The following is a 114,457-nucleotide window of genomic DNA, read 5'->3' on the forward strand; positions in this document are numbered from 1 at the left end:
GCGCGGCACTACGGATTTCTCCGCTGGCCAGACGCGCGGCGCTATTGCCCAACGGATCCTCGGCATTCAGGTCAGCGCCCTTGGCCTTCAGTGCATCGAGCAGTTCCAGACGTTTGAACAACCCGGCGTACATCGCCGCCGTCTGCCCGGCGCCATTGCGCTGATCGGGGCTGCAATCGGTGGCCATCAGGCGCCGGGCGATCTGTGCTTCACCTTTGAAAATCGCCCCCATCAGCGCGGTGTTGCCGCGTTTATCCTGGGCACAGGCATCGGCGCCGGCAGCAAGCAAGCGTTCCACGGCCGGAGCCTGACCGTGATAGGCGGCCAGAATCAGCGCGGTATAGCCCTTGCTGTCGCGGGTGTCGAGGGAATAACCGGACTCGATGAACGTATCGAGCATCGGCACATCACCGCGCCGGGCCGCGTCGAAATAATAGTCGCGCAGTTGAGTCTTGATCGCCTCGGGACTTTGTTCGACCGGTGCCGCCCACGCCGCGAACGACAGGCAACCAGCCAACACTAAAAGACAGATTCGCATCAGCAGTCTCCTTGAGCGTACACGGTGCCTGACTCAGGCCCCGTGTACGCTACGTCGGTATCAGTCGACCAGTTTGGCCGCCAGCGCCTTGACCCGGCTCAGGTCGCCTTTGGCTACTTCCGTGACGCCGGTGCCGTATTCCGGATCGGCCTTATATAGGAAGGACAGGATGATGTGCTTGCTCACATCATCGGTGCTGGCCAGCGAGCCACCGAAGCTGTCGATCAGGTCCCGGCGCTCTTTCTTGCTGAACGAGCGATACAGATCGCCGGCCTGCTTGAAGTTCTGCTCACGCTGGATTTTCGCCTGCTGGGTGCTGCCCGACAGCGCCGACTGGCTGTAACGCGCACCTGGTGTCTCGTCACGGGGTTGCAGGCGGCTCGGCTGATAGTTCACGCCGCTGTTGCTGGCGCCGAAGTTCATCGCGCCATCCTGATTGCCATTGTTCACGGCAACTTTCGATGCATTGATTGGCAATTGCAGGGCATTGGCACCCAAACGATACATTTGCGTATCGGCATAGGAGAACACTCGACCTTGCAACAAACGGTCTTCGGAAGGCTCGATACCCGGAACAATATTCGCTGGCGCCATGGCCACTTGTTCGGTTTCCTGGAAGACATTCGCCGGGTTACGGTTCAACACCATTTGTCCAACTTTTCGCTCAGGAATACCTGGCCATATCTTGGTGGCGTCTAATGGATCAAAATCAAATTTGGACAAATCTTGTGGTTTCAGCACTTGAATGTACAAGTCCCATTTCGGGAAATTACCTTTATTAATGTTACTCACCAGATCATTGGTCATGTGACTGTAGTCTTGACCCTGAACTTTCGTGACTTGCTTTGGCGTGAGGTTGTTAATTCCCTGCAAGCTTTTCCAGTGAAACTTGACGTAGTGAACTTCGCCCTTGGCATTGATCAACTTGTAAGCATGTACGCCATTGCCATCCATCTCTCGATAACTGGCGGGAGTTCCCGAGTTCGAATACAACTCCGTCAGCGTACGGGTAGCCTCCGGTACATGGGAGAAGAAGTCGAATCGACGCGAGTCGTCATCGAGGTTGGTCCGGGGATCCGGTTTGAACGCATGCACCATATCGGGAAACTTGATCGCATCGCGGATGAAAAAGGTCGGGAAGTTGTTGCCCACCAGGTCCCAATTGCCATCGGCCGTGTAGAACTTGGTGGCGAATCCTCTTGGATCACGCAGGGTTTCCGGCGAGTGATTACCGTGCACCACAGCAGAGAAGCGCACGAAAACCGGTGTGCTTTGGCCGTTGGCAAAGACCTTGGCCTTACTCAGGTCGCTGAGATCGTTGGTCGCCGTGAAGGTGCCATGGGCGCCGGTACCGCGGGCGTGAACGACACGCTCGGGAATGCGCTCGCGATCGAAGCGCTGCAGTTTCTGAATCAGTTGCACGTCCTGCAGCAGCACCGGGCCGTTGGCCCCGGCGGTCTGCGAGTTCTGATTGTCGCCGACCGCCGCACCGTTATCGCGAGTCAGCGGAGCGGCATTTACGGAGAAGGTCAACAGGCTGGCGGTGAGTACACCGAGGGTGCGTCGACGGGGAAAAGCCCCCAGTCCAAGTGCGGAGTTCATATCAGGATCCTCTGGTTATTTTGTGGCGCATCCAGATGCGCCAACCCAAGGCTAGAGGCCTGTGGCGTCGAACATAAATAGAAAGAACGTAACGCCATGATTGAGAAAATTAGCTTCCTGATCAGCGAGTTACGAGATATTTCGCGCGCGATTGATGGCACTTTGCAAACTAATCGTCGATTGATGTGTCGATAAAAACGGGCATTGTAAGAAGGTGTTTCGCGCAGGACGCGTTTTGCTGATTTACACTGCGTACACCAAACTCATCTGTAACAAGGAAATAACTATGGGCGTGCTAAGTGAGTTCAAGGCCTTCGCGGTCAAAGGCAATGTGGTCGACATGGCCGTCGGTATCATCATCGGTGCGGCCTTCGGCAAGATTGTTTCGTCGTTTGTGGGAGACGTGATCATGCCGCCAATCGGCCTGTTGATCGGTGGGGTGGACTTCAGTGATTTAGCCATCACGCTCAAGGCCGCCGATGGCGCTGCGCCTGCGGTGGTCATGGCCTACGGCAAGTTTCTGCAGACCATTCTGGACTTCGTGATCGTCGCTTTCGCGATCTTCATGGGCGTCAAAGCCATCAACCGCCTCAAACGCGAAGAAGCCGTGGCCCCTACCCTGCCACCCGTGCCGACCAAGGAAGAAGAGTTGCTGGGCGAGATCCGCGACTTGCTCAAGGCCCAGAACAACCGGCCCTGAACCTTGCACGATAGAACCAACGGCGCCTTCAAGGCGCCGTTTGTTTACCAGTAGTTTTCCACCGCCACCTGACCGGGCCGGCGGGTCAGGCTGAGACTCATGTGGCGTTTTTTCAGCAACGCGCGCGTGTCATCGATCATTTGCGGATTGCCGCACAGCATGACACGCGAGTGCTCCGCCGACAGTTCCACGCCCGCTGTGCGCTCCAGCTCACCATTTTCGATCAATGTGGTGATGCGCCCGTGCAGCGCATCTGGATGTGTTTCACGTGTCACCGTCGCGATGAACTGCAGTTTGTGCGCATGTTCGCTGAGGTATTCACGCTGCGTGAGCCCGGCAATCAGATCCTGATAGGCCAGCTCCCGCGCTTCGCGCACGCTGTACACCAGAATGATGCGCTCGAATTTTTCCCAGACTTCGAAGTCCTGCAAGATCGACAGGAATGGCGCCACACCCGTGCCCGTGGACAACAGCCAGAGATCACGTCCGCCGACGAAGCGATCAAGGGTCAGATACCCGAATGCCTGGCGCTCCACCAGCAAAGTGTCGCCAACCTGTAACCGGCTCAGCTCACTGGTGAACTCACCGCCCGGCACCACGATGGAAAAGAACTCGAGAAACTCGTCAAATGGCGACGACACCATCGAATAAGCGCGCCACACGGTGCTGCCATCGGCCTTGGTCACCCCGAGCCGGGCGAACTGCCCGGCGCGGAAACGAAACCCCGCGTCACGGGTGGTGCGCAAGGTAAACAGGCTCGGCGTCAAGGTTTGCACATCGAGCAAGGTCTGAGGGGTATATTTCTCGGCACTGGCAGTCATGGGGCACTCCATTGATCGGTGACTGCCAGTGTCGCGCAAATCGAGCCTGCGAAACACCGACGACTGATAATGGTATTCAACAGGCACCCGACACTGTCAAAACCTGACTGTCGGAAAAGTCAGAATTAGAACAACAACTTTATATGAAGGGCAAAATGTAAAGTTTCTGAGCGCCAAGAACTCTTTATGAATAGATCATCAATATTCAATACCGAAATAATTTAAAGCCAGACTTAGGAAACGTCCTACACTTCGTTGCGTGCCGGATCCTTTGGATCCATTCCGCGCCCCCCGCAACTGCAATGGAGTGTTCAGAAATGGAAACATGGAAGGAATCACAATTGAAACAACTGACGTTTGCCAAGGGAGTAGATGCTGCTTATCCGATTCTGCTGCGATTCGCCGAAAATCTCGGATTTAACTTTTGTGCAATTTCGGTTGTTTCACTCCATCGGGACCTGCCTCTTAACACCTTGCAAATCAATAACTACCCTAAAGAATGGAACTCACAATATGAAGAAAACCATTACAATAAAATTGATCCGCTGATAGCACACTGCAATCACTCGATGACGCCGATTGTCTGGTGCGAATCGGTATTTTCCGAGACTCCGCCAATATGGCAAGGGTTAAAGCACTTTGGACTGCAACATGGCTGGTCGCAGTCGTTCCATCACGAGCCGAGTGGTCTGTGCAGCATTATCAGCCTGGCGCGAGAACACTGCACGATCAGTCCCCTGGAACTGTATGAGCACTTTGGCTACATGTTCTACGCCGCCAGTCACTTGAGTGAAATGTTTGCCCGCACACTGCCGCCTCTCGCTCTCAAGCCCCGACAACCGCGCTTGTCGCCACGAGAACTTGAGGTTCTGCAATTGTCTGCTGGCGGCAAAACGGCCTATGAAATCTCGAAGATCCTCAGCCTGAGCGAGCGCACCGTGAATTACCACGTGCAGAACGTCATCGAGAAGCTCAACGTCTGCAACAAGATTTCCGCTGTCATAGCAGCCGCCAGAGCCGGCATCATCTAATCGAACAGACTGCCTCCTTTGCAAAACATGTGGGTAATGACAAAGAAAAAACGTACCATTTGTGGCCCTCCTGAGTGATGACGCGGACATTCTGCGTTGCATTACACTCAGTCGGTTCCGCCGCACACTGTCAGGGCTGCGGAACACCCGTTGATAACCCTGAGTCCCCGCCCGATGCCTTTGCTTGAAACACCCTTCGCCCAACTCGACCTGATCCGCCAGCCCGAACAGCAGAACGAACCGCTGCAAGCCTTCGATGCGGCCGACGAATACCTGCTCAATCATCTGGCGGCACAGCAACCGGCGGCCGACACGCGGGTATTGGTGCTCAACGACAGCTTCGGTGCGCTGGCAGCCAGCCTGCTGGGCAAGGTAAAGATCAGCAGCAGCGGCGACTCGTTTCTGGGTTTTCAGGGTCTGGAAAAAAACCTGCTGCGCAATGGCCAGGCCTTCGATGCCATTTGCGGGATTCCCGCCAGCGAGCCATTGGTCGGACCGTTCGACCGGGTGCTGATCCGCGTACCAAAAACCCTCGCGCTACTGGAAGAACAACTGATCCGCTTGCAAGGGCAGCTCGCGCCCGGTGCCGAAGTGATCGCAGCGGCCATGGTCAAACACCTGCCACGCGCCGCCGGTGATCTGCTTGAACGCTACATCGGTCCGGTACAAGCCTCGCTGGCGGTGAAAAAGGCACGGCTGTTGATCGCCACGCCAGAAGCAAAGGCCCCGGCTGTGTCGCCCTACCCTTCGCGTTATCGCCTCGACGAGCCGTCGATCGAATTGCTCAACCATGCCAACGTGTTCTGCCGCGAAGGCCTGGACATCGGCACCCGAGCCTTCCTTCCGCACCTGCCGAAAAACCTTGGCAGTGCGAGAGTCGCCGATCTGGGCTGTGGCAATGGCGTGCTGGCCATCGCGAGTGCCCTGCACAATCCCGATGCGCATTACACACTGGTCGACGAATCGTTCATGGCCGTGCAATCAGCTGCCGAGAACTGGCACGCAGCACTGGGCAATCGCGAGGTGATCGTGCGGGCCGGCGACGGTCTGGCCGGACAGGAACCACAATCGCTGGACGTGGTGCTGTGCAATCCGCCGTTCCATCAGCAGCAGGTGGTTGGCGACTTCCTGGCCTGGCGCATGTTCCAGCAGGCGCGCGAAGCATTGGTGGTGGGTGGCGCGCTGTACATCGTCGGCAACCGCCATCTGGGTTATCACAGCAAACTGGCGCGGCTGTTCCGCGGCGTCGAGCAAGTGGCCGCCACGCCGAAGTTCGTCATTCTCAAAGCCCGCAAATAACCTTCAGGCAAAAAAAAACCCTCCGCGAGGAGGGTTGCAAAGCCGTACCCGAAGGCGCCGGGACGGGGATGATTCAGTGCGTGGTCAGGCCTGCCGCATTCATGAACATGCGCATCAGGCTGGCGGCGATAAACAGCACGCCGACGCTACCGACCCAGATCAGTGCCAACCAGCCGAGCCGCTGCCACAGCGGTTTTTTTTCGGCTTCTTCAATGTCATGCAGGGAATGTTTTCCAGTCATTTTCATCAAACCTCTTCAAGATTGATGGCGCCATCGCCGACGCCATCGCGAGCAGGCTCGCTCCCACAGGGTTTTGCTTAGTGATAACCGTCTTCATGGGTAACCTTGCCGCGGAACACGTAGTAGCTCCAGAAGGTGTAACCCAGGATGAACGGGATGATGAACAGTGTGCCCACCAGCATGAAGCCCTGACTTTGCGGCGGTGCGGCGGCGTCCCAGATCGAGATCGACGGCGGCACGATATTCGGCCACAGGCTGATGCCCAGACCGCTGTAACCCAGGAAGATCAGCACCAGGGTCAGCAGGAACGGCATGTAGTTGGCATTGCGCGCCACGGCGCGGATCAGGCCGTACATCGTCACCAGCACCAGGATCGGCACCGGCATGAACCAGAACAGGTTCGGCATGCTGAACCAGCGTGAAGCAATTTCCGGGTGCGCCAGTGGCGTCCACAGGCTGACGATACCGATCACTGCCAGCAGCACGAACGCCAGTGGCCGCGCCAGATTGTGCATCTGCTCTTGCAGCTTGCCTTCGGTCTTCATGATCAACCAGGTGCAGCCAAGCAAGGCGTACGCCACCACCAGTGCGGCGCCGCAGAACAGCGTAAACGGCGTCAGCCAGTCGAGTGATCCGCCGGCAAACTGCCGATTGACCACCGGCAAGCCGTCGATAAATGCCCCCAGCGCCACGCCCTGGAAGAATGTCGCCGCCACCGAGCCACCGATAAACGCTTTGTCCCACAAATGACGTTTGTCGTCTTTGGCTTTGAAGCGAAACTCGAAGGCCACACCGCGGAAGATCAAGCCGATCAGCATGAAGATCAACGGCAGGTACAGCGCCGACAACACCACCGAATAGGCCAACGGGAATGCGCCGAACAACGCCGCACCGCCCAGTACCAGCCAGGTTTCATTGCCGTCCCAGACCGGCGCGACGGTGTTCATCATTACGTCACGGTCGACTTTGCCGGGGATAAACGGGAAGAGAATCCCGATGCCCAGGTCGAAGCCGTCCATGACCACATACATCATGATGCCGAAGATGATGATCACGGCCCAGATCAGCGGAAGATCAATACCCATGAGTCAAATCTCCTTGGTCAGGCGAACGTCGTCGTCACCGTGGTCGGCATCCGCCGAATCGTCGGCAGCGGACAACGGACGAGCTGGTGTGCGTTTTTTGCCTGGACCACCCTCCGGCGTTTCTGCGCCTTCGCTGATCTTCGGCCCTTTACGGACCAGGCGCATCATGTAGCCGAGACCTGCACCAAACAGCGCGAAATACACCACCACAAACATGATCAGGGTGATGCTCATCTGCACGAAGCTATGGTTGGAAGAGGCATCCGCCGTGCGCATCAGTCCATAAACCACCCACGGCTGACGGCCGATTTCGGTGGTAAACCAACCGGCCAGAATCGCGATCAGACCGGACGGCCCCATCCACAACGCCAGATAGAGGAACGGCCGCGAGGTGTAGAGCGTGTCGCGCTTACGCAGCCACAGACTCCAAAGACCGGTGAAGATCATCAGGAAACCGAGGCCGACCATGACCCGGAACGACCAGAACACGATGGTCGAATTCGGCCGGTCTTGCGGTGGAAACTCCTTGAGCGCCGGCACCTGTTTGTCCAGCGAGTGCGTGAGGATCAGGCTGCCGAGATAGGGGATCTCCACGGCGAACTTGGTTTTCTCTTCTTTCATGTCCGGCCAGCCGAACAGGATCAGCGGCGTCGCTTCGTCACCGTGGTTTTCCCAGTGACCTTCGATCGCAGCGATTTTTGCCGGTTGGTGCTTGAGTGTATTCAAACCATGGAAGTCGCCGATGACGGCCTGGATCGGCGCAACGATCAGCGCCATCCACATCGCCATCGACAGCATGGTGCGGATCGCCGGATTGTCCTTGCCGCGCAGCAAGTGCCAGGCTGCCGAGGAGCCGACGAAGAATGCCGTGGCGACGAACGCCGCCGTCGCCATGTGCATCAGCCGATACGGGAACGATGGGTTGAAGATGATCGCCAGCCAGTCGGTAGGAATCACCTGACCGTTGACGATCTCGAAGCCCTGCGGGGTCTGCATCCAGCTGTTGGAGGCGAGAATCCAGAAGGTCGAAATCAGCGTGCCGATTGCCACCATAACGGTGGAAAAGAAGTGCAGCCCGCGCCCGACCTTGTTCCAGCCGAACAACATCACCCCAAGAAAACCGGCTTCCAGGAAGAATGCCGTGAGCACTTCATAGGTCAGCAACGGACCGGTGACGGCGCCGGCGAAGTCCGAGAAACGGCTCCAGTTGGTGCCGAACTGGTAGGCCATGACCAGCCCCGAGACCACGCCCATGCCGAAGTTGACGGCGAAGATCTTCGACCAGAAATGGTAGAGGTCACGGTAGGTGTCGTTGCGGGTTTTCAGCCACAGGCCTTCGAGTACCGCGAGGTAACTCGCCAGGCCAATGGTGATGGCCGGGAACAGGATGTGGAACGAGATGGTGAACGCGAACTGAATTCGGGCGAGATCTAGTGCCTCTAAACCGAACATATGGCTTCCTCTGTCAGGTAATACCGGCTGCGGACCCGGAGGCCTGCACCCACTGCCCCCACGGATATGGAGTGCGGCGAATTCTGATTCGTTCTTTTTAAACAACCATCGCAACGCAGGGAGTCTGGCCAACTGGCCACCGGATCAATTCCGTATGAGGTCTTGATCTGGATCAAGCAACGTTGAAAGAGTAGTCCCATTTTTGCCGATGAACTGCGTGGTCGTTTGCCGCGTGACAAGTTGCCTCATCGGCGTGGCAATGCTCTGCAACAAATCCCCGGTGTGTCGTAAGCGAGAGAAACAGTACAGATTCGAGGACGACACAACTTCCCGAACAGCTGAATCAATCTGCACCGCAAAAAATTCGATGTCCTCCTAACTAAATTTTTTGTCATAGCAACTTCCTGTTACAGACTGGTGATAACCTCGGCATTCCCCTCGAGCCAGACCTGCCTTCAGATGCCCAGCCAAGAGCCCCTGCTGTTACGTCATCACCGCCCGTTTCTCGCTTTCTGGTTCGCGCGGATCTTTACCGCCAGCGGTTTCCAGATGCTCACCGTGGCGATTGGCTGGAACCTCTACCAATTGACCGGCAACGTCCTCGATCTGGGACTGGTCGGACTGGTCGAATTCGCTCCGCGCGTGCTGTTCATGCTGCACACCGGGCATGTCGCCGACCGCTATGACCGACGCAAAGTGGCGGCGATCTGTCAGTCGCTACAGGCATTGATCGCCTTGGCACTGGCCATTGGTAGCGCCACCGATCACGTGACCCGCGAGATGATCTTCATTCTCGCCTTCCTGCTCGGCGCGGCGCGCTCGTTCGAGATGCCGACCACGCAGGCACTGCTGCCGAGCATCGTGCCCAGCGCGCTGTTCCCCCGCGCGGTGGCAGCGGCGCAATCGGCGCAACAGTCGGCGACCATCGTCGCCCCGGCGCTGGGCGGTTTGCTCTACGCGTTCGGCAGTGTCTGGGTCTATGGCCCGACCGTGCTGCTCTACGTTATTGCCTGCTCCTTGATGCTCAACCTGCCTGCGCGGCAAACGCCGTTGAACAAAGGCAAAGCCACGCTGGACTCGTTATTGGCCGGGATTCGCTTCATTCGCAGTCGCCCGGACATTCTCGGGGCGATTTCGCTGGATCTGTTTGCGGTACTGCTCGGCGGGGCCACGGCGCTGCTGCCGGTATTCGCCAAGGACATCCTGCTGACCGGACCGTGGGGCCTCGGGTTGCTGCGTTCGGCACCGGCAGTCGGCGCACTGGGGATGTCGCTGTTTCTCGCGCGGTTTGCCGTGGAGCGCAATGTTGGCCGGGTGATGTTCACCGCAGTGGGCATTTTTGGCGTCGCGACCATCGCTTTCGGCCTGTCGACCTCGTTCTGGTTCTCGCTGGCAGTGCTGGTGGTACTTGGCGCGGCGGACATGATCAGCATGGTCATCCGTGCGTCCTTCGTACAACTGGAAACCCCGGACGAAATGCGCGGCCGGGTCAGCGCGGTGAACGGCCTGTTCATCGGCGCCTCGAACCAGTTGGGCGAATTCGAATCCGGTGTCACCGCCCATTGGTTCGGTACTGTGCCAGCGGTGGTGATGGGCGGGATCGGCACGCTGGTGGTGACGGGGACATGGATCAAGTTGTTTCCGACGCTGGCTAACCGGGACCGGATGCATATCCCGGTGGAAGAGGTGAAGGTCTGACAATCTCCAAAGCACAAGACAACTGAAAATGTGCGGTACATAGTTACCGCACTGAGTGTAATGTATCGCCTTACACTCGAGCCCATGATCAAATCCTTTCAGCACAAAGGCCTTCGCGGCTTCTATGAAACAGGTTCGACTCGCGGGATTCGTGCCGACCACGCAAAACGGCTGTCGCGCATGCTGCAGTTCATGGATCGCTCTACGATTCCCGCAGACTTGGATCTTCCGGGCTGGCGCCTGCATCCATTGAAAGGTGAGCTGACGGAGTACTGGTCGCTGAGCGTTTCAGGCAACTGGCGAGTGATCTTTCGTTTTGTCGGTTCGGACATCGAATTGGTCGATTATCTGGACTACCACTGACAGGAGGCAGGCTCATGCCCATGCACAACCCGCCACACCCCGGTGAAACACTGCTGATGGATGTCTTGCCCGAGCTTGGCATCAGCGTGACCGAATTGGCCCGACACTTGGGCTTCGCACGCCCGCATCTTTCACGTGTATTACACGGACATGCGCCAATCAGCCCGGATCTGGCTGTACGTCTTGAGCGTGCTGGCATTGGCAAGGCGCGCGTGTGGCTAGGCGTACAAACCGACTATGATCTGTGGCAAGCGGAGCATCGGGAGCAACCGGTTATCGAACTGATCGCTGTCCACGCCTGACACCTCCAGCCACTACAACTCCCCCGCCACTTTCGCCCGCAAGGCCTTGCCGCCGAGTTGCTCGACCAGCGTCAAGGCAAACTCCAGCGCAGCGCTGGAACCTTGCGCGGTGACGCAATTGCCGTCGACCACCACCGGTTGATCAACAAACGTACAGCCCGAGAGTTGATGGCTGGCGCCGGGCAGGCAGGTCATGCGCCGCTGGCGCAGCACGCCGAAGGTTTGCAGGGCGATGGCCGGGGCTTCGGCGATGGCGGCGAACAGGCGTCCGGCGCTGGCCTGATCCTTGACCAGTTGTTGCAGCGGCTGATGCGCCGCCAAGTGTTGTGCACCGACGGCACCGCCGGGCAGGACGATAAGATCGAAGGTTTGCGCCAACACATCGACCAGCATGCCGTCGGCGGTCAGGCGCGTGCCACGCGCGCAAGTCAGCATGCGTCGTCCTTCAATACTGGCGGCGACCACTTCGATGCCGGCGCGGCGCAGCACGTCGATCAGGGTCACGCTTTGCAGATCATCGATGCCCTCGGCGAGGGTAATCAGGGCTCTAAAGGTCATGGGCGCTATCCGCTGGGTGATACTTCAAGCGTAGTCAGCTTCACCCGGATCGCGCTGCAACAGCCGTTACTTGATGTAAAGCTGGGTCGACATCGTGTTGCGTGGCGCGTTGATCGAGGTGTTGCTGAAAGTGAAGGTGCCTTCCTGCTTGCCTGCCAGATCGAAGGTATATAGAGAACCAACGGTTTTATTACCGGGGGTGCATTCGGTCAGGTTGCCGTTATCAAAGGCACACACCGGGGCACGTGTACCGTTCACTTCAAAACCGTCCAGTGCGACCTGAGGCTGGCTCTTGCCATAGCCGACTTCGAGCACGTAAACCTTGATATTCGGTCCGCTGTGATTGCACTGGGTTTGCGTCTGCCCATCGCCGATGTCTTCAAGACCGCAGGCAGGCGATTGCACCTTGATCACTTTCACTTGCGTCAACGGCGGAGCCGATGCTGCCCAGGCCGTCGACATCCCGGCCGTCAGCGTTGCGATTAACCCGAAAACGTTCATCCAGCGCTTGCTCATGCGTTCCCCACCCCGAAAAAATCAGCGCGCAGTATGGCGCAGTTGGCTTCAAGGCAAAACTTCGCCGACGATCGACACCAACAACCGCCATATTCCTCACGCTGCTGGTATGATGCGCGGCTTTTTCCGGCCCACCACAATTTTTCAGGCGCTAGCGACGGTCTGTGCTTTGCTGTTGAGGTCGATACATTCACGGCGCCACGCGCGCCACGGGGAGCAGACATGCTGGAAAGGCTGTTTCAACTCAAGGCACACAACACCAACGTGCGCACCGAGATTCTGGCGGGCATCACGACTTTCTTGGCCATGGCCTACATTCTGTTCGTCAACCCGAGCATTCTCGGTGAAACCGGCATGGACAAAGGTGCGGTGTTTGTCGCCACCTGCCTGGCCGCCGCCATCGGTTCGACGATCATGGGCCTCATCGCCAACTACCCGATTGCCCTCGCTCCGGGCATGGGTCTGAACGCCTTCTTCACATACACCGTGGTCCTGCACATGGGCCACACGTGGCAAGTGGCGCTGGGTGCCGTATTCATCTCGGCCGTGTGCTTCTTCCTGTTGTCGATCTTCCGTATCCGTGAATGGATCATCAACAGCATTCCGCTGCCGCTGCGCTCGGCGATTGCCGCCGGTATCGGCCTGTTCCTGGCGCTGATCGCCCTGCACAACGCTGGCATCGTGGTGAGCAACCCGGCGACCATGGTCGGCCTCGGCGACCTGAAAGCTCCGGCACCGATCCTCGCCACCCTCGGTTTCGCCCTGATCGTCGCCCTCGAAGCGCTAAAAGTGCGCGGCGCCGTGCTGATCGGCATTCTGGCGGTGACCATCATCTCTATCGCCATGGGCTTCACCCCGTTCGGCGGCGTGACCTCGATGCCACCTTCGCTGGCCCCGACCTTCATGCAACTGGACATCAAAGGCGCGCTGGACATCGGTCTGGTCAGCGTGATCTTCGCCTTCCTGTTCGTCGACCTGTTCGACAACTCCGGCACCCTGATCGGCGTCGCCAAGCGCGCCGGCCTGATGGGCAAGGACGGCCACATGCCGAAAATGGGTCGCGCACTGATCGCCGACAGCACCGCGGCCATGGCCGGTTCGTTGCTGGGTACGTCGACCACCACCAGCTACATCGAATCCGCTGCCGGCGTCAGTGCTGGCGGCCGTACTGGCCTGACGGCCATCGTCGTGGCAATTCTGTTCCTGCTGGCGCTTTTTTTCTCGCCACTGGCGGCCAGCGTTCCGGCGTTCGCCACTGCACCGGCGCTGCTGTTCGTCGCCGTGCTGATGACTTCGGGTCTGGCGGAAATAGACTGGGAAGACATCACCGTTGCCGCGCCGGTTGTCGTGACCGCGCTGGCCATGCCATTCACTTACTCGATTGCCAACGGCATCGCGTTCGGTTTCATTTCCTGGACCGTGATCAAGCTGCTGTCGGGCCGCGCCCGTGAGCTGAACCCGGCGTTGGTGATTCTGTCGATTCTGTTCGTGATCAAGTTGGGTTGGTTCAACGCATGACATTTGATTCCCAGGCTTACGCCGAGCAACTTGCAGCCAAGGTCACGCGCTTGCGTGATCTGCTGGCGCCGTTCGATGCCCCCGAGCCGACCGTGTTCGACTCGCCGCTGCAGAACTTCCGTCTGCGCGCCGAATTCCGCCTGTGGCGCGAGGGCGGTGATCGGCATTACGCGATGTTCGCTCAAGACGACAAACGCACGCCGATCCTCATTGAAGAGTTCCCGATCGCCAGCCTGCGCATCAATCAGTTGATGCCGCAGTTGAAAGCGGCGTGGCAGGCCAGTTCGGCGCTGAGCCACAAGCTGTTTCAGGTCGAGTTCCTGACCACCCTCGCCGGCGATGCGATGATCACCCTGTGCTACCACCGTCCGCTGGACGAACACTGGCATGCAGCGGCGACGAAACTGGCGGCGGATCTAGGCGTCAGCATCATCGGTCGCTCGAAGGGCAAACGCGAAGTGCTTGGCCTCGATTACGTGGTCGAGAAACTCGAAGTCGGCGGTCGCACCTTCAGCTATCGCCAACCGGAAGGCGCATTCACCCAGCCTAACGGCACGGTGAACCAGAAGATGCTGAACTGGGCATACGAAGCACTCGGCGATCGTACTGACGACTTGCTGGAGCTTTACTGCGGCAACGGCAACTTCACCCTGCCACTCGCCACTCGCGTGCGCAAAGTGCTGGCCACCGAAATCAGCAAGACATCGGTCAACGCTGCATTGAGCAACCTCAGCGAAAACGCTGTGGATAACGTCACGCTAGTGCGTTTGTCCGCCGAAGAACTGACCGAAGCGCTCAACGAAGTGCGCCCGTTCCGTCGCCTGCAAGGCATCGACCTGAAGAGCTACGAGTTCGGCAGCGTCTTCGTCGACCCGCCGCGCGCCGGCATGGATCCGGACACCTGCGAGCTGACCCGGCGTTTCGACAACATCCTGTACATCTCCTGCAACCCGGAAACCCTGGCCGCCAACATCGCCCAGTTGCACGACACGCACCGTATTACCCAATGCGCGTTGTTTGACCAGTTCCCGTGGACGCATCACATGGAATCGGGTGTGTTGCTGACCCGGCGTTGATGGCGGGATAGCTGTTACGAGGAAGCCGTCGTGATTGACGGCTTTTTTGTGGGTGATGATTTTTGTTTGTGCGATCACCGAACATAAAAAGCCACGTCCATTTTTGTTCAATTGACCATGGTAACCATCTAGTACATTTTATCTCCACAGGCTGAAACCCTCGGCCAAAGCCAAAAACAATAAGTGGAGTTACCCCTCATGCCCCCTATCGTTCTGGTGCTCAACGGCCCGAACCTGAACCTGCTCGGCACCCGCGAGCCGGCGACTTACGGCCACGAAACCCTGGCGGATATCTCGGCGTTGTGCGGTCGCGCTGCTGAAGAATTCGGCCTGGCTGTGGAGTTTCGCCAGACCAATCACGAAGGCGAACTGCTCGACTGGATTCACGCTGCCCGCGGCCGTTGCGCCGGGATCGTGATCAATCCGGCTGCGTGGACGCACACCTCCGTAGCGATTCGCGATGCGCTGGTGGCCAGTGAATTACCAGTGATTGAAGTGCACCTGTCCAACGTCCACGCCCGTGAGCCGTTTCGCCATCACTCGTTTGTCTCGGCGATTGCCACGGCGGTGATGTGTGGTTTTGGCAGTCATGGCTATCGCCTGGCGCTGGAACATTTCAGCCAGCGGTTGAAGGGGTAACGCGCATGTCTCGCTCTAACGTAATACTCGCCGGGCTGATCGGCGCCGGCATTCAGGCCTCTCGCACGCCAGCGCTGCATGAGCACGAAGGTGATGCCCAAGGCCTGCGCTACCTCTATCGATTGATCGATCTCGACCAGTTGAAAATGGACAGCACCGCCTTGCCCGACCTGCTGCTGGCGGCCGAGCGGATGAACTACACCGGACTGAACATCACTTTCCCGTGCAAGCAGGCGATCATCCCGCTGCTCGATGACCTGTCGCCGGAAGCCAAAGGCATCGGCGCGGTGAACACGGTGGTGCTGAAGGACGGCAAGCGTGTTGGCCATAACACTGACTGTCTCGGTTTCGCTGAGGGTTTTCGCCGCGGTCTGAAGGACGCTGCCCGTGAACGTGTGGTCCAGATGGGCGCCGGTGGCGCAGGTGCGGCAGTGGCCCACGCGCTATTGAGCGAAGGCGTACAGCAACTGAGCATTTTTGATGTCGACAGTGAGCGCGCCGAGAGTCTGGCGAACAATCTCAACCAGCACTTCGGCTTTGGCCGGGCGGTGGCCGGGCGGGATTTGCCGAGTACGCTGAATCAGGCCGACGGTCTGGTCAACACCACGCCGATGGGTATGGCCAAACTGCCGGGCATGCCGGTGCCGGTCGAGCTGCTGCGCAAGGAATTGTGGGTGGCGGAGATTGTGTACTTCCCGCTGGAAACCGAACTGCTGCGCAATGCCCGCGCGCTGGGTTGCCGGACGCTGGATGGCGGCAACATGGCGGTGTTTCAGGCGGTGAAGGCGTTTGAATTGTTCAGCGGCGTGGTGCCGGATGCGCAGCGGATGCTCGCGCATTTTCAAAGCATGAATGGCTGAACTCTTTCCCCCTGTGGGAGCGAGCCTGCTCGCGAAGGCGTCCTGCCAGCCAACACATGAGTGGCCTGACACACCGCTTTCGCGAGCAGGCTCGCTCCTACAAGGGGATATGCGTCAGTCCTGCAGGTAGCGCAACACCGACTCGCAAATCATCTCGCGATGACGCTGTTTGATGCTCTCATCCGGCAGATCGATCTGGAAAATCTCGCCAAACGTGTGCCGGTTCGATACGCGATAGAAGCAGAACGAACTGATCAGCAGATGCACATCCAGCGCATCCAGCCCGGCACGGAAAACGCCCTCTTCAGCACCCCGACGCAGAATCTCACCGAGCGAATCGAGGATGGTGTTGTTCATCGCCTTGATCGCATCGGAACGCTTCACGTATTCGGCGTTGTGGATGTTTTCGATGCTGACGATGCGCACGAAGTCGACGTTGCGGTCGTGGTGATCGAAGGTGAACTCGACCAATCGCCGGATCGCCTCAACCGGCGCCAGCTCGGCCAGGTGCAGACGATTTTCGGTATTGCGGATATCGCCGTAAAGCTTCTCCAGCACCTCGACGTACAACTGCTCCTTACTGCCGAAGTAGTAATAGATCATGCGTTTGGAGGTGTGGATGCGCTCGGCGATCGCGTCGACGCGGGCACCGGACAAGCCTTGCTGGACGAACTCGACGATCGCCTCCTGCAGGATGTTCTCGCGGGTCTTTTCCGGGTTGTTCTTGCGACTCTTGCGCGGCTCTACAGCGGACACTTCAGGAGCTGCGGAAAGTTCTGTATTCATCGTCATTGCGGGCTCACGGCCATCACTGCACAGGCGGCGATTATGGGCCGCGCAGCACAGTGAAGGAAGCCGCGGGACCTGTGTTTAATCCCGCGGTTACGAATTTCCTACAACTTCGCCTGGCGCACCGCGCCACTGCGTGATTTGGCCATCGCCGCCAGACGCACCGCGACGTTCGCCGCGCCATACCCGGCATAGCCGTTCTTGCGCTGGATGATCTCGAAGAAGAAGCGCCCTTCAAACGGTTCGGTGTAGACGTGGAACAACTCACCGCCCTGCGCGTCACGGTCGTACAGAACGTTGTAATACGCCAGTTCACTGAGAAACTCGTCGTCAAAATCGAAGCGCGCAGCGAGGTCGTCGTAATAGTTGAGCGGGATATCCAGCAATGGCACGCCGGCTTCTTTGGCGCGACTGACTTCGGCGAAGATGTCATCACAATCGAAGGCGATGTGATGCACACCCGAGCCGCGATAACTCGACAGCGCGTGGGAGATCGCAGTGTTGCGGTTCTCTGAAATGTTCAACGGCAAACGAATCGAACTGTCGCGACTGCGCAATGCTCGACTTTTCACCAGACCGTACGGGTCGGGCAACACCACTTCATCGTCCGCTTCGAAATCCAGCAGGCTCTTATAGAACAGCACCCAACTGTCGAGACTGTCGGCGGGCAGCGCCATGGCCATGTGGTCGATACGCCTGAGACCGCCACGGGCCGGTGCGTCCGCTAGCAGATTGAAATCAGTGCCGTAGACATCGGCCTGTTCATCGACCAGATAAATCAGGCTGCCGTCCGGTGCGCGCACCGCCGCCAGTTCCAATTCGTTGGGGCCGACCAGTCCGCGATAGGGCTGACCTTTATAAGCGACCGCACGGGCCAGCGCACTGGCGCTGTTCTTGACCCGCACGGCGGTGGCACACAGCGACGGGCCGTGAGCCTCGAAAAAGCTGTGAGCAAACGAATACGGTTCGGAGTTGAGGATCAGGTTGATATCGCCCTGACGCAGCAGACTCACACTCTTGGAGCGATGCTGCCCGGCCTTGACGAAGCCGAGACGTTCCAGCCAGTTCGACAGCTTGGCGCCGAGGCTTTCATCGACGGCAAACTCCAGAAACTCGATGCCGTTGTACTCGCTGGCCTTCGGTGTTTCGAAGAGGATTTCGCGATTGGCCACCGGTGTCGCGTCTTGTTCCAGGCGCTGGCGAGTCTTCTCCTCCAGATACAGCAGCGAACGCAAACCATCGGCGGCATTAGCCCGTGGTGGCGCGGCGCGGAAGCCGTCGTTGAAGATCTCCAGCGACAGTGGCCCGGTGTAACCACTCTGGATGATCGGCGCAAGGAAGCCCGGCAGATCGAATTCGCCCTGTCCCGGGAAGCAACGGAAATGCCGGCTCCACTCCAGCACGTCCATCTGCAGGATCGGCGCGTCAGCCATTTGCACGAAGAAGATCTTGTCGCCGGGAATATCGGCGATGGCGCGGGGATCGCCCTTCAACGACAGCGTATGAAAGCTGTCGAGCAACACGCCGAGGCTCGGATGATCGGCTTGACGCACGATGTCCCAGACCTGTTGATAAGTATTCACGTGACGGCCCCACGCCAGCGCCTCGTAACCAATGCGCAAGCCGCGTGCGCCGGCGTGTTCAGCCAGCAGGCGCAGATCATCGACTAGAATTTGTTGGTCGCCGACGCTGTCGGCCGAAGCATTGCTGCAGACCAGCACCAGGTCGGTGCCCAGTTCCTGCATCAGGTCGAACTTGCGTTCGGCGCGCTCAAGATTGCGCGCCAAGCGATCGCGGCGGCAGCCTTCGAAATCGCGGAACGGCTGAAACAGAGTGATGGCGATGCCGAGGTCGGCGCACATCTGTTTAATTTCCCGCGGGCTGCCGTCGTAGTACAGGAGGTCGTTTTCGAAAATCTCCACCCCGTCAAACCCGGCGGCGGCGATGGCTTCGAGTTTTTCCGGCAGGGTGCCGCTCAAGGAAACGGTGGCAATGGAACGCTGCATGCTTCAACTCCCGGACTTCGCCGCTTTTGGCTGGGATGGTTTTTGTAGTGAAGGAAATTATTGGCTGCATCGAACGTGGCAGCAATTTAAAGTGTACTACCCGGTTAGTTTTGCGTGCGATTATCGAACACAATGGCGGTTTGGCGAATTGACGATTTTTCGTCCACTGCCCAACATCGACTGCACATTGAGTCCGGATCTGAACCATCGGTCGCAGCGTGCAAAGTAAAAAGCACACCAAATAACAAATCCAAAAACGGGTGGAACACATGATTCCTTCACAGACTTCCCGCATGGCCCCGGCCATGAGCACTGCCACGGGTGGCATCGGCGACAAGATCCGCGGCGCCATGGCCGTCGGCAAGACCCGTTGGGGCATGCTGGCGCTGGTGTTTTTCGCCACAACCCTGAACTACATCGACCGCGCCGCCCTCGGCGTCATGCAGCCAATCCTCGCCAAGGAAATGAGCTGGACGGCGATGGATTACGCCAACATCAACTTCTGGTTTCAGGTCGGCTACGCGATCGGTTTCGTCCTGCAAGGACGGTTGATCGACCGGGTCGGCGTCAAACGCGTGTTCTTCTGCGCCGTGCTGCTGTGGAGCCTGGCCACCGGTGCCCACGGCCTGGCGACTTCGGCCGTTGGTTTCATGGTCTGCCGGTTCATCCTCGGTCTGACTGAGGCGGCGAACTACCCGGCCTGCGTGAAAACCACGCGCCTGTGGTTCCCGGCCGGTGAACGTGCGGTTGCCACCGGCATCTTCAACGCCGGCACCAACGTCGGTGCGATGTTCACGCCGATGCTGCTGCCACTGATCCTGCACGTGTGGGGCTGGCAAGCGGCGTTCCTGTGCATGTCGGCACTGGGCGGCATCTGGTTGCTGTTCTGGGGTTTGAAGTACTTCAACCCGGAAGATCACCCGAGCGTTAAACAGTCCGAACTGGACTACATCCAGAAAGAAGTGGAACCGGAACAGGCCCGCGTGCCGTTCTCGAAAATCCTCCGTATGCGCGGCACCTGGGCCTTCGCCCTCGCCTACTCGCTGACTGCACCGGTGTTCTGGTTCTACCTGTACTGGCTGCCGCCGTTTCTGAATCAGCAATACAACCTGGGCATCAACGTCACCCAGATGGGTATTCCGCTGATCATCATTTACGTCACGGCTGACTTCGGTAGCGTCGGCGGCGGCATCTTGTCTTCGTTCCTGATCGGTCGCGGCATGAACTCGATCAAGGCGCGGCTGCTGTCGATGTTCCTGTTTGCCTGCTGCATCATCGGCGTGGTCATGGCCGCTGGCTCTGCCAATCTGTGGGTGGCGGTGGCTGCGATTTCTCTGGCGATCGGCGCGCATCAGGCCTGGACCGCGAACATCTGGAGTCTGGTGATGGACTACACGCCCAAGCATATGATGAGCACTGTGTTCGGTTTCGGCGGCATGTGCGCAGCGATCGGCGGGATGTTCATGACCCAGATCGTCGGCCATATCCTCACCGTGACCAACAACAACTACACCGTGTTGTTCACCCTGATTCCGGCGATGTATTTCCTTGCGCTGACGTGGATGTACTTCATGGCACCGCGCAAGATTCCGACCATCACCGAGTAACCTGGCCACTTGATTGGCCCCTTGTGGGAGCGAGCTTGCTCGCGAATGCGGACTGACAGTCGAAACAAATGTGACTGACACACCGCTTTCGCGAGCAAGCTCGCTCCCACAGTTTCTTGTGTTGTCAGCTCAACGGCGGCTCTGCTGCCACGCTGCCGCCAGTCCGCTGCAACAGATCACCGCAATGCCGATCACCGTCAGCAGACTCGGCGTGTGATTGAACAGCAACCAACCCAACAACCCGGCAAACACGATCTGGCAATAACCGAACGGCGCCAGCAGCGCCGGGGCGGCATGGCGGAATGCCTGCGTCAGAAACAGATGTGCGGTCATCCCGCAACTGCCCAGCGCCAGCATCAGCCCGGCATGGGTCAAGGTTGGCACCTGCCAGAAGAACGGCACCAGCGCACTCATCACCAGCGTGTTGCACAGCCCGGCAAAAAAGTTGCTGGTAGTCGGACTGTCGACTTGCGCAAGCTTGCGGGTCAGCAGTTGATAGAAGCAGAAAAACAGCGCCGAACAGAATGGCAGTAACACTGCCGGTGTGAATAACTCACCGCCGGGATGGACGATGATCAGCACGCCGATGAAGCCGCAGATCACCGCAATCCATTGGCCACGGGTCACTCGCTCCTTGAGCAGCGGCACTGATAATGCGGTCACCAGCACTGGCGCAAGAAAGTTGACCGCCGTGGCTTCTGCCAGCGGGATGTAAAGCAGCGCCGTGGTGAAAAACAGGCTCGTACCGAGCAGGCAAAGTGCTCGGGTCAACTGCCATAAAGGCTTCTTCGTGCGCAGGACGCGCAACCCGGATTGCGGCAGAAAAATCCCCGCCATCAGCAGTGTGTGCACCAGATAACGCGCCCAGACCACCATCACGATCGGATAGAAGCCGGACAGGTATTTCGACAGCGCGTCGTGGCTGGAGAACAGGAAGGTTGCCACGACAATCAGCAAGATCCCCTTGAAGGGTTGGTTGACACCGGAGAGCGGGGTGCTGACGGTCATTGGATTTCCTTGTGTTGCCATAAAAAATCAAAAGCGTCGCGGGCAGTCTCGCCTCCCCCTGCGGGAGTGGGCTGGCCCGCGATAGGTGCGCAGCACCGCTTAAAGCCGCGCCAACAACGCTCGAGTTTTATCAATCGCCATCTGCGCCCGCTGCAATCCGCTCACGCCTTGCTCCAGCAATTTCACCGTGGGAATTTCCAGACTCAGTGGAATATTAGTCGGCAGCGCTTTCAACAACCCGAGCAGATCGCAATCACCCTCGCCGGGAAACCGCCGCTCGTTGCGCGCCTGACGCAAGATCTCGGCCATGTCTGACGGTCTCGGCCCCGCCACATCACATAATTGTGCATAGCGCAGGCGCGACACCGGCACTTCAGCCAGATACTCCAGGCGTGACGCCGAACGATCAAAGTGAAAGGCATCGATCAGCACCGCAGCGTTTTCCCGATCAGCGTTCTCGACAATTCGCAGCGCTTGTTCGAGGTTGCGCGCATCGGTCCAGGGCATGAACTCCAGATGCGGGTGCAACCCGTAAGGCTTGGCCAGATCGCAAAGCGCCGAAAAGTTATCGGTCAGCCGCTGCTCGTCAGGATCGTTACCGGCGACGAGTAATTCCGTAGCGCCAAATTCCGCTCCCACTGTCAGAAGTTTCTCGAAATCGGCGACGATGGTTTGTGGCTTCAGACGCAGGATTTCCACGTCGAGCACACGGATGCCGGTATCGCGTAACCGCGCCAACGTCTGACGGCGCAAATCACCATCGGCCACCAACGGGAAGTGATACTCCTCAGGTGTCGCTGGTTCCAGACGCAAGCCGACATGGCTGTAACCGGCGCGCGCGGCTACTTCGACCATGTGCGGCGGCGACAACTCCAGCACGGTCAGGCTGGCCAGGGAAAGGGTTCTTTCGCTCACGTTCAAGCCTCGATCAATGCAGGGGCGCAGGCATGGCCGGTGACGGCGGCCTCACGAATGGCTTCAATCAGCGCAAGAGTGCGGGCGGCATCGGCAGCACTCACCAGAGGCTCGACTTCACGCCGCGCCACACGTACGAAATGCTGTAACTGCAAGCGTAAAGCGTCGTCACCGCTGTAGGACTCTTCGATCATCAACAAGGGTTCATGCCAACCAGCGTCGACCTGATCAGCGGCATAGTGCCAACGCTTGAGCTGCGGAATGCTCAAGGCGCCCGCAGTCCCGGCCAGCAGATAGCACGGCTGATCGGCCTGACGCGGATACACCGGGTTTTCGCCGGAATCCAGCTCCCAACTCCACGGCGCAGCCACTGCGTCGGACCCGCTCAGGGTTCCCAAGGTGCCACCTTCGAATTGCAGCAACACCGCCGCGCTGTCTTCATTGGCAAAACCGCGCACGGTGTTGTCGGTGATTGCTTGCACCGAGCGCACCTCACCGCACAGATGGCGTAGCAGATCGAGGTCGTGAATCAGATTGGTCAGCAACATCCCGGCGCCCGGTTCGCGGCGCCATGGGATCTCGAAATAACTGTCCGGCTTGCGCAACTGGAACAGTGCGGTCACCGTGGTCAGCCGCCCGAGCGCCCCGCTCTGCACCAACGCATGAGCGCGAACGATCAGCGGATTGTGACGCCGATGATGGCCGACCAGCACCGGCACCCCGCTGCTTTCGACTGCAGCGACCAGCGCACGCACTTCATCCAGATGCACGCCGACCGGTTTCTCCAACAACACCGGCACACCCGCCGCCAGACAATCGAGCGCTGTGCTGACGTGTTGATTATTCGGATTGGCGACGATGACCGCGTCTGGCCGGATGAGCTCAAGCATCTGACGATGATCGGCGAAATACCTGACGCCCCATTCAGCCGCAAGCGCTGCGGCATGCGGCCCGGGATCAGCCAGCGCGCACAGCGTCGCTTCGTTGAGGGTTTGCAGATGCCGATAATGTTGCTGGCCCATGTTGCCGGCGCCGATCAGGGCGATTCGAAGGGGCGAATTCAAGGTGGGGTCCTCTTGTGATTGTTCTCGGAATAACACTCCGCAAACAATTTAGAACCGAGTTCCAGAATCAAAAACCCATCCTTCCCAAAACCGTGCGAACACCGCACAACTTTCCTGAGCAACCCAAAATCAAATGTGGGAGCGAGCCTGCTCGCGAATGCGCTACGTAATGAAATAAAAAATGACTGACACACCGCTTTCGCGAGCAGGCTCGCTCCCTCAGTGGGCCTATGTGAACTCGAGTCAGATAAACAGTTCGGAGGCCAGGCTTGCTGCTGATAACTCTTCGGTGAATGTCAGCAACAGCGGCGCCAGTTCATGCAACCGCGCCCCTGGCATCCGCGCACTCGGCCCGGCAATGCTGAGCACGCCAATCACCCGCCCATCTGTAGGATGTCTCACCACCGCAGCAATCGCCGACGTTCCCACCGCCGAACTCTCCTCGACACAGGCATAGCCCTGTTCCCGCGCCAGACGCAGTCGCTCGAGCAATTCGATATTCGAGCGCGGCGCATTCGGCCCCACACCCACCGGCACCTCCGCCGCCTGGCGCTCGACCATCGACAGCGCTTCGGCATCGCTCATGCACGCCAGCCACGCATGGCCGGACGCGGTGTAGAACAGCGGCGCATCGCGGCCCATGTCCGGGTCATAACGCAGACCGGTGCGCGCGCCTTGTGCCTTGGCGATCCAGGTCTGGCGCTCACCGTCGGTCACCCCGAGACGCACCAGTTCGCCGGTTTCCTGTGCCAGTCGATCGAGTACCGGCTGGACGATATCGGCACCGCTGCTCGACAAATACTGAAAGCCCATCGCGACGAGTTTGGTCGACAGGTGATAACGCAAGGTTTCCGCGTTCTGGCGCACATAGCCCAGGCGAATCAGCTCGGCGAGCAAGCGGTGCGTCGCGCTTTTCGGAATATCCAGTTGCTCGGCCAGGGTCTGCATCGGCAGCCCGCGCGGATCACTGGTAAGGCTTTCCAGCACACTGAAAACCCGTTCGATTTGACTGCCGGCCATGGGGACATCCAAAGGAAATTTTGCCGATTCTAGAAGACATCAGCGGCAAAGCGAAATCTGGAACCGGTTGTTCGATAACCGCCCGTTATGTTGAATCAAGGCTTGTCGAGCTACGCCAGCACTGGTTATTTTCTGGAATCAAATTCCAAAAAAATTCATCGCTGGAGCGCTGTTTGATGTCTGCCGAACTCCCTGATATCGACTGCGACGTATTGGTCGTCGGCTCCGGTGCCGCCGGTTTGTCGGCCGCCGTGACTGCCGCGTGGCATGGTTTGAAAGTCATCGTTGTCGAGAAAGATCCAGTGTTCGGTGGCGCCACCGCATGGTCCGGTGGTTGGGCTTGGGTGCCGTGCAATCCTCTGGCCCGTCGGGCCGGCATCGTCGAAGACATCGAACAACCGCGCACCTATTTGCGCCATGAACTGGGCGAGCACTTCAACCCGGCGATGATCGACGCCTTCCTTGAAGCGGGGCCGCGCATGGTCGCGTTTTTCGAGCAGCACACCGCGCTGCAATTTGCCGACGGCAACGCCATTGCCGACATTCATGGCGACACACCGGGGGCCGGCACCGGGGGCCGCTCGGTTATCGCGGCACCGTACGATGGACGCAAGGTCGGACGTTTGCTCAAGCGCCTTCGTACCACCATGCGCGAAACGTCCTTCATGGGCATGCCGATCATGGCCGGGGCGGATCTGTCGGCGTTCCTCAATCTGACGCGGTCGCTGAAAGCGGCATGGCATGTGACCTGGCGCTTTACTCGGCATCTGCTTGATCTCGCCGTGCGTGGCCGGGCGATGCAACTGGTCAACGGCGTGGCGCTGGTGGCACGGCTGGCGAAGTCCGCCGAAGACCTTGGCGTTCTGCTCTGGGAATCGGCGCCTGTGACGGAACTGCTGCGTGACGGTTCACGCGTTTCGGGCGCCGTGATCAACACTCACAAAGGCCCGGTCCGCCTTCATGCGCGCAAAGCCGTGGTACTCGCCGCGGGTGGTTTCGCCAATGACATCGAGCGACGCAAAACCTTGTTCCCGCGTACGCCCACCGGTCACGAGCATTGGGCGCTGCCGCCGCTGGCCGTCAATGGCGATGGCTTGCGCCTGGGCGAAAGCGTCGGTGCACGGGTCAATACCGATGTGGCTTCGCCCGTGGCGTGGGCGCCGGTGTCGCAAGTGCAACATTCCGACGGCAGCACCGGCCACTTCCCACACATCATTGAGCGCGGCAAACCCGGGATCATCGGGGTTCTGCGCAACGGCCAACGTTTTGTCAACGAAGCCAACGGTTATTACGACTACGTCAGCGCCATGGTCGCTGCTGCGCCGGAAGGTGAAGAAGTCGCCTCCTGGCTGATCTGCACGCGCGCCTTTCAACGGCGTTATGGACTGGGCATATCGCGGCCATTTCCGCTGCCAGTGTCAGAATTTATCCGCAGCGGTTATCTGAAAACCGGTAACACCGTTGAGGAATTGGCCCTCGCCTGCGGCATCGACCCGAGCGGCTTGCGCCAGACTGTGGATAACTACAACCGCCATGCCCGTCACGGCGAAGACCCGTTATTCGGTCGCGGCGCAACACCCTACAACCGCAAACAGGGTGATCCGGCGAACCTTCCCAACCCCTGCGTTGCCCCAATAGACACCGGTCCGTTCTATGCCGTGAAAGTCCAGCAGGGCTGCTTCGGCACCTTCGCCGGCCTCAAGGTCACCCCCCACGCGCAAGTGCTGGACGCCCACGAACTGCCCATCCCCGGCCTTTACGCAGCGGGAGGCGACATGGCCAGCATCATGGGCGGCCACTACCCGGCGGGCGGTATCAACATCGGCCCCGCGCTGACTTTCGGTTACATCGCCGCCCGGCACATTGCCGGCAGGACTGCTTTCGAACAGGAGATCGACCATGCAGCACATCGTTAATACCCAAGGTTTGAACATGCCGAAACTCGGCCTCGGCACCTGGCCGATGCTGGGCGACGAATGCACCCGCGCCGTGGAGCAAGCACTGGAACTGGGTTATCGACACATCGACACGGCAGCGGCCTACAACAACGAGGACGCCGTCGGACACGCTCTGGCGAATACACCGACACCGCGCGAGCAGATTCACGTCACCACCAAGGTCTGGTGGGATCAGCTGCAACCCGACGCGATGCGCCACTCCATGGACCGCAGCCTCACAGCCTTGCGCAGTGACTATGTCGACCTGTTCATGATTCATTGGCCGACCACCGACCGGGATTTGCCAAGCACCCTCGCCACGTTGGCCTCCTTCAAGGAGCAAGGCCTGGCGCGCAACATCGGCGTGGCGAATTTTCCTCTGCCGTTGCTGCGTAAAGTCGTCGAGGAATACGGCATCGCTCTGTCAGCGATTCAGGTCGAGTACCACGTCCTCCTCGGCCAAAACGCCCTGCTCGACTACGCCCGCCACCACGACATGGCACTGACGGCCTACACCCCGCTGGCGCGCAACAAGGTCTCGGACATCCCGCAGATCCAACAGATCGCGCAAAAGCACGGTGTGCTGCCAACCCAGGTCGCATTGAAATGGTTGCTCGATCAACCCAACGTCGCAGCCATTCCCAAGGCCAGCAGCCGGGCCAATCAACGGGCCAATCTCGAATCGCTGCAGGTTGAACTCGACGATGAAGACCGCGCACTGATCGCCGCACTGCCGAAAAATCAGCGCCAGGTCAGCCCGGATTTCGCACCGCAGTGGGATGCCTTTGATCGCTAATCAACCACCGGCTCAAAGAAACCCGCCACGGGATTGAATTCGCGGGACTTCCAATCGTCAATAACAGGCCCGACCTCGTCAGCACGAGGCCGGGCCTGTTTGCGTGTGGTCAATAGACGGACGACCGGACTGGCGCCACACTCACACAACAGCAACACTCATCACCACCCGATACAAACAGAGGATTCCCACATGCTATGGAAAAAAGGCCGACGCAGTGACAACGTCGTCGATGCCCGTGGTGATGATGCCGGCGGTGGCGGCATGCGCTTCGGCGGCGGTAAAGGCCTAAGCCTTGGGGCAATTCTGCTGATCGTCGGTATCGGCTGGATCACCGGGCAGGATCCGCTGCAGATCCTCGGTCAGCTCGCCGGGCAATCCACACAACAATCGGCGCCGACCTCGCAAACCCGTCAGGCCCCGCCGGCCAACGATGAACAGGCCGAATTCGTCCGCTCGATCCTCGGCGATACCGAAGACACCTGGGGCGCGATTTTCCAGCAGGCTGGCCGCCAATATAAAGATCCGACCCTGGTGTTGTTCAGCAATCGGGTCAATTCCGCCTGCGGTCTGGCGACCTCGGCCACCGGCCCGTTTTACTGCCCGGCGGATCAGAAGGTCTACCTGGACATGGCGTTCTTTCAGGAAATGTCGCAACGCTTCAAAGCGGCCGGCGACTTCGCTCAGGCCTACGTGATCGCGCACGAAGTCGGACACCATGTGCAGACGCTACTCGGCGTCTCGGCAAAAATTCAGACAGCTCGCCAGCAAGGTCGACAAATGGAAGGCGACGGCGGCTTGCTGGTGCGTCAGGAATTGCAGGCCGACTGCCTCGCCGGCGTCTGGGCCTACAGCGCACAGAAGCGCTTGAACTGGCTGGAACCGGGCGACATCGAAGAAGCCTTGAACGCAGCCAACGCCATCGGTGATGATCGCCTGCAACAACAGGGTCAGGGCCGTGTGGTCCCGGACTCGTTTACCCACGGTACGTCGGCGCAAAGGGTGCGCTGGTTCAAAACCGGATTCGCACAGGGCCAGGTCGGCCAGTGCGACACCTTCGCGGCGAAAAACCTGTAAATGCATAAATGGCTTTTGGCGTTACTGATTGTTGGCAGCACCGCGCAAGCGGCCGGTGTCGATGCAATCAGCCCCGGTCGTTTGCAACTCAAGGCCGGGGAAATGGCGGTGGGCATTGGTCCTGCGCCGGAGAAGATCGAGCGCGTGCTGATCGTCATTCATGGCCGTTTGCGCAACTCGGAAACCTATCGCAAAAGCGCCGAGAGCGCCGCCGAACTGGCAGGACAAAGCGCTCACACGCTGGTGATTGCGCCGCAGTTCCTCAATGAAAGCGATGTGGCCTTATATTCGCTGCCGCCGACACTGCTGCGCTGGCAAGGCAACGAATGGATGGGCGGCGGCTTATCCACCGGGCCGAATCCGTTGAGTTCCTATGCCGCGCTTGATGAGATCGTTGGACGGATCAGCGACCGCAAACAGTTTCCGGACGTGAAGCAGATCGTGATCTTCGGCCACTCCGGCGGCGGCCAAGTGGTGCAGCGCTATGCCCTGCTCGCCAAGGATCAGCCTGCGCTGAAAGCCAACGGCATCCGTTTGCGTTATGTGGTGGCGAATCCGTCGTCGTATGCCTATTTCAATGAACAACGGCCGGTGGCCTTCGATCACGCCAAGTGCGCGGGCTTCAATCGCTGGAAGTACGGTCTGTCAGACATGCCGGTCTATGCCGGTGGGCAAACGCCATTGCAGCTTGAGAGCAGTTACATCAAACGCGAGGTGATTTATCTGCTTGGGCAGCAGGACGTCGATCCCAAGCATCCTGCGTTGGACAAGCGCTGTGAAGCCGAGGCGCAAGGCGCGTATCGCCTGGAGCGTGGGAAGTTGTACTTCGGCTATTTGCTGCGCCGGCATCCGGAGGGCGTAAATCAGCGGCTGGTGGAAGTGCCGGGGGTCGGGCATAACGGCGATGGGATGTTGACCTCGCCGGAGGGGCAGAAGGCGTTGTTCGAGTAATAAGCTCTCTGGTGGACCTTATGCCCTCTTCGCGAGCAAGCTCGCTCCCACAGGCGAATGTGTTCCAAATGTGGGAGCGAGCTTGCTCGCGAAGAGGCCAGCTCAGGCACCGGAGATTTCAGGTCAGAAGCATCCGCCGCAACTCGACACAATCCTTCGCATGCCAATCGGTCAGCTCCGGCCATGGGTTATCCGGCAAATTCACCAACACCGTCTGCGCCCCCGCCGCTCGCCCGCAATCCAGATCAAAGCGGTAATCACCGACCATCACCATCTCGCTCGCCGGCACTTCCCAGGCCTCAGCCAGTTTCAGCAAACCACCCGGATGCGGTTTCGGCGGTGCTTCATCTCGGCCCAACACATCGTCCACCGCAAAGCAGTCGGCCAGGCCAATCGCTTGCAGCGTCACATGCGCCAATTCCCGTGCATTGCGGGTGAGGATGCCGAGGCGATAGCCGCGCGCATGCAGATCGCGCACCAGTTCCACCGCCCCGGTGGCCGGGGTCGAACCCAGCGCCAGATCGCGCTCATGCTCAAGCAACCAGGCATGTTTCGCTGCGGCTTCATCTGCGGGTAACGCCGCGAGATGGGTCAGAATGTCGTCCTCCGGGGGAATCGCCAGCGCCACGCGAATCGCCGCAAAGTCATGCACAGCGACGGTCAGCGTACCGTCCATGTCGAACACCCAGTGCTTCACCTCTTTCAGGCTCATGCCCAATCCTTGCGATGACGGATCAAGCCTTCCTGCGTCACCGAGGCGACCAGTTGACCGGCGCGGTTGTACACGCTGCCACGGGAGAAGCCACGGGAATTGCCGGCCCACGGACTGTCCATTGCGTAGAGCAACCAGTCATCGGCGCGCAGATCGTTGTGGAACCAGAGCGCGTGATCGAGGCTGGCGACCTGCATGTCTTTCTGCCAGACCGACTTGCCGTGGGGCAGCATCGAGGTCGTCAGCAAACCGAAGTCCGAAGCGTAGGCCAGCAGGTATTTGTGCAGCGCCGGGATATCGGCCAAAGCGCCGTCGGCGCGGAACCATACGTATTTCACCGGATCCGCCGGTTGTGGGTTGTACGGGTCTTTTTCAGTGACCGGGCGCACTTCGATCGGCTTCGGGCACAGCAGTTTTTCACGCATGTGCTCGGGGATCAGGTGCGCGCGTTGCTGGGTCAACTCCAGCTCCGAAGGCAGGTTTTCCGGGCCAACCACCACAGGCATCTGGCTTTGGTGCTCGAAGCCGGCTTCGTCGTACTGGAACGAAGCGCTGCACGTGAAAATCGGGTGGCCCTTCTGGATCGCCGTGACGCGGCGAGTGCTGAAGCTGCCGCCATCACGCACGCGATCAACCGAATAGACCACCGGCAACTTGGCGTCGCCCGGACGCAGGAAATAGCCGTGCATCGAATGCACATGGCGCGCCTCTTCAACCGTCTGACTGGCCGCCGACAGCGACTGGCCGAGCACCTGACCACCGAACAACTGACGGAAACCCAAGTCCTGGCTGCGGCCACGGAAGAGGTTTTCTTCAATCGGTTCCAGGGTCAGCAAGTCGACCAGATCTTCCAACACTTGGCTCATTCAGACTCTCCTCACACAAAGCAATGCCGCGCAGTCTTGGCTGCGGCGGCCGATTCAGATTCTGGCGCGGGCCAATGATATGGCGGCCATTGTAAACGTCCGTGTCGGCTTATCCATGCAAGGTTTGCAGCCATTGTTCGCGGGTGATGCGGTAGAGCACATGCCGGCGCAATGGATGATCGACGGCAAGCTTGGGGTGATCGAAATCATCTTCCGGGGCGTGATGCATGCCAATCGCCTGCATGACTTTCTCCGACGGCAGATTGGATTGCGCGGTGAAGGAGACGATTTCCTTTAGCGTCAATCGATCAAAGCCGCAACGCAGGGCGGTCCACGCCGCCTCACTGGCGTAGCCCAGCCCCCAATGTTCCTTGGCCAGGCGCCAGCCGATTTCCACTGCCGGAGTGAACGGCGCATCAAAGCCGACCACGCCGAGTCCGGTGAAACCGATGAACTCCCCGCTGTCCTTGCGCTCCAGCGCCCACAAGCCGAAACCGTGCTCAGCAAAATGCCCGCGCACGCGGCCGATCATCGACGCACTCTCCAATCGGCTCAACGCTGCCGGAAAGTAACGCATCACCTGAGGATCGGCGCACATCGCGGCAAATGCCGGCAAATCCTCGTCCTGCCACTGACGCATCAGCAGGCGTGCGCTTTCGAGTTCCAGTATCGGCTCCATCGTGCCCCTCCGTTTCCATGCCGCAAGTCTACATCGCTGGTAGGATCCTTCACTCTTTCCTACGTTCCTACACGAAATCGCCATGCCACTGCCGTTGATCTACCACGAAGACTACAGCCCGGAGTTTCCGGCGGATCACCGCTTCCCGATGGACAAGTTTCGTTTGCTGCGCGATCACCTGGTCGACAGCGGTTTGACCCGCGACGCCGACCTGTTGCGGCCCGAGATCTGCCCCAACGACATCCTCGCCCTCGCCCATGACCGTGCGTATATCGAACGCTACATGAGCGGCGAGTTGTCCCGCGAAGACCAGCGGCGTCTCGGCCTGCCATGGAACGAAGCCCTGGCGCGGCGCACGGTGCGCGCGGTCGGCGGTTCGATTCTGGCGGCGGAAAAAGCCCTGGAGCATGGACTGGCCTGTCACTTGGCGGGCGGCACTCATCACGCGCATTACGATTACCCGGCCGGGTTTTGTATTTTCAATGACCTGGCGATCATCAGCCATTACCTGCTGCAGAGCGGCCGGGTGAATCGCGTGCTGATCTTCGATTGCGATGTGCATCAGGGTGACGGCACCGCGCGAATCCTGCATGACACGCCGGAGGCGATTACCGTGTCCCTGCACTGCGAGAAGAATTTTCCTGCACGCAAAGCGCAAAGTGACTGGGACATTCCGCTGCCCAAAGGCATGGGCGATGGCGATTATTTGAAGGTGGTCGATGACACACTCAATTACCTGCTGCCGCTGTATCAACCGGATCTGGTGCTGTACGACGCCGGGGTCGATGTACACAAGGACGACGCCCTTGGTTATCTACAGCTCACCGACGAAGGCGTCGCCGCCCGCGATGAAAGCGTGATGCGCCATTGCCTGGGCCGCGACATTCCGGTGATGGGCGTGATCGGCGGCGGCTACAGCAAGGATCGCCACGCCCTCGCCCGCCGCCACGGCATCCTCCATCACAGCGCGCAGCGGGTCTGGCGTTCACACGGTTGTCATTGAGCTGTGCTGCGTTACCCACAATCGCTGTGGAACTGCCTGTGGATAACCTGAGTGAAAGGGACTACAGGCCATACCTACTGCGGCCTACAGAACACTGGCTATTTTTTAACCAGACACTGAATCCACCATTCCACCCTGTGGGAGCGAGCTTGCTCGCGAAGGCATCGGTACACTCAACAATTAATTGACTGACCCACCGCTTTCGCGAGCAAGCTCGCTCCCACAAGGATCTCCCACATTGGTTTGCGCTGTTAGAATGCGCGCCTTATCCCGCCATACCGCAGCGCATGCCATGACCCAGACTTCCGCCTCCTCTCCCGATCACGTCGCCATCATCGGCGGTGGCCCCGCCGGCCTGATGGCCGCTGAAGTGCTGAGCCAGGCTGGAATTCGCGTCGACCTGTACGACGGCATGCCCTCGGTGGGCCGCAAATTTCTGCTCGCCGGTGTCGGCGGCATGAACATCACCCATTCCGAAGCGTACCCGGCGTTTCTCTCCCGCTACGCCGAACGCGCACCGCAAATTGCCCCGTTGCTGCGCGGTTTCGACGCCGATGCGCTGTGCCAGTGGATTCACGACCTGGGTATCGAAACCTTTGTCGGCAGCTCTGGCCGGGTATTTCCTTCGGACATGAAAGCGGCCCCGCTGCTGCGCGCCTGGCTCAAACGCCTGCGCGACAGCGGCGTAGTTATCCACACCCGCCATCGTTGGCTCGGTTGGAATGAACGGGGCGCGCTGCGCATCGATAGCCCGGAAGGTGAAATCACCATTAAACCCGATGCCACTCTGCTTGCCCTCGGCGGCGGCAGTTGGGCGCGCCTCGGTTCGGATGGCGCGTGGATGCTGCCCCTGGAGCAAAAAGGTGTAGGACTGGCGCCGTTGCAGCCGAGTAATTGCGGCTTCGAGGTGCAGGCCTGGAGCGAATTGATGGTCAGCAAATTCGCCGGTGCACCGCTGAAAAATATCGCCATCGGTTTAAACGACGACGTTCCACGCTTGGGCGAATGCGTGATCACCGCGACCGGAATTGAAGGCAGTCTGATTTATGCGCTGTCGGCGCCGATTCGTGAGGCGATCAATGTGCACGGTGCAGCGACGATTCATATTGATCTGCTTCCCGGCCGGCCTGTGGATAAATTGCAGGCGGCGTTGAGCAAACCGCGCGGTTCGCGTTCGATGGCCAAGCATCTACACAGTCAGGTCGGAATTGATGGAGTGAAAGCGGCGTTGTTGCGTGAGTTGACTGATGCGGCAACCTTCGCCGATCCGGCACTGTTGGCCCGTGCGATCAAGGCGTTGCCACTGACATTGGTGAAAACCCGTCCGCTGGACGAAGCAATCAGCAGTGCCGGGGGCGTGACGTTCGAGGCGATGGATGAACGCTTGATGCTCAAGGCGTTGCCAGGGGTTTTCTGCGCGGGGGAGATGCTGGATTGGGAAGCACCGACGGGCGGGTATTTGCTGACGGGATGTTTTGCCAGCGGGCGGGCGGCGGGGTTGGGGGTCGTGCAGTGGCTCAAATCCGAGGCGTCTGCCTGAACCCTCACCCCAGCCCTCTCCCAGAGGGAGAGGGAGCTGACCGAGGTGTCTGACGTCATCCATCGACCTGAAAGACCGAGTCGATTATGGATTCGGCCAGACGACCGAGGTGTCTGGCGAAGGCCCTGTCGATTATGGATTCACAGCAGCAGGATCAGGTCGGCGTAATTCCCGAATATCCCCCAATCAGTCCCCTCTCCCTCGGGGAGTGTATGTACCGGAGACATGGTGGACGGGTGTTCGGAGACATGGTGGACACTTTTTAATAGACACATTGCTCATCACCGAGGAGATGACCTGTGTCCTGGGAAGAGGTGTCCACCGTGCAGCTTCGTTCAGAATTCGTGCTTTTGGCTCGGCAAGAAGGGGCCAATGTTCGGCAGCTTTGCCGTCGATTCAATATCAGCCCAAGCACTGCCTACAAATGGCTCAGCAGGTTTGAAAATCTCGGTGCGCAAGGGTTGATCGATCAGTCTCGACGACCAAAGACGTCACCCAAACGCTGCGCTGAAGAGGTTGAGCAGCAGATTTTGACCCTGAGTCAGGAGTACGCCGCTTGGGGCGCTCGCAAGCTCAAGCGTGTGTTGGAAGACGACGGCAAAGTGATGCCCTCTGTCAGCACCGTGCATGCGGTTTTACAACGTCATTCGCGGGTTGATCCAAAGGCTGCCGAGGTCAAACCGTTTATCCGGTTCGAGCACGAGGAGCCCAACGATCTTTGGCAGATCGACTTCAAGGGCCATATCAGCCTGAGCCACGGACGTTGCCATCCGCTGACGATACTGGACGATCACTCGCGGTTCTCACTGTGCATCGCTGCGTGCGCCAATGAGCAGCGCCGAACCGTCCAGGAGCAACTAATGCGGGCCTTTCGGCTCTACGGTCTGCCTCTGCGCATGACGATGGACAACGGTTCGCCATGGGGTGACCAGACCGGCGTTTATACCGCGCTGGAGGTCTGGCTGATGAGCCAGGGCATCAAGGTCGGCCACTCCCGACCTTATCACCCGCAAACCCAGGGAAAGCTGGAGCGCTTCCACCGCAGCCTGAAAAGGGAAGTCCTGCAAGGCCATCCCTTCACCGATCTGGACGATGCACAACGGGCGTTTGATATCTGGCGTGAGATTTACAACCAGAAGCGTCCGCATCAAGCGTTGAACATGCAGGTTCCTGCTACTCGCTACAGCAGCAGCCCACGGGAATATCAGGAGCAACCGGCGGCGCCGGAGTACGACGATGGGGATGTGGTCAGGAAGGTTCAGGTAAAAGGAGAGATCTACTGGAGGAACCGTGAATACACAGTCGGAAAGGCTTTTCACGGGAGGTCAGTAGCTATCCGGGAAACGACGGAGGACGGCATCCACGATGTCTACTGGAGTAGACATCGTATCGCCCGGATCGACTTGAACTTGCAGATCGTTACGGCAGGTAAGAAGATCTAAAACCGTCCACCATGTCTCCGAACATGTGTCCACCATGTCTCCGGTACATACAGGGAGAGGGCTAGGGTGAGGGGCTTTTGACCTTAAGGCTTGCGCTTACGAGGCCCAGTGTTGAACACCGGCACCTTGCGCACAGGCTTGACCGAAGGCTCCGGCGCCTGCGTCTCGCCGCTGTCGACCCATTTGCCCAGATTGCGCTTGCCGCCACCACCCGAGGCTTTCGGCTTCTTCGGTTTCTTTGGCTTCTTGATCACCTGACCGCTGGCGTCGGTATCCGGCACGCGGTGCTCAGGTTCGAAATCCGGTTCGTTCTGACGCTTCAAGGTCTGCCGCGTCAGCATCTCGATTGCCGACAACATGTTCACTTCATCCGCGCACACCAGCGAGATCGCCTCACCGGTCGCGCCCGCTCGGCCGGTACGACCAATACGATGAATGTAATCCTCAGCCACGATCGGCAGATCGAAGTTGATCACCAACGGCAGATCTTCGATATCCAGCCCCCGCGCCGCAACGTCAGTCGCGACCAGAATCTGCACTTCACTGAGTTTGAAACGATCCAGCGCACGCTGACGGGTCGCCTGCGGCTTGTCGCCGTGGATACCGTCGGCATTCACACCGAGGCCCTGAAGTTTTTCCACCAGCGCATCCACGCCGTTGCGGGTCTTGGCGAACACCAGCACCTGCTTCCACTTGTTCTTGCGCATCAGGTGCACGAACAGTTCGGCCTTGCGCTTCTTGTCGACCGTGACGATCCACTGTTTGACCGTATTGGCAGCGACATTGCGCGGGCTGACTTCTACGGTCAGCGGATCGTCGAGCATCTGCCCGGCCAGCAGGCGGATGTCATCGGAGAAGGTCGCGGAGAACAGCAGCGTCTGACGTTTCTTCGGCAGCGCACGGTAGATGTTCGACAGTTCTTCGGAGAAGCCCAGATCGAGCATGCGATCGGCTTCGTCGAGCACCAGGGTTTGCAGCTGATTGAATTTCAGCGCCTTCTGGCGGAACAGGTCGAGCAGACGGCCCGGGGTCGCCACCAACAGATCGACACCGCCGCGCAGCTTCATCATTTGCGGATTGATGCTGACGCCGCCGTACACCGCGTACGTGCGCAGCGGCAGGTTTTCGGCGTATTGGCGCACGGCTTCGTGGACTTGTTCGGCCAGCTCGCGGGTCGGCACCAGAATCAATGCGCGCACCGAGTTGGCGGCGACTTTCGGCCCTTCCATGGCCAGCAACTGCAGCAGCGGCAAGGCGAAACCGGCGGTCTTGCCGGTGCCGGTCTGGGCGGCTGCCATCAGGTCGCGACCGGCCAGCACGGCCGGAATGGCTTGCGCCTGAACCGGCGTCGGGGTCTGGTAGCCGAGCTTCTCGAGGGAGCGCAGCAAGGGTTCGATCAGGCCAAGGGTGGCGAAAGTCATGGAAGTACCGTAGGAAAAAATGACGCGGGCATGCAATGCCGCGCAGTTTACCCTAATTCGTACGCTGTTCCGCGGGAACGGCTGTCGGCGCTGCGACTGGCGGCTGTGCCGGGCGGCGCCACTGCGGCAAACCAATCAACACCACGGCGCTGATGATCACCAGCATCGCCAGCGCTTCCTCGATCCCGATGGTCTCGCCGACGAACACAATCCCCAGTAACACTGCCACCGCCGGGTTGACGTAGGCATAACTGGTCGCCGCCGCCGGACGCACATGCTTGAGCAGATACATGTACGAATTGAACGCGATGATCGAGCCGAAGAAAATCAGGTACGCCAGCGCCAGCCAGCCTTCAACCGGTGGCATGGCTTGCAGATGCTCTCCGCTCGCGGCGCTGCCGATCAGCAACACCACACCGCCGACCAGCATTTCCACCGCGCTGGCCATCGCGCCCTGCGGTAACGGCAAATGTTTGCTCCATACCGAACCGAACGCCCAGGTCGCCGCCGCAAAAATCAGCAGCGCCGCGCCCATCGGACTCGATTGCAGGTTGGAGCCCATATTGAGCATGGCGATGCCGATAATCCCCAACGCCACCCCGGCCCACTCCAGCCGAGTGTTACGCGCGCCCCAGAAATATCCACAGAGCAAAGTAAACAGCGGCACCGTCGCCACCGCCAATGCCGCCACACCCGAAGCCACACCGGTGTGCTCGGCCACGCTCACCGCGCCATTACCGAAACTGAGCAGCAAAATGCCGATGATCCCCGCCGCTTTCCACTGAGCCCAGGTCGGTGCCGGCGCCCCGCGCCAGCGCAGGAACGCGTACATCAACGTGCCCGCAATCACGAAGCGCACACCACCGAGCATCAGCGGTGGCCAGTACTCGACGCCGATGCGGATCACCAGATAGGTCGATCCCCAAATCACGTACAGCGCGAAAAACGCGGCGATCAGCGGCAAGGAAAAACGGCGCAGGGCGGACATGAGCAGCTCGACAGTCAGAGTCTTGGGATTGGATATTCTAGAAAGGCTGGCAGGCAAAAATAAGTTACAAAACCAGCGAAACACGCCAGTACACTTTTCAAAAGCCGACACCGAACCAATGTGGGAGCGAGCCTGCTCGCGAATACGGTTTTTCATTCAACATTGATGTTGTCTGATACACCGCTTTCGCGAGCAGGCTCGCTCCCACAGGGGTTTGTACTTGACTCAGGTCAGCGGTAGCGTTGCAGGTGCTCGCTGACTTTCGCGGCGGGGACTTTCTGCAATTTGCACAGCAGGTCGTGCGACAGCTCGCGCACGCCGTGCTTGCCGCGCAACTCCTCTGCCAGATGCGCCATCAGGTTGGCGGCCATCTCGGCATCGGCCATGGCCCGGTGAGCCTGCCCCGTGTGCGGCAAACGCGCAAACGTGGTCAGCGTACCGAGCTTGTGATTCGGCGCCGCCGGCATCAGCCTCCGCGCCAGCAGCAACGAGCAGGCAAAATTCTGCAACCGCGTGCGCTTGATCCGCCCCAGTTCAAAGTCCCAGAACTTCTGGTCGAACGAGGCGTTGTGCGCCACCAGTGGTGTGCAGCCGACAAACTCGTTGACCTCGTTCATCACCTGCTCGGCCGGCGGTGCGGTGCGCAGCATGGCGTTGCTGATGCCGGTCAGTTGTTCGATGAACGCAGGGACGCGCACGCCGGCGTTCATCAGGCTCTGGTAACGCTCGACGATGCGGCCGTTTTCCAGCATGACCACGGCGATTTCCGTGGCGCGACAGCTGCTGTTCGGCGAGAGGCCGGTGGTTTCAAAGTCGATGACTGCAATGCGTTCCAAACCGGGTTCAACTCCGTTCAAATCAATTCTTGAGCAACAGTGCGCCTTCGATCGGCACGTAACGGCTGGCGGCGCGGATCAGCGAGTTGGCGGTGAGGCCCGGCACGCCATAGGCGACTGCCTGCACGCCGTGTTTGCTGATGATGCGCTCCAGCAGCATGTCGAAATCGCCGTCACCGGAAGCCAGGACGATTTCATCGACGTGGTCGGCGGCGTCCATGATGTCGAGGGTGATGCCCACGTCCCAGTCGCCCTTGGCCGAGCCGTCGCTGCGCTGGATGTAGGGTTTGAGCTTCACGGTGAAGCCGAGGTTGCGCAGGATCTGCTGGAACTGCTGCTGCTTGCTGTCGCCCCGATCGATCGCGTAGGCATAGGCCTCGACGATCTGCCCGTCCTTGCTGATGTCGGCCCACAATGCGGCGTAGTTGAAGTGACAACCATAGGCCTGACGCACGGTGTAGTAGAGATTCTGCACGTCGGCGAACACTGCGATTTTTTTCACCGGAGTTCCTGTGGGCGCGCAAGCGCACGAAGCGGGATCAGGCGCCAGGCCCGAAAAAGGCGCTCAGTATGCCAGCCATCAGGAGGGTTCCGCGAATAATCGGCCCGGAGCCCTCAGGGGCTCCGGACGAATGGTGAATCAGACGAAGGAATCGTCGTCATCAAAGAACGATGAGTTGTCGTCGCTGTAGTCGGTGTCGGTGAACCCGCCCTGGTCATTGCCAGAGAAACCGTTATCGGCCACACGCTGATCATCGCCCCAGCCGTTGTTGCTCTGGTCGGCGACCTGTGCCGGCTCTTCCTTGATCACCTCAACGATTTCTTCCGGCTGCTGGTTGTGATGGAACAGGCTGCTGATGCCCTGCGCCAGCATCACGCCACCGGCCACACCGGCGGCGGTTTTCAGGGCGCCGCCGAGGAAACTGCTACCGGCTGCCGGAGCGGCTTGTTGCGCATAGTTAGGCGGCGGCGCGCCGAAGTTCTGTTGTGGCGCCGGGGCCGCATAATTCTGCTGCGGTGCCGGCTCACGCCAACCGCCAGTGGACGCCGGGGCGGCACTCTGGGTCGGCGCCGGACGCGGACTACCGCCGAAGATGCTCGAGAGGAAACCGCCACCACCGCTCGGCGCCGGTGCGGCACTCTGCGCCTTGGCCGCTTGCAACTCGGCTTGCAACTGCTGGACCTGTTGAGTCAGTTGCTTGTTCTGCTCGTCGAGGCTCTTGAGCGCCGCCTCTTGCACCAGAATCGCCTGGGTCATGAAATAACCTGCCGCCGGCTGGCGGGTCAGGTGTTCCTTGATCCGCGTCTCTGCCTGGGCATCGCGCGGGGCTGCCTCCGTTTCGGCCTGTTGCAGCCGGGAAAACAGTCCATCGATCAGGGTTTGCTCTTCGCTGTTCATGGCGACCTCGTAGATTGCCGGGGATAACATTGCCCTCGTCCACGTTGGCCGAGGTGCTCTCCTGTAATGGAGACGGTGACAAAACGTTTCAATGACCTTTACCGAATGTTTACGTTTGTGTCGCGCCAGCCATCATCGGTTAAAGTGAGTCACTGTTTTCGACCTGCGATACCGACTGATGAATGCCCTCGAAGTACTGCGCGACTCTCTGTATTTTTTCAAACGCCATTTGGGCAGCATCGTGCGGTTGTGCCTGCCGCTGGTGATTTTCGAAGCGTTTTTACAACAAGTGGTCGATCGTGCCAGCGGGCCGGAAAACATCTCGGCGATCAGCATCGTCGTTGGTCTGCTGGTGTATCCGCTGTACACCGCGGCGCTGATCCTCTTCCTCGATGCGCGCAGCCGTGGCGAGACGCCGCGCAACCGTGATCTGCTGGCAATGGCCGCGACCCTGTGGCCACGTTTCGCTTTGCTTACGGCGCTGAACACCTTGTTGATTTTGTTGGGCCTGTCGCTGTACTTCTTGCCGGGCCTGATGTTGATGGTGATGCTCGCGTTCGGCGAATACCTGCTGGTGCTGCGCGGCATGGGCCCCTTGCAGGCAATGAAAGAAAGCCTGCGCCTGACCCGTGGGCACTTCTGGCGAATCCTGCTGTGCATTCTCTGTGTGATGACGCCGCTGTGGTTGCTCAAAGGCGCGACGCTGGCGGTGTACCCCGAGCCGCAAAACCCGCTGATCGCGATACTGATCGACAGTGCTCACAGCTTCCTGCAACTGTTCACCAGTGTGGTGTTGTTCCGCCTGTTCATGCTGATCAGCGAATTGCCTGACAAACGTGACAGAGCGATCTGACAGCACTGCGCTTGGGCTTCGAGACGGCCGTCAGGTATGCTCGGGGCCACTTTCTGTAACGCTATAAGCCGAGCCATGACCCGTCTACTGCGCTACACCCTGCTACTTGCCGTGCTCGTCCTCGTGCTGATCGGCGCGCTGATCTTCAGCCTGACCTGGCGCCCCGACGCCCGCGAGACCCTGCCGGTCAGTTGCACGGGGACGCCACCGTCGCTGGTGCCGGGCCAGGCGCTGAAAGTCATGACCTGGAACGTGCAATACCTGGCCGGCAAACGCTACGTGTTCTGGAATGATCTGGCCCAGGGCAACGATGAAGCACCGACCCTGGAAGACATGGCCTTCAGCCTCGATGAAGTGGCGCGGGTGATCCGCGATGAGCAGCCTGATGTGGTGCTATTGCAGGAACTGGATGACGGCGCCAAGGCCAGTGACTATCAGGATCAACTGAAGTTATTGCAGGAACGCGTTGCCGACCTGTATCCGTGCAGCGCCAGCGCGTTTGACTGGAAAGCCGAATTCGTCCCCGACTCGCATATTTTCGGCAGCGTCGGGCGACAACTGGCGACCCTGAGCCGCTACCGCATCGAACACGCCGAGCGCCTGCAATTGCCGGTCGCCTCAGCCAACTTCATCAGCCGCCAGTTCCAGCCAAAAGATGCGTTGCTCGCGACCAAACTGCCGCTGAGCGATGGCGGACAATTGACCGTATTCAATACCCATCTCGAGCGTGCCAGGCAACCCGACGACACGTTGCAGGCGCAAGTGAGCGCCGTGGCCAAAGTGCTCGACAAGTACGAAAGTCAGGGCCTGCCGTGGTTGATCGGCGGCGACTTCAATCTGTTACCGCTTGGTCAGTATCGCCGTTTGTCCGCCGAACAACGCACGCCCTACTCAGCCGACAGCGAACTGCATCTGCTGTGGGACAAGTACCCGATGATCCCGACCAACAACGAAGCCAGCGGTATCGACCGTGCGCAGTGGCTGACCCACTACCCCAACGACCCCGGCCTGAATGGTCCGGATCGCACAGTGGATTACCTGTTCTACAGCCCGAAAATCAAACGCGTGGAAGCGATGGTTCGCCAGGACGATACCCTGCGCATCTCCGATCACTTGCCAGTAATCGCCCGCTTCCTTCTCCCCGCCACGCCTTAGATCACCAATCTTCTGAATACCAGAGATCCCTGTGGGAGCTGGCTTGCCAGCGATAGCGGTGGATCAGTCAACATTAATATCGACTGTGCTGGCCTCATCGCTGGCAAGCCAGCTCCCACAGGGTTTGTGGATAACCGGGGATCAGTGGACTTCTTCGAGGTCGTCGTGCAGCAGGCCGAAGATCTGCCGTTTCATGTCGATAAACGAGCGCTCCATGACCATGTCCAGCGAGCGCGGGCGTTCGATCGGCACGTCGAGAATCTGTTTGATCCGCCCGGGTTTCGCGCCCATCACATAGACCCGGTCGCCGAGCAGAATCGCTTCGTCGATGTCATGGGTGACGAACAAAACGGTTTTCTTGCTGTTGCCCCAGACCCGCAGCAACAACTGTTGCATCTGCAGCCGTGTCTGGCTGTCGAGGGCGCCGAACGGTTCGTCCATCAGCAGAATCTGTGGATCATTGGCCAGTGCCCGCGCAATCGCCACACGCTGCATCATCCCGCCCGACAGCTGCTTGGCGTAGTTGTCGGCGAACCCGGCGAGACCGACTTCGTTGACGTAATAATCGACGATTTCCTTGCGCCGCACCGCCGGCATGCCCCGGCGCTTGAGGCCGAACTCGACGTTCTGGCGCACCGTCAGCCACGGGAACAGCGTGTAGCTCTGAAAGACCATGCCGCGATCCGCGCCGGGACCCTGTACTTGCTGGCCGCCGACGTAGATCTCGCCGGAGGTCGGCTCGGCCAGGCCTGCGGTCAGGTACAACAGGCTCGACTTGCCGCAACCCGATGGCCCGACCAGCACCGCGAACTGCTGATCCGGCACTTCGAACGACACCTGTTCCAACGCGGTAAACGTTCCTCCGTCAGGCTTCTTGTAACGCAGGCTGACCTTGTCCACCTGCAAGCGCGGTGCGGCCTGCGCCGGGGTCGCGACAGGTTCGATGAAACGATGATTGGCAGCAGTCACTGAGCCCATGCGGCAACCCTCAGGCGGAGAAAACGGAACAGTTGATCGGTGACCAGACCGAGCAGGCCGATGATCGCGATGGCGAGAAAAATCACGTCGACCTGAAAACCGCGCATGGCCTTCAGGCTCAGGTAACCCAAACCGCTGGAAGCCGCGACCAGTTCAGCCACCACCAGATACGTCCAGGCCCAGCCCATGGTCACCCGCAAAGTGTCGAGGACACCAGGTACCGAGGCCGGTGCGATCACGTGCAACACCGCATCGCGGCGGTTGGAACCCAAGGTGTAAGAGGCGTTGATCAGATCTTTGGAAATACCCTTCGACACGTCAGCGATCATCACCAGTTGCTGAAAGAACACGCCGAAGATGATCACCGACACGCGCTGCTCCAGACCGATGCCGATCCACAAAATGAACAGCGGCACGAACGAGGTCACCGGCAGATAGCGGATGAAGTTCACCAGCGGTTCAAGGAACGCCTGGACGATGCGGAAGCTGCCCATCAGCAACCCCAACGGCACCGCCACCAGCGACGAGACAATGAAACCGACCATGACCACTTCGACGCTGGCCCACACATGGGTGCCAAGTGTGCCGTCGCGGCTCAGTCGCACGGCGGCTTCAACCACCGCGCCCGGTGTCGGCAGGAACATGCCCGGCACGATACCGCCGTAAGAAAGCCCGGCCCACAGGCCGACCAACAACACCCAGGCCAGACCACTGGCGCTCCACACCACTTGCACCGGCAACGCGGTTTTTGGCGTGAGGCTGCGGCTCAGCCACGAATTGCGCTTGAACATGGCAAACCTCCTAGAGCGGGCTGACGAAACGGTTGTCGACCAGTTCGTCGTTGCTGACGTTGTAAGGTTTGCCCTGCAATTCGCTGGCGGTTTCGTTGGCCAGTTTGATCAGCGCCGCGCTGTCGCCCGGTTTGCCCGGCGAGCCAAGGAGTTTTTCGCTCATGGCCTGATCGTAGAAACGCACGCCTTGTGCGGCGGCGGCGAGTTCCTTCGGATCGGACAGGTAACCGCCAACGCCTTTGGCCATGATCTTGTAAGCGTCTTCCGGGTGATCCTTGGTGTATTGCACGGCTTTGTACAAACCGGCGACCAGCGCCTTGACGTCTTCCGGCTGCTTCTCGATAACCGTGCAATTGAGCGCGACCACATCGACAATCACCCCGGGGGTGCTGCTGCTGTCGATCAGCACTTTGCCTTGCTGCTTGTCGCGCACCATCGACAGGTGCGGTTCCCAGGTCACGGCGGCGGGCACGCGACCGGCGATGAACGCGGTGGCGGCATCGTCAGCGGTCATGTTCTGCACGGTGATGTCGCTCATGCTCATACCGTTCTTTTTCAGCAGGTACGAGAGCCAGAACTGTGAGGTTGAACCCTCGTTGACCGCCACGGATTTGCCCTTGAGGTCCTGCAGGTTCTTCACCTCTTTACCGACCAGCACACCATCGCCGCCATGGCTGTCATCCAGCGCCGCGACCGCTTTGAAGCAGAACTGCGGGCGGTACTTGAGCACCTCATCGATGGTCGACGCCGAACCGGACAATTGCCCGGACGCCTGCGCGGCCATGTACATCGATGCTTCTTCAACCACCGGCAGTTCAACGGTCAGGCCGTTTTCCTTGAAGTAGCCCAGATCCTGAGCCAGATAGAGGGTGCCGTAGCCGACCCACGTGGTGTGGCCGATGGACAGGGTGCCGGCCTGGACGCTGGTCGCGACCGTGGCCGCCAGGGCGGTGATTGCCAGTGGCTGAGTAAGACGAATACACAAGGACTTGGTCATGGAGCACTCCCGACGCTGTTGATTTAGTTTTGTCATGGGCAGTACGGTCGCCGGCCGTTGTGCAGTTGCTGCCATTGGTCTCTCGCGGACGCTTGGGCGGACAACATTCGGCTGGCGGGCAAGATCGATGGTGGCCCATGTGCGCGGTGAGGAAAATCAGGAAATTGTTGGCTGCAAATGATGAAAAAACTGGGTAGTGCGCACTGCTAAAGGGCGGGGTTGGCGGGGATGCTCAAGGAGGGTGCAGAGCGGGGGTGGGCTGTGACTGACTCGCCCCCTTCGCGAGCAAGCTCGCGAAGGGGGCGACTCGGTCTCAGCGCAACTGGAACCAGGTAGTTTTCAGCTGGGTGTATTTGTCGAATGAATGCAATGACAGATCCCGGCCAAAACCCGATTGCTTGCCGCCGCCGAAAGGCACCGTCACATCCAGCGCATCCACCGTGTTGACCGACACCGTACCCGCGCGCAACTGCCGCGCCACGCGGTGTGCGCGGTTGAGGTCATCGGTCCACAACGACGCCGCCAGTCCATACACGCTGTCATTGGCCAGCCTTATCGCCTCGGCTTCATCATCGAACGGCATCACCGCCAGCACTGGTCCAAAAACCTCTTCGCGAAACAGCGGCATGTCGGCGGTTACACCGATGAAAATCGTCGGATCAATGAAGTTGTCGGAACCGTTGAAGCGCCGCTGCTCACCACCACAAACCCGCGTCGCGCCTGACTGCTCGGCACTGCGAATAAAGCGCATGATGCTCGCCGTCTGCTTGTCATCGACAATCGCGCCAGCGCAGCTCTGCGGGTCCAGCGGATCCCCCGGCAACCAGCGTTCAGCCTGCGCTTTCAAGCGCTCGACAAACTCATCATGAATCGAGCGTTCCACCAGCAACCGCGAGTTGGCCGAGCAGACTTCGCCCTGATTGAAGAAGATTCCGAACGCGGCCTTTTCCGCCGCCAGGTCCAGATCCTGACAATCGGCGAACACCAGATTGGCGCTCTTGCCGCCGCATTCCAGCCACACCTGCTTGAGGTTCGACTGCGCGGAATATTCCATGAAATATTTGCCGACCTGGGTCGAGCCGGTGAACACCAGACAATCAACATCCGCATGCAAACCCAACGCCCTGCCCGTCTGTTCGCCAAGCCCCGGCAATACGTTCAGCACACCCGGCGGCAGCCCTGCCTCTAGCGCCAGCTCGGCCAGACGCAACGCCGAAAACGGTGACTGCTCGGCCGGTTTGAGGATCACTGAATTACCCGCCGCCAACGCCGGCGCGAGCTTCCATGCAGCCATGTCCAGAGGGAAATTCCACGGCACCACCGCCGCAACCACACCGAGCGCTTCGCGAGTAATCGTCGCCAACACATTCGGTGCACTCGGCGCGACTTGATCGTAGAGCTTGTCGATCGCTTCGGCGTACCAACGGAATACCACGGCGGCGCCCGGCACGTCGATGTTGTAGGCGTCCATCACCGGTTTGCCCATGTTCAGCGAATCAAGCAAGGCCAGTTCTTCGCGATGGGTCATCAACAGATCGGCCAGGCGCAGCAGCACTTGCTTGCGCTCGGCAGGTGCGCGTTGCGACCAGATGCCCGTCTCGAATACCTGCCGAGCATTACTCACGGCGACGTCGACATCCGCCTCGCCACACGCGGCGACGTTGGCCAGACATTGCCCGGTCGCCGGGTTGATCGCAGCAAAAGTCTGCCCCGATTGGGCAGCGCAATGTCTGCCGTCGATCACGGCTTGATCGGGAAATTTCAACGCAACGGCGCGGCGTTGCCACTCTGCAAGCTCGAACACGACGGATGCTCCTGAGACGTTATTGTGAATCGATGGTCGCTCAGGCCCGCGCGGGCTAAAAATAGTAAAAATGTCTTCGCAGGCAATAAAAACACTGGGCAATGACTTCCCCCAAACGCCGCGCAGGTGGCTATGGTTGAAGGATAAAAACATCGTCGTGCAACGGACGTGGCGGCGCACAAATTGCTTGGAAGTCGAGTCCGCTCGTCCTGAGGTTTGCCGTGGCCGCCTACAATTTGCGTCAGCTGAAATACTTTATCACCACCGTCGAATGCGGCAGCGTTGCCGAGGCCTCGCGCAAGCTGTACATCGCGCAACCGGCGATCTCCACCGCGATCAAGGCGCTGGAAGACAGCTTCGCCGTGCAACTGCTGATCCGCCATCACGCCCAAGGGGTTTCCCTCACACCGAGCGGCGCACGCTTCTTGCGCAAGGCTCAGGAACTGCTGCGCATGGCCAAGGAGTTCGAACAGAACGCTTTGGCCGACAATGACGTGGTTGCCGGGCAGATCGATATCGGCTGCTTCGAAACGGTCGCGCCGCTGTACTTGCCGCAGTTGATCGCCGGGTTCTCGGCGCTTTATCCCGGGGTAAAAATCCGCATTCGCGACGGTGAACAACAAGAGCTGGTGCAAGGCCTGACGTCAGGCGCGTTCGACCTGGTGATCCTTTATGAACATGACCTCGACGCTACCATCCAGACCGAACCGCTGATGCCAGCGCAACGGCCCTACGCGCTATTGCCGGCGGACCACCGTTTCGCCCAGTACAAACAGGTTTCGCTAAGAGATCTGTGTCTGGACCCGATGATCTTGCTCGATGTGCAGCCGAGCCGGACCTACTTCGTCAGCCTGTTTGAAGAGCTTGGATTAACGCCGCGTATCGAGTTCAGCTCGCCGTCGATCGAGATGGTGCGCGGGATGGTCGGCCAGGGTTTCGGCTTCTCGATTCTGGTGACAAAACCCCATTCGGAATGCACCTACGATGGCAAGAAAGTCGTGTGCGTGGACATCGTCGAAGAGGTCACCGGTTCAGGCCTGGTGGCAGCCTGGCTCAAACGCGGGCAGTTGACCAAACCGGCGCAGTTGTTCGCCGATTATTGCCGCGAACAACTGACGGCCAAGACTCACCACTAAACAGATCACAGCTTTCGGATCATGCCGCGAAAACCTGTGGGAGCTGCCGAAGGCTGCGATCTCTTGATCTTCAGGTGCCACGCGGTTTGGCCCGCGCCGTGGCCTCGGCCACCAATGGATCATCCGGCCAGTAATGCTTCGGATAGCGCCCCTTCAAATCCTTCTTCACCTCGGCGTAGGTGCTGCGCCAGAAGTTGGCCAGGTCCTGCGTCACCTGCACCGGTCGCCGCGCTGGCGATAGCAGATGCAATTTGACCACTTGCCGCCCGCCGGCAATTCGCGGTGTATCCGCCAGCCCGAACAGCTCCTGCAAACGCACTGCGAGAATCGGTGGAAACTCGCTGTAGTCCAGACGAATCGACGACCCCGACGGCACGCTCAAATGATGTGGCGCGAGCTCATCGAGCTTTTGCGGCAACGGCCATGGCAGCAGATTGCGCACAATGCTCGACAGATCGAGATTGGCAAAATGACTGAGCCGCGAGACCTTGCCGAGATACGGCATCAGCCAATTTTCGAGGGTGTTGAGTAACGTCGCGTCGCTGACATCCGGCCACTGGCTGTCATCCTGATTGTTCAATTCCAACTGCCGTAACAACGCCACCCGCGCCTGCCACTGCCGTAGTTCCGGCGTCCATGGCAGCAGTTCCAGACCTTTGCGCCGCACCAGATTGACCAGCGCCTGACTGCGCGCATTTTCGTCGAGACCGGTCAGCGGCTCGCGGCTGAGAATCAGCTCGCCAACCTTGCGCTGGCGCTCGGCGCGCAGCACGCCTTCGCGCTCGTCCCAGTCGAGTTGATCGACGTTGCGCACCTGTTCGGCGAGCACGGAATCAAACAGCGCCGGATCAAAATCCGCCGCCAGATAAATGCGTTCTTCGCGCTGGCCCTGACGGCTACCGAGGTCGGCGATGACGATCCACGGCTCTTTCATCAGGCTGTCGGCCTCGGCGAACAATGCCGCGCGACCGTTGGCCAGACGATATTCAGCGCCACCGACACGCCGCTGCTGGGCGACGCGATCCGGATACGCCAGCGCCAGCAACGCACCGAGCCAGCGCGGATGATCGGGATCGCTGACCGGCTCGCTGGCCTTGCCACGCAGGTAACCGCGATATTGCCGCGCCAATTGCTTAGCGCGCTGCACCCCGCCCTGCGCACCACGGGCGGCACGTTCTTCGCCGGAAAGCAGCACCAGCCGACTGTGCAGATCAGCCCCGGCACCGCGCAAGATATCGCGCTCGCCGAGCAACGCGGCGACATCGCACGCCATGTTCGCCAGCCCCAACGCCTGACCGCGTAACAACAAATGACCGATGCGCGGATGCGCCGGCAATTCGGCCATGGCCTGACCGTGAGTTGTCAGCGTTTCACCTACCAGCGCGCCGAGCCGTTGCAACAAATCCTGCGCCTGGGCATAAGCTGCCGCCGGCGGAACATCGAGCCAGACCAGTTCGCCCGGCGTCACGCCCCAGCGCCCCAGTTGCAGCGCGAGGCTGGCGAGATCCGCCGAGAGAATTTCCGCACTGCCATAAGCCGCGAGCTGTTCGTGCTGATCCTGCGACCACAAGCGATAACAAACCCCCGACTCCAGTCGCCCGGCCCGACCCGCCCGCTGGGTGGCGCTGGCCTTGGAAATCCGCTGGGTATCGAGGCGCGTCATGCCGCTGCCGGGATCGAAACGCGGCACCCGCGCCAGACCGGCGTCGATGACGACGCGCACGCCATTGATGGTCAAACTGGTTTCGGCGATGTTGGTCGCCAGCACCACTTTGCGCTGACCGACCGGCGCGGGATCGATCGCCGCGCGCTGGGCATTAAGGTCGAGTTCACCGTGCAACGGGCAGAGCAACACATCGCTGCGCTCACCGATCGCATCGGCCAATTGCTGGTGGACGCGACGGATTTCCGCCTGCCCCGGCAGGAACACCAACAGGCTGCCGGTTTCATCGTGCAGCGCTTCGAGCACGGTTTGCGTGACGCGTTGATCGATGTATTCGCCGGGCTGAAACGGTCGGCCCCAGCGCATCGTCACCGGGTACATGCGGCCTTCGCTGCGCAGGATCGGCGCATCGTCCAGCAACCCGGCCAGGCGCTCGCCTTCCAGCGTGGCCGACATCAGCAGAATCTTCAGCGGCTGTTCAGCTCGAAACAGCTCACGACCGTTCAGACTTAAGGCCAATGCCAGATCAGCATCGAGGCTGCGTTCGTGGAATTCGTCGAAGATCAACAAGCCGACGCCTTCCAGCGCCGGGTCGTCCTGCAAGCGCCGGGTGAGAATGCCTTCGGTCACCACTTCGATACGTGTATTGGGGCCAACCTTGCTGTCGAGACGAATACGATAACCAACGGTTTCACCGACCCTCTCGCCCAACTCGCTGGCTAAGCGCTCCGCTGCTGCACGCGCGGCCAGGCGGCGCGGTTCAAGCATCAGAATGGTCTGCCCGGCCAGCCACGCTTCATTGAGCAAGGCCAATGGCACGCGGGTGGTCTTACCGGCGCCGGGCGGTGCTTCGAGCACGGCTTCGTGGCGCGTCGCCAAGGCTTCACGCAGGGCGGGTAAAACTTCATCGATTGGCAAAGAATTCATGCTGGCTCCCAAACAGAGGGCCGAGTATAACGGCGAACTGCCTGGCGTTCGTCGGGGTCTTAACTTCACAAGACGAAGCTTCGTTATCAGATGACTCAGGAGATTTTCCCATGCGCTTACCTTTTCGCCTGATCGGCGGTGTACTGGTCGCTACCCTGTTCACGCAAATCACCGCGTGCGGTTCGATTTTCTACCCGGACCGGCGCGGTCAGATCGACGGCAAAATCGACCCGGCGATTGCTGTGCTCGACGCCGTGGGCCTGCTGTTCTACATCATTCCCGGCCTGATCGCGTTTGCCGTCGACTTCGCCACCGGCGCGATCTATTTCGAACCGGGCCACACCGCGCAGATCGATCCGGCCAGACTCAAGCAAGCCATCGGCCCGGACGGTCAGGTCGATAACCACAAGCTGCAGGCTATTCTCGAGAGCGAGCTGGGCAAGGATTTCCCTCTGGATGATCCGCGCCTGATTCAACACAAGGGCAGTACCCAGCAACTGGCGATGTTCGGCCTGCAACCCGCCGCCTAAAAAGGAAGTTCAATGACATCCAGCCCCGAACACGCTCGCCTGCTACGGCTGGCGACCCGCGCCTCGGTGGCGGTCGCGTGCACGCTGATCGTCGCCAAAGCCATCGCCTGGTGGCTGAGCGGCTCGGTGAGCATGCTCGCCGGCCTCACCGACTCGGCGCTGGATGGCGTCACTTCGATGCTCAATTTGCTGGCGGTGCATTACGCACTGCGCCCGGCGGATGACGATCACCGTTATGGCCATGGCAAGGCGGAATCGCTGGCGGGCATGGCGCAGGCGCTGTTCATTGGCGGCAGCGCGGTGCTGATCGCGTTTCAGGCGTACGAGCGATTGCATGATCCGCAGCCGCTGGGCGCGCCGTGGCTGAGCATTGGCGTCATCGTGTTTTCGTTGCTGCTGACGGCGGCGTTGCTGGTGTTGCAGCATCGGGTGATCAAGCAGACCGGGTCCAACGCCGTGCGCGCGGACTCGCTGCACTATCGCTCGGACATGCTGCTCAACGGCAGCATTCTGATTGCGCTGATTTTGGCCGGGTTTGGTTTTGAGCAACTGGATGCGTGGTTCGGCCTGGGCATTGCTGCGTACATTTTGTGGAGCGCGATCCAGATCGCCCGGGAAAGTTTTTCGGTGTTGATGGATGAAGAACTGCCGGCGGATGTCAGTCAGCACATGCTCGAACTGGCCTGCAGTGTACCGGGGGTGTTGGGCGCGCATGACTTGCGCACGCGGATTTCCGGCAACCACTGGTTCGTGCAGTTGCACCTGGAATTGCCGGGGGAGTTGACCTTGTCAGTGGCCCACGGCATCAGCGACCAAGCCGCCGATGCCATCCACAAAGCCTACCCGCGAGCCGAAGTGCTGGTGCACGCCGACCCGATAAAAGCAGCTACAAGCCGCGAGCATCAAGCTTCAAGCTTGTAGCTCAAAACTCGCAGCTCGCAGCTGCTTCTATCTGACTTGATAACCGCGACTGCTCAGGCAATTGCCCTGAGCCTGACGGTACGCCTGAACCACTTCGGGCGCCGGTTGATAGGTCGCGGTGCGCGGGTCGAAACCGCTTTGCTGCACGGCGTACTGGTAGCACTGGTAACCGTCCTGCTGCACCTGCTCCGGCGACTGGCCATTGGCCGGATACGCTTCGACGTCATAGCCTTGGGATTGCGGCTGCGGCTGCGGCTGTTGCTGCACCGGCGGCTCGACCACCACGTAATCCTGGGTCGCTTCCTGATAGGCGTAGTAGGAACCGGCGGCAAGGAACAGCAGCGAACCACCGATCCACACTTCACGGGCGTAATCCGGCAAATACTGGATGCGGATCCCGCGCGGCGGTTGCACAACGATGTAGCGCGGGCCTTGCGGGCGATACCAATAGCCGCCGGAGAAGAAGTAATCCTGCCCGCGATACGGCACACGGTAATCGCGATCCGGGAAACGGTCGATCACATGCCCCGGACGATACTGCGGGCCCGGGCCCCAACCGTTGCCGTGTCCGTCCGGACGCCCCGGCCAGCGATTGTCGTTGGGCCGGTTACCGGTTTGCCATTGCTGGTTGTGGTAACCGTTTTGCGGACGCTCATCGCGGTAGTAACCCTGACGCGGCTCCTGGGTCTGGCGCACAGTGTCGGGCCGCGACTGGATCGGCAGGCTATTGGCCGGCAGTTGTGGTGGCGGTGGCGGCTGGCGCACCGGGTTGGGGTTGTAAGCCGGACGGTTCTGATCGTGGTTTTGCCACTGGCCGTTATTGTTGTTGTGCTGCTGACCGTTGTGCTCGAACTGGCGGCTGTTGTCGCCACGAATAATCTCGTTGTTCTGCGGACGCGGCTGATTCTGTTGCGGCTGATTCTGCGATGGATTGCTCTGCGGGCGCGGCTGATTGTTGCCGCCATGGCCCTGATTATTGCCCTGATGGTCCGGGCCGTGGCCGCCGCCATCCGGTCCACGATTCTGCGGCTCATCGGCAAGCGCTTGCGCACTGACACTCACGCACAGCAAACCAACACCGGCCAGACGCCAGATGCGCGACTTCATGCTTTTTCTCACTGCGGGGCCTGCAAATGTAAGAGGACTTGTCACTAAGACCGGGAAGACACACACCGGGTTCTGCAACAGGTTATCAGTCACGCAACTTATTTATTGAGCACGACGGCATAAATCGCAGGCAAGAAAAAAGGGAGACCCGTCGGCCTCCCTTCTAGAGAACTTCGTCCTGGCTCGACGCTTTTGACGTCGGCTCACCTCACGCCGTCTTCTGGACAGTGTGCAGCTCGGGGGCCGGCACAACCCCGGTGGGGGTGGCGGCCGCGGCAGGCCGGATAGGGCGGGCCGCGTGGACTGTGTTACCGAGCAGTGATTCTGGTGATAAGAATAGGCCTGAGACCGCGACAGAGGATTGCGAAGATTGCTGAAATAAACACCACTTGCGCAATTTTTAACCCTGGATAGATAATCCGCCGCAATAGTTACAACCAAGGACAGATTGATGAGCAAACTCGACCGTTACGACCTGAGCATTTTGGCGGAATTGCAGCGCGACGCCCGCATCTCCAACCAGGAATTGGCCGAGCGCATCGGTCTGTCGCCCTCCCCGTGTTCGCGTCGGGTCAAGCAGTTGGAAGACGACGGGTATATTTCGCGTCAGGTGGCGTTGCTTGATCGCAAGATGCTCGGACTGAGCCTGACCGCGTATGTGCTGATCGGTATGGACCGACACACGCCGGAGCGTTTCGAGAATTTCGAAGCGGCGATTCGGACGTTGCCGCAAGTGCTGGAGTGCAGTCTGGTGACGGGAGTGGATGCGGATTACCAGTTGAAGGTGGTGGTGCCGGATATGGATCACTATCAGAAGTTGTTGCTCGGGCATTTGACCCGGATTGAAGGGGTGACCAGTGTGCGGTCGAGTTTTGTGTTGAATCAGGTGTTGAACAGCACTGAACTGCCGCTGACCCACCTGCGCAACTGATCAAAAGCACCCTCACCCCAGCCCTCTCCCGGAGGGAGAGGGAGCCGACCGAGGTGTCTGGCGTCATGCATCGACCTGAAAGATTGAGTCGATTATGGATTCACAACAGAACGTTCAGGTCGGCGTATTCCTTGAACATCCCCCAATCAGTCCCCTCTCCCTCTGGGAGAGGGCTAGGGTGAGGGCAAAAGGCTTCGGATCAGACCCAGATCAATGTCACCCCACACACCTTGGCGTATACTCGCCGCGCCCTTTTAGCCGCGCCCATGCCGGAGAACCCCAATGGATCCAACCGTATTTGAAGAGTGGATGATGACCGGACTGGTCAGCATCCTGATCATTTTCATGGGTTTCATCGTCTGGGATCTGGCGAAGAAGTCCAAGGCCGGGCGCTTTGGCTCGTTCATTCTGTTTTTCGTGCTAGGCCTGGGCGTGGCGGCGTTTATCATCAAAAGTGTAGTGATCGGCCTGATCGAGTCCGGCGCTTTATAAGCGCGCCGGCACTTCCTTCCACTGGCCCTGATCGAGGCCTTCGATCGTCCAGTCCCCAATCTTCACCCGCACCAGCCGCAGCGTCGGCAGCCCGACGGCTGCGGTCATGCGCCGTACCTGACGGTTGCGCCCTTCGCGAATCACCAGCTCCAGCCACGAAGTCGGCACGGTCATGCGAAAGCGCACCGGCGGATTGCGCGGCCACAACTCAGGCTCATCCAGTTGCCGCGCCTCGGCGGGCAAGGTCATGCCGTCGTTCAGCTCTACACCTTCGCGCAAGCGCTGCAATTGCTCAGCCGTCGGCACGCCTTCGACCTGCACCCAATAGGTCTTCGCCAGTTTGTGTTTCGGATCGGCGATACGTGCCTGCAACTGCCCGTCGTTGGTCAGCAGCAACAGACCTTCGCTGTCACGATCGAGGCGTCCGGCCGGATAGATGCCGGGCACATCGATGTAATCCTTGAGCGTCGCCCGCCCTTCGCCGTCGCTGAATTGCGTGAGCACATCGAAGGGTTTATTGAACAGGATCAGCTTCGGCTCGGCCGGTGGTGCCTTGGCAACACGGCGCGGTGAAGACAACTGAGGCTTCACGCCGGGGCGGCGAGAAGGTGGACGCGGGGGACGAGACATAGGGAGAGCAAACATTTAGCGATCAGGGCTGACAATGCTAGTGCCCCGACCGCCAAATGACCACGACTAACCGTTAGCGGAACGGCGGCTCGTCGAAGCTGCGCAGTTTGCGCGAGTGCAGCGAGTTGAGTTCAGTGCGCAGCAGATCCACCGCTTCGATGCCGATTTTCAAGTGCTGACTGACCGCGCGTTCATAGAAGGCGTTGGCCGAACCCGGCAGCTTGATCTCGCTGTGCAGCGGTTTATCCGAAACGCACAGCAACGTGCCGTACGGTACGCGCAAGCGATAACCCTGCGCGGCAATCGTGCCGCTTTCCATATCCACCGCCACGGCGCGGGACAGGTTGATCAATGGCCGTTCCTGCGCCCAACGCAATTCCCAGTTACGGTCGTCGTAGGTCAGCACGGTGCCGGTGCGCAGGCGTTTTTTCAGATCATCACCCTTCTCGCCGGTGACATTCGCCGCTGCCTGCTGCAGCGCCATTTGCACTTCGGCCAGGGCCGGGATTGGAATGTTCGGCGGCACCACGCGGTCAAGAATGCCGTCGCGACGCATGTAAGCGTGGGCCAGTACATAGTCGCCGATGGTCTGCGACTGACGCAGGCCGCCGCAGTGGCCGATCATCAGCCAGCAATGCGGACGCAGCACCGCCAGGTGGTCGGTGATGTTCTTGGCGTTGGACGGGCCGACGCCGATGTTGACCAGGGTCACGCCGTGGCCATCGCTGGCGATCAGGTGATACGCCGGCATCTGGTAACGGTGCCAGACCACACCGGCAGCAATCGCCGACGCTTCGCCGTGATCCATGCCTTTCTCGATGATCACATTGCCCGGCAGGACCATGCGCACGAAACGCGGATCGCTGCGAAGTTGCTCCAGACCATGCACGATGAACTGGTCGACGTAGCGGTGATAGTTGGTCAGCAGAATCCACGGCTGCACATGACGCCAGTCGCTGCCGGTGTAATGCACCAGACGCCGCAGCGAGAAATCCACGCGCGCGGCGTCGAACAAGGCCAGCGGCAGCGGATCGGTGTTTTCCCAGTCGTAGAGACCGTCGGCAATGCCATCGGTGGCGGCGGACAGATCGGTACTCGGGAACACCCGCGCCAGCACGGCAGCGGTGACGCCGGAACCGGCGAGTTCATCGCCCTGCTCGACCACATACGGATACGGAATGTTCTGCTGGCTGACGCCGACTTCCACGGTCACGGTGAAGTCGTGCATCAACGGCACAAGTTGTTCGAGCAGGTATTTGCGAAACGCCGCCGGGTGGGTGACGGTGACGCTGTAAGTGCCCGGCAGTTGCACCTTGGCGTAAGCGCGGGTGGTCTGCGGGACTTCGCCCTGGCAATGATAGGTCAGACGCAGTTCGGGATAACGAAACAGAGCACGCTGCGCAGCGTCGGGTTCGACGCGATCCTTGAGGTAACGCTTGAGCGCCGAGTTCAGCGCAGTGGTGGCCCGCTCATGCAGCTCGGCCAGACGGTCCACGGCTTGTTCGGCGGTTTGAACGACAATAAACGCTTCGGTCACGATCAGCTTCCTGTGTTCTGACTTGCAGAGCTTCATCTTGCCTGCATCGTGGCGTCACGGGAACAGTGGCGTTGTGGGTGTACCCAATTCTTTCAGACGAAGCGAATCACTGTGGGAGCTGGCTTGCCAGCGATGGCGGCCTGTCAGCCAACATTGATGTTGAATGTGTCGGCCTCATCGCTGGCAAGCCAGCTCCCACAGGGTTTTATGGTGCTGGGGGATTGAGTCAGAAACCTTGCGGGGTTGAGCGGGCGACGAGGGCTTCGATGTCGAGGCCGCGTGGCAAGGCGCCGTAGACGCGGCCACCAGCGCTCAGCCGGCTGGCAATAAAGGCATCGCTGACAGCTGAGTTTCCGGCCTCCAGCAACAGTTTGGCCTGCAACCCCAGCGCAATATCTTCGGTCAACTGCCGGGCCCGATACTGAATGTCGCTCGTATCCTTGAATTGCGCCTGCAACTGCTGAATATGCGCAGCCAGTCGCTTGTCGCCATGCCCGTCACCCAACTCGCTGAACAACACATCCAGCACACCCGGCTCTTTCGACAACGCCCGCAGTACGTCGAGGCACTGCACGTTCCCCGAGCCCTCCCACGTCGAGTTCACCGGTGCCTCGCGGTACAGGCGCGGCAGAATACTGTCCTCGACATACCCGGCGCCGCCCATGCACTCCGCCGCTTCGTTGATCATCCCCGGCGCGCGCTTGCAGATCCAGTACTTGCCAACCGCTGTGACCAATCGTGCGAATTGCGCTTCATGGCGATCATCCAGATGATCCAGCGCCTTGCCCATGCGCAGGCTGAGCGCCAGCGCGGCTTCGCTTTCCAGCGCCAGATCGGCGAGCACGTTTTGCATCAACGGCTGTTCGCTGAGCAGTTTGCCGCCGACCTTGCGGTGTGCGCAGTGATGACTGGCCTGGGTCAGCGCCTGACGCATCAGCGCGCTGGAACCGACCATGCAATCGAAGCGGGTCATCGCCACCATTTCGATAATGGTCGGCACGCCGCGCCCTTCTTCACCGACCATCCACGCCAGCGCGCCACGGAACTCCACTTCGCTGGAGGCGTTGGACTGGTTGCCGAGTTTGTTTTTCAGACGCTGGATATAGAACTGATTGCGCGTATCGTCCGGGCGATGGCGTGGTAGCAGAAAGCAGCTCAAGCCCTTGTCGGTCTGCGCCAGCGTGAGGAACGCGTCGCACATTGGCGCGGAGCAGAACCACTTGTGCCCGACCAACTCGTAGGCCTGACCCGGACCGCTGGCGCCGACCGGATAGGCCTTCGTGGTGTTGGCGCGCACGTCGGTGCCGCCCTGTTTCTCGGTCATGGCCATGCCGATGGTCACCCCGGCCTTGTGCGCCATGCCGACGTTGCGCGGGTCATATTCGGTGGCGAGGACTTTCGCCAGCCATTGCTCAGCGAGATTCGGCTGCAAGCGCAGGGCCGGCACGCTGGCGAAGGTCATGGTCAACGGGCAACCGCTGCCCGCCTCGGCCTGGCTGTGCAGATAAGTCATCGAGGCGCGGGCGACATGGGCGCCATCCTGTGGATGGGCCCATGGCAGCGAAGTCAGGCCATGCTCGATCGCCGTGCGCATCAGCTCGTGATAAGCCGGATGAAATTCCACCAGATCAATGCGATGGCCATAGCGGTCATGGCTGGCGAACACCGGTTTGTTCTGGTTGGCAAGGAATCCGGCTTCCATCAGCGGGCCACCGGCGAGCGCGCCGTAGGCATCGATCCGCGACTCGGCCCAACCGGCGCCGAACCTGCGCGACCACTCCTGCAACGGCTGGTCGATGCGGTACAGGTTGGTGCCGTCCAGCGACGGTGGCTGGTTGATGACTTCGTGGGTTTCGGCGAACTGATGCAGGTTCATGACGGGCTCCTTTGCTCAACCAAGAGATCCAGTTAAGCACCGCCCCAAGGTTGATCAAAGTGTCATATCCGCCGATTTTGCGGCGCTTTTACCCTGTCAACAACACAGTACGCGGCGTTCCAGTGCTGACTGCAAGTCCTCGAATTTCACCGGTTTGTTCAGGTAATCGATAGCAGCGCCGGTGCTGCAGAGCTCTCGGTCGGCGGTGAGCGCCAACATGAATACCGGTAAGTTCGCGCAGCCCGGCAACGCATGAATCTGGCAGCACACTGACGCGCCGTCGTGAGCCGGCAACTGGCAATCGATCAGCACTGCATCGAAGGTCTCCCGCTGCAGGCAGTCCAATGCCGCCGCACCGTTATCAGCAGTACGCACGCGGAAGCCGAGCTTGAGCAACATGCCGCGCATCACCAGTTGATTGACGCTGTTGTCGTCCACCAGCAACACCGTGCAGTCCTGCGGTGCTCGTACGCAATCGTGCGAAGGCGCAGAGATCGGCGCCGATTCCATCACCGGCAATTCGAATTCGACATCTAGCTGGAAGCGGCTGCCACGCCCGGGCTCCGAGCGGTGCGTGAGCTTGCCACCGAGCAACTCGACCAACTGTCGGCAGATCGCCAGCCCGACACCCAAGCCGCCGTATTCGCGAGTCATCGAACCGTCGAGCTGGAAGAAACGCTGATACATCGTCGCCTCACCCAGATCGGTGAAACCGATGCCGGTGTCGATCACCGCAAACGACAGCGCCAGGCGATTGTCCGTCGACGGTTTGCCGGTGACCCGTAGCGCCAGACCACCGACGCGGGTGAACTTGATCGCGTTATCCAGCAGGCATTCCAGGCATTGCGCGAGTTTGGCGCTGTCGCCGTGCAGGCGATCCGGCAGCGTCGGCAGCACCTCGACTTTGAAGTCCAGCGACTTGCTCGCTGCGTTGCCTTCGAACTGCAAGCGCAACGCTTCAACTACTGCGCGCAGACTGAAGCTGCCCGGCGTGGCCTTAAGCTTGCCCGCCTGCAATTCGGTAAGGGTCAGGATGCCGTTGACCATGCGCATCATGTCCCGCGCGGAACCGGCGGCGGTCTGCTGATATTGCTCAAGCTCCGGATTCAGATCGACGGTCTGCATCAGCTCCAGCGAACCGATCACACCGTTCATCGGTGTGCGCAGTTCGTGGGTCAGGGTCGCGAGGAATTCGTCCTTGAGCTTGTTGCTGTGGGCCAGTTGCTGGTTGAGCACTTCGAGTTTCTGCCCGGCGTCGTACAGCGTCTGCGCTTGTTGCTCACGCATCGCATTGATGCGGTCGGCCAACGCCAGCGACAACAGCGCGACTTCAATGGCCGAGCCGATCTGGCTGGCGTACATGGTCAGGAACACGTTCGGCAGCAGGCCCAGCACCATCAGCGTGTTGACGACGCCGCCGAGCAGAAACGCCGACCAGGCGATGATGAAATAACGCGCAACGCGCAAGCCGCGCCACCAGGCCAGAATCCCGGCGGCAAAAATCACCACGGTGAAGGTCAGCGCCAGCGTCGTTGCCAGGCGCAGTGCCAGGGCGTAACTGGTCATCAGCGACAAACCCATGACCAATGCGCCGAACGCAATCAGGCCGATCAGCAAACGATCGAGCCAGCGGCTATGGGTTTTGGTTTGCAGGAAACTGCGGGCGAACTGACTACCGAACAAGCCCGCGCAACCGATGAAGAACGGCGTCGCCGCATTGGCCCACCATGGATTGTCCGGCCAGAAATACTCGACAGCAGCGCCATTCACGGAAAGTTGATACAGGCCGAACGAGGCTATATAGAAGATGTAATAGAGGTAACTGGTATCGCGCACGCTAAGGAAGATGAACAGGTTGTAAACCACCATCCCCAATAGCACACCATAAATGATGCCGAGTACGTACAGGCGCACCGGCTGATCTTCGAGGTACGCAGTACTGGACCATAACGTGACCGGTGCCTGAATCGAGCCTTCGCTGGCCAGTCGCAGATACACGGTTTGCGTTTGATCCGGCTTGAATGAAAGATCGAACAGATAGTTGTTCTGGCGGATCTCGCGACTGGCGAACGGCCAGGCGTCTCCGGTTTGCCGGACGAGGCGGTAGTCGCCATTGGCGTCGGCCGTATAGAGGTCGAGATGGTCGAGCGGTGGATAAGCCAGTTCCAGCAGCCAGGTGCGCTGGGCGGCGGGATTGCTCGGACGGTAATGCAGGTCAATCTTCAGCCAGAACGCCGAGCGCGAGTAACCGGCATTGAGCGTGGCTTTATCATGAGGTTTGAAATTGCCGGCGGCAGCTTGCGCGCGAACATCGGCAATGCTCGCTAGACCGCTCGGGTCTTCGAACATTTGCAGCGACCGGCCCAGAGGGAGGCTCTGGGTAAATTCGTCGAACTCGACGGCGCTCGCCATAAGGGGCAAGCAGAACAACAACATCAGCAAATAGCGCATTGAAGCCCCAGCGTGGCTCGTCCGGTTGTGTCAGGAAGCCCCCCATTCCCTTTGAGTAGACGTAAAACCGGTATTACCTGTTATTGGTTTGGATCCAGACTAGCATAGCCGTTGATGGCCATTAAGCACCATTGAAATTTTTCCTACAAAGGCTCTAGAACGGGCGTTCCAGAGCAAAGCAGCGAGCTAGAGCTGTTGAGTTGGTCAGCTTGTGACAGAGCGGTCGGATTCTCCTGCCAGGGTATCGGCCCAAGACAACGGCACTGAACCCGAAAATCAGGTTTGGTGGTAAGCTCGCGCACCATGAATATCTACAGCTCCCGCCCCGTTGTCCTCTGTCTCTCCGGCCACGATCCAAGTGGTGGCGCCGGCTTGCAGGCAGATATCGAAGCCTTGCTCGCGCAGGGTTGCCATGCGGCTCCGGCCGTCACCGCCCTGACCGTGCAAGACACCGTCAACGTCACTGACTTCCGCGTCCTCGACCGTGAGTGGGTACTGGCTCAGGCCAATGCCGTGCTCAACGACTCCGAAGTTGCGGCAGTCAAACTGGGCATGCTTGGTTCGCTGGAAATGGTCGACACCATTGTCGAACTGCTTTCGGCGCACCCGCACTTGCCGGTGGTCTGCGACCCGGTGCTGCGCGCCGGTGGCGGCGGTCGCCTGGGCAAGGACGAGGTCGGCTATGCGATGCGCGAGCGTCTGCTGCCGCTGTCGATCATTGCCACCCCTAACCTTCCTGAAGCGCGCATCCTCGCCGAACTGCCCGAAGGCACTGCGGACGAGTGCGCTGAAAAACTCCTGCCGTTCGTCAAAAACCTGCTGATCACCGGCGGCCACGGCGACGAAACTGAAATCCACAACCGCGTGTACAGCCGCAACGGTCTGCGTGAAACCTTTATCTGCCAGCGCCTGCCGGGCAGCTATCACGGTTCCGGTTGCACACTGGCCAGTGCTTTGGCCGGTCGCCTGGCGCAGGGCGAACACCTAGCCAGCGCCGTGCGCAGTGCATTGGATTACACCTGGCGCACCCTGCGCGATGCCGAACAACTGGGCAAAGGCCAGTTCGTCCCGCGTCGCCTGCCGCTGGATTTCTGCTCGTAACGTCGTGAGGTCTGCCCGATGAAACTACGTGGCCTGTATGCCATTACCGACAGCCAATTGCTGGCGGGCAAGTTTCTGTCTTACGTGGAGGCGGCGCTGGAAGGCGGCGTCACCCTGCTGCAATACCGCGACAAAAGCAGCGACGAGGCCCGCCGTCTGCGCGAGGCCGAAGCGCTGCGCGATCTGTGTGAGCGCTACAAGACGCAGCTGATCATCAACGATGATGCCGAACTGGCCGCGCGCCTCAACGTCGGCGTGCATCTCGGTCAGACCGACGGCCCGCTGTCGCCGACTCGCGCCCTGCTCGGCTCCAAAGCAATCATCGGTTCGACTTGCCACGCGCAAATCGCGCTGGCCGAACAAGCGGCCAAAGAAGGTGCGAGCTACGTTGCCTTCGGTCGCTTCTTCAATTCCAACACCAAGCCCGGCGCACCGACCTGCAGCCTCGATCTGCTCGACGAAGCCAAACGCACACTGCACTTGCCCATCTGCGCGATTGGTGGCATCACCCTCGACAACGCTGCACCGCTGGTGGCCCATGGGGTCGACCTGCTCGCCGTAGTCCACGGTCTGTTTGGTGCCGAGAGCACCGCCGAAGTGACCCGCCGCGCCCGCGCGTTCAATGAATTACTGAAAGTCTGATTTGAGAGCCCGATCATGTCTCGTTCCGAAACCCTGTTTGCCAATGCCCAGAAACACATCCCCGGTGGCGTGAACTCGCCCGTTCGTGCGTTCAAGAGCGTTGGCGGCACGCCGCTGTTCTTCAAGCACGCTGAAGGTGCTTACGTTACCGACGAAGACGACAAGCGTTATGTCGATTACGTTGGTTCGTGGGGTCCGATGATCCTCGGCCACAGCCACCCGGACGTGCTGGACGCAGTGCGCAATCAGCTGCAACACGGCTTGTCGTACGGCGCGCCGACCGCGATGGAAACCGAGATGGCCGATCTGGTCTGCTCGCTGGTGCCGTCGATGGACATGGTGCGCATGGTCAGCTCCGGCACCGAAGCGACCATGAGCGCAATCCGTCTGGCCCGTGGTTACACCGGCCGCGACAGCATCATCAAGTTCGAAGGCTGCTACCACGGTCACTCCGACAGCCTGCTGGTCAAGGCCGGTTCCGGCGCACTGACCCAAGGCGTACCGAGCTCGGCTGGCGTACCGGCAGCATTCGCCAAACACACCCTGACCCTGCCGTTCAACGACATCGACGCTGTGGAAAAGATGCTCGCTGAAGTTGGCGAGGACGTGGCGTGCATCATCGTTGAACCGGTCGCCGGCAACATGAACTGCGTACCACCGGCGCCGGGCTTCCTCGAAGGCCTGCGTTCGCTGTGCGACAAGCATGGCGTGGTGCTGATTTTCGACGAAGTGATGACCGGTTTCCGCGTCGCCCTCGGCGGTGCTCAGGCGTACTACGGCGTAAACCCTGACCTGACTACTTTCGGCAAGATCATCGGCGGCGGCATGCCGGTCGGCTGCTTCGGCGGCAAGCGTGAAATCATGGAACGCATCGCGCCGCTGGGCCCGGTGTATCAGGCCGGCACGCTGTCGGGTAACCCGCTGGCCATGGCCGCCGGTTTGACCACGCTGCGTTTGATCAGCCGTCCGGGTTTCCACGCCGAGCTGACCGACTACACCACGCGCCTGCTCGACGGTCTGCAACAGCGCGCCGATGCCGCTGGCATTCCGTTCGTGACTACCCAGGCTGGCGGCATGTTCGGCCTGTACTTCAGCGGCGCTGACGACATCGTCACCTTTGAAGACGTGATGGCCAGCGACGCTGCATTGTTCGGTCGCTTCTTCCACCTGATGCTGGAAGGTGGCGTGTACCTGGCACCGAGCGCCTTCGAAGCCGGTTTCACCTCGATCGCCCACGGCGAAGCCGAGTTGAAACTGACGCTTGACGCTGCCGAACGCGCCTTCGCTGCACTGAAGTAATCGCCGCACCGCTGACGTTGGCTATCGCCAGCGTCAGCATTCACCTACACCCACGCTGTTTTTCCGATGCTCCTGCTAAAAATCTCCCCTAAAGTGGGCGATATATTCCCCGCGCAGCAGAAAAACGAGTAAAGACTTTGTAAGGTTGGCCCTGCTTATTTCATAATGCGCGCTTATTGGATCCCTCGATGGGTCCGCGTGCCCTTCAGAGGTAAGTCGATTCCCATGAACCGCACCGGCCGCACCCTTGCCTTGGGCTGCCTGTTGCTCCTTCAGCCCCTGCTCGCGCATGCACAAGCAGGCGGCAACTCGTTGTTGATCCCGGCGATGGGTCGTTGCACCCTCAATACTCAGCCGCAAGACGTCACGCAGGCACTGGTCGCCTGCCAGAAAGCGGCGGACGAAGGGGATGCGCAAGCGCAATACGAGTTGGGTGAGTTCTACTACGATGGCAAAAATGCGCCGCGCGACCTCAATCAAGCCCTGAGCTATTTCGAGAAAGCCTCGCTGCAAGGCCACGCTCAGGCTCAGTTCAAGCTCGGCACCATGTTCTTCCACGGTGAAGGCGTGCAGGCCAACAACATTCAGGCGTATATCGTGCTGAAGATGGCCGCGGTCAACGGCGCTGAAGACGCGCTGGACACGGCCGATGAAGTCTCCGAAAAAATGTCCCGCGAAGATCTCGAGACCGCGACCCAGGTGCTCGGGCAAATTTTCCGTAAATACCTGATGGAACTGCAAAGCGCCGATGGGCGTACGCCGTTCTCGCCCCTGCCTTAAATTCTGCGCAGATTTTTCTGGCCTCTTCGCGAGCAGGCTCGCTCCCACAGTAGATCTCCAGTGTTCAGAAGATCGCTGTGGGAGCGAGCCTGCTCGCGAAGAGGCGACTCGGTTTTAAGGCTTACTTCTCAGGCATCGGCATCGGGAACGGCATCACATTGCCGACCGCGCCGCGGGCTTCGCTGATTTTCGGGGTGCCCAGACGTTCCACTTCGTCGATACGCACGATCGAATGCATCGGCACAAAGCTGCGTACCACGCCTTCGAACTGCGCCTTGAGCTTTTCTTCGCTCGGGTCGACGACCACTTGCGTGCGCTCGCCAAAGACGAACTCTTCCACTTCCAGAAAGCCCCACAGATCGCTTTGATAGATCTGCTTGGCGTACATTTCGAACACCTGGCCCTGGTTGAGGAAAATCACCTTATAGATTGGAGCTTCGCGTTTGGTCATGGCGGGGGGATAACATCGGGGATAAAAATGAGGGCGCAAACTATAGCATAGCCACCGGACGCGCAGCGGTAGGAACCTGAAGGCTTGTTCCCTATAATGCCGGGTTCTTTGAATCACGTGATGACCCTATTCCATGGCCAAGAAGCTTTACATCGAAACCCACGGTTGCCAGATGAACGAGTACGACAGCTCGCGCATGGTCGATCTGCTGGGTGAACATCAGGCCCTGGAAGTCACCGCTCGCGCGGAAGACGCCGACGTGATTCTGCTCAACACTTGCTCGATCCGCGAGCGCGCCCAGGATCGCGTGTATTCGCAGCTGGGCCGCTGGCGCGAACTGAAACTGGCCAACCCGGACATGGTCATCGCCGTCGGCGGTTGCGTGGCCAGCCAGGAAGGCGCGGCGATCCGTGATCGCGCGCCGTACGTCGACGTCGTGTTCGGCCCGCAGACCCTGCACCGCCTGCCGGAGATGATCGACGCCGCGCGCGTCACCAAGCTGCCGCAGGTCGACGTGTCGTTTCCGGAAATCGAAAAATTCGACCACTTGCCCGAGCCGCGCATCGATGGCCCGAGTGCTTATGTGTCGGTGATGGAAGGCTGCAGCAAGTACTGCACGTTCTGCGTGGTGCCTTACACCCGTGGCGAAGAAGTCAGCCGACCATTCGACGACGTGATCGCCGAAATCATCCACCTCGCCGAAAACGGCGTGCGTGAAGTGACCTTGCTGGGGCAGAACGTCAACGGCTATCGCGGCACCACTCATGACGGTCGTCTCGCCGATCTGGCCGAGCTGATCCGCGTTGTCGCCGCCATCGACGGCATCGACCGCATCCGCTACACCACTTCGCACCCGCTGGAATTCTCCGACAGCCTGATCCAGGCCCACGCCGACGTGCCGGAACTGGTGAAGCATCTGCACTTGCCGGTGCAATCGGGCTCCGACCGGATTCTCGCGGCGATGAAGCGCAACCACACCGCACTTGAGTACAAATCCAAGCTGCGCAAACTGCGCGCCGCTGTGCCGGGCATCTGCATCAGCTCGGACTTCATCGTCGGCTTCCCTGGCGAGACCGAGAAAGATTTCGAACAGACCATGAAGCTGATTTCCGACGTCGGTTTCGACTTTTCCTACTCGTTCGTTTACAGCCAGCGCCCGGGCACCCCGGCCGCCGATCTGGCGGACGACACCCCGGAAGATTTGAAGAAGGAGCGCCTGAACGCGCTGCAACATCGCCTGAATCAGCAAGGTTTCGAGATCAGCCGACAAATGGTTGGTTCGACACAGCGGATTCTGGTGACCGATTACTCGAAGAAAGATCCGGGCGAGCTGCAAGGACGTACCGAGAATAATCGTATCGTCAACTTCCGCTGCGACAATCCAACCCTGATCGGTCAGTTTGCTGATGTACACATCGACGCTGCACAACCGCACTCGCTGCGCGGCTCGCTGATCCAGTAACAGATATCAGAAGCACAGAGAAACCTGTGGGAGCTGGCTTGCCAGCGATGAGGCCATCAGCCCCGACAAATATGTCGCCTGCTGCACCGCTATCGCTGGCAAGCCAGCTCCCACAGGGATGTTGATTGAAGCTGAGATATTTAAGAGCTTTCGCACCCAGGCCTCTGGCGTTATCCTTGATTTCATCTTAATTGCCCCAGGGCGGCTAAATACGACCTTGAACGCACCCATAGAACCACATCGTTTTATCCTCGAGCCCTTTGAGGCTCGCCGCTTCGCCAATCTGTGCGGGCAATTCGACGAGCATTTGCGCTTGATCGAACAGCGCCTGACGATCGAGATCCGCAACCGCGGAAACCAGTTCGAGCTGATCGGCGACCCCAAACACACCACGTCTGCGGAAAATCTGATTCGTCGCCTGTACCGGGAAACCAAAGGTTCAGAGCTGTCGCCGGATACGGTTCACCTGTTCCTGCAGGAATCGGCTGTGGTCGAGCTGGACAATCACGCCCCCGCCGAAGCGTCCGTTGCCCTGCGCACCAAGAAAGGCATGATTCGCCCGCGCGGCTTGAATCAACTGCGCTACGTGAAGGAAATCCTCGGCAACGACATTAACTTCGGCATTGGCCCGGCCGGTACCGGCAAGACCTATCTGGCTGTGGCGTGTGCTGTCGATGCACTGGAACGCGAGCAGATCCGCCGCATCCTGCTGGTGCGTCCGGCGGTTGAAGCGGGTGAAAAACTCGGCTTCCTGCCCGGCGACCTGTCGCAGAAGATCGACCCGTATTTGCGCCCGCTCTACGACGCGCTCTACGAGATGCTCGGCTTCGAATACGTCGCCAAGCTGATCGAACGCCAGGTGATCGAAGTTGCGCCGCTGGCCTACATGCGCGGTCGTACGCTCAATAACAGCTTCATCATTCTCGACGAGAGTCAGAACACCACCGTTGAACAGATGAAGATGTTCCTCACCCGGATCGGCTTCGGTTCCACCGCCGTCATCACCGGTGACATCACCCAGGTCGACCTGCCGAAAGGCACCAAATCGGGCCTGCACCATGTGATCGAAGTGCTCAAAGACGTACCCGGTATCAGCTTCACCCACTTCCAGCCGAAAGACGTCGTGCGCCATCCTTTGGTCCAGCGGATCGTCGAAGCCTACGAGCGCTTCGAAAACCGTGACGAAGCACCCAAGGACACCTCGCGAAATGCTTGAGCTAGACCTGCAAATCGCGACTGAAGCGAACGCGCCGAGTGAAGCCGACTTCCGCCTGTGGTGCGAACTGGCCCTGCGCCAGCGCACCGCTGACTCGGAAATGACCATTCGTCTGGTCGACGAGGAAGAAGGCCGCGAGCTCAACCACACCTGGCGCCAGAAGGATTACGCGACCAACGTCCTGTCGTTCCCGGCTGAAGTGCCCGACGAGTTTCTCGACATCCCGTTGCTCGGCGATCTGGTGATCTGCGTGGCCGTGGTCGAGCGCGAGGCCGCCGAACAAGGCAAGGAACTAAAGGCCCACTGGGCACATCTGGTCATTCACGGCTGCTTGCATCTGCTCGGTTACGACCATATAGATGACGAAGAAGCCGAAGAAATGGAAGCACTGGAACGCGAGTTGCTTGCTGAACTGGGCTATCCCGATCCGTACGCGGACGACGAACCCGAAACATCCCCTATCGTTACAACAAAGGATTCAGAGTAATCGCTATGAGCGAAGATCGATCGAGCAACGGGCAGAAGTCATGGCTGGGTAAACTGACCCAGGCTTTTGCCCACGAGCCGAAAAACCGTCAGGAGCTTCTCGAGCTGCTGCGTGATGCACATCAGAACAAACTGCTGGACAGCGAAGCGCTGGCCATCGTCGAAGGCGCCATTCAGGTGGCTGACCTGCAAGTACGCGACATCATGGTGCCGCGTTCGCAGATGATCAGCATCAAGGCGACCCAGACACCCCGTGAATTCCTCCCGGCCGTGGTCGATTCGGCCCACTCGCGTTATCCGGTCATCGGCGAAAGCCATGACGACGTGATGGGCGTGCTGCTGGCCAAGGATCTGCTGCCGCTGATCCTCAAGGAAAACGGCGACAGCTTCAACATCAAGGATCTGCTGCGCCCGGCCACTTTCGTGCCGGAGTCCAAGCGTCTGAACGTGTTGCTGCGTGAATTCCGCGCCAACCACAACCACATGGCCATCGTCATCGACGAATACGGCGGTGTGGCCGGTCTGGTAACGATCGAAGACGTGCTGGAACAGATCGTTGGCGATATCGAAGACGAGCATGACGTCGAAGAAGACAGCTACATCAAGCCGCTGCCCAGCGGTGACTTCCTGATCAAGGCCCTGACGCCGATCGAGAACTTCAACGAGTTCTTCGACAGCGAATTCTCTGATGACGAGTTCGACACCGTCGGCGGCCTGGTGATGAGCGCGTTCGGGCACTTGCCAAAACGTAACGAAATCACTGAAATCGGCGCCTATCGCTTCCGCATCCTGAACGCCGACAGCCGTCGGATTCATTTGCTGCGACTGACGCCAATTGCTCGTTGATTCTAAGGACTGAAATGCGCTGGACAACCCGCCCCGGCTGGCCCGGTAACCTGCTGGCCGTGGCGGCCGGTGCAATCACCACTTTTGCTCTGGCACCTTTCAACATCTGGCCGCTGGCTTTGCTGGCAGTCGGCTTGTTTTATGCCGGTTTGCGCGAGCTGAGCCCGCGTCAGGCACTGGGCCGTGGCTGGTGCTTCGGTTTCGGCCTGTTCGGCGCCGGCACCAGCTGGATCTATTACAGCATTCACCATTTCGGCGGCGCTTCGGTGCTGCTGGCCGGTTTCCTGATGCTGTTGTTTACGGCGGCGATTGCCTGGTTCTTTGCCCTGCCCGCCTGGTTGTGGGCTCGCTGGTTGCGCCGTAACGAAGCACCGGTGGCCGATGCTCTGGCATTTGCTGCGCTGTGGGTCGGTCAGGAAGCATTTCGCGGCTGGTTCCTCACCGGTTTCCCGTGGTTGTACTCCGGTTACAGCCAGCTCGACGGGCCATTGGCCGGGCTCGCGCCGGTCGGCGGCATGTGGCTGGTGTCGTTTGTTCTGGCACTCACGGCAGCGTTGATCTACAACGCGACGCGTCTGCTGCAATCCGGCCGCAAAGGTTTTATTGCCGCGGGTCTGGTGCTGCTGGTTGGGCCGTGGGTGGCGGGCATTGCGCTCAAGGGCCACGCCTGGACCAGCCCGTCCGGCGCGCCGCTGAGTGTTGCCGCGATTCAGGGCAACGTCGCCCAGAGCATGAAATGGGACCCGGCCGAACTCAACGCGCAACTGGCGCTGTATCGCGATTTGAGTTTCCGCTCGAAACCGGTGGACCTGCTGATCTGGCCGGAAACCGCCGTGCCGGTGCTCAAGGAATCTGCCGAAGGCTACCTGAGCATGATGGGCACCTTCGCTGCCGAGCGTAAATCGGCGCTGATCACTGGTGTGCCGATCCGCCAGACGGTGCACGGCGAAAGACGCTTCTTCAACGGCATCACCGTGGTGGGCGAAGGCGATGGCACTTATCTGAAACAGAAACTGGTGCCATTTGGTGAATACGTGCCGCTGCAGGATATATTGCGCGGACTGATCGCTTTCTTCGACCTGCCGATGTCGGACTTCGCCCGTGGCCCGGCGGATCAGGCACTGTTGCAGGCCAAGGGTTATCAGATCGCGCCGTTCATCTGCTACGAAGTGGTGTATCCGGAGTTTGCCGCCAGCCTGTCGGCGCGCAGTGATCTGCTGCTGACGATCAGCAACGACACCTGGTTCGGCACCTCGATCGGCCCGCTGCAACATTTGCAGATGGCGCAGATGCGTGCACTGGAAGCCGGGCGCTGGATGATCCGCGCAACCAACAACGGCGTGACCGGGTTGATCAACCCGTTCGGGCAGATCACCGAGCAGATCCCGCAGTTCGAACAAGGGATTTTGTACGGTGAAGTGGTGCCGATGCACAACCTGACCCCGTATCTGCAATGGCGCTCGTGGCCGTTGATCATTGTCTGCTTGCTGCTGTTTGGCTGGGCACTGATGGCTAGCCGGATGTCGAAAACCCTTTAAAGCAAAAGATCGCAGCCTGCGGCAGTTCCTACAGGGAAAACGCAAATCCCAATGTAGGAGCTGCCGAAGGCTGCGATCTTTTGATCTTCACCGGTAGAACAACGAATACCCCACCTGCCCCACCGCTTCATTGAGCAACTGCCCGCTCTGCCAGATCGACTTGAATTCCGGCAACCAGCCACCAAACGGTCTTGCGTTATCGGTACCGAGAAACCCGACCGGCGCCGGCACCACTTCAAATCCCGCCTGTTGAAAACTCCACACCGAGCGCGGCATGTGCCAGGCCTGCGTCACCACGACCACACGCTTGATACCCTGCGGCAACAGGATATCGGCGCTGAACCTGGCATTTTCCCACGTGGTACGGCTTTCGCCTTCCTGCCAACGCACGGTGACGCCGAAGTCATCACGCAGCGAATCGGCCATCAACTTTGCCTCAGTCGGTGGCGTTCCGTAATGCAGTCCGCCCGTGGTCAGAATCGGCAATCCGGACGCCTTGGCCAATCGAGCCGCGTAACGCTGACGCTCAAGCCCCACGCCGGTCGGCTGATCCTCACCCCACGCAAGATCGCCGCGCTCGCGCCCGGAGCCCAACACCACAATGGCGTCAGCCCGCTGCGCCAGCGTTGCCCACTCTTCTCGGGCCAGCGGTGGGTCGCGCTCCAGCGCTTTCGCGCCCCATTGCACGACCACCGGCAAGCTCATTAGCCATAAGCCGCCCAAGCCAAGGGCAAAACACACGCCTGCGAGTCGCGGCCGTGAGCGGCGCAGCCACCACGCAGCCAGCAACAGCAGCAAGAGAATGCCGGGCGGCAATAAAAGTTGTTTGATGAAATAACGAAAGGGCATCGGGCATCTCCAGAGGTGCCCGAAGCCTAAGAGTGTTAATTAAGCGTTACAACCAATAGGTGGGATCCTGTTGAAAAAGATCCGGTTCTTGACCTGCCATGCGCTTACTTGGCCTGCAGAGAGCGAACCTTGACGGTGTCTCTGCCGGGCGCCTTGTCCTTGAGCCAGATGATCTTGGCCGAATGTGCTGCATCGAGCTGCTTCACTGCCTGCGACAAGCATCCGTGCGTTTCACGTTCACTGCGATCCAGATAGGCCTTGACCAGTTTGAACTCGGCGGGACTCAAGCCACGCAATTCCAGTTCCAAGGGGCGCTCGTCGCGCAGCCGGTCAGCGGTTTTTACAGCGTCCAGGGCCATACCCAGACGGTCAATCAACCTTTCGTACAACTCGGGTTTAGTCACTTTTTTCTGCCGTTGCTCCACCATCCCTCACCTCATTGAAGATAAGACTCACTCCCCAGTTAGAGCTTAGCTTCGCTGCACAAACCGGCTGCACGCCGCGACCAACGGCCCTCGCCACGGATTGGCCGGGACAAACAGCTGTAATCAGGGTTTCCCTAGGCCAAGCGCGGTCATGTATGCTACGGCGCTTCCTGTAATTCCACTTCCAGCTCGTCCGGGCCAACCCCGGAACCTGCGTTGAAGAGGATTAGGCCACCCCTATCCAGTACAAAAGTAGCCATGCACGAACAATATCAGCCCCGTGAAATCGAAGCCGCCGCCCAATCGTTCTGGGACGAGCAAAAGTCCTTTGAAGTCAGTGAACAGCCAGGCAAGGAAACCTATTACTGCCTGTCGATGTTCCCTTACCCCAGCGGCAAGCTACACATGGGGCACGTGCGCAACTACACCATCGGCGACGTGATCTCCCGCTACCAGCGCATGCTCGGCAAGAACGTTCTGCAACCGATGGGTTGGGACGCGTTCGGCATGCCAGCGGAAAACGCCGCGATGAAGAACAACGTCGCGCCGGCCAAGTGGACCTACGAAAACATCGCCTACATGAAAACCCAGCTGCGCAGCCTGGGTCTGGCGGTCGACTGGTCGCGCGAAGTCACCACCTGCAAGCCGGATTACTACCGCTGGGAACAATGGCTGTTCACGCGCCTGTTCGAAAAAGGTGTGATCTACCGTAAAAACGGCACCGTGAACTGGGACCCGATCGACCAGACCGTTCTGGCTAACGAGCAGGTGATCGATGGTCGCGGCTGGCGTTCCGGCGCGCTGATCGAAAAGCGCGAAATCCCGATGTACTACTTCAAGATCACCGCCTACGCGGATGAGCTTCTGGAGAGCCTCGACGAACTGACTGGCTGGCCTGAACAGGTCAAGACCATGCAGCGCAACTGGATCGGCAAATCCCGCGGCATGGAAGTGCAGTTCCCGTACAACGTCGATTCCATCGGCGAAGCCGGCACTCTGAAAGTCTTCACCACCCGTCCGGACACCCTGATGGGTGCGACCTATGTCGCCGTGGCTGCCGAGCACCCGCTGGCCACCCTGGCCGCGAAAAACAACCCTGAGCTGCAAGCGTTCATCGCTGAATGCAAGGGCGGCAGCGTTGCCGAAGCCGACGTCGCCACGCAAGAGAAAAAAGGCCTGCCGACCGGCCTGTTCGTCGAGCACCCGCTGACCGGCGAAAAACTGCCGGTGTGGATCGCCAACTACGTGCTGATGCACTACGGCGACGGTGCTGTAATGGCCGTGCCGGCGCACGACGAGCGTGATTTCGAATTCGCCCACAAGTACAGCCTGCCGGTGAAATCGGTGGTGCGTACCAGCTCTGGCGAGACCAATCCGGCCCCGTGGCAAGATGCCTACGGCGAGCACGGCACGCTGATCAACTCCGGCGAATTCGACGGTCTTGACTTCGCGGGCGCGTTCGACGCCATGGAAGTCGCACTGATCAAGAAAGAACTCGGCGCCTCCCGCACCCAGTTCCGCCTGCGCGACTGGGGCATCAGCCGCCAGCGCTACTGGGGCTGCCCGATCCCGATCATCCACTGCGATGCGTGCGGTGACGTGCCGGTGCCGGAAGATCAACTGCCTGTAGTCCTGCCGGAAGACGTGGTGCCGGACGGCGCCGGTTCGCCGCTGGCGCGCATGCCTGAGTTTTACGAATGCAGCTGCCCGAAATGCGGCCAGCCTGCCAAGCGTGAAACCGACACCATGGACACCTTCGTCGAGTCGTCGTGGTACTACGCCCGTTACGCCTCGCCGCACTTTGAAGGTGGTCTGGTAGAAAAATCCGCCGCCGATCACTGGCTGCCGGTCGATCAGTACATCGGCGGTATCGAACACGCCATTCTTCACCTGTTATACGCGCGTTTCTTCCATAAACTGATGCGTGACGAAGGTCTGGTGAGCTCGAACGAACCGTTCAAGAACCTGCTGACCCAAGGCATGGTGATCGCCGAGACTTACTATCGTCGCGAAGCCAATGGTGCCTACACCTGGTTCAATCCGGCAGACGTGGAACTCGAGCGCGACAGCAAAGCCAAGGTCATCAGCGCCAAACTGAAGTCCGACGGTCTGCCAGTGGAAATCGGTGGCACCGAGAAAATGGCCAAGTCCAAGAACAACGGCGTCGACCCACAGTCGATGATCGATCAGTTCGGCGCTGACACCTGCCGCCTGTTCATGATGTTCGCTTCGCCACCCGACATGAGCGCTGAGTGGTCCGACTCCGGCGTTGAAGGTTCGCACCGCTTCCTCAAGCGCGTCTGGCGTCTGGCGCAAGCCCACGTCACTCAGGGGCTGCCGGGCAAACTGGACATCGCCGGCCTGAACGACGAGCAGAAAGCCGTTCGCCGCTCGATCCACGTGGCCATCAAGCAAGCCAGCCACGACGTCGGCCAGAACCACAAATTCAACACCGCCATCGCTCAGGTGATGACGCTGATGAACGTGCTGGAAAAAGCCGCACAAGCTACCGAGCAGGATCGTGCGTTGATTCACGAAGGCCTGGAAGCTGTGACGCTGTTGCTGGCGCCAATCACGCCGCACATCAGTCACGAACTGTGGAACAAGCTGGGTCACGCCGACGCAGTCATCGACGCTGGCTGGCCGGCAGTCGACGAAAGCGCGCTGGTGCAGGACAGCCTGACCCTGGTGATCCAGGTCAACGGCAAGCTGCGCGGCCAGATTGAAATGCCGGCCAGCGCGACCCGCGAAGAAGTCGAAGCGGCAGCGCGCGGTAACGAAAACGTACTGCGTTTCGTCGACGGCCTGACGATTCGTAAAGTGATCGTTGTGCCGGGGAAACTGGTCAACATCGTCGCCAGCTAATTGGATCGGGCGTCAGGTTTGCCTGACGCCAAGTAAAACCTTTCGGGCCGTACAGTCGGCCCACGTGGTTTCAAGGGGAGCAACACAATGATCAAACGCAATCTGCTGGTGATGGGCCTCGCCGTTCTGTTGAGCGCCTGCGGTTTCCAGCTGCGCGGTACCGGCACCAACGAACTGTCGATCAAGGAACTCGATCTGAGCGCCCGTAACGCCTACGGCGAGACGGTCACGCAACTGCGCCAGGTGCTGGAGTCGAGTGGCGTCAAGGTTTATAGCGGTGCCCCGTACAAGCTCTACCTGGCAGACCAGCAGGAGAGCCAGCGTATCCTCAGCTACGCCGGTGCAGGTCGTACGGGCGAGTATCAAGTCAGTACGGTTCTGAACTACGAGATCCGTGGCGACAAGAACCTGCAACTGCTGAGCGACAAGCTTGAAGTTCAGAAAGTGTTTATTCACGACGGTAACAACCTTGTGGGCTCCGATCAGGAAGCCAACGACGCCCGTCGCGAAACCACTCGCGAACTGGTCCAACGCATGATGCTGCGTCTGCAGCAACTGACCCCAGGGCAACTGCAGCAGCTGCAGCAAGCCGCCAATGACCGCGCCAAGGCAGAAGCCGATGCGCTGCAAGCGGCACAAAAGGCTGAAGCGGAAACCCCGCGTCAGTCGCCGCTCGAAGTACCGCAGCCGTAAGACGTTCGGGGCGCTCAGGCGCCCCGTTCGGCATTTCTTATGAAGCTCGCTCCCGCCCAACTCGGTAAACACCTGCAAGGTGCTTTGGCACCGGTCTATATCATCAGCGGCGATGACCCGCTGCTGTGTCAGGAAGCCGCCGACGCCATCCGCAATGCTGCGCGCCAGCAAGGATTTGATGAACGCCAGGTTTTCGCCGCGGACGCCAATTTCGATTGGGGCACGTTGTTGCAGGCCGGCGCCAGCATGTCGTTGTTCTCGGAAAAACGCCTGCTGGAACTGCGCCTGCCTTCGGGCAAGCCTGGTGACAAGGGCGCCGCTGCATTCATCGAATATTGCTCGCGTCCCGCCGAAGACACGGTGCTGCTGATCAGCCTGCCCAAGATGGATGGCAGCGCGCAGAAAACCAAGTGGGGCAAGGCGCTGGTCGAAGGTCAGCAAACCCAGTTCATTCAGATCTGGCCGGTGGACGCCAATCAGTTGCCGAGCTGGATTCGTCAGCGTCTCTCTCAGGCCGGGCTATCGGCGAGTCAGGACGCCGTCGAATTGATTGCTGCGCGTGTCGAGGGCAACCTGCTCGCCGCCGCGCAGGAAATAGAGAAGCTCAAGCTGATGGCCGAAGGTGGACAGATCACCGTCGAAACCGTGCAGGCCGCTGTGGCCGACAGTGCGCGGTTCGACGTGTTCGGCCTGACCGATGCCGTGCTCAACGGTGAACCGGCACATGCGCTGCGCATGCTTGAAGGCTTGCGTGGCGAAGGCGTCGAGCCGCCGGTGATTCTCTGGGCGCTGGCGCGGGAGCTGCGGCTGCTGGCCAATATTTCGTTGCAGTACAGTCAGGGCACGCCGCTGGACAAGTGTTTCAGCCAGGCAAAACCGCCAGTCTGGGACAAGCGCAAACCGCTGATGAGCAAAGCCCTGCAACGCTACTCGGCGCAACGCTGGGCGCAGTTGCTGCTGGAAGCGCAGCGTATCGATGCGCAGATCAAAGGTCAGGCTGCCGGGTCGCCGTGGATGAGCCTGAGTCGCTTGGCGCTATTGATGTCTGGCCAGCGTCTGACACTTCCCGCCGAATAACCTGCTCTACCGCACAACGGCCATTCGCGAGCAAGCTCGCTCCCACATTGAAATGCATTCCAAATGTGGGAGCGAGCTTGCTCGCGAAAGCGCCAGAACATTCCTGCACATCAGGGACTGGACAGACGCCCGACATCGGCAGATTATTTCCCCCGCAAAACCCACTCACTCGAGAGAACCCTCATGAGCAAAAAGCCATCGAAACATGGCCCCAACAAGGCCAAATCCATCGTCGCCCAGCCCCTGTTCCGCAGCCGCCAGGAACGACCATCCAAGGGTAAAGGCAGCTACCGCCGCGAAGCCTTCCAGTCTGACAGCTGGGAGGCTTCTTACTTTCTGGCCGCTTGAAGCGCAGCCCCCCCCGGTCATGTTAAGGTCTGCACCTGATTCGTTTTCCTGGAACTGTGCATGCCCCTAAGTCTTTCCCGTCGTTGGCCTGTTCGCCAACTGATCGCTGCCTCCAGCTTCATTCTGCTTGTCGCCTGCGCGGAAAAACCGACCGCAGCCGATGCGCAACCTCTTCAAGCCGCTCCTGTCGCCACGGCCCCAGCGATTATCCCGCCGGTAGTGCCGTCCGCCGACCCTCTGGATCTCCAGCCGACCCAGACCTTTGCTGAATGGCAGGCTGGCTTCCGTAAAGATGCGCTGGCCGCCGGAATTCGCGCGGATCTGTTCGATCGCGCGTTCGCCAATGTCAGCTTCGACGCCAGCGTGATTCGGGCCGACCGCAGTCAACCGGAGTTCTCCCGGCCAGTGTGGGAATATCTCGATGGTGCCCTCTCGCCGCTACGCGTACGTAAAGGTCAGGCACTGATCAGTCAGTACGCCGACATCCTGCAAAGCATTGAGCAGCGTTATGGCGTTGACCGTCAGGCACTGGTTTCCGTGTGGGGCATGGAAAGCAACTTCGGCCAGTTCCAGGGCAGCAAGTCGGTGATCAACTCGCTGGCCACCCTCGCCTACGAAGGCCGTCGCCCGGGCTTTGCTCACGCACAGCTGATCGCCGCACTACAGATCCTGCAACAAGGCGATATCACGCCGGAGAAGATGCTCGGTTCCTGGGCCGGCGCGATGGGACAGACCCAGTTCATTCCGACCACCTACAACACTCATGCTGTGGACTTCGACGGTGACGGTCGCCGCGATATCTGGGGCAGCCCTGCTGACGCACTGGCCTCGACCGCGCATTACCTGCAAAGCTCTGGCTGGCAGCGTGGCCAGCCGTGGGGTTTTGAAGTGCAATTGCCGGGCAGTTTCAATTACACGCTGGCTGATGGTGCGATTCGCAAGAGCGTTGCCGAATGGCGTCAGTTGGGCGTGAGCCTGCCAAACGGTGCTCAGGTGCCAGCCGGTTCGGAACAATTGTCCGCCGCCTTGCTGCTGCCCGCTGGCTATCGCGGTCCGGCGTTCCTGATCCTCGACAACTTCCGCGCGATCCTCAAGTACAACAACTCCTCGTCGTACGCGCTGGCAGTGAGCCTGTTGTCCGAGCGTTTCAGCGGTGGCGGCTTGATCAACGGGAGCTGGCCGAAAGATGACCTGCCGCTTAGCCGCACCGAGCGTATGGAGTTGCAGACCCTGTTGAGCGCGCGCAATTACGATGCCGGCACGGCGGACGGGATTATTGGCGCCAATACGCGTAAAGCGATTCGCAGTGCCCAGCAGTCGTTTGGCTGGCCGGCGGACGGGTATCCGACGCACAAGTTGCTGGAAAGCCTGCGGACTCAGTAGAACAATTGTCGTATGGCTGATATCGCTTTCGCGAGCAAGCTCGCTCCCACACTGGGCTTGCTCGCGAAGACTGACTATCAGGCAGTAAACCTTCAGGCCTTGATCACCACATCCTGCTCCAGCATCAATTCCTGCTTCCCCGCATCCAGCCGCACCAGTGCGCCCATCGGCAGCGTCAGGTTCGGATCGCAATGCCCGCTGCGCCAGCCAGACAAAACCGGAATTCGCAAAGGCTCGAAGGTCTGCTTGAGCAAGCGGTTCAGCGCTTCGACATCCACGCCGGCAATATCCCCGACCAATACCCCGCGCAACTTGGCCAACTTGCCGGCCAGACGCATCTGGGTCAGCAAGCGATCAATGCGATACAGCGGCTCGTTGATGTCTTCGATAAACAGAATCACCCCTTCGACATCAATCTCGTATGGCGTACCCAGCGTCGATGCGATCATCGCCAGATTGCCACCAAGCAAGCGACCGTGGGCGATGCCGGGCTCGACAGTGGTCAACGGATAAGCGACCGGATGGCTGAACACACTCCCTGCCTTCAATTGCCCGCGCAGCATGGCGAAGAACGAGGTGACCGTCGGCGGCTCTTTGTTCCCCAACAGGTCGGCGTTAAGCAGTGGCCCGTGAAAGGTCACGAATCCGGCATAACGACTGATGGCCAGGTGCAGCGCGGTGATATCGCTGTAGCCGACGAAGGGCTTGGCGTTGCGGCTCAGCAAGTCGTAGTCGATGCGGTCGAGCAATCGCGGCGTGCCGTAGCCGCCGCGCAGACAAATGATCGCGTTGACCTCGGGATCAGCGAACGCCGCGTGCAGGTCTCGCAGGCGCACATCATCACTGCCGGCCAGATAGCCGTCCTTCTCGTAGACGCCGGGAAATACCTTCAACCCATAGCCACGGGCGCGCATCCATTGCAGCGCTTTCTCGGTGTCCAGCGCTCCGGGGCCCGCAGGCGCAATGACGCCGATCAACCCTTCGGAGGGCAGCGCGGGCACGGTTCTGTGCGGACAAAGTGTGTGGGTCGGTCGAACGGTCATCCTTGGATCTCCCTGTGAGTCATGTGCACACAGTAGTCAGGAACGGCGCTAAACAGAAGAGGGTCAGCCACGCCGCAGGTTGCAGGAAAAATCAGCATCGAATGTAAGACGGGCAAAAAAATGCCCGCCGGGCGTTAAAGCCTCGGCGGGCATTTTTTAATTCAGCGCCGGATCAGGAACCCAGCAGCTCAGCCTTGACCAGCTTGGCCTGCTCGTCTGCGTGGTACGAAGAACGCACCAGCGGGCCCGAGGCAACGTTCTTGAAGCCCATCTTGTAACCTTCCTCGGCGAACCAGGCGAAGGTGTCCGGGTGCACGAAACGCTGCACCGGCAAGTGGCTGCGCGACGGCTGCAGGTACTGACCCAGGGTCAGCATGTCGATGTCGTGTTCGCGCATGCGCTTCATCACTTCGATGACTTCTTCGTCGGTCTCGCCCAGACCCAGCATCAGACCGGATTTGGTTGGAATGTGCGGCATCATCTGCTTGAAGCGTTGCAGCAGAGTCAGCGACCACTGGTAATCCGAACCTGGACGCGCAGCCTTGTACAGGCGTGGCACGGTTTCCAGGTTGTGGTTGAACACATCCGGCGGCTCGGCCGCGGTGATTTCCAGGGCAACGTCCATGCGACCACGGTAATCCGGAACCAGGGTTTCCAGCTGCACGTTCGGCGACAGTTTGCGGATTTCGCGGATGCAGTCGGCAAAATGCTGGGCACCGCCGTCACGCAGGTCATCGCGGTCAACCGAGGTGATCACCACGTACTTCAGCTTGAGGTCGGCGATGGCAATAGCCAGGCTTTCCGGCTCGTTGACGTCCAGTGGTTTCGGACGACCGTGGCCAACGTCGCAGAACGGGCAGCGACGGGTGCAGATGTCACCCATGATCATGAACGTCGCGGTGCCGCCGGAGAAGCACTCACCCAGGTTCGGGCAGGACGCTTCTTCGCAGACGCTGTGCAGCTTGTGTTTGCGCAGCAGGCTCTTGATCCGGTCGACTTCCGGCGAAACCGGGATGCGTACGCGAATCCAGTCAGGTTTCTTCGGCAGTTCGGTGGTCGGAATGATCTTTACCGGGATGCGTGCAACCTTCTCGGCGCCGCGCAGCTTTACGCCGGCTTCTACCTTGGGACGCGGGGCCGGGCGCTCGGTCACGTCGAGCGTCGGGATCATGGTTTGCACTGCATCAGTAGTCATATCAGTCGATTCCGCCCGTCAGGGTCGTCTGCTCAGCATAGTCGAGGTGTTTGACGAGCTGCGCGCGCAGCCGGGCACTTACCTCGGCAAATTCAATCGATCCTGCGTGATCGCTCAGCTGGGTCATCGCCAGCCCGGCATAGCCGCAGGGATTAATCCGTCGAAACGGTTCCAGGTTCATATCCACGTTCAGGGCCAGGCCATGAAAGGAACAACCGTGGCGAATCCGCAAACCCAGAGAAGCGATTTTCGCTCCATCGACATAGACGCCGGGAGCATCTGGCTTGGCTGCAGCGGTTACGCCGTAGCTGGCCAGCAGTTCAATCAGGCAAAGCTCCATGCGACTGACCAGATCACGCACGCCGAAACCCAGCTTGCGTACATCCAGCAGCAGATAGGCCACCAACTGGCCGGGACCATGATAAGTCACCTGCCCGCCGCGATCGACCTGCACCACCGGGATATCGCCCGGCAGCAACAGGTGTTCGGCCTTGCCGGCCTGGCCTTGAGTGAACACCGGCGGGTGTTCGACGAGCCAGATTTCGTCGGCGGCATCGCTGCCGCGTTCGTTGGTAAAACGTTGCATGGCATGCCAGACCGGCTCGTAGGCCATCTGGCCGAGCTCGCGAAAGCCCAGCGTGCCCGGCATCACAACACCATGTGCACGAAGCCGGTCGCCCGCAGTTCGCTGTTGATGTTGTACAGCTGATCCTGATCGGTCGCGACGATGTGCAACTGAATGGTGGTGTACTTGCCGTTGGTGCTTTGACGCTCGTCGATGCGCTCATCATTGATGGTCGCATGTTTCTTGACGATGTCGATGATCTTGTCCTTGTTGCCAACACCCGTGTCGCTGATCACCTTAACCGGATAATCAACCTGGGGAAATTCGATCTTTGGCGCCTTTACTTCGGTATCGGTCATGGCGTAACGGCCTCTTGAGCGCAAGCCGTGATAACGCGCATGGCCCCGCTCCGGATCGGGGCGGGGCCATGCAGGTCAACACAAATCAGTTGAACAAGCCGTAGAAGAATAGACGGATGCTATCCCACATGCGGCGGAAGATACCACCCTCCTCGACGCCATCCAGAGCGATCAGGTCCGCACTGTGCACGACCTTGTCTTCCAGTTTGACTTCGACTTTACCGATCACGTCGCCCTTGGCGATTGGCGCGGTCAGTTGCGGGTTCATGGTCATGCTGGCAGCGAGCTTCTTCAGCTGGCCTTTTGGCAGGGTCATGGTCAGGTCTTCAGCCAGGCCGGCCTTGACTTGATTGGTGGTGCCTTTCCACACCGGGGCCTGAGCCAGTTCGGTGCCCTTCTGATAGAAGGTCTGGGTTTCGAAGAAGCGGAAGCCGTAGGTCAGCAGCTTCTGGGTTTCAGCGGCGCGAGCCACTTCGCTGTTGGTGCCGAACACCACGGCGATCAGACGCTGGCCGTCACGTACAGCCGAGGACACCATGCAGTAGCCGGCTTCGTCGGTGTGACCGGTTTTCAGACCGTCAACGGTCTTGTCGCGCCACAGCAGCAGGTTGCGGTTAGGCTGTTTAATGCCGTTCCAGAAAAACTCTTTCTGCGAGTAGATCGCATAGTGAGCCGGGTCTTCATGAATGATCGCGCGAGCCAGAATCGCCATGTCGTGAGCCGACGAGTAATGCTCAGGGTTTGGCAGACCGGTCGGGTTCATGAAGTGGGAATTGGTCATGCCCAGATCAGTCACAGTCTTGTTCATCAGGTCGGCGAACGCATCTTCGCTGCCGGCGATGTGCTCGGACAGCGCCACGCTGGCGTCGTTGCCGGACTGGATGATGATGCCGTGCAGCAGGTCGCTGACAGTCACCTGCGAGCCGACCTTGATGAACATCCGCGAACCGCCGGTACGCCAGGCGTTTTCGCTGACGGTCACCGGATCGTTTTCACCGATCTGGCCACGACGGATTTCCAGGGTCGCGATGTACGCGGTCATCAGCTTGGTCAGGCTGGCCGGTGGCAGACGCTGGTCGCCATTGTTCTCGACCAGCACGTTGCCGCTGCTGGCATCCATCAGAACGTAGGCTTTGGCGGCCAGTTGCGGTGGCGACGGCATCATCTCGGCCGCGAAGGCGGCTGGCGAGAGGAGCAGCGGGACTAGCAGACACAGGCGTTTGGCAAAGGTGGTGATGTTCATCCGTCTCTCGAAATCGCTAATGGAAACTGTCCTTGCGGACAAAATTTAATCAGATGACTTTCTAACGAGCCATCGCGTGTTCAGTTGCTCACTCCAGTCACCCTTGCCGGGCTTTTGTTCTTCGACGAGCCAACAACCTGATTCACCCCCCAATCGCTGGCGAATCGTCAATCAAGTTCTACGTATTACTCGGTGACCACACTTGGCGAACCAAGGTTGGCCAGACGCACGCTGTTCTGCACCTGGGCAATTTCACCCGGCGAGCCGATCGGCCCCAGGCGAACCCGGTGCAGGGTCTGCTGATTGCGCACGATCGAGCTGATGAACACCGGAGCGCTCACCATCCCGCTGAGCTTCGACCTCAGGAGTTCTGCAGCGTCCGGGTTGGCGAACGCGCCCACCTGCAGATACTGGCCAGTTGCTGTTGCAGAAGCGTTTTTTTTTGCACTCATCGGCACGGGGACGGTGTCAGAGGCATGTTGTTGCGGTGGCGGCGTCCATTGCTCGACGGTGCCGGCCGAGGCCGTGATCACCGGCGCGCTGTTCTGCGCGACCTGCGGCTCGTTGAGCATCAACGGTGCCGGACGACCCTTGGCGGCCCAGTATTGCTGTGGATCGATGCCTTCGACCTTGACCCGCGCCGTGCCGGTTTCGGCGTAACCGAGTTTTTTCGCCGCGGCGTAGGACAAGTCGATGATGCGATCGGAATAGAACGGCCCACGGTCGTTGACCCGCAGGATCACCGTGCGGTTGTTGTCCAGGTTGGTCACCCGAACGTAACTTGGCAGTGGCAATGTCTTGTGGGCGGCACTCATACCGTACAGGTCGTAAACCTCGCCATTGGCGGTGTTCTGACCGTGAAACTTGGTGCCGTACCAGGACGCCGTGCCGGAAGCGACGTAGGTCTTGGATTCCTGCAACGGGAAATAGGTTTTGCCCAGTACGGTGTACGGGTTGGCCTTGTAAGGACCGGTGTGCAGGGTCGGCGTGGCATCGGGGATGCGCGATACGTCGACGTCCCACCACGGCGCACCGTCTTTGTGCGCGCGATTGATGTCCAGACCCGGCTGCGCTCGCACAGCGGTACTGGAGGTTTTCGGTGTCGGCGAACGACTGGTCGAACAGCTGGCAACCAGCACCGCCAACGCAGCGAATGCCACCAGCTTCAGGGGTTTACTGTTAGGCAATGCCCGCATTACTTGACGCCCCGTGCTTGTACCAGCTGTTCAGACAGTTGATGTACGGCCATGGCGTACATCACGCTGCGGTTATAACGCGTGATCGCGTAAAAATTCTTCAGGCCCATCCAGTATTCAGGGCCGTTGTCGCCTTCGAGGCGAAATGCAGTAACCGGCATATCATCGCGCAGCGCATCATGACTTGACCAGCCCAGCGCTCGCAACTCTCCAACCGTTTTCGTCGGTTCGATACCGGTGGTCAGGCCTTCATCGACCTGCTCGCCACGGACATCGGCGCGGCTGACCACCGGCTCACCCGCGACCCAGCCGTGACGCTTGAAATAACTCGCTACGCTGCCGATCGCATCATCCGGGTTGTTCCAGATATTGATGTGGCCGTCACCATCGAAATCCACCGCATACGCGCGAAAGCTGCTCGGCATGAACTGCGGCAGGCCCATGGCCCCGGCGTACGAGCCTTTGAGAGTCAATGGGTCGACCTGTTCTTCGCGCGCCAGCAGCAGGAACTCACGCAGCTCCTTGCGGAAAAATTCGGCACGGGGAGGATAGTCGAAACCGAGCGTCGACAAGGCATCGATCACCCGGTAATTACCGGTATTACGTCCGAAAAAGGTTTCAACACCGATGATCGACACGATAACTTGTGCCGGTACGCCGTATTCCTGCTCGGCACGGGCCAGCGTCGCCTCGTGCTGACGCCAGAAGTCCACACCACGGGCGATGCGTGCATCGGTGATGAACATCGGACGGTATTCTTTCCACTGCTTGACGCGCTCGGCGGGCCTGGAAATGGCGTCGAGAATCGCCTGTTTGCGCTGAGCCTCGCGGAATACCGCCATCAGTTGCTCACCGGCAAAACCGTAGTCGCGGGTCATTTCACCGACGAACTCGGCCACCTGAGGCGAGCCTTCGTATTCGCCGGCCAGCGCTTCCTGCATGCTGCCCAGGAGGCCCATCAGGCCTACCACTGGCGCGCATCGAGTCGCCCAGCCACGCATTACTTGCATTGAACTCTTCACCTTATTCAAACCTGTGCGATCCACTTGCGATGGGTATGGATCGACATCAAAACCCCAAACGCTGACAGCAGCGTCACCAGCGAAGTTCCTCCGTAGCTAATGAACGGCAACGGCACCCCTACGACCGGCAGCAGGCCACTGACCATACCGATGTTGACGAAAACGTAAACAAAAAACGTCATGGTCAACGCACCGGCGAGCAATTTGCCGAACAGCGTTTGTGCCTGGGCGGTAATTACCAGCCCCCGGCCAATCAACAACAGATAGATCAATAGCAGCGCGCAGATGCCCACCAGGCCGAACTCTTCGCCGAGTACGGCAATGATGAAGTCGGTGTGGCTTTCCGGCAGGAAGTCCAGGTGCGACTGGGTGCCGAGCAGCCAGCCCTTGCCGAACACGCCGCCGGAACCGATCGCGGCTTTCGACTGAATGATGTTCCAGCCGGTGCCCAGCGGATCGCTTTCCGGGTCGAGGAAGGTCAGGATTCGCTGCTTCTGGTAGTCGTGCATGATGAAAAACCACATGGCGACCGACACCGGAATCGCAGCGGCCAGTACGCTGAGGATCCAGCGCCAGCGCAGCCCGCCCATGAACAGCACGAACGCACCACCCGCCAGAATCAGCAGCGAAGTACCGAGGTCAGGCTGACGGACGATCAGGATGAACGGCACACCGATCAGCATCAGGCTGATGCCGACGTGCTTGAGTTGCGGCGGCAACGTGCGTTTGGACAGGTACCAGGCGATGGTCGCCGGCATCAGGATCTTCATGAATTCCGAGGGCTGAAAGCGGATCACCCCGGGGATGTTGATCCAGCGCGTGGCGCCCATGGCGTTGTGGCCCATGATGTCCACCACCAACAGCAACACCACGCCGATCACGTAACCGAGCGGCACCCAGCGCGCCATGAAGCGCGGCTCGAACTGGGCGATGACGATCATCGACACCAGGCCGATGCCGAACGAGGTAGCCTGTTTGGCCAACAGATCCCAGCTCTTGCCGCTGGCCGAATACAGCACGAACAGGCTGCCGGCAGCGAGGATCAGCAGCAGGATAAGCAACGGGCCATCGATATGCAGTCTTTGCAGCAGCGTCGCGCGGCGACGCATCACATCCTCACTGGAGAGCATGCGATCAAAGTTATTCATCACGGGCCGTAGCCTCCGCACTGATTGGGCTGGCGTATTCGGCCTTCAAACGTCCGTCCTGATCGAGCAGCCAGGCGTCCATGACCTGACGCACCACGGGCGCGGCGACACCGGAGCCGGACTCACCGTTCTCGACCATCACCGAAACAACAATTTTCGGGTCATCAGCCGGGGCAAAACCGACGAACAAGGCGTGGTCGCGGTGGCGCTCCTGAACCTTGGAGCGGTCGTACTTTTCGCCCTGCTTGATCGCGACGACCTGAGCGGTACCTGACTTGCCGGCAATCCGGTATTGCGCGCCGATCGCTGCTTTGCGCGCAGTACCTCGCGCGCCGTGCATCACCTGCTGCATGCCGTGGTTGACCTTGGTCCAGTCCGACGGGTCGCGCAGGACAATGTCCGGCATCGGGTTTTCATCCACCGGTTTCACCCCTTCGAGGGATTTCGCCAGGTGCGGACGATTCCAGATGCCTTTGTTGGCAACCAGCGCCGTGGCCTGGGCCAGTTGCAGCGGAGTTGATTGCATGTAGCCCTGGCCGATCCCGAGGATCAGGGTTTCGCCCGGGAACCACGCCTGTTTACGCGTCGCCCGTTTCCATTCGCGGGACGGCATCAGGCCGGGGGATTCTTCGAACATGTCCAGCGAAACCTTCTGGCCGATGCCGAACTTGTTCATGTAGGTCGACAACCGATCAATGCCGAGCTTGTGCGCCAGGTCATAGAAGTAGGTGTCGTTGGACCGCATGATCGCCGTGTCGAGATCGACGAAGCCGTCACCGGTGCGGTTCCAGTTACGGTATTTGTGATCGTAGTTGGGCAGCATGTAGTAACCCGGGTCGAACACCCGGCTCGATGCCGTCACTACGCCGGAATCAAGACCGGCAATCGCCACCGCCGGTTTGATCGTCGAACCCGGCGGGTACAGACCGCGCAGCACCCGGTTGAACAATGGCCGGTCGATCGAATCACGCAACTCGGCATAGGCCTTGAAGCTGATGCCGGTGACGAACAGATTCGGGTCGAAACTCGGCTGACTGACCATCGCGAGCACCTCGCCAGTCTTCGGATCCAGCGCCACCACCGCGCCACGACGCCCGCCCAGCGCCGCTTCCGCCGCTTCCTGCAACTTGATGTCCAGGCTCAGGACGATGTCCTTGCCGGGAATTGGATCGGTGCGCTTGAGCACACGCAACACGCGGCCTCGGGCGTTGGTCTCGACCTCTTCGTAACCGACCTGACCGTGCAATTCCGGCTCGTAGAAACGCTCGATGCCGGTTTTGCCGATGTGATGGGTGCCGCTGTAGTTGACCGGATCGAGGCTCTTCAGCTCTTTCTCGTTGATCCGCCCCATATACCCCACCGAGTGCGCGAAATGCGCGCCCTGCGGGTAGTGACGAACCAGCTGCGCAACCACTTCCACGCCCGGCAGGCGGAACTGGTTCACCGCGATGCGGGCGATCTGCTCTTCGCTCAGTTCGAACAGAATTGGCACCGGCTCGAATGGTCGGCGCCCCTGGCGCATGCGCTTCTCGAAGATCACCCGGTCCTCGGGCGTAAGCTCGAGCACTTCGACAATGACGTCGAGCACTTGCTGCCAGTCGCCGGAGCGCTCGCGGGTCATGCTCAGACTGAAGCTGGGACGGTTATCCGCTACCACCACGCCGTTGCGGTCGAAAATCAGCCCGCGGGTCGGCGGAATCGGCTGCACGTGGACGCGGTTGTTTTCCGACAGCGTCGAGTGGTACTCGTACTGAATCACCTGCAAGTAATACAGCCGCGCAATCAACACGCCGATCAGCAGCATGATCGCAATGGCCCCGAACACGACGCGGCTACGCACTAAGCGTGCGTCCTTTTCGTGGTCCTTGATGCGGATCGGCTGAGACATGAGGGCTGGATTACTTGTGGTAAGGGTGACCGGACAGCACGGTCCAGGCACGATACAACTGTTCGCCGATCAGGATCCGCACCAGCGGGTGCGGCAACGTCAGCGGCGACAACGACCAGCGCTGATCGGCACGGGCACAGACTTCCGGCGCCAGCCCTTCCGGGCCACCGACCATGAAATTGACCGTGCGCGAATCCAGCCGCCAGCGGTCGAGTTCGACCGCCAGCTGCTCGGTGCTCCAGGGTTTGCCGTGGACTTCCAGCGTGACGATCCGCTCGTTCGGCCCGACCTTGGCCAGCATGGCTTCGCCTTCCTGGCGGATGAATCGGGCCACGTCGGCATTCTTGCCACGGGTATTGAGCGGAATTTCCACCAGTTCCAGCGCCAGCTCGGACGGAAGACGCTTGGCATATTCATGCCAGCCTTCTTCCACCCACTTGGGCATGCGTGAACCGACGGCGATCAGGCGCAGTCGCACAGCAATCCCTTACAGCTGGTCTTTATTGAGCTTGGTGAAATGCTCGTGGGTGTTTTCCGGGCTGTGGTGCTTGGCATCGGCCGCACGGCTCTGCTCGGCACCGGCCCACAGACGCTCCAGGTCGTAGAACTGACGTGCCGAGGCGGTCATCATGTGCACGATCACCAGGTCCAGGTCCAACAGCACCCAGTCGCTATCGCCCTTGCCTTCTTCGCCCAGCGGCTTGGCGCCCTGCTTTTTGACTTCTTCGCGAACCTTGTCGAGCATCGCGTTGATCTGGCGGTTGGAAGTACCGGTGGCAATGATCATGTAGTCAGTGATGCTCTGCTTGTCGCGAACATCAATGATCTGGATGTCTTGTGCCTTGACGTCTTCCAGCGCGGCTACAGCCAGCTTGACCAGTTCGTCGCCCTTCAGCGGCTCATTGGTGTTGACCGGTTCTGGCAGCGGGGCGCTCTTGAATGTGCCTTTGCGCTTTACTTTGGTTTGGTCTTTGTCAGTCATATAAAACTCGTTTTGCTCATATATTCGGCGGCTTGGCGATACGTGGATTCGTATCAGTGAAGCACGCCTTGCTCAGTTCGACGCACGGTAAAGACCGTGCGCATCGATGTAGGCCAGGACCGCGTCGGGCACCAGGAAACGTACCGACTTACCGCTGGCCAGCAGTTGACGGATCTGGGTGGCGGAAACCGCGAGCGGTGTCTGCCAGACGAATGCAATCTGTCCGCTCGGCCCCTTCAGGGCCAGCGGGTCGCTCACCGAACGCGCTGCCAGCAGGTTGCGCAAGGCATCCGGCGGTTCGCTGTCGGCGTCCGGGCGCTGTAGCACCAGGATGTGGCAATGCTGGAGCAACTCTTCCCAGCGGTGCCAAGTGGGCAGGCCGCAAAATGCGTCCCAGCCCAAAAGCAGAAAAACCTGGGTCTCGGCGGGCATTTCAGCCCGCATCGACTCCAGGGTATCAATGGTCCAGGACGGCTTGTCCCGCTGCAATTCGCGGGCGTCCACCACCAGCGGCGGCATGCCGGCCACCGCACATTCGACCATCGCCAGCCGATCCTGCGCAGACACCTGCGGCGTACCGCGATGTGGCGGCCGCGCATTCGGCATCAGGCGCAACTCGTCGAGCGTCAGCGCTTCGGCGACTTCCAGGCCACCGCGCAAATGGCCGATGTGCACCGGATCGAACGTACCGCCCAATACGCCGATGCGTCGGGGGCGGGACTCGCTGCCGGTTTGCGGCGCTGTCAGGTCGAGGTCGGTCAAGTCAGACCGTCGCCTGGCCGCGCAACTGGCCATCACCGACCACGATGTACTTCTCGCAGGTCAGTCCTTCGAGGCCCACCGGGCCGCGGGCGTGCAGCTTATCAGTAGAAATGCCGATCTCGGCACCCAATCCGTATTCAAATCCATCGGCGAAGCACGTCGGGGTGTTGATCATCACCGACGCCGAGTCGACTTCCGCCACAAAGCGACGGGTATCGGCGAGGTTTTCGCTGACAATCGAGTCGGTGTGATGGGAGCCGTAATGGTTGATGTGTTCGATCGCCTGATCCAGCCCCTCAACCACACGGATCGACAGGATCGGCGCCAGGTACTCGGTGCTCCAGTCGTCTTCGCTGGCCGCAACGGCGTCAATAATCGCTAGGGTGCGCTCGCAGCCGCGCAGTTCGACGCCTTTTTCGCGGAACTGCGCCGCCATCGACGGCAGGAAATCCTTCGCTACCGTTTGATCGACCAGCAGCGTCTCCATCGCACCGCAAATACCGTAGCGATAAGTCTTGGCATTGAAGGTGATGCGCTGGGCTTTCGCCAGATCGGCGTGGGCACTGACGTAAACATGGCAGATACCGTCCAGATGCTTGATCACCGGCACGCGGGCATCGCGGCTGATGCGCTCGATCAGGCCACGGCCACCGCGCGGCACGATCACGTCGACGTACTCGGGCATGGTGATCATCGCGCCGACGGCGGCACGGTCGGTGGTTTCAACCACTTGCACCACGGCGGCGGGCAATTCAGCCTCGGCCAGACCGCGTTGAATGCACGCTGCAATCGCCCGATTGGAATGAATCGCTTCGGAGCCACCGCGCAGGATGGTCGCGTTGCCGGACTTCAGGCACAGGCTCGCAGCATCGATGGTCACGTTGGGACGGGATTCGTAGATGATCCCGATCACGCCCAGCGGTACGCGCATCTTGCCGACCTGAATGCCCGACGGACGGAAGTTCATGTCACGGATCGCACCGACGGGGTCCGGCAGCGCGGCGACCTGACGCAGGCCAACGATCATGCCGTCGATGCGCGCCGGGGTCAGTTCCAGACGCTCCAGCAAAGCGAGTTCCAGACCATTGGCGCGACCGGCGGCCAAATCCTGCTCATTGGCGGCGGCAAGCTCGGCACGCGCGGCGTCCAGGGCATTGGCAGCGGCCTGCAAGGCGCGGTTTTTCTGCGCGGTGCTGGCACGGCCGATAACCCGGGAGGCTTCGCGGGCGGCGCGACCCAATCGGGTCATGTAGTCAAGAACGGACTCAGTCATGGTCTGCTGGGGTCTTGGCAAAGAGGAAAGCGGCAGATTATAGCTGTCGCGTCCCGGGACTAACAGCGGTGACGGGCGGATGGTCAAAATGAGCGCTGATTCACCGGCGTTCAGGCCCAATTAAGCCGTGCGTTGTTATCATCACGACCTCTTCAGCCTGGATAAACCTTGCCTGCCATGTCCAACCTGACCGCTCGCTCCCACGCCGAACGCCTGCCGCTGGGGCTGCCGGACACCTTTTTCGACCGAGATGCGCAAGTGCTGGCGCAGGATCTGCTCGGCAAAGTCATACGCCATCGCGTCGGCGATCTGTGGCTGAGCGCGCGAATCATCGAAACCGAAGCCTATTACTGCGCGGAAAAAGGCAGTCACGCGTCCCTCGGCTATACAGAAAAGCGTAAGGCTTTGTTTCTGGACGGCGGCCACATCTATATGTATTACGCTCGTGGCGGTGACTCGTTGAATTTCAGCGCGCAAGGACCGGGCAATGCGGTATTGATCAAATCCGCCTATCCGTGGGTCGATGAAATCAGCGGGCCGGCGAGTCTGGCGCAGATGCTGCTGAACAACCCTGATGCTCAGGGCCGTGCGCGTCCTTCGCAAAAGCTCTGTGCCGGGCAAACTCTGTTGTGCAAAGCACTGGGGCTGAAGGTGCCGGTGTGGGACGCCAAGCGTTTCGACCATGAAATCCTTCTGGTAGAAGACACCGGGCCGGCACCTTCGCACATTATTCAAACCACACGTTTGGGCATTCCCCATGGCCGTGACGAACATCTGATGTACCGCTTTGTCGACGCGACCTATGCGCAATGGTGCACGCGGAACCCGCTGCGACGCGGTCAGGTCGAAGGCCGGGATTATTTTCTGCTGTAAACACAAACCGGTGTAGGAGGTGCCGAAGGCTGCGATGTTTTGATCTCGTTTTTAAGATCAGGATCAAAAGATCGCAGCCTTCGGCACCTCCTGCATAGGGATCATCAATGATTGGAGTTTTTCTGTATGGGCCCATGGCTCGATAGCGTGACCGGCTGGCTGGCAGCCAATCCACAATGGCTGGCTGCTGCGGTGTTCATTGTTGCCTTTGTGGAATGCCTGGCGATTGCCGGTTTGATCGTGCCGGGAACCGTGCTGCTGTTTGCCGTGGCCGTTCTGGCCGGCAGCGGCGCACTGTCGCTGAGCGAAACGTTGCTGTTGGGTTTTCTCGGCGGGATTCTCGGCGACGCCGTTTCGTATTTCCTCGGCCGCCATTTCCACCAGAACATTCGGCGCCTGCCGGGGCTGCGCCATCATCCGGAATGGATGGCCGGCGCTGAGTCGTATTTCCAGCGCTACGGCATCGCCAGCCTGCTGGTCGGTCGCTTTATCGGGCCGTTGCGGCCGATGCTGCCAATGGTCGCCGGCATGTGCGACATGCCCTTCCCGCGTTTCGCTGCTGTCAGTCTATTGGCCGCCGCTGGCTGGAGTCTGGCCTATCTGCTGCCGGGCTGGGCCACCGGCGCGGCCTTCCGCCTGCCATTGCCTGAAGGGTTCTGGCTGCAAGCGGGGATTGTCGCCGGCAGCATCGCCGTGATGGTCGGCCTCAGCGTGAACAGCAGCCTGCGTCGGCACCGCCGCGCGACGATCTGGATCAGCAGCATGAGCCTGTTGATACTGATCGGTCTGTTCATCGGCTATCCGTACCTGACAGCACTCGATCAAGGCGTGATGACGCTGGTGCAGGAACATCGCCAACCGGTGCTCGATGAAATCGCGGTCACGCTGACCCTGATCGGCGAATTCCGCAACATGCTGCTGTTCAGCGTCCTGCTGACGGGTCTGTTGCTGTTGTGCCGGCAATGGCGCCAGGCGATTTTCGTCGGCGGCACGTTGCTGCTGACCGCACTGGCGAACACCGGGACCAAATACTTCTTCGCCCGGGTACGCCCGGAAGTGCTGAGCGATCCGCTGACCACTTACAGCATGCCCAGCGGCCACGCATCAGGTTCATTTGCGCTGTTTCTGACCCTGGCCGTGCTGGCCGGCCGTGGCCAGCCGCCACGCATGCGCCTGACCTGGTTGCTGATCGCCTGTATTCCGGCCCTCTCTATCGCGCTCTCGCGGGTTTATCTGGGCGCTCATTGGCCAACCGACGTATTGGCCGGTGCCATGCTTGCCGCCTGTGTCTGCGCAGCCGCTCTGTGGCTGAGTCAGCGCAAAACCCCGCTCAATCCCATGCCGTTCAAGATCTGGTGGCTGATCTTGCCGGCCATGTTGGCGCTGTTTGGCTTTTTCGTCCTGCGGCATCTGCCTCATACGCTGCTGCGTTACGCCTATTAAATGAGGCAATGCACAAGCCTTATTCCCTTCGCGCTGCTCTTTTAGGAAATGTCCGACAGGAGCAGCGCTGTTCCCTTATAAAAACTTACTCGCCCAAGGTAAAACTTCTTATTTACCAAACTACAACTTCCTACACTTAAAAATAAAAACAATAGAAGTTACATATCACCTGTAAACCGCCACAACAACGCCTTCCATAACTTGAAAAAACAGTTAGATTAAATCAGCTCCCATTGAAACCCGACGACACTTGTTAACACAGTGAATCTGCTTGCACTTGCCTGCCGGACAAACAACTCAACTTGCAAATCGAGGGTTTCAATACATCAACTGATTTCGAGTACTCCATGAGTCCAAAGATTCCGCGTAAACCGCCCCTGCCTTCAACGCCACAAGCTGACCCGAACACATTGCCGCCTCCGCGAATCGATAACCCGTTCACCCCAGGTGGACTTTCAATTTCCCGACCGGACTTGCCGAGTGGCCTTGCCCCCGTCAACACCGTTGGCGGCCGCCCGATCCTGGATAACACCCCGCCTGCCGTGGTTATCCAGGCCATGCCAACTACGACTCCTGCCCGCCTCGCCAGCGATAATTCGCCCGACACTTATTGGCTGCGCGACGACTTCCTGCGCGGCATGAAACCGGCGGAGGATGACGGTTTTCGCTGGATCGTCGGACGCCAGTTTGTCGACGTCGAATATGACGGAGGGCTGCGCACTACCCATGTCGGCCAGGATGGCGACGGGATCTATCGCTGCAAGCTGGTCACTGAGCGAGCGGCTTCCGGGCCAGCGCTTTACCGGAATGAAGGCCGATTGACCTGGCGCCTGACGAAACATCCGGCGCCTGCCATGGCCTCGACGAAACGACCTGCGCCAGCCCCCGCAACACACCCCGTCGCGAAAAGAATCCGACCTGCCCCCCTCGATTGGAATCTGTACAAAGCCTCCCTGCGTTCACCGGATGCGCAAGGCTATTACGAGCTGGCATCTGCATTCGGGGCCAACAAAACGGTCACGCAATTTGCCTTCAAGGATCACTTCGGCAAGTGGATCCCGGTCGACCCACCGGCCGGCGGTTTCGGCGCCCAGCCCACACAGTTGAAGCACTGGACCGATCACGAGATCTGGCAGATTTATGACATCCATGGCCAGGACCTCGTGCGTTTTCGCAGCGATGCCCAGGCCAGCGGCAAGCGTCCGCAGTGGGCGCAACCCACAGTCACCAACCCGCATCGTGACTTGCTGCGCGATACCCTGCGCTGGCTGCACCCGGCCATGAGCCTGACCCGGCGCGAGGCATTCCTGCAGTCCTACAATCTGCTGCCCGACCAACTGACCCGCTTGCTACAGGACCTGAAGGCCGAACTGAAAATCCCGCAATGGGCGCAAGTACACAAAAACCTGATCGACGACATCGACAATCCGCAGCGCCTCGACCAAATGAGTCGCGAGGCCGTCAGGCAGCTCAACCTCAAGCACGATGCCCGGCATGACTGGTACAACCCCGAAACGAGCATGACCGCGCCAGTGCGCGAAGCGCTGCTGAGCAAACTCGGCTATCTGCGCAACAGCAACAATTGCCTGTACCGCACGGATATTCCGGCGCTGTTCCGCGGCGATGAACGCACACCGTTCGAACTTGCCAATGACGGCTTCATGCTGCCGCGCTATCACCACACGCCAGGGGCCACCACGCACAAACCGATGAGCGCCACCTTCAGCCTCAATGAAGGGCAGATGTATGCCCGAGAACCCGATGCCGAATACTTGCGCTTCAATAGCCAGACCAACAAATATCCGGGCCGGGAAGCTGAAAACAGTGCCTCCGGCAGCGATGCCAGTGACACCGAAAGCACCACCTCTTCCGAATGGTCCGATACCGCAAGCCCGGTCCCGTGGGACCACGATCGCCACTACGAATCCACGCGTACACGCCAAAAGGAAATGTTTCTGTACGTGCTGGACACTCGTCACCTGGAAGTAGTCCCCCATGAAGAAAACATGAGCTTCAATTCGGCAGCCCGCAGCACGCCACCGACCTGGTTTCCTTCCGATGACTTCGAAGGGCTGATTTCGGTGACCCACAACGGACTGGATGCCGATCGCATCTGGCTGCTGAACTCCCCCCTGACCAAAGCCGTAAAGATCGACGACATCAAGGAACATGCCGGCGCAAGCGCCGAGCGCATTGAAGCCGCCACCCATGCCGGACACCAGAACAGATTCGAGTACGACCAGTTGATCGACACAGCCGAGGCCGCGGGTAAACCGGTACTCAGGCTCTCCGGCGATGGCAAGGAGTTCGCCTACGACATCACCTGGCCAGAACCCGAAAAGACGACGACGCAAGCGCAGTGACCCACCGGTACGGACACCGGAACTCAACCATCATTAAAGGATTAATGATATGTCAAAACTGATCACGCCCCCGCTTCACATCGCCGATGTCAGCCTGATCGAAGTTACGCCCATCAACACGTCGGCCAACCCCCATGCACCTCAGGCCGGAATGCTCAACAGCGCAACGCCCCCGGCCGACGCTGACGCGCCCTGGCGGCGCACGCTGAAATCCCTCGACAAACATTTTGGCCCGCTACGCATCGGCGAGGTGATGGCCAGCCGGGTCGAACTCCTGGCGATGGGTGTGACGGTCAATGGTCAGCCCATCAGTCCGGCGAATGCCGCCATGCAAAGAGCCGATCAAGCCTTTATCAACGGGCTCAACTTCGATGCAGACCATGTGCAGGCGCGCTTGAAATCAGCGGACATCGCCGACAGCGGCGTGGCCGCGATGCTGTTCTATGAGATCGCCTGCAAACGCTCCGTCGATGCCGCGCCGTTGTTCGTCAGCACTACCGCCATTGATCCCGGCAGTGCAATGGATCGCCTGAACCAATTGGGCAAGGCCATACAGAAACTGGATATCCACCGTGTTGACGGGCTGGAAAACGCGCCGGGCTGGATCAGCCAAAACAAAAGCTATCTGATGAGCGGCGCCGGCGTCGGCATGCAGGCATTCGGCATCTACAGCGGTTACAAAGCCATGATTGATGCGATCAAGGCTGGCGACACACTGGAAGCGGTTTTCCAGGGTAGCTCCATCGCCGCCGAAGTCGGCTCGCTGATCATCGAACAAGGACTGACCAGAACCGGTGAAGCCATGCTCAGGAATGGCGGAACCGCGCTGAAGTATTTCCCGCTGACCTCGGTGGGCAAATACATGAGTCGAGGTGCCGGAATGTTCGCCAGCGCTATCACCCTGCCTTTCGACATCGCCGATGCAATCAAATCGTTCAATGCTGCCGCCGCGACGCAAGGCAAAGTGGCTCAGGATCACTATGTCAGTGGTGGTCTGAGCGTAGCGGGCGCGGGCATCAGCCTGGTGCTGGGCGTCGCTGCGCTGGCCGGTTTCGGTAGCGTCGCCGGCCCTGTCGGTCTGGTCGCCGCTGGATTGCTCATCGCCGCTTCGATGATTTATCAGGCTGCCCGTGTTGTCGACGACATCGACGATTACATCGAACTGACCGCCCACGAACGCTTGCGCTCAGGCTGGTTCGCCTTTACTGGCAAAGAACTGGACAAAGAGGTCATGGATCGTTTCAAGCTCGCCAAGGGCTTCAGTGATCACCAGACACAACTCGAATTGTCGGCCAGGGACATGCTCGAAGGTGCCTATAAGCACTCCATCGAATCCGTGTTCAATGGCGCGTTCCGGGTTGAACTCAAGGCCGTGGAACTCTGGCGTTACCAGTGGGATGAAAGCGCCGGCGAACAGCCATACAAACTCGACAGTCAGGCCGTCATTGTTGGCGGCGACGATGTGGTCGACGCCAGCAACGGCCTGCCTGCCAACCTCAAGGGCAAAGTGTCGGGCAGTGCCGGTGACGACAAAGGAGTGTTCTGGCGCCTGGGCGATGGCAATGACCGAGTCATCGGCGTGAAGGGCAAACCCAATCTGTTCACCTATCGCGACGATCACAAGGCGCTGACCGGAGGCGACAAGAACGATGCGTTTTATCAGGAGGTCACCGAACAGACATTGAACCGGACGAGCAAACCGGTACATCTCAATGTGCTGGATGGCGGCGCTGGTGCGGACACGCTGGCTTTCGAAGGCACCCGCCCGCGCACCGATACCCGCCATATCGGTCACGACATCAATCTGCACAGCGGCAGGGTGGCCTTGCGTCGTCTGGATCCAGCCGTCGACGCTGTCGAAGTCGCACAACTCACCTCAATCGAAAACGTCTCGACACTGCGCCAGGGCACCAGCCGGGTCACCGGTAACGACGAGTCCAATCGCATTTCCGCCAACGGTTACGACCGCATCAGCGCCGGCGGTGGCGACGACACCATTGTTGTCTACGGATTCAACTGTCGGGTGGAGGGCGGCAGCGGCGCGGATCGCTATTACATCGCGAACACCAATGCTCGAACGACCCTTCTCGACGACGGCGAACAGCCGAGCCTGATCGAATTCGGCTGGCCGGCGGACGTCATCCAGCGGTGGGAGATCATTGGCACATCACTGGTCGTCAGCTCACTGCGCGGCGAGGATGGCAACGACCCCGAGCACGTGCTGACCCTCGAGAATGTCTACCAGTGGACCGATGGCAAGCGCCAACTGAAAAATGACCAGTTCACGTTCAAAACCCAGGACGGGTATGAACTGCTGGCTCAGCTACCCAGACGCCTGGAGGACGCGTCGAATCAAGAGATCAGGCCCGCCGTTGCGGTCATTGGCAAACCGGCCCCTGCGGGGCAAATCGTCAACGGCGGCACTGTCGAGATTGCCGAGCAAGGTTTGAAGCGACATTTCGTATCGCGCACGGACCGTCAGGTGGAATTTGTCGCCAGGCGTAATACCGCCGAGACAGCCCGCTGCGTTTATCTGGAGTTCAACGACGCCGACATTGTCGACGTATTGCTCACCTATGACGTGCAGGTGCGCAAAGGCGTGTCGGGCACTACTCATCTGTACTACCAGGACATCACCTTGTCTGTCCTGTTGCCATCGAAAGTACTGACCTTCAAAGGCATCGTTCAGACCGTCTCGGCGGCCGCGGGTTACAGCGGCAGAAACAGCCTGAAAGTGACCACGCCACGCTTGCAGCAAAACGTTGTGCTGATCCTGCAGGATCAGGTTTCGTACCGATTGCAAGTTCCAGAAATGGACTATGAAGACGATGTGAAAAACCCCGGCACCCGCGTACGCAGCACCCGCAGTTTTCTCAGGCGACGTATTGGCAATTATCGCTTTGTCAGACCGTTGGCTGACGTAAAACCACAGCTCACCGCACAACCCAGCCGGATCACCATTGAGACGGGATCCCACACCGGTATTTATGTGCTCGAAGGGCAGAGCTCGACCTATGACGTGCACTTGGCCAGTAACTCGATCATTCGCCTGTCGACGCCTGGCGCTGAGGCCAAAACGGCCGACGCCTCGATCTGGAACCTGTATACCCGCACGCTGAAAGAAAACGTTGCCCGGGAAGATATAAAACTGCAGGGCAGCCGCTTGCGCATCGCCAGTGTCACGATCGAGTTGCCCGAGATCACTGATGATGCGCCGGTGGAGTCCATCAGCGTAGTGACTTCATCGGGCAACGTTTATGAAGTGTCACTGTTGTTTGAAGTGTTGCAGCTCTATGTCATGGATGCCCGTGGTTATGCCAGCGTCGAAGCACTGATGGTCGACATCGATGCGCATCAAAAGCGCAACGAACTGGCCGGCAAGGTTCATGTCACGAATATCGGTTTTGCACCTGGAAAGTCCGGCACGGTGTTTTACAACGAAGTGAGAAAATACTGGGGTCTGGATTCCGATCCACAGGCGCGCATCAACCCCGAAGACCTGGTCTTTTCAATCAACAAGACTTGACCGCTCGCGGCCCGGCGCCAAACACGTGCCAGTGTGGATCTGACGTCCGTACTGGCACCCGACCACTTCGGCCTATGGAAAGGCTGACTCGCAAAAAGGAAGTTTATCCATGCGACAAAAACCGCGCCCTCGCCCTGCTTCACCGACAGTCGACACTCCCGCCACCTCAACGCTGACAACTGGAGAACACTCGGCGAACAACCCGACATTTCCCACCCGCGAAAGCATTCCCGGTCATTTACCGGTCGATGTGCCCTCTTCACCCAAGCGCTCGCGTCTGGAGGAGCCAGGCACCTCCCGACAAAACACCGCAACCGGCGAAGCGAACGTCGTGCCGACATCACCCGCAGACGCGCCATTTTTTTCGACGACGTCGCTGGAAGATTTCACGCATCCATTCTTTGGCGACCTGCCAGCACCGAATGCATCCGGTATCCGGCGGTATCTCGCCAAGGACTGGGTGGACGTGCACCTGCCAGGTATCGAAGGCCGGCGCCATGTTTGCGTTCAATACGATGCCGAACTCAAGGCATATCGGGTGATGTCCTTCCGGCGCCTAGCACCTGGCCCACCGATCTATCGGACCACCCAGGACAATCTGTGGAGCCTGGATCGGCACCTCACCTTCCTGAACAGTGATGACTATGCGTTTTCCGCGACGCCGGATGCTGATGGCTACTACGCGTTTCGTACGCTCGGATCGAACGGTGATGGCGCCATCCTCGGCTATGCCATCAAGCATCCACAACATCACTGGATGGCCATCGATCCAGCGCAAGCAAGGGACAGGGGGTCAGCTGTTGCGCAATGGTCGGATCAGGACATCCAGCGAATGTACATCGTGGATGACGCCCGCATTTCAGACTTCCGTACACAAGCGCAAGCGTCCGGCGAGGCGCCGGCTTGGGCCACTCGTGTGCAGAACACCGAAGACCATCTGTTTGTGGCCGAGTCATTGAGGTGGCTGCATCCACAAATGCCTTTGGCCCAGCGTCTGGAATTACAGCGCAGCTATAACCTGACTCAAGAGCAACTCTGTCGGCTGCGTACAGAGTCGGGAGACGGCCGGATACCGGAATGGGCTGAACAGCATAAGCGTCTGAGCCTCGACCCGACCAACGACCAGCGTTTCAAACTGATCGCCGAAGAGCTGGAAAATCACGTTCGGAATTTGCGAACGCACGGGCTGGCCCTCGACCACCACTGGACCGCCACCCGCTACAGCGATGCCTTTTTAGCCGACTACGCAACCCATCTTGGCTACCAGAGAACCCGACACAACATGCTGTACCGCACGGACATCCCGGCGATGTTCCGCGGTGAAACCCGATTGCCGTTCGAATTGGCCAGGGATGGTCGGATGATGTACCGCAAAGGCAATCCCACTGGCACCACCAACAAGCGCGCGCTGAGTGCAACGTTCGGACTGCATGACGCCACCGCCTACGCGGCGACCAAGGGTGGCTTCTATCACGAGCTGCATTACAACTCGCAGGCCAATCGTTTTCCCGGCGTGAATCCGCAAAGCTCGAAAGAGCGAACCGCAGAGTCCTCGGACTCAGGCAGCAGTTCAGTGTCGGAGGGTAAACGTACCGGCGACGAAGCCGACTCTGACAGTTCTTTCGTTTTCGATGATTCGAAAGGTTATGAGTCCACGCGCCGCCAGCAAACCACGTCATTTGTCTACGCCATTGATACCCGAGGGCTGGAAGTGGTGCCGGGGGCGGAAAACAAGGCCTTCAACCCCGCTAACGGAAAATTTCTCTTCGACGACATGGAGGGGCATATCTCCACACCTACACGCGGCATCAGTGCCGAGCGGATCTGGCTGGTGCGCTCCGACCTGACCAGCGCCGCCCGCGTCAAGGATGTCCTGCAGCAAGCGGGGGAGCGCGTCGCAGCAATCGAACAGGCCACCTGGGCAGGAACCGACAGTCGAGCGGGCGGTTACTTTGGCAGCAACGCTTATGACGGCCTGATCGACGAAATTGCTGGCTCAGGCGGCGTGGTGCTGGATTTGCCCAAAGGCGACAAGACGTTCGCCGACGATGTTGTCTGGCCGGTCCCCGAGCACGACCGGGCTTGAACCCAACTCAGCCAACGGATGGCTGACTCAACCACATGGAGTGACTTTTATGCGCCAGAAACCCGGGCCGCTACGCCCATCCCCCACAGCTGAAACACCGAGAACATCGACATCCCGTCCTGCGCCCTACGATCGGCCAGCCGACTCTTGGCTTCCTGTATGTCATCGACACCCGCGGCATTGAAGTAGTCCCGCGAGTGGAAAACATCTATCTGAACGACAGGGATTTTGACGGCGATAGACTGGAGGGCCGGATATCAATGCCAACGCGAGGCATCAGTGCCGAAAGGATCTGGCTGGTGAGTTCGGACCTGAGCAAGGCCGCCAGAGTCGAGGATATTTTGCTGCAGGCCGGTGACGACGCCGAGGCGATAGAGAAAGCCACGTGGGCGGGTACCGACGGGAACGATGTCCACTGGCATGGCACCAATGCTTATGACGGTTTGATCAATCAAGTAGCCGGCTCCGGCGGCGTTGTCCTGCAATTGCCCAAGGGCAAAAACACGTATTCCAACGACGTGATCTGGCCAGTGGCTGAACATTACCGAGCCTGACCAAAAAGGCGCCATTCATCTCAATAATGAATGGCGCCTTTTATTAAACAGTCGTGGCTTTACCTGGACAACCTGATCACGAATGTGGCCGGTTTGTTATTGAAGGCATTGTGTCCCGTACCGTTGGGGTCAACGTCCAGGAATGTGCTCATGCCACTGCTCATGTGACGATACAAGGGCCTGTCATTCGGCTCGGCGGTCAACTCAACATAGGCCGGACCGGGTTCGATATTGCTGAGCGAGGCCTTCGACGCACCATGGGTACTGATTGAAAAGTACTGTGCCGGGGCACGGGTACTGGCCAGCAAGTTATGTGTCTTGTCCTCAATGAATAACCGCGCACCTTCGAACGCTCCCGGATGCACAAGGCTGATCGCATAAAGGTCGCCCTGCGCAACGAACTTCAACAGCAGCGGAGTATCGTCCTCATGGTCAGCCAGCGTGATGAGGCTGGAGATACGCAGATCTGCCAGCCCTACTTCGGCATGCAGTTTTTCGCCTTGGGTTATACGCAGGTCGCGCAGGGCTTGTTGCAGACGTTGTTGATTAAGCACCACGGGGCGGCCATCAAAATAAAGATGCGCCGAGAACGCTGTGTTGTTTATGTTTGCCAAAGACATGGACTTGCTCACCTGTAAACACTCTGCCATTGCCAGGTTGCAACGACAGGCAATGCTGAAAAGGGAAATGATCAAACAGCGATTGAGGCCGTTGCCGATATGCGCGGAACATCGCCGTCAGGGACTTTTTCAGATTTTCGTTTACGCCGGGCTATCACCATCCGGTCTGCATAAACCGTTGCTGCTTCAATAATGTGTGTCTCGTTATGATCAATGCCGGCATGTTTCAAAATATACTTGCCGGCGATGTCATCCCAAAACGCCCGTTCATCTTCATAGACAGTCATGTGTTCGTCCTTGTTGTTATTCAAATTGCCCGCATCCTGCGGGGCAACTTGAAATTAAGACAAAGACAACAGCAAGACAATGCTGGCAACGGCGGCCAGTTAATTCAAAGTACAACTAGGCAAACAATTCGCCCTGCAACTCATCCAGCAATGCCTGAATCGCATCCAGTCGCTGCTGGGGATCATCGAGTTGCAGCAGGTCGATCTTGTCCTCTTCGGCGAACGGCAGCAGATAGGCCAGTTGATTGGCCAGCGATTGCTGACCCAGCGCCTCGGTGCCCATGTTCAGCGCTTCGACCATCGGATGCTCGGCCAAGGCCTTGAGCAGCGCCACCAGATCGGCGTCCTCATCCTGCAGCGGTTGCTCGGGTTCATCATCCAGCCACTCGACATCAGCCAGAATCAGTTGATCGCGCTGCACCTCGGTGCGCAACACACTGAAGCGACGACCACCCTGCACGCGAATCCCCAACAAGCCGTTGTCCTGCTGCTGAAAATCAGTGATGCGTGCTTCGCAGCCGACCAGAGCAAATCCTTCTGGCGCAACGCCGACTTCGTGGCCATCGAGAATGCACACCACACCGAAACCGCCGCCCTGTTTCATGCAGCGACCGATCATGTCGAGATAGCGCGCCTCGAAGATCTGCAAGTCGAGGTTGCAGCCGGGAAACAGCACTGTGTTCAGCGGGAAAAGCGGCAGACTCATAGACATTTCCTTACACCACCATCGACACCGCCAACGGCAGGAACACCGCCGTGGCCACGCCCATCAGACTCATTGACAGCGCGGCGAAGGCGCCGCACTCATCGTTTTCCTGCATGGCCACTGCCGTGCCGACCGCATGCGCGGTCATGCCCAGCGCCATGCCTCGCGCTTCGGGACTGTGCACGCCGAGGCGGGTGAGCAGCGCCGGGCCGAAGATCGCGCCGATCACGCCGGTGATCAATACGAACACAGCGGCCAGCGCCGCAACGCCACCAATTTGTTCCGCCACCAGCATGGCAATCGGCGAGGTCACCGACTTCGGCGCCATGGTCATCAGGATCATGTGCTCGGCACCGAACCACCAGCCCAGCAAAACGCCCATGCCCGTGGCGACCACTCCGCCTATCACCAGCGTAGTAAAAATCGGCCAGAACAATTGCCGAATACGGCGCAGGTTGAGGTACAGCGGCACAGCCAGTGCCACGGTGGCCGGGCCGAGCAGAATGCTGAGAATCTCGGTGCTCTTGCGGTACTCGGCGTAAGTCAGGCCGCAGCCGACCAGCACACCAATCACCAACAACATGGAGACCAGCACCGGTTGCAGAAAGATCCAGCGGGTTTTCTCGAACGCCGCCAGCACCAGTTGATAGGCACCGAGGGTGATGCCAATGCCGAACAACGGATGATGAATCACCGACGCCCAAGCGCCCTGCCAGTCAAAAAGCATCAGGACTCCTCCGATGACGAGGGCGCGTGACGCTTGACCAGACGCTGCATCAGCACGCCGGCGAAGGCCATCGACAGGATCAACGACAGCACCAGTGCGCCGACAATCGCCCAGAAATCCGCGGCAATGTCGCTCGCATAAACCATCACGCCCACGGCCGGCGGCACCAGCAGCAGCGGCAGATAACGCAGCAGGCTGCCGGCCGCGAGATTCAGCGGCTCGCCGACTTCACCGCGAATGATCAGAAAAACCAGCAACAGCAGCAAGCCGATGATCGGCCCTGGCAGTACCGGCAACAGCAAATGATTGAGCGCCGTACCGAGCAATTGGAACAGCACCAGCATGGTCAGGCCACGTAGCAACATCAGACATCTCCCCCCACAAGTCGCCCGCATTATAAGCACGCCTGCGCTATGGATCGGCATTCGCCAAAAGCATGGTCGGTTGACCGGAGCAAATCGCCATGATGATCTACAGTGGTTCGCAGGGCGGTCAAATCCCCCACCTTAAAAACTATAAAACCGATGAACCCAAGGAGAGTCTCAATGCCCTATGTTCCAGTTGCAGAGCTCAAAGATTATGTCGGCAAGGAACTCGGACGTTCCGAATGGCTCACCATCGATCAGGAACGCATCAACCTGTTCGCCGAAGCCACCGGTGATTATCAGTTCATTCACGTCGACCCGGTCAAAGCCGCGCAAACGCCTTTTGGCAGCACCATTGCCCACGGTTTCCTGTCGTTGTCGCTGATCCCGAAATTGATGGAAGACATCCTCATCCTGCCGCAGGGCGTGAAGATGGTGGTCAACTATGGTCTGGACAGCGTGCGTTTCATCCAGCCAGTGAAGGTCAATTCGAAAGTTCGCCTGAAGGTCGATCTGGGCGAAGTGACCGAGAAAAAGCCTGGCCAGTGGCTGCTCAAAGCGACCGCAACGCTTGAGATAGAAGGTTCGGACAAACCGGCCTACATCGCCGAGCCATTGTCGCTCTGCTTCGTCTAAACGTTCCGGATGCGAAGCAGCGCACGCTGTTTCGCGTCACCTCTCTATTTATGCGACGCATAGCTGCGGCATACTCGGTCGCCTAATTGCCCGGATCCCGCTATGCGCTCACTCGCTTCTCTTGCACCCATTGCCCTGACCTTGATGCTCACCGCTTGCGGCGACGGCGAATCACTGTTGCCGCCAGATGCGCGCCTGCCGGACGGCGGTCGCTATCGCGGTGAACTGGTCAACGGCTTGCTGCAAGGCCAAGGGCGCGTCGACTACCCCAACGGCAGCTGGTACGCCGGCCAGTTCGACAAGGGTCAATGGCACGGTCAGGGCGAATGGCACGGCAGCAACGGCGAAGTCTATCGCGGGCAATTTCAGCAAGGCTTGTTCGATGGCCAAGGTAGCCTGACCACCAACGCCAGCAGTTACACCGGTGGCTTCAAGCAGGGCCGGCGCGAAGGCGAAGGCACGCTGAAAGAAAACGCCATGACCTACCGTGGCGAGTTCAAGGCTGACCAGTATTCCGGCCTCGGCCGTCTCGAGATGGACGACGGCAGTTCCTATCAAGGCCAGTTCGCCCACGGCAAACCCAACGGCGAAGGCCAGCGTGGCGACTCCAGCGGCAACACGTTCAGCGGGCATTTCGTCAACGGTCAGCTGGAAGGCAACGGCACTTTCAACAGCGCCGACGGCGACATCTACGTCGGCGGTTTCAAGAACAATCAATTGCACGGCAAGGGTCGCTACGAAAACGCTGACGGCGACGTCTGGCTCGGCCAGTTCAAGGAAGGCGCGCTGACTGGCAAGGGTGAGTTGATCGGTGCCGACGGCAGCCATTACATCGGTGCCTTCAACGACTGGCGCTTCAGCGGCCAAGGGCGCTTGAACCTGTCCGATGGCAGCTTCTACATCGGTGGCTTCGACAACGACAGTTACTCCGGGCGCGGCACCTTGGTGCTGACCGATGGCAGCGTCATGAGCGGCACCTGGATCAACGGCCAGCGCGTGCGCGATGCCGACGGCAAGTTGTTGCCCGACACCCTTGAACTCGGCTTGCTCGCTCAGGGCCGTCTGCTCGATGACGCCTTGGCCGCCATCCCCGCGTCGACGCCCGCAGTTGAGCTGTACACCCTGACCCTCGGCGGCGACGGCAAGCAGAGTGTGTTCCTGCGCGAATCCGATTACGTCGCCAACATGCTCAATACACGCTTCGGCGCTTATGGCCAGATCCGTCTGGTCAACCACCGCGACCACCTCGGCGACCGGCCGATGGCCACCCGTGAGAACCTGCGCCGCGCCGCGCAAACCCTCGCCGAACGCAGCGGCCCTGAAGATTTGCTGTTCATCTACCTGACCAGCCACGGCACCGCCGAGCACGAACTGGTGCTCGACCAGCCGCGAATGGAACTGGCCGACCTGCCCGCTGACGAACTCGCTGCTGTGCTGGCGCCGCTGAAAAACCGCGACAAGATCATCGTGATTTCGTCGTGCTACTCCGGTGGATTCATCCCGGCGCTGAAAGACGAACGCACGCTGATCATGACCGCCTCGCGCGCGGATCGGGTGTCCTTCGGCTGCTCGGAAGAAGCCAACTTCACCTATTTCGGCGATGCCCTGTTCGCCCAGGCGCTGAACCAGACCGATGATCTGGAGCAAGCCTTCAAACTGGCCAAGGCCACCGTCGCCGAGCGTGAACTGGCGGACAGTTTCGAAGCCTCGGAGCCACAGATCTGGGCGCCGAAAACCGTGTTGGCGCACTGGCAACTGCTGCGCAAACAGCAAGCAAGAAAAGCTTTGCAAAGTGCTGCATTGAACGACGGAGCGATAAAGAGCAACTAAGCTGAACAGTATCAAGGGAGAGACACTATGTACTTGACGCCTCAGCACGTATTGCTTGCCGGAGCTACCGGTTTGACCGGTGAACATCTACTCGACCGTTTGCTCAACGAGCCAACGATTTCTCGCGTGCTCGCCCCTTCCCGCCGGCCATTGGCCGAGCATCCGCACCTGGAAAACCCGGTCGGCGATCCGCAGGCGTTTCTGCCACAACTGAGTGGCCGTGTCGATATCGCCTACTGCTGTCTCGGTACCACCATCAAGCAGGCCGGATCGGAAGCGGCCTTTCGTGCGGTGGATCTGGACATGGTCGTGGCGTTCGCCAAACGCGCGCGGGAGATGGGCGCGCGGCATCTGATTGTGATCAGCGCGATTGGCGCCGATCCGAAATCGTCGGTTTTCTACAATCGGGTCAAAGGTGAAATGGAGCAGGCATTGCGTGCGCAGGACTGGCCGCAACTGACCATTTGCCGGCCATCGCTGTTGTTGGGTGAGCGGACTGAACCGCGTCTGGCCGAGCAACTGGCCGGGCCATTGTCAAAGCTGATTCCCGGTAAATACCGTGGCATCGAGGCGTGCCAATTGGCGCGGGCGATGTGGCGGTTGGCGCTGGAAGAGCAGGATGGTGTGCGGGTGATCGAGTCGGATGATTTGCGCAGGCTCGGCAAATAATCCATAGCGCCCGAAAGAAAGCTTTAGCGAGCAGGCTCGCTCCCACATTTGCACCGCGTCCCCCTGTGGGAGCGAGCCTGCTCGCGAATGGAGTGCGCAGCGCTCCCCTACAATCCGCCAGTCGCCTGAAAACCCACACCTATCACCGTCAGCAATGACAACGGCAACAACAGCGTATCGAACAACGCACTCGCCGGCAGGTCAACGCCCGGATAGCTCGGCGCCTCAGCCCCGAACCGATCCATCGCGCAACAGCCGCCATTCATCGCGTATAAGTCCAGACGCGTCCCGGAGTACACCACCGGTGCCCCCGGTTTGGCCGCATCCAGCGTGCGCGCCGTGGCGCACCCGGTCAGCACCAACGCCAACCCGATCACCAGCAGCTTATTCATCACTGCTCAGATGATGCTCACCCCAACGCGGCAGCATGTCTTGCGCAATGCCGAGCAGATTGAGAATCCGCGCCACGACGAAATCGATCAGGTCATCGATGGTCTGCGGCTGATGATAGAAACCCGGTGAGGCCGGCAGAATGGTCACGCCCATGTTCGACAGCTTAAGCATGTGCTCCAGATGAATGCTTGAATACGGCGCCTCGCGCGGTACCAGAATCAACTGACGGCGTTCCTTCAACGTGACATCGGCCGCGCGTTCGATCAGGTTGTTGCACGCGCCCGTGGCAATGGCCGACAGCGTGCCCGTAGAACACGGCACCACGACCATCGCCGCCGGAGCGCCAGAACCCGAGGCCACCGGCGACATCCAGTCTTCCTTGCCGTACACGCGGATCTGCCCGGCGGCAGCTCCGGTGTATTCAGTCAGGAATGCCTGCATCATCTGCGGCTTGGGCGGCAGCATGACATCGGTCTCGGTGGCCATCACCAGTTGTGCGGCTTTCGAGATAAGGAAGTGCACTTCGCGATCTTCGCGCACCAGACAATCGAGCAGGCGCAAACCGTACTGGGCGCCGGACGCGCCGGTCATCGCCAGCGTGATGCGTTCGGGGCCATTGCTCTCAAAACGAGTGTTCATTGCAGCGCCTCGGCGAGTTTGCCGTGCAGGCCGCCGAAGCCGCCGTTGCTCATGATCACCACATGAGTGCCGGGCTGCGCCTGGCTCTTCACGCGCTCGATGATGCCTTCCAGCGAATCGCTGACAATCGACGGCACTTTGCACAACGCAGCGGTGCCGGCCAGGTCCCAACCGAGGTTGGCCGGGGCGTACCAGATCACCTGATCGGCATCGACCACGCTGTCCGGCAAACCGTCACGGTGGGCGCCGAGCTTCATCGAGTTGGAACGTGGCTCGATGATCGCGATCAGCGGTGCGTCGCCGATGCGTTTACGCAAGCCATCGAGGGTGGTGGCGATGGCTGTCGGGTGGTGGGCGAAGTCGTCATAAATGGTGATGCCGCGTACTTCGGCAACTTTTTCCATGCGGCGTTTGACGTTTTTGAACGCGCTCAACCCGGCAATGCCCATTGATGGCACGACGCCAACGTGGCGCGCTGCAGCTAGTGCAGCCAGAGCGTTAGCAACGTTGTGCTGACCGGTCAGCTCCCACTCGACGGTGCCTTGCGACACGCCTTCGAACATCACTTCGAACGCCGAACCATCTTCGCTGAGCAGTTTGACCTGCCACTGACCGCCAGCACCGGTGGTTTGCACCGGGGTCCAGCAGCCCATTTCGATCACCCGTTGCAAGGCCGGCTCGGTGGTCGGATGGATAACCAGGCCTTCACTCGGGATGGTGCGCACCAAGTGATGGAATTGCCGCTCGATCGCTGGCAGATCCGGGAAGATGTCCGCGTGATCGAACTCAAGGTTATTGAGGATCGCGGTGCGTGGGCGGTAATGAACAAACTTGGAGCGTTTGTCGAAGAACGCGCTGTCGTATTCGTCCGCCTCGATCACGAAGAACGGTGTACCGCCCAAACGCGCTGATACCGAGAAGTTCTGCGGCACGCCGCCGATGAGGAAACCCGGGCTCATGCCGGCGTGTTCCAAGACCCAGGCGAGCATGCTGCTGGTGGTGGTTTTGCCGTGCGTGCCAGCCACCGCCAAGACCCAGCGACCTTGCAGCACATGGTCAGCCAGCCACTGCGGGCCGGACACGTACGGCAGGCCTTTGTTCAGCACATATTCCACCGCCGGATTGCCGCGCGACATGGCGTTGCCGATCACCACCAGATCCGGCGCCGGATCGAGCTGCGCCGGGTCGTAGCCCTGCGTCAGTTGAATGCCTTGGGCTTCAAGCTGCGTGCTCATTGGCGGATAGACGTTGGCGTCGGAGCCGGTCACATGATGGCCCAGCTCTTTGGCCAACACCGCCATCGAGCCCATGAAAGTCCCGCAGATACCCAGAATATGAATGTGCATAGTCGACCTCGTAAAACATGGCCGCAGGTTAGCGTAGGGAGGGCGAAATCGCACTCTTTAGGTGAGGGGCGGGGCTGGTTGGCCGCAGCATCTCGCTTCGGCTACTAATTGTCGCCCCTCACCCAGCCCTCTCCCGAGGGAGAGGGAGCCGATCTGCGTTGCTTTCAAATCCGCAGTTCGGCTCGATAGATCAGGTCGACGTAAATTGCCAAAACACCTCGATCAGTCCCCTCGCCCCCGGAAGAGGGAGCCGATCTCGGCTGCCTTCAAATCTTGAGTTCGGCTCGATAAATCAGGTCGGCGTAAATTGCCGGATCACCTCGGTCAGTCCCCTCTCCCTCCGGGAGAGGGCTAGGGTGAGGGCCTTCTAACTGACTCGCCGCTCAATCCCATGCTTACGCAGCTTTCTATAAAGCGTATTACGGCTAACCCCAAGCTGCTCAGCGGTGCGAGTCATGTGCCACCGCGTTTGTTCAAGCGCCCCGAGCAAGGCTAACCTTTCGGCATCTTCCAGTGGGTGTTCGCCAGACTCGGCTGGCGGAAGGACTGCACGCCCCTGCCGAATCATCACCGGCAAATCCTCCACCCCGACCCGCCCCTCATCACACAACGCCGCCAACGTGCGCAGCACATTGCGCAACTGCCGCACATTGCCCGGCCAGTTGAACGCCAGCAACGCCTGACGCGCCGGCTCGTCGATCACTATCGTTTCACCGCCCGCCTCCTCGGCCAGCAGAAAATCCAGCAACTGCGATTTGTCACTGCGCGCGCGCAATGCCGGCAACCCCACTTCCAGCCCATTGAGCCGGTAGTACAAATCCTCGCGAAAACTGCCGTCCGCAACCCGCTCCAGCAAATTGCGGTGGGTGGCGCTGATGATCCGCACATTGACCGACTCCGGCTCACCACCGATCGGCACGACCTGTCTGTCCTCAAGGACTCGCAACAAACGAGTCTGCAAGGCCAATGGCATATCGCCGATTTCATCGAGGAACAGCGTGCCACCATCTGCCTGCTGCAGCTTGCCGCGCATGCCGTCCTTGCGCGCGCCGGTGAAGCTGCCGCCGCGATAGCCGAACAGTTCGCTTTCGATCAGGCTCTCCGGAATGGCCGCGCAGTTGAGCGCGACGAAGGCTTTGTTCGAACGCTGGCTGGCTTGGTGAACAGCCTTGGCGAAGGCCTCCTTGCCCGAGCCGGTTTCACCATTGATCAACAACGGCACATCACGCTCGAATACACGCAGGGCTTTGCGGAAATCGGCCTGCAACGCCTCGTCACCGAGACAGATGCCCGACAAGCGCGGCGCGTCAGCCACCACCGGCGTCGATACCATCGGTACAGGTTTGCGCGATTCCCCGCGCAACACCGCAAACAGATGTCGCCCGTCACGGGTGCGCAGCGGCCAACTGGCGCTGGCATGGGCACTGGCGCGGCCCAGCAATTGATCCAGCGAACAATCGAAAAACGCTTCCACTGGTTTACCCAGCAAGCCGCCACGAATATGCCCGAGCAGATTCAGTGCACTCTGGTTGACCGCTCTGATCCGCCCTTCCCCGTCAAACGCCAGCAGCCCTTCGCTGAACAGACCGACCGATTCGGCCTGCAAATGAAAACGCAACAACCATTGGTTATCGAAACAGCGCAGGAAGTAGCAACTCTCGATCATCTTTGCCGACAGATTGACCAGCGCCATGGTGTGGAACTGGCTTTGCCGCGAGACGTCATGGCGCGCCGAAGAGACGTCGAGCACCGCCAGCAGTTCGCCATGCGGGTCGAATACCGGGCTCGCCGAGCAGGTCAGGCCGGTGTGGCGACCGCGAAAGTGTTCATCCTGATGAATGGTCAGCGCCTGACGTTCGACCAGGCAGGTGCCGATGCCATTGGTGCCTTCGCAGGCTTCGCTCCAGTCAGCGCCGAGCCAGAGGCCGGCGCGCTCGAAGATCTTGTGTTCGGCCGGCGCGGTGACGCAGTTGAGGATCACCCCGCGCGCATCGGTCAGCAGCACCGCGTGGCCGGCGCCGGAGAGTTGTTGATGGAGGCTGCTCATTTCATTGCCGGCGATCTGCAGGACTTGCTGCAGTCGTTCGCGGCTTTCGAGGACGCGGCCGTGTTCGAGCACAGTCGGCGCCATGCTCAGCGCGGGGTCGAGGTGATAGTCCTCAAGGCAGCGCAGCCACGAACGGGCAATCGACGGATCGGCACCGGGACCGTGCAGGTGCGGTTTGCCCTGGGTAGCGGTGAGAACCTGTTGGGCATGGCGACTCAAATGGTTGTCGTGCATTTCTTATTGTTCTCCCCGAGGCTCGACGGCCCAATGCTGAGGTGACGCCCAGCATCCTCCAGCCACAGACGCATTGCAATGCTGGCAAGACTGCCCGGTCATCAGTTGTGCCGAAAGCGGTACAAACTGTCACCCGACCTGTACCGAAACCGTCACAGGCACAATCCACTCGTCCGACATAAACCGCCCAACCCCTTGATTTACAGGCCCTGCACGGCAGTGGCCCGACCTTTGCTCTACGCTTATAGCAAGCGCACTTGCGCGTTTCTCTAATAAGTACAAAGCCAAGGAGAACATCATCATGCGTTACGCTCACCCCGGTACTGAAGGCGCCAAAGTCTCGTTCAAAGCCAAGTACGGTAACTACATCGGCGGCGAGTTCGTCGCGCCTGTCAAAGGTCAGTACTTCACCAACACCTCGCCAGTGAATGGCCAGCCAATTGCCGAATTCCCCCGCTCCACTGCCGAAGACATCGACAAGGCACTGGACGCCGCCCACGCCGCTGCCGACGCGTGGGGCGCGACCTCCGTGCAGGCGCGTTCGCTGATCCTGCTGAAAATCGCCGACCGCATCGAAGCCAACCTCGAACTGCTGGCGATCACCGAAACCTGGGACAACGGCAAAGCCATTCGCGAAACCCTCAACGCCGACATCCCGCTGGCCGCCGACCATTTCCGCTACTTCGCTGGCTGCCTGCGCGCCCAGGAAGGCAGCGCTGCCGAAATCGACGGCAACACCGTGGCGTATCACATTCACGAACCGCTGGGTGTGGTCGGCCAGATCATCCCGTGGAACTTCCCGATCCTGATGGCCGCGTGGAAACTCGCCCCGGCACTCGCCGCCGGCAATTGCGTGGTACTCAAACCGGCCGAGCAAACCCCGCTGGGCATTACCGTGTTGCTGGAACTGATCGGTGATTTGCTGCCGCCAGGCGTGCTGAACATTGTTCAGGGCTACGGCAAAGAAGCCGGCGAAGCGCTGGCGACCAGCAAGCGCATCGCCAAGATCGCTTTCACCGGCTCGACCCCGGTCGGCTCGCACATCATGAAATGCGCCGCCGAAAACATCATTCCGTCGACCGTGGAACTGGGCGGCAAATCGCCGAACATCTTCTTCGAAGACATCATGCAGGCCGAGCCTACCTTCATTGAGAAAGCCGCTGAAGGTCTGGTGCTGGCGTTCTTCAACCAGGGCGAAGTCTGCACCTGCCCTTCCCGCGCACTGGTACAGGAATCGATCTACGACGAGTTCATGGCCGTCGTGATGAAGAAAGTCCTGCAAATCAAACGCGGCGATCCGCTGGACACCGACACCATGGTCGGCGCGCAGGCGTCCGAGCAGCAATTCGACAAGATTCTTTCGTACCTGGAAATTGCCAAGGGCGAAGGCGCCGAGCTGCTGACCGGCGGCAAGGTGGAAAAACTCGAAGGCAATCTGTCGACCGGGTATTACATCCAGCCGACCCTGCTCAAGGGCACCAACAAGATGCGCGTGTTCCAGGAAGAAATCTTTGGCCCAGTGGTGAGCATCACCACATTCAAGGATGAAGCCGAAGCCCTGGCGATCGCCAACGACACCGAGTTCGGCCTCGGCGCCGGTCTGTGGACCCGCGACATCAACCGTGCCTACCGCATGGGACGGGCGATCAAGGCTGGCCGTGTGTGGACCAACTGCTACCACCTTTATCCGGCGCATGCCGCGTTTGGTGGCTACAAGAAGTCCGGCGTTGGGCGTGAGACGCACAAGATGATGCTCGATCATTATCAGCAGACCAAAAACCTGCTGGTGAGCTACGACATCAATCCGTTGGGCTTCTTCTAAAACCTGAGGGCGACTCAGAT

106 protein-coding genes (1 of these 106 running past the window's edge) are annotated in these 114,457 nt (G+C 59.8%); 49 read left to right on the forward strand and 57 right to left on the reverse strand.

The features are described 5' to 3' along the window. Positions 1-538, reverse strand: the 5' portion of a protein-coding gene (locus ACZ0A4_RS19800) for an ankyrin repeat domain-containing protein (protein WP_463576073.1). 8 nt of this gene lie to the left of the window's left edge; the window shows 538 of its 546 coding nt (coding positions 1-538); the start codon lies at positions 536-538; its stop codon lies beyond the left edge, outside the window. Positions 539-598: 60 nt separating this feature from the next. Continuing rightward, the gene (gene katB / locus ACZ0A4_RS19805) at positions 599-2,140 is read right to left on the reverse strand and encodes a catalase KatB (protein WP_463576074.1); all 1,542 of its coding nucleotides are present in this window, start codon (positions 2,138-2,140) and stop codon (positions 599-601) included. Between the two features lie 286 nt (positions 2,141-2,426). Between katB and mscL the strand changes: the two genes are divergently transcribed. Beyond that, a complete protein-coding gene (mscL, locus tag ACZ0A4_RS19810; RefSeq protein WP_064118754.1) occupies positions 2,427-2,840 on the forward strand; it encodes a large-conductance mechanosensitive channel protein MscL in 414 nt (137 codons plus the stop codon). Positions 2,841-2,884: 44 nt separating this feature from the next. On the opposite strand, the gene ACZ0A4_RS19815 is transcribed toward mscL, so the two are convergent. Continuing rightward, positions 2,885-3,661 carry a ferredoxin--NADP reductase gene (locus ACZ0A4_RS19815; protein ID WP_463576076.1) on the reverse strand — a complete coding sequence of 259 codons (777 nt, stop codon included), beginning with the start codon at positions 3,659-3,661 and terminating at the stop codon, positions 2,885-2,887. A 317-nt stretch (positions 3,662-3,978) separates the two neighbouring features. On the opposite strand from ACZ0A4_RS19815, the gene ACZ0A4_RS19820 reads away from it, so the two are divergent. Both ACZ0A4_RS19820 and ACZ0A4_RS19825 read left to right on the forward strand, forming a co-directional pair. After that, positions 3,979-4,692, forward strand: a complete 714-nt coding sequence (locus ACZ0A4_RS19820; protein ID WP_463576078.1) for an autoinducer binding domain-containing protein — start codon at positions 3,979-3,981, stop codon at positions 4,690-4,692. Between the two features lie 174 nt (positions 4,693-4,866). Further along, on the forward strand, positions 4,867-5,991 hold the full coding sequence (locus ACZ0A4_RS19825) for a methyltransferase (RefSeq protein WP_463576079.1): 1,125 nt from the start codon (positions 4,867-4,869) through the stop codon (positions 5,989-5,991). Positions 5,992-6,064: 73 nt separating this feature from the next. Here the strand turns inward: ACZ0A4_RS19825 and ACZ0A4_RS19830 are convergent, their stop codons facing one another. The 3 genes from ACZ0A4_RS19830 to ACZ0A4_RS19840 all read right to left on the reverse strand — a co-directional run bounded on the left by ACZ0A4_RS19830 (position 6,065) and on the right by ACZ0A4_RS19840 (position 8,769). Continuing rightward, on the reverse strand, positions 6,065-6,232 hold the full coding sequence (locus ACZ0A4_RS19830) for a DUF2474 domain-containing protein (RefSeq protein ID WP_016773090.1): 168 nt from the start codon (positions 6,230-6,232) through the stop codon (positions 6,065-6,067). Between the two features lie 77 nt (positions 6,233-6,309). Beyond that, a complete protein-coding gene (gene cydB / locus ACZ0A4_RS19835) occupies positions 6,310-7,317 on the reverse strand; it encodes a cytochrome d ubiquinol oxidase subunit II (RefSeq protein ID WP_064118758.1) in 1,008 nt (335 codons plus the stop codon). A gap of 3 nt (positions 7,318-7,320) precedes the next feature. After that, positions 7,321-8,769 carry a cytochrome ubiquinol oxidase subunit I gene (locus ACZ0A4_RS19840; protein WP_463576080.1) on the reverse strand — a complete coding sequence of 483 codons (1,449 nt, stop codon included), beginning with the start codon at positions 8,767-8,769 and terminating at the stop codon, positions 7,321-7,323. 459 nt (positions 8,770-9,228) lie between these two features. On the opposite strand from ACZ0A4_RS19840, the gene ACZ0A4_RS19845 reads away from it, so the two are divergent. The 3 genes from ACZ0A4_RS19845 (at position 9,229) to ACZ0A4_RS19855 (ending at position 11,132) form a co-directional block, all read left to right on the forward strand. Next, positions 9,229-10,467: an MFS transporter gene (locus ACZ0A4_RS19845; RefSeq protein ID WP_463555771.1), complete on the forward strand. Its 1,239-nt coding sequence runs from the start codon at positions 9,229-9,231 to the stop codon at positions 10,465-10,467. Positions 10,468-10,551: 84 nt separating this feature from the next. After that, positions 10,552-10,830 carry a type II toxin-antitoxin system RelE/ParE family toxin gene (locus ACZ0A4_RS19850; RefSeq protein WP_463576081.1) on the forward strand — a complete coding sequence of 93 codons (279 nt, stop codon included), beginning with the start codon at positions 10,552-10,554 and terminating at the stop codon, positions 10,828-10,830. 14 nt (positions 10,831-10,844) lie between these two features. Next, complete coding sequence (locus ACZ0A4_RS19855) at positions 10,845-11,132, forward strand: HigA family addiction module antitoxin (RefSeq protein ID WP_095048728.1); 288 nt, start codon at positions 10,845-10,847, stop codon at positions 11,130-11,132. 12 nt (positions 11,133-11,144) lie between these two features. Here ACZ0A4_RS19855 and ACZ0A4_RS19860 read toward each other — a convergent pair whose 3' ends face one another. After that, entirely contained in the window at positions 11,145-11,690 is a 546-nt protein-coding gene (locus tag ACZ0A4_RS19860) for a DJ-1 family glyoxalase III (RefSeq protein ID WP_463576082.1), read from the reverse strand. Positions 11,691-11,756: 66 nt separating this feature from the next. Beyond that, positions 11,757-12,206: a DUF4879 domain-containing protein gene (locus tag ACZ0A4_RS19865; protein WP_463576084.1), complete on the reverse strand. Its 450-nt coding sequence runs from the start codon at positions 12,204-12,206 to the stop codon at positions 11,757-11,759. Positions 12,207-12,428: 222 nt separating this feature from the next. On the opposite strand from ACZ0A4_RS19865, the gene ACZ0A4_RS19870 reads away from it, so the two are divergent. The 4 genes from ACZ0A4_RS19870 (at position 12,429) to ACZ0A4_RS19885 (ending at position 16,299) form a co-directional block, all read left to right on the forward strand. Then, positions 12,429-13,724 carry an NCS2 family permease gene (locus ACZ0A4_RS19870; protein WP_158957565.1) on the forward strand — a complete coding sequence of 432 codons (1,296 nt, stop codon included), beginning with the start codon at positions 12,429-12,431 and terminating at the stop codon, positions 13,722-13,724. Further along, positions 13,721-14,800 carry a tRNA (uridine(54)-C5)-methyltransferase TrmA gene (gene trmA / locus ACZ0A4_RS19875; RefSeq protein WP_463576086.1) on the forward strand — a complete coding sequence of 360 codons (1,080 nt, stop codon included), beginning with the start codon at positions 13,721-13,723 and terminating at the stop codon, positions 14,798-14,800. The genes ACZ0A4_RS19870 and trmA overlap by 4 nt, the downstream gene beginning before the upstream one ends. A 198-nt stretch (positions 14,801-14,998) precedes the next feature. Then, positions 14,999-15,439 carry a type II 3-dehydroquinate dehydratase gene (gene aroQ, locus ACZ0A4_RS19880; protein ID WP_102899935.1) on the forward strand — a complete coding sequence of 147 codons (441 nt, stop codon included), beginning with the start codon at positions 14,999-15,001 and terminating at the stop codon, positions 15,437-15,439. Positions 15,440-15,444: 5 nt separating this feature from the next. Next, positions 15,445-16,299, forward strand: coding sequence for a shikimate dehydrogenase (locus tag ACZ0A4_RS19885; protein WP_463576087.1), 855 nt, complete (start codon positions 15,445-15,447; stop codon positions 16,297-16,299). 114 nt (positions 16,300-16,413) lie between these two features. Here the strand turns inward: ACZ0A4_RS19885 and ACZ0A4_RS19890 are convergent, their stop codons facing one another. Both ACZ0A4_RS19890 and quiC read right to left on the reverse strand, forming a co-directional pair. Beyond that, the gene (locus tag ACZ0A4_RS19890) at positions 16,414-17,091 is read right to left on the reverse strand and encodes a TetR family transcriptional regulator (RefSeq protein ID WP_463576088.1); all 678 of its coding nucleotides are present in this window, start codon (positions 17,089-17,091) and stop codon (positions 16,414-16,416) included. A 101-nt stretch (positions 17,092-17,192) separates the two neighbouring features. After that, positions 17,193-19,094, reverse strand: a complete 1,902-nt coding sequence (quiC, locus tag ACZ0A4_RS19895) for a 3-dehydroshikimate dehydratase QuiC (protein WP_463576089.1) — start codon at positions 19,092-19,094, stop codon at positions 17,193-17,195. A 269-nt stretch (positions 19,095-19,363) separates the two neighbouring features. On the opposite strand from quiC, the gene ACZ0A4_RS19900 reads away from it, so the two are divergent. Then, positions 19,364-20,701, forward strand: coding sequence for an MFS transporter (locus ACZ0A4_RS19900; RefSeq protein WP_463576090.1), 1,338 nt, complete (start codon positions 19,364-19,366; stop codon positions 20,699-20,701). 129 nt (positions 20,702-20,830) lie between these two features. On the opposite strand, the gene ACZ0A4_RS19905 is transcribed toward ACZ0A4_RS19900, so the two are convergent. The 4 genes from ACZ0A4_RS19905 to ACZ0A4_RS19920 form a co-directional block, all read right to left on the reverse strand. Next, a complete protein-coding gene (locus ACZ0A4_RS19905) occupies positions 20,831-21,709 on the reverse strand; it encodes a DMT family transporter (RefSeq protein WP_116029823.1) in 879 nt (292 codons plus the stop codon). Positions 21,710-21,808: 99 nt separating this feature from the next. Continuing rightward, positions 21,809-22,624: a sugar phosphate isomerase/epimerase family protein gene (locus ACZ0A4_RS19910; RefSeq protein WP_463576092.1), complete on the reverse strand. Its 816-nt coding sequence runs from the start codon at positions 22,622-22,624 to the stop codon at positions 21,809-21,811. A gap of 2 nt (positions 22,625-22,626) precedes the next feature. Beyond that, complete coding sequence (locus ACZ0A4_RS19915) at positions 22,627-23,688, reverse strand: Gfo/Idh/MocA family protein (protein WP_463576093.1); 1,062 nt, start codon at positions 23,686-23,688, stop codon at positions 22,627-22,629. A gap of 243 nt (positions 23,689-23,931) precedes the next feature. After that, positions 23,932-24,708, reverse strand: coding sequence for an IclR family transcriptional regulator (locus tag ACZ0A4_RS19920; RefSeq protein WP_463576094.1), 777 nt, complete (start codon positions 24,706-24,708; stop codon positions 23,932-23,934). Between the two features lie 176 nt (positions 24,709-24,884). Between ACZ0A4_RS19920 and ACZ0A4_RS19925 the strand changes: the two genes are divergently transcribed. The 4 genes from ACZ0A4_RS19925 (at position 24,885) to ACZ0A4_RS19940 (ending at position 29,469) form a co-directional block, all read left to right on the forward strand. Beyond that, a complete protein-coding gene (locus ACZ0A4_RS19925) occupies positions 24,885-26,624 on the forward strand; it encodes an FAD-dependent oxidoreductase (protein ID WP_463576096.1) in 1,740 nt (579 codons plus the stop codon). Next, positions 26,608-27,441, forward strand: coding sequence for an aldo/keto reductase (locus ACZ0A4_RS19930; protein WP_463576098.1), 834 nt, complete (start codon positions 26,608-26,610; stop codon positions 27,439-27,441). The genes ACZ0A4_RS19925 and ACZ0A4_RS19930 overlap by 17 nt, the downstream gene beginning before the upstream one ends. Before the next feature lie 192 nt (positions 27,442-27,633). Next, complete coding sequence (ypfJ, locus tag ACZ0A4_RS19935) at positions 27,634-28,518, forward strand: KPN_02809 family neutral zinc metallopeptidase (protein WP_463576099.1); 885 nt, start codon at positions 27,634-27,636, stop codon at positions 28,516-28,518. Further along, the gene (locus ACZ0A4_RS19940) at positions 28,519-29,469 is read left to right on the forward strand and encodes an alpha/beta hydrolase family protein (RefSeq protein WP_463576100.1); all 951 of its coding nucleotides are present in this window, start codon (positions 28,519-28,521) and stop codon (positions 29,467-29,469) included. It abuts the gene before it with no gap. Between the two features lie 118 nt (positions 29,470-29,587). Here the strand turns inward: ACZ0A4_RS19940 and ACZ0A4_RS19945 are convergent, their stop codons facing one another. The 3 genes from ACZ0A4_RS19945 to ACZ0A4_RS19955 all read right to left on the reverse strand — a co-directional run bounded on the left by ACZ0A4_RS19945 (position 29,588) and on the right by ACZ0A4_RS19955 (position 31,726). Then, positions 29,588-30,181 carry an HAD family hydrolase gene (locus ACZ0A4_RS19945; protein WP_463576101.1) on the reverse strand — a complete coding sequence of 198 codons (594 nt, stop codon included), beginning with the start codon at positions 30,179-30,181 and terminating at the stop codon, positions 29,588-29,590. Continuing rightward, positions 30,178-31,047: an acyl-CoA thioesterase II gene (gene tesB / locus ACZ0A4_RS19950; RefSeq protein WP_003228466.1), complete on the reverse strand. Its 870-nt coding sequence runs from the start codon at positions 31,045-31,047 to the stop codon at positions 30,178-30,180. The genes ACZ0A4_RS19945 and tesB overlap by 4 nt, the downstream gene beginning before the upstream one ends. Before the next feature lie 109 nt (positions 31,048-31,156). Further along, positions 31,157-31,726 (reverse strand): GNAT family N-acetyltransferase, encoded by a 570-nt coding sequence (locus ACZ0A4_RS19955; protein WP_141126457.1) that lies wholly within the window; start codon positions 31,724-31,726, stop codon positions 31,157-31,159. 82 nt (positions 31,727-31,808) lie between these two features. Between ACZ0A4_RS19955 and ACZ0A4_RS19960 the strand changes: the two genes are divergently transcribed. The 3 genes from ACZ0A4_RS19960 (at position 31,809) to ACZ0A4_RS19970 (ending at position 35,711) form a co-directional block, all read left to right on the forward strand. After that, complete coding sequence (locus tag ACZ0A4_RS19960; protein ID WP_212620992.1) at positions 31,809-32,729, forward strand: histone deacetylase family protein; 921 nt, start codon at positions 31,809-31,811, stop codon at positions 32,727-32,729. 292 nt (positions 32,730-33,021) lie between these two features. Continuing rightward, positions 33,022-34,269, forward strand: a complete 1,248-nt coding sequence (locus ACZ0A4_RS19965) for a TIGR03862 family flavoprotein (RefSeq protein ID WP_463576104.1) — start codon at positions 33,022-33,024, stop codon at positions 34,267-34,269. 299 nt (positions 34,270-34,568) lie between these two features. Further along, entirely contained in the window at positions 34,569-35,711 is a 1,143-nt protein-coding gene (locus ACZ0A4_RS19970; RefSeq protein ID WP_463573905.1) for an IS481 family transposase, read from the forward strand. A gap of 83 nt (positions 35,712-35,794) precedes the next feature. Here the strand turns inward: ACZ0A4_RS19970 and ACZ0A4_RS19975 are convergent, their stop codons facing one another. The 5 genes from ACZ0A4_RS19975 to ACZ0A4_RS19995 form a co-directional block, all read right to left on the reverse strand. Continuing rightward, complete coding sequence (locus ACZ0A4_RS19975) at positions 35,795-37,132, reverse strand: DEAD/DEAH box helicase (protein ID WP_007909704.1); 1,338 nt, start codon at positions 37,130-37,132, stop codon at positions 35,795-35,797. A gap of 52 nt (positions 37,133-37,184) precedes the next feature. Beyond that, a complete protein-coding gene (gene yedA, locus ACZ0A4_RS19980; protein WP_463576105.1) occupies positions 37,185-38,120 on the reverse strand; it encodes a drug/metabolite exporter YedA in 936 nt (311 codons plus the stop codon). Between the two features lie 230 nt (positions 38,121-38,350). Next, positions 38,351-38,956 carry a 3'-5' exonuclease gene (locus tag ACZ0A4_RS19985; protein WP_053124223.1) on the reverse strand — a complete coding sequence of 202 codons (606 nt, stop codon included), beginning with the start codon at positions 38,954-38,956 and terminating at the stop codon, positions 38,351-38,353. A 22-nt stretch (positions 38,957-38,978) separates the two neighbouring features. Further along, positions 38,979-39,458, reverse strand: a complete 480-nt coding sequence (locus tag ACZ0A4_RS19990; protein ID WP_007949802.1) for a LabA-like NYN domain-containing protein — start codon at positions 39,456-39,458, stop codon at positions 38,979-38,981. A gap of 138 nt (positions 39,459-39,596) precedes the next feature. Beyond that, entirely contained in the window at positions 39,597-40,355 is a 759-nt protein-coding gene (locus tag ACZ0A4_RS19995; RefSeq protein WP_141126635.1) for a DUF2076 domain-containing protein, read from the reverse strand. A gap of 178 nt (positions 40,356-40,533) precedes the next feature. On the opposite strand from ACZ0A4_RS19995, the gene ACZ0A4_RS20000 reads away from it, so the two are divergent. Together ACZ0A4_RS20000 and ACZ0A4_RS20005 are read left to right on the forward strand one after the other, a co-directional pair. Further along, positions 40,534-41,208: a YciC family protein gene (locus ACZ0A4_RS20000; RefSeq protein WP_463576107.1), complete on the forward strand. Its 675-nt coding sequence runs from the start codon at positions 40,534-40,536 to the stop codon at positions 41,206-41,208. Between the two features lie 75 nt (positions 41,209-41,283). Further along, positions 41,284-42,363, forward strand: a complete 1,080-nt coding sequence (locus tag ACZ0A4_RS20005; RefSeq protein WP_463576108.1) for an endonuclease/exonuclease/phosphatase family protein — start codon at positions 41,284-41,286, stop codon at positions 42,361-42,363. A 141-nt stretch (positions 42,364-42,504) separates the two neighbouring features. On the opposite strand, the gene ACZ0A4_RS20010 is transcribed toward ACZ0A4_RS20005, so the two are convergent. From ACZ0A4_RS20010 to ACZ0A4_RS20025, 4 genes are all read right to left on the reverse strand, one after another. Further along, the gene (locus ACZ0A4_RS20010; RefSeq protein ID WP_463576110.1) at positions 42,505-43,341 is read right to left on the reverse strand and encodes an ABC transporter ATP-binding protein; all 837 of its coding nucleotides are present in this window, start codon (positions 43,339-43,341) and stop codon (positions 42,505-42,507) included. Beyond that, on the reverse strand, positions 43,329-44,132 hold the full coding sequence (locus ACZ0A4_RS20015; RefSeq protein ID WP_194934882.1) for an ABC transporter permease: 804 nt from the start codon (positions 44,130-44,132) through the stop codon (positions 43,329-43,331). The genes ACZ0A4_RS20010 and ACZ0A4_RS20015 overlap by 13 nt, the downstream gene beginning before the upstream one ends. A gap of 10 nt (positions 44,133-44,142) precedes the next feature. Next, positions 44,143-45,129 (reverse strand): ABC transporter substrate-binding protein, encoded by a 987-nt coding sequence (locus ACZ0A4_RS20020; protein WP_463576111.1) that lies wholly within the window; start codon positions 45,127-45,129, stop codon positions 44,143-44,145. Positions 45,130-45,442: 313 nt separating this feature from the next. Continuing rightward, positions 45,443-46,933 carry an aldehyde dehydrogenase gene (locus ACZ0A4_RS20025; protein ID WP_463576113.1) on the reverse strand — a complete coding sequence of 497 codons (1,491 nt, stop codon included), beginning with the start codon at positions 46,931-46,933 and terminating at the stop codon, positions 45,443-45,445. Positions 46,934-47,154: 221 nt separating this feature from the next. Here ACZ0A4_RS20025 and ACZ0A4_RS20030 point away from each other — a divergent pair, with 221 nt between their 5' ends. Beyond that, a complete protein-coding gene (locus tag ACZ0A4_RS20030) occupies positions 47,155-48,069 on the forward strand; it encodes a LysR substrate-binding domain-containing protein (protein WP_463576114.1) in 915 nt (304 codons plus the stop codon). 70 nt (positions 48,070-48,139) lie between these two features. On the opposite strand, the gene hrpB is transcribed toward ACZ0A4_RS20030, so the two are convergent. Continuing rightward, on the reverse strand, positions 48,140-50,659 hold the full coding sequence (hrpB, locus tag ACZ0A4_RS20035; protein WP_463576116.1) for an ATP-dependent helicase HrpB: 2,520 nt from the start codon (positions 50,657-50,659) through the stop codon (positions 48,140-48,142). A 110-nt stretch (positions 50,660-50,769) separates the two neighbouring features. On the opposite strand from hrpB, the gene ACZ0A4_RS20040 reads away from it, so the two are divergent. Beyond that, on the forward strand, positions 50,770-51,189 hold the full coding sequence (locus ACZ0A4_RS20040; protein ID WP_463576117.1) for a polyribonucleotide nucleotidyltransferase: 420 nt from the start codon (positions 50,770-50,772) through the stop codon (positions 51,187-51,189). 12 nt (positions 51,190-51,201) lie between these two features. Then, positions 51,202-52,110 carry a cation diffusion facilitator family transporter gene (locus ACZ0A4_RS20045; RefSeq protein ID WP_463576119.1) on the forward strand — a complete coding sequence of 303 codons (909 nt, stop codon included), beginning with the start codon at positions 51,202-51,204 and terminating at the stop codon, positions 52,108-52,110. A 27-nt stretch (positions 52,111-52,137) separates the two neighbouring features. Here the strand turns inward: ACZ0A4_RS20045 and ACZ0A4_RS20050 are convergent, their stop codons facing one another. After that, positions 52,138-53,217, reverse strand: a complete 1,080-nt coding sequence (locus ACZ0A4_RS20050; RefSeq protein ID WP_463576120.1) for a DUF6515 family protein — start codon at positions 53,215-53,217, stop codon at positions 52,138-52,140. Positions 53,218-53,668: 451 nt separating this feature from the next. Here ACZ0A4_RS20050 and ACZ0A4_RS20055 point away from each other — a divergent pair, with 451 nt between their 5' ends. Next, positions 53,669-54,148 carry an Lrp/AsnC family transcriptional regulator gene (locus ACZ0A4_RS20055; protein ID WP_008081091.1) on the forward strand — a complete coding sequence of 160 codons (480 nt, stop codon included), beginning with the start codon at positions 53,669-53,671 and terminating at the stop codon, positions 54,146-54,148. A gap of 282 nt (positions 54,149-54,430) precedes the next feature. Beyond that, positions 54,431-54,640: a DUF2788 domain-containing protein gene (locus ACZ0A4_RS20060; protein ID WP_463576122.1), complete on the forward strand. Its 210-nt coding sequence runs from the start codon at positions 54,431-54,433 to the stop codon at positions 54,638-54,640. On the opposite strand, the gene ACZ0A4_RS20065 is transcribed toward ACZ0A4_RS20060, so the two are convergent. From ACZ0A4_RS20065 to ACZ0A4_RS20080, 4 genes are all read right to left on the reverse strand, one after another. Next, positions 54,635-55,270, reverse strand: coding sequence for a pseudouridine synthase (locus ACZ0A4_RS20065; protein WP_463576123.1), 636 nt, complete (start codon positions 55,268-55,270; stop codon positions 54,635-54,637). The genes ACZ0A4_RS20060 and ACZ0A4_RS20065 overlap by 6 nt on opposite strands. A gap of 73 nt (positions 55,271-55,343) precedes the next feature. Further along, positions 55,344-56,843, reverse strand: coding sequence for an AMP nucleosidase (gene amn / locus ACZ0A4_RS20070; RefSeq protein ID WP_161986511.1), 1,500 nt, complete (start codon positions 56,841-56,843; stop codon positions 55,344-55,346). 190 nt (positions 56,844-57,033) lie between these two features. Further along, positions 57,034-58,683 carry an acyl-CoA dehydrogenase family protein gene (locus ACZ0A4_RS20075; protein WP_463576124.1) on the reverse strand — a complete coding sequence of 550 codons (1,650 nt, stop codon included), beginning with the start codon at positions 58,681-58,683 and terminating at the stop codon, positions 57,034-57,036. Positions 58,684-58,779: 96 nt separating this feature from the next. Further along, a complete protein-coding gene (locus ACZ0A4_RS20080; protein ID WP_463576125.1) occupies positions 58,780-61,134 on the reverse strand; it encodes a hybrid sensor histidine kinase/response regulator in 2,355 nt (784 codons plus the stop codon). A 303-nt stretch (positions 61,135-61,437) separates the two neighbouring features. Here ACZ0A4_RS20080 and ACZ0A4_RS20085 point away from each other — a divergent pair, with 303 nt between their 5' ends. The 4 genes from ACZ0A4_RS20085 (at position 61,438) to ACZ0A4_RS20100 (ending at position 64,956) form a co-directional block, all read left to right on the forward strand. Next, positions 61,438-62,235 carry a hydroxymethylpyrimidine/phosphomethylpyrimidine kinase gene (locus tag ACZ0A4_RS20085; protein ID WP_463576126.1) on the forward strand — a complete coding sequence of 266 codons (798 nt, stop codon included), beginning with the start codon at positions 61,438-61,440 and terminating at the stop codon, positions 62,233-62,235. 18 nt (positions 62,236-62,253) lie between these two features. After that, entirely contained in the window at positions 62,254-62,877 is a 624-nt protein-coding gene (thiE, locus tag ACZ0A4_RS20090) for a thiamine phosphate synthase (protein WP_150706837.1), read from the forward strand. A gap of 15 nt (positions 62,878-62,892) precedes the next feature. Next, entirely contained in the window at positions 62,893-64,176 is a 1,284-nt protein-coding gene (gene hemL, locus ACZ0A4_RS20095) for a glutamate-1-semialdehyde 2,1-aminomutase (RefSeq protein ID WP_038361864.1), read from the forward strand. Positions 64,177-64,401: 225 nt separating this feature from the next. Next, positions 64,402-64,956 carry a tetratricopeptide repeat protein gene (locus ACZ0A4_RS20100; RefSeq protein WP_463576127.1) on the forward strand — a complete coding sequence of 185 codons (555 nt, stop codon included), beginning with the start codon at positions 64,402-64,404 and terminating at the stop codon, positions 64,954-64,956. A 121-nt stretch (positions 64,957-65,077) separates the two neighbouring features. On the opposite strand, the gene ACZ0A4_RS20105 is transcribed toward ACZ0A4_RS20100, so the two are convergent. Next, a complete protein-coding gene (locus ACZ0A4_RS20105; RefSeq protein WP_003185742.1) occupies positions 65,078-65,407 on the reverse strand; it encodes a DUF1820 family protein in 330 nt (109 codons plus the stop codon). Between the two features lie 133 nt (positions 65,408-65,540). Here ACZ0A4_RS20105 and miaB point away from each other — a divergent pair, with 133 nt between their 5' ends. The 5 genes from miaB (at position 65,541) to lnt (ending at position 70,955) form a co-directional block, all read left to right on the forward strand. Next, positions 65,541-66,869, forward strand: coding sequence for a tRNA (N6-isopentenyl adenosine(37)-C2)-methylthiotransferase MiaB (gene miaB, locus ACZ0A4_RS20110; protein ID WP_463576128.1), 1,329 nt, complete (start codon positions 65,541-65,543; stop codon positions 66,867-66,869). Between the two features lie 217 nt (positions 66,870-67,086). Next, on the forward strand, positions 67,087-68,085 hold the full coding sequence (locus ACZ0A4_RS20115; RefSeq protein WP_038361873.1) for a PhoH family protein: 999 nt from the start codon (positions 67,087-67,089) through the stop codon (positions 68,083-68,085). Beyond that, positions 68,078-68,572, forward strand: coding sequence for an rRNA maturation RNase YbeY (ybeY, locus tag ACZ0A4_RS20120; protein WP_463576129.1), 495 nt, complete (start codon positions 68,078-68,080; stop codon positions 68,570-68,572). Before ACZ0A4_RS20115 ends, ybeY begins: the two co-directional genes overlap by 8 nt. Before the next feature lie 5 nt (positions 68,573-68,577). After that, positions 68,578-69,417, forward strand: coding sequence for an HlyC/CorC family transporter (locus tag ACZ0A4_RS20125; RefSeq protein ID WP_007909641.1), 840 nt, complete (start codon positions 68,578-68,580; stop codon positions 69,415-69,417). A 14-nt stretch (positions 69,418-69,431) separates the two neighbouring features. Continuing rightward, complete coding sequence (gene lnt / locus ACZ0A4_RS20130) at positions 69,432-70,955, forward strand: apolipoprotein N-acyltransferase (RefSeq protein WP_463576130.1); 1,524 nt, start codon at positions 69,432-69,434, stop codon at positions 70,953-70,955. Positions 70,956-71,042: 87 nt separating this feature from the next. Here the strand turns inward: lnt and ACZ0A4_RS20135 are convergent, their stop codons facing one another. Continuing rightward, on the reverse strand, positions 71,043-71,804 hold the full coding sequence (locus ACZ0A4_RS20135) for a YdcF family protein (protein ID WP_463576131.1): 762 nt from the start codon (positions 71,802-71,804) through the stop codon (positions 71,043-71,045). Positions 71,805-71,908: 104 nt separating this feature from the next. Then, positions 71,909-72,232: a hypothetical protein gene (locus ACZ0A4_RS20140; RefSeq protein ID WP_463576132.1), complete on the reverse strand. Its 324-nt coding sequence runs from the start codon at positions 72,230-72,232 to the stop codon at positions 71,909-71,911. A gap of 255 nt (positions 72,233-72,487) precedes the next feature. On the opposite strand from ACZ0A4_RS20140, the gene leuS reads away from it, so the two are divergent. The 5 genes from leuS to ACZ0A4_RS20165 all read left to right on the forward strand — a co-directional run bounded on the left by leuS (position 72,488) and on the right by ACZ0A4_RS20165 (position 78,595). Further along, entirely contained in the window at positions 72,488-75,094 is a 2,607-nt protein-coding gene (gene leuS / locus ACZ0A4_RS20145) for a leucine--tRNA ligase (RefSeq protein WP_463576133.1), read from the forward strand. Positions 75,095-75,181: 87 nt separating this feature from the next. Then, the gene (locus tag ACZ0A4_RS20150) at positions 75,182-75,787 is read left to right on the forward strand and encodes an LPS-assembly lipoprotein LptE (RefSeq protein WP_463576134.1); all 606 of its coding nucleotides are present in this window, start codon (positions 75,182-75,184) and stop codon (positions 75,785-75,787) included. Between the two features lie 39 nt (positions 75,788-75,826). Then, positions 75,827-76,864, forward strand: a complete 1,038-nt coding sequence (gene holA / locus ACZ0A4_RS20155; RefSeq protein ID WP_463576135.1) for a DNA polymerase III subunit delta — start codon at positions 75,827-75,829, stop codon at positions 76,862-76,864. A 183-nt stretch (positions 76,865-77,047) separates the two neighbouring features. Next, a complete protein-coding gene (arfA, locus tag ACZ0A4_RS20160; RefSeq protein WP_047296807.1) occupies positions 77,048-77,212 on the forward strand; it encodes an alternative ribosome rescue factor ArfA in 165 nt (54 codons plus the stop codon). Between the two features lie 60 nt (positions 77,213-77,272). Then, on the forward strand, positions 77,273-78,595 hold the full coding sequence (locus ACZ0A4_RS20165) for a lytic murein transglycosylase (RefSeq protein ID WP_463576137.1): 1,323 nt from the start codon (positions 77,273-77,275) through the stop codon (positions 78,593-78,595). 92 nt (positions 78,596-78,687) lie between these two features. Here the strand turns inward: ACZ0A4_RS20165 and ACZ0A4_RS20170 are convergent, their stop codons facing one another. The 13 genes from ACZ0A4_RS20170 to ACZ0A4_RS20230 form a co-directional block, all read right to left on the reverse strand. Next, a complete protein-coding gene (locus ACZ0A4_RS20170; protein WP_463576138.1) occupies positions 78,688-79,638 on the reverse strand; it encodes a S66 peptidase family protein in 951 nt (316 codons plus the stop codon). Between the two features lie 172 nt (positions 79,639-79,810). Continuing rightward, entirely contained in the window at positions 79,811-80,809 is a 999-nt protein-coding gene (gene lipA / locus ACZ0A4_RS20175) for a lipoyl synthase (protein WP_161986515.1), read from the reverse strand. Between the two features lie 25 nt (positions 80,810-80,834). Further along, complete coding sequence (gene lipB, locus ACZ0A4_RS20180) at positions 80,835-81,482, reverse strand: lipoyl(octanoyl) transferase LipB (RefSeq protein ID WP_008087909.1); 648 nt, start codon at positions 81,480-81,482, stop codon at positions 80,835-80,837. Continuing rightward, positions 81,482-81,757, reverse strand: coding sequence for a DUF493 domain-containing protein (locus ACZ0A4_RS20185; protein ID WP_007909603.1), 276 nt, complete (start codon positions 81,755-81,757; stop codon positions 81,482-81,484). The genes lipB and ACZ0A4_RS20185 overlap by 1 nt, the downstream gene beginning before the upstream one ends. 85 nt (positions 81,758-81,842) lie before the next feature. Then, positions 81,843-83,000, reverse strand: a complete 1,158-nt coding sequence (locus tag ACZ0A4_RS20190; protein WP_038361911.1) for a D-alanyl-D-alanine carboxypeptidase family protein — start codon at positions 82,998-83,000, stop codon at positions 81,843-81,845. A 185-nt stretch (positions 83,001-83,185) separates the two neighbouring features. After that, complete coding sequence (locus ACZ0A4_RS20195) at positions 83,186-84,196, reverse strand: septal ring lytic transglycosylase RlpA family protein (RefSeq protein WP_463576139.1); 1,011 nt, start codon at positions 84,194-84,196, stop codon at positions 83,186-83,188. Then, a complete protein-coding gene (gene mltB, locus ACZ0A4_RS20200; protein ID WP_008087906.1) occupies positions 84,196-85,206 on the reverse strand; it encodes a lytic murein transglycosylase B in 1,011 nt (336 codons plus the stop codon). The genes ACZ0A4_RS20195 and mltB overlap by 1 nt, the downstream gene beginning before the upstream one ends. 17 nt (positions 85,207-85,223) lie before the next feature. Next, positions 85,224-86,327, reverse strand: coding sequence for a rod shape-determining protein RodA (gene rodA, locus ACZ0A4_RS20205; protein ID WP_042704880.1), 1,104 nt, complete (start codon positions 86,325-86,327; stop codon positions 85,224-85,226). A gap of 31 nt (positions 86,328-86,358) precedes the next feature. Further along, positions 86,359-88,254 carry a penicillin-binding protein 2 gene (gene mrdA / locus ACZ0A4_RS20210; RefSeq protein ID WP_456021279.1) on the reverse strand — a complete coding sequence of 632 codons (1,896 nt, stop codon included), beginning with the start codon at positions 88,252-88,254 and terminating at the stop codon, positions 86,359-86,361. A 10-nt stretch (positions 88,255-88,264) separates the two neighbouring features. Then, positions 88,265-88,732: a 23S rRNA (pseudouridine(1915)-N(3))-methyltransferase RlmH gene (rlmH, locus tag ACZ0A4_RS20215; protein WP_003185785.1), complete on the reverse strand. Its 468-nt coding sequence runs from the start codon at positions 88,730-88,732 to the stop codon at positions 88,265-88,267. 9 nt (positions 88,733-88,741) lie between these two features. Next, positions 88,742-89,236, reverse strand: a complete 495-nt coding sequence (gene rsfS, locus ACZ0A4_RS20220; protein WP_016986117.1) for a ribosome silencing factor — start codon at positions 89,234-89,236, stop codon at positions 88,742-88,744. A 72-nt stretch (positions 89,237-89,308) separates the two neighbouring features. Continuing rightward, on the reverse strand, positions 89,309-90,031 hold the full coding sequence (gene nadD, locus ACZ0A4_RS20225; protein WP_463576140.1) for a nicotinate-nucleotide adenylyltransferase: 723 nt from the start codon (positions 90,029-90,031) through the stop codon (positions 89,309-89,311). Continuing rightward, on the reverse strand, positions 90,000-91,271 hold the full coding sequence (locus ACZ0A4_RS20230) for a glutamate-5-semialdehyde dehydrogenase (RefSeq protein WP_463576141.1): 1,272 nt from the start codon (positions 91,269-91,271) through the stop codon (positions 90,000-90,002). The genes nadD and ACZ0A4_RS20230 overlap by 32 nt, the downstream gene beginning before the upstream one ends. Positions 91,272-91,448: 177 nt before the next feature. On the opposite strand from ACZ0A4_RS20230, the gene ACZ0A4_RS20235 reads away from it, so the two are divergent. From ACZ0A4_RS20235 to ACZ0A4_RS20260, 6 genes are all read left to right on the forward strand, one after another. Beyond that, positions 91,449-92,144 carry a DNA-3-methyladenine glycosylase gene (locus ACZ0A4_RS20235; protein ID WP_463577607.1) on the forward strand — a complete coding sequence of 232 codons (696 nt, stop codon included), beginning with the start codon at positions 91,449-91,451 and terminating at the stop codon, positions 92,142-92,144. Positions 92,145-92,270: 126 nt separating this feature from the next. After that, positions 92,271-93,587, forward strand: coding sequence for a bifunctional DedA family/phosphatase PAP2 family protein (locus ACZ0A4_RS20240; protein WP_463576142.1), 1,317 nt, complete (start codon positions 92,271-92,273; stop codon positions 93,585-93,587). A gap of 302 nt (positions 93,588-93,889) precedes the next feature. Further along, entirely contained in the window at positions 93,890-95,950 is a 2,061-nt protein-coding gene (locus tag ACZ0A4_RS20245) for a hypothetical protein (RefSeq protein ID WP_463576143.1), read from the forward strand. Positions 95,951-95,999: 49 nt separating this feature from the next. Beyond that, positions 96,000-99,476, forward strand: a complete 3,477-nt coding sequence (locus ACZ0A4_RS20250; RefSeq protein ID WP_463576145.1) for a calcium-binding protein — start codon at positions 96,000-96,002, stop codon at positions 99,474-99,476. 109 nt (positions 99,477-99,585) lie between these two features. Then, complete coding sequence (locus ACZ0A4_RS20255; RefSeq protein WP_463576146.1) at positions 99,586-101,562, forward strand: hypothetical protein; 1,977 nt, start codon at positions 99,586-99,588, stop codon at positions 101,560-101,562. A 299-nt stretch (positions 101,563-101,861) separates the two neighbouring features. After that, positions 101,862-102,116 carry a hypothetical protein gene (locus ACZ0A4_RS20260; protein ID WP_463576147.1) on the forward strand — a complete coding sequence of 85 codons (255 nt, stop codon included), beginning with the start codon at positions 101,862-101,864 and terminating at the stop codon, positions 102,114-102,116. A 59-nt stretch (positions 102,117-102,175) separates the two neighbouring features. On the opposite strand, the gene ACZ0A4_RS20265 is transcribed toward ACZ0A4_RS20260, so the two are convergent. The 5 genes from ACZ0A4_RS20265 to ACZ0A4_RS20285 all read right to left on the reverse strand — a co-directional run bounded on the left by ACZ0A4_RS20265 (position 102,176) and on the right by ACZ0A4_RS20285 (position 104,821). Continuing rightward, positions 102,176-102,736 carry a hypothetical protein gene (locus ACZ0A4_RS20265; protein ID WP_463576148.1) on the reverse strand — a complete coding sequence of 187 codons (561 nt, stop codon included), beginning with the start codon at positions 102,734-102,736 and terminating at the stop codon, positions 102,176-102,178. A gap of 71 nt (positions 102,737-102,807) precedes the next feature. Then, entirely contained in the window at positions 102,808-103,023 is a 216-nt protein-coding gene (locus ACZ0A4_RS20270) for a hypothetical protein (protein WP_463576149.1), read from the reverse strand. 115 nt (positions 103,024-103,138) lie between these two features. Then, positions 103,139-103,729, reverse strand: a complete 591-nt coding sequence (locus ACZ0A4_RS20275; protein ID WP_463576151.1) for an LON peptidase substrate-binding domain-containing protein — start codon at positions 103,727-103,729, stop codon at positions 103,139-103,141. A gap of 10 nt (positions 103,730-103,739) precedes the next feature. Beyond that, complete coding sequence (locus ACZ0A4_RS20280; RefSeq protein ID WP_463576152.1) at positions 103,740-104,456, reverse strand: LrgB family protein; 717 nt, start codon at positions 104,454-104,456, stop codon at positions 103,740-103,742. Further along, a complete protein-coding gene (locus tag ACZ0A4_RS20285) occupies positions 104,456-104,821 on the reverse strand; it encodes a CidA/LrgA family protein (protein ID WP_463576153.1) in 366 nt (121 codons plus the stop codon). Before ACZ0A4_RS20285 ends, ACZ0A4_RS20280 begins: the two co-directional genes overlap by 1 nt. Before the next feature lie 180 nt (positions 104,822-105,001). On the opposite strand from ACZ0A4_RS20285, the gene ACZ0A4_RS20290 reads away from it, so the two are divergent. The 3 genes from ACZ0A4_RS20290 (at position 105,002) to ACZ0A4_RS20300 (ending at position 107,956) form a co-directional block, all read left to right on the forward strand. Then, on the forward strand, positions 105,002-105,457 hold the full coding sequence (locus ACZ0A4_RS20290; protein ID WP_007909575.1) for a MaoC family dehydratase: 456 nt from the start codon (positions 105,002-105,004) through the stop codon (positions 105,455-105,457). Positions 105,458-105,559: 102 nt separating this feature from the next. Continuing rightward, the gene (locus ACZ0A4_RS20295) at positions 105,560-107,287 is read left to right on the forward strand and encodes a C13 family peptidase (RefSeq protein WP_463576154.1); all 1,728 of its coding nucleotides are present in this window, start codon (positions 105,560-105,562) and stop codon (positions 107,285-107,287) included. 27 nt (positions 107,288-107,314) lie between these two features. Beyond that, complete coding sequence (locus ACZ0A4_RS20300; protein WP_463576155.1) at positions 107,315-107,956, forward strand: oxidoreductase; 642 nt, start codon at positions 107,315-107,317, stop codon at positions 107,954-107,956. A 107-nt stretch (positions 107,957-108,063) separates the two neighbouring features. On the opposite strand, the gene ACZ0A4_RS20305 is transcribed toward ACZ0A4_RS20300, so the two are convergent. The 4 genes from ACZ0A4_RS20305 to ACZ0A4_RS20320 form a co-directional block, all read right to left on the reverse strand. Continuing rightward, a complete protein-coding gene (locus ACZ0A4_RS20305) occupies positions 108,064-108,348 on the reverse strand; it encodes a YceK/YidQ family lipoprotein (RefSeq protein ID WP_463576156.1) in 285 nt (94 codons plus the stop codon). Next, positions 108,341-108,988, reverse strand: a complete 648-nt coding sequence (gene ubiX, locus ACZ0A4_RS20310) for a flavin prenyltransferase UbiX (RefSeq protein ID WP_463576157.1) — start codon at positions 108,986-108,988, stop codon at positions 108,341-108,343. The genes ACZ0A4_RS20305 and ubiX overlap by 8 nt, the downstream gene beginning before the upstream one ends. After that, the gene (gene mpl / locus ACZ0A4_RS20315; RefSeq protein WP_077574683.1) at positions 108,985-110,334 is read right to left on the reverse strand and encodes a UDP-N-acetylmuramate:L-alanyl-gamma-D-glutamyl-meso-diaminopimelate ligase; all 1,350 of its coding nucleotides are present in this window, start codon (positions 110,332-110,334) and stop codon (positions 108,985-108,987) included. Before mpl ends, ubiX begins: the two co-directional genes overlap by 4 nt. Positions 110,335-110,701: 367 nt before the next feature. Beyond that, positions 110,702-112,615 (reverse strand): sigma-54-dependent Fis family transcriptional regulator, encoded by a 1,914-nt coding sequence (locus ACZ0A4_RS20320; protein WP_463576159.1) that lies wholly within the window; start codon positions 112,613-112,615, stop codon positions 110,702-110,704. A gap of 301 nt (positions 112,616-112,916) precedes the next feature. On the opposite strand from ACZ0A4_RS20320, the gene exaC reads away from it, so the two are divergent. Continuing rightward, positions 112,917-114,437, forward strand: coding sequence for an acetaldehyde dehydrogenase ExaC (gene exaC / locus ACZ0A4_RS20325; RefSeq protein WP_034153748.1), 1,521 nt, complete (start codon positions 112,917-112,919; stop codon positions 114,435-114,437). Positions 114,438-114,457: the final 20 nt, after the last annotated feature.

Source organism: Pseudomonas sp. AC172 (assembly GCF_979258595.1).

Bases quoted from the DNA above. Each gene is read 5' to 3' on its own strand.
- mscL (WP_064118754.1), top strand. From the start codon at position 2,427: ATGGGCGTGCTAAGTGAGTTCAAGGCCTTCGCGGTCAAAGGCAATGTG.
- hemL (WP_038361864.1), top strand. From the start codon at position 62,893: ATGTCTCGTTCCGAAACCCTGTTTGCCAATGCCCAGAAACACATCCCC.
- ACZ0A4_RS19815 (WP_463576076.1), bottom strand. From the start codon at position 3,661: ATGACTGCCAGTGCCGAGAAATATACCCCTCAGACCTTGCTCGATGTG.
- ACZ0A4_RS20040 (WP_463576117.1), top strand. From the start codon at position 50,770: ATGCGCTTACCTTTTCGCCTGATCGGCGGTGTACTGGTCGCTACCCTG.
- ACZ0A4_RS19930 (WP_463576098.1), top strand. From the start codon at position 26,608: ATGCAGCACATCGTTAATACCCAAGGTTTGAACATGCCGAAACTCGGC.
- ACZ0A4_RS20100 (WP_463576127.1), top strand. From the start codon at position 64,402: ATGAACCGCACCGGCCGCACCCTTGCCTTGGGCTGCCTGTTGCTCCTT.
- ACZ0A4_RS19955 (WP_141126457.1), bottom strand. From the start codon at position 31,726: ATGGAGCCGATACTGGAACTCGAAAGCGCACGCCTGCTGATGCGTCAG.
- ACZ0A4_RS20305 (WP_463576156.1), bottom strand. From the start codon at position 108,348: ATGAATAAGCTGCTGGTGATCGGGTTGGCGTTGGTGCTGACCGGGTGC.
- ACZ0A4_RS19825 (WP_463576079.1), top strand. From the start codon at position 4,867: ATGCCTTTGCTTGAAACACCCTTCGCCCAACTCGACCTGATCCGCCAG.
- ACZ0A4_RS20135 (WP_463576131.1), bottom strand. From the start codon at position 71,804: ATGCCCTTTCGTTATTTCATCAAACAACTTTTATTGCCGCCCGGCATT.
- ACZ0A4_RS19965 (WP_463576104.1), top strand. From the start codon at position 33,022: ATGACCCAGACTTCCGCCTCCTCTCCCGATCACGTCGCCATCATCGGC.
- ACZ0A4_RS20295 (WP_463576154.1), top strand. From the start codon at position 105,560: ATGCGCTCACTCGCTTCTCTTGCACCCATTGCCCTGACCTTGATGCTC.
- ACZ0A4_RS19840 (WP_463576080.1), bottom strand. From the start codon at position 8,769: ATGTTCGGTTTAGAGGCACTAGATCTCGCCCGAATTCAGTTCGCGTTC.
- ACZ0A4_RS20045 (WP_463576119.1), top strand. From the start codon at position 51,202: ATGACATCCAGCCCCGAACACGCTCGCCTGCTACGGCTGGCGACCCGC.
- ACZ0A4_RS19920 (WP_463576094.1), bottom strand. From the start codon at position 24,708: ATGGCCGGCAGTCAAATCGAACGGGTTTTCAGTGTGCTGGAAAGCCTT.
- ACZ0A4_RS19890 (WP_463576088.1), bottom strand. From the start codon at position 17,091: ATGACGATGAATACAGAACTTTCCGCAGCTCCTGAAGTGTCCGCTGTA.
- ACZ0A4_RS20195 (WP_463576139.1), bottom strand. From the start codon at position 84,196: ATGCGGGCATTGCCTAACAGTAAACCCCTGAAGCTGGTGGCATTCGCT.
- rsfS (WP_016986117.1), bottom strand. From the start codon at position 89,236: ATGACTGACAAAGACCAAACCAAAGTAAAGCGCAAAGGCACATTCAAG.
- ACZ0A4_RS20125 (WP_007909641.1), top strand. From the start codon at position 68,578: ATGAGCGAAGATCGATCGAGCAACGGGCAGAAGTCATGGCTGGGTAAA.
- ACZ0A4_RS19850 (WP_463576081.1), top strand. From the start codon at position 10,552: ATGATCAAATCCTTTCAGCACAAAGGCCTTCGCGGCTTCTATGAAACA.
- ACZ0A4_RS20275 (WP_463576151.1), bottom strand. From the start codon at position 103,729: ATGAGTCTGCCGCTTTTCCCGCTGAACACAGTGCTGTTTCCCGGCTGC.
- ACZ0A4_RS20285 (WP_463576153.1), bottom strand. From the start codon at position 104,821: ATGTTGCTACGTGGCCTGACCATGCTGGTGCTGTTCCAATTGCTCGGT.
- ACZ0A4_RS20250 (WP_463576145.1), top strand. From the start codon at position 96,000: ATGTCAAAACTGATCACGCCCCCGCTTCACATCGCCGATGTCAGCCTG.
- ACZ0A4_RS20085 (WP_463576126.1), top strand. From the start codon at position 61,438: ATGAATATCTACAGCTCCCGCCCCGTTGTCCTCTGTCTCTCCGGCCAC.
- ACZ0A4_RS20320 (WP_463576159.1), bottom strand. From the start codon at position 112,615: ATGCACGACAACCATTTGAGTCGCCATGCCCAACAGGTTCTCACCGCT.
- ACZ0A4_RS19905 (WP_116029823.1), bottom strand. From the start codon at position 21,709: ATGACCGTCAGCACCCCGCTCTCCGGTGTCAACCAACCCTTCAAGGGG.
- trmA (WP_463576086.1), top strand. From the start codon at position 13,721: ATGACATTTGATTCCCAGGCTTACGCCGAGCAACTTGCAGCCAAGGTC.
- ACZ0A4_RS20270 (WP_463576149.1), bottom strand. From the start codon at position 103,023: ATGACTGTCTATGAAGATGAACGGGCGTTTTGGGATGACATCGCCGGC.
- ACZ0A4_RS19945 (WP_463576101.1), bottom strand. From the start codon at position 30,181: ATGAGCCTGAAAGAGGTGAAGCACTGGGTGTTCGACATGGACGGTACG.
- ACZ0A4_RS20015 (WP_194934882.1), bottom strand. From the start codon at position 44,132: ATGTTCAAGCGCAATTCGTGGCTGAGCCGCAGCCTCACGCCAAAAACC.
- mltB (WP_008087906.1), bottom strand. From the start codon at position 85,206: ATGCAAGTAATGCGTGGCTGGGCGACTCGATGCGCGCCAGTGGTAGGC.
- ACZ0A4_RS20105 (WP_003185742.1), bottom strand. From the start codon at position 65,407: ATGACCAAACGCGAAGCTCCAATCTATAAGGTGATTTTCCTCAACCAG.
- ypfJ (WP_463576099.1), top strand. From the start codon at position 27,634: ATGCTATGGAAAAAAGGCCGACGCAGTGACAACGTCGTCGATGCCCGT.
- cydB (WP_064118758.1), bottom strand. From the start codon at position 7,317: ATGGGTATTGATCTTCCGCTGATCTGGGCCGTGATCATCATCTTCGGC.
- ACZ0A4_RS20265 (WP_463576148.1), bottom strand. From the start codon at position 102,736: ATGTCTTTGGCAAACATAAACAACACAGCGTTCTCGGCGCATCTTTAT.
- lipA (WP_161986515.1), bottom strand. From the start codon at position 80,809: ATGATCCCGACGCTCGACGTGACCGAGCGCCCGGCCCCGCGTCCCAAG.
- arfA (WP_047296807.1), top strand. From the start codon at position 77,048: ATGAGCAAAAAGCCATCGAAACATGGCCCCAACAAGGCCAAATCCATC.
- ACZ0A4_RS19960 (WP_212620992.1), top strand. From the start codon at position 31,809: ATGCCACTGCCGTTGATCTACCACGAAGACTACAGCCCGGAGTTTCCG.
- yedA (WP_463576105.1), bottom strand. From the start codon at position 38,120: ATGTCCGCCCTGCGCCGTTTTTCCTTGCCGCTGATCGCCGCGTTTTTC.
- ACZ0A4_RS20060 (WP_463576122.1), top strand. From the start codon at position 54,431: ATGGATCCAACCGTATTTGAAGAGTGGATGATGACCGGACTGGTCAGC.
- ACZ0A4_RS20050 (WP_463576120.1), bottom strand. From the start codon at position 53,217: ATGAAGTCGCGCATCTGGCGTCTGGCCGGTGTTGGTTTGCTGTGCGTG.
- ACZ0A4_RS20150 (WP_463576134.1), top strand. From the start codon at position 75,182: ATGATCAAACGCAATCTGCTGGTGATGGGCCTCGCCGTTCTGTTGAGC.
- miaB (WP_463576128.1), top strand. From the start codon at position 65,541: ATGGCCAAGAAGCTTTACATCGAAACCCACGGTTGCCAGATGAACGAG.
- nadD (WP_463576140.1), bottom strand. From the start codon at position 90,031: ATGGCCAGTTGCGCGGCCAGGCGACGGTCTGACTTGACCGACCTCGAC.
- lipB (WP_008087909.1), bottom strand. From the start codon at position 81,482: ATGCCGGGCACGCTGGGCTTTCGCGAGCTCGGCCAGATGGCCTACGAG.
- ACZ0A4_RS20010 (WP_463576110.1), bottom strand. From the start codon at position 43,341: ATGGGCTCAGTGACTGCTGCCAATCATCGTTTCATCGAACCTGTCGCG.
- thiE (WP_150706837.1), top strand. From the start codon at position 62,254: ATGAAACTACGTGGCCTGTATGCCATTACCGACAGCCAATTGCTGGCG.
- ACZ0A4_RS19870 (WP_158957565.1), top strand. From the start codon at position 12,429: ATGCTGGAAAGGCTGTTTCAACTCAAGGCACACAACACCAACGTGCGC.
- ACZ0A4_RS19845 (WP_463555771.1), top strand. From the start codon at position 9,229: ATGCCCAGCCAAGAGCCCCTGCTGTTACGTCATCACCGCCCGTTTCTC.
- mpl (WP_077574683.1), bottom strand. From the start codon at position 110,334: ATGCACATTCATATTCTGGGTATCTGCGGGACTTTCATGGGCTCGATG.
- tesB (WP_003228466.1), bottom strand. From the start codon at position 31,047: ATGAGCCAAGTGTTGGAAGATCTGGTCGACTTGCTGACCCTGGAACCG.
- exaC (WP_034153748.1), top strand. From the start codon at position 112,917: ATGCGTTACGCTCACCCCGGTACTGAAGGCGCCAAAGTCTCGTTCAAA.
- ACZ0A4_RS20075 (WP_463576124.1), bottom strand. From the start codon at position 58,683: ATGAACCTGCATCAGTTCGCCGAAACCCACGAAGTCATCAACCAGCCA.
- ACZ0A4_RS20235 (WP_463577607.1), top strand. From the start codon at position 91,449: ATGTCCAACCTGACCGCTCGCTCCCACGCCGAACGCCTGCCGCTGGGG.
- rodA (WP_042704880.1), bottom strand. From the start codon at position 86,327: ATGCGTCGCCGCGCGACGCTGCTGCAAAGACTGCATATCGATGGCCCG.
- ACZ0A4_RS19995 (WP_141126635.1), bottom strand. From the start codon at position 40,355: ATGAACAGCGAAGAGCAAACCCTGATCGATGGACTGTTTTCCCGGCTG.
- ACZ0A4_RS19865 (WP_463576084.1), bottom strand. From the start codon at position 12,206: ATGAGCAAGCGCTGGATGAACGTTTTCGGGTTAATCGCAACGCTGACG.
- ybeY (WP_463576129.1), top strand. From the start codon at position 68,078: ATGCTTGAGCTAGACCTGCAAATCGCGACTGAAGCGAACGCGCCGAGT.
- ACZ0A4_RS20005 (WP_463576108.1), top strand. From the start codon at position 41,284: ATGACCCGTCTACTGCGCTACACCCTGCTACTTGCCGTGCTCGTCCTC.
- leuS (WP_463576133.1), top strand. From the start codon at position 72,488: ATGCACGAACAATATCAGCCCCGTGAAATCGAAGCCGCCGCCCAATCG.
- ACZ0A4_RS20080 (WP_463576125.1), bottom strand. From the start codon at position 61,134: ATGCGCTATTTGCTGATGTTGTTGTTCTGCTTGCCCCTTATGGCGAGC.
- ACZ0A4_RS20065 (WP_463576123.1), bottom strand. From the start codon at position 55,270: ATGTCTCGTCCCCCGCGTCCACCTTCTCGCCGCCCCGGCGTGAAGCCT.
- katB (WP_463576074.1), bottom strand. From the start codon at position 2,140: ATGAACTCCGCACTTGGACTGGGGGCTTTTCCCCGTCGACGCACCCTC.
- ACZ0A4_RS19925 (WP_463576096.1), top strand. From the start codon at position 24,885: ATGTCTGCCGAACTCCCTGATATCGACTGCGACGTATTGGTCGTCGGC.
- aroQ (WP_102899935.1), top strand. From the start codon at position 14,999: ATGCCCCCTATCGTTCTGGTGCTCAACGGCCCGAACCTGAACCTGCTC.
- amn (WP_161986511.1), bottom strand. From the start codon at position 56,843: ATGAAGCTCTGCAAGTCAGAACACAGGAAGCTGATCGTGACCGAAGCG.
- ACZ0A4_RS20170 (WP_463576138.1), bottom strand. From the start codon at position 79,638: ATGACCGTTCGACCGACCCACACACTTTGTCCGCACAGAACCGTGCCC.
- ACZ0A4_RS19975 (WP_007909704.1), bottom strand. From the start codon at position 37,132: ATGACTTTCGCCACCCTTGGCCTGATCGAACCCTTGCTGCGCTCCCTC.
- ACZ0A4_RS20240 (WP_463576142.1), top strand. From the start codon at position 92,271: ATGGGCCCATGGCTCGATAGCGTGACCGGCTGGCTGGCAGCCAATCCA.
- ACZ0A4_RS20255 (WP_463576146.1), top strand. From the start codon at position 99,586: ATGCGACAAAAACCGCGCCCTCGCCCTGCTTCACCGACAGTCGACACT.
- holA (WP_463576135.1), top strand. From the start codon at position 75,827: ATGAAGCTCGCTCCCGCCCAACTCGGTAAACACCTGCAAGGTGCTTTG.
- ACZ0A4_RS20020 (WP_463576111.1), bottom strand. From the start codon at position 45,129: ATGACCAAGTCCTTGTGTATTCGTCTTACTCAGCCACTGGCAATCACC.
- ACZ0A4_RS20140 (WP_463576132.1), bottom strand. From the start codon at position 72,232: ATGGTGGAGCAACGGCAGAAAAAAGTGACTAAACCCGAGTTGTACGAA.
- ACZ0A4_RS20280 (WP_463576152.1), bottom strand. From the start codon at position 104,456: ATGCTTTTTGACTGGCAGGGCGCTTGGGCGTCGGTGATTCATCATCCG.
- hrpB (WP_463576116.1), bottom strand. From the start codon at position 50,659: ATGAATTCTTTGCCAATCGATGAAGTTTTACCCGCCCTGCGTGAAGCC.
- ACZ0A4_RS20190 (WP_038361911.1), bottom strand. From the start codon at position 83,000: ATGAACATCACCACCTTTGCCAAACGCCTGTGTCTGCTAGTCCCGCTG.
- ACZ0A4_RS19820 (WP_463576078.1), top strand. From the start codon at position 3,979: ATGGAAACATGGAAGGAATCACAATTGAAACAACTGACGTTTGCCAAG.
- ACZ0A4_RS20185 (WP_007909603.1), bottom strand. From the start codon at position 81,757: ATGACCGATACCGAAGTAAAGGCGCCAAAGATCGAATTTCCCCAGGTT.
- ubiX (WP_463576157.1), bottom strand. From the start codon at position 108,988: ATGAACACTCGTTTTGAGAGCAATGGCCCCGAACGCATCACGCTGGCG.
- ACZ0A4_RS20000 (WP_463576107.1), top strand. From the start codon at position 40,534: ATGAATGCCCTCGAAGTACTGCGCGACTCTCTGTATTTTTTCAAACGC.
- ACZ0A4_RS20300 (WP_463576155.1), top strand. From the start codon at position 107,315: ATGTACTTGACGCCTCAGCACGTATTGCTTGCCGGAGCTACCGGTTTG.
- ACZ0A4_RS19860 (WP_463576082.1), bottom strand. From the start codon at position 11,690: ATGACCTTTAGAGCCCTGATTACCCTCGCCGAGGGCATCGATGATCTG.
- ACZ0A4_RS20055 (WP_008081091.1), top strand. From the start codon at position 53,669: ATGAGCAAACTCGACCGTTACGACCTGAGCATTTTGGCGGAATTGCAG.
- ACZ0A4_RS19830 (WP_016773090.1), bottom strand. From the start codon at position 6,232: ATGACTGGAAAACATTCCCTGCATGACATTGAAGAAGCCGAAAAAAAA.
- ACZ0A4_RS19940 (WP_463576100.1), top strand. From the start codon at position 28,519: ATGCATAAATGGCTTTTGGCGTTACTGATTGTTGGCAGCACCGCGCAA.
- ACZ0A4_RS19900 (WP_463576090.1), top strand. From the start codon at position 19,364: ATGATTCCTTCACAGACTTCCCGCATGGCCCCGGCCATGAGCACTGCC.
- mrdA (WP_456021279.1), bottom strand. From the start codon at position 88,254: ATGTCTCAGCCGATCCGCATCAAGGACCACGAAAAGGACGCACGCTTA.
- ACZ0A4_RS19885 (WP_463576087.1), top strand. From the start codon at position 15,445: ATGTCTCGCTCTAACGTAATACTCGCCGGGCTGATCGGCGCCGGCATT.
- ACZ0A4_RS19855 (WP_095048728.1), top strand. From the start codon at position 10,845: ATGCCCATGCACAACCCGCCACACCCCGGTGAAACACTGCTGATGGAT.
- ACZ0A4_RS20165 (WP_463576137.1), top strand. From the start codon at position 77,273: ATGCCCCTAAGTCTTTCCCGTCGTTGGCCTGTTCGCCAACTGATCGCT.
- ACZ0A4_RS20290 (WP_007909575.1), top strand. From the start codon at position 105,002: ATGCCCTATGTTCCAGTTGCAGAGCTCAAAGATTATGTCGGCAAGGAA.
- lnt (WP_463576130.1), top strand. From the start codon at position 69,432: ATGCGCTGGACAACCCGCCCCGGCTGGCCCGGTAACCTGCTGGCCGTG.
- quiC (WP_463576089.1), bottom strand. From the start codon at position 19,094: ATGCAGCGTTCCATTGCCACCGTTTCCTTGAGCGGCACCCTGCCGGAA.
- ACZ0A4_RS20230 (WP_463576141.1), bottom strand. From the start codon at position 91,271: ATGACTGAGTCCGTTCTTGACTACATGACCCGATTGGGTCGCGCCGCC.